The organism is Planktothrix sp. PCC 11201 (genome assembly GCF_900009135.1).
Taxonomy (GTDB): domain Bacteria; phylum Cyanobacteriota; class Cyanobacteriia; order Cyanobacteriales; family Microcoleaceae; genus Planktothrix.
Genome location: NZ_LT797693.1, coordinates 437,163 through 518,517 on the forward strand (window position 1 = coordinate 437,163; position 81,355 = coordinate 518,517).

The 81,355-nt window shown below is 40.7% G+C and carries 72 protein-coding genes and 1 tRNA gene (1 of these 73 running past the window's edge); 23 read left to right on the forward strand and 50 right to left on the reverse strand.

The genetic code is table 11. From position 1 onward, the window contains the following. The 7 genes from PL11201_RS06850 to PL11201_RS06880 all read right to left on the reverse strand — a co-directional run. Positions 1 to 2,314, reverse strand: partial view of a type I restriction endonuclease subunit R gene (locus tag PL11201_RS06850; RefSeq protein WP_079677827.1) — the 5' portion only. The gene continues 848 nt to the left of window position 1, outside the view; only the first 2,314 of its 3,162 coding nucleotides appear in the window; it begins with the start codon at positions 2,312 to 2,314; its stop codon lies beyond the left edge, outside the window. Between the two features lie 57 nt (positions 2,315 to 2,371). Further along, entirely contained in the window at positions 2,372 to 2,581 is a 210-nt protein-coding gene (locus PL11201_RS06855) for a hypothetical protein (RefSeq protein WP_079677828.1), read from the reverse strand. Next, positions 2,571 to 3,008 carry a PIN domain-containing protein gene (locus tag PL11201_RS06860; protein WP_079677829.1) on the reverse strand — a complete coding sequence of 146 codons (438 nt, stop codon included), beginning with the start codon at positions 3,006 to 3,008 and terminating at the stop codon, positions 2,571 to 2,573. The genes PL11201_RS06855 and PL11201_RS06860 overlap by 11 nt, the downstream gene beginning before the upstream one ends. Before the next feature lie 115 nt (positions 3,009 to 3,123). Continuing rightward, a complete protein-coding gene (locus PL11201_RS06865; protein ID WP_079677830.1) occupies positions 3,124 to 3,342 on the reverse strand; it encodes a DUF4926 domain-containing protein in 219 nt (72 codons plus the stop codon). Positions 3,343 to 3,354: 12 nt separating this feature from the next. Further along, entirely contained in the window at positions 3,355 to 3,687 is a 333-nt protein-coding gene (locus PL11201_RS06870; RefSeq protein WP_079677831.1) for a DUF6883 domain-containing protein, read from the reverse strand. Beyond that, positions 3,684 to 4,976 carry a restriction endonuclease subunit S gene (locus PL11201_RS06875; RefSeq protein WP_079677832.1) on the reverse strand — a complete coding sequence of 431 codons (1,293 nt, stop codon included), beginning with the start codon at positions 4,974 to 4,976 and terminating at the stop codon, positions 3,684 to 3,686. The genes PL11201_RS06870 and PL11201_RS06875 overlap by 4 nt, the downstream gene beginning before the upstream one ends. A 382-nt stretch (positions 4,977 to 5,358) precedes the next feature. Then, complete coding sequence (locus PL11201_RS06880) at positions 5,359 to 6,966, reverse strand: class I SAM-dependent DNA methyltransferase (RefSeq protein ID WP_079677833.1); 1,608 nt, start codon at positions 6,964 to 6,966, stop codon at positions 5,359 to 5,361. Between the two features lie 244 nt (positions 6,967 to 7,210). Here PL11201_RS06880 and psb34 point away from each other — a divergent pair, with 244 nt between their 5' ends. Both psb34 and PL11201_RS06885 read left to right on the forward strand, forming a co-directional pair. Next, the gene (gene psb34, locus PL11201_RS25880) at positions 7,211 to 7,375 is read left to right on the forward strand and encodes a photosystem II assembly protein Psb34 (protein ID WP_144017681.1); all 165 of its coding nucleotides are present in this window, start codon (positions 7,211 to 7,213) and stop codon (positions 7,373 to 7,375) included. Between the two features lie 142 nt (positions 7,376 to 7,517). Beyond that, a tRNA-Met gene (locus tag PL11201_RS06885) sits at positions 7,518 to 7,591 on the forward strand. Between the two features lie 200 nt (positions 7,592 to 7,791). On the opposite strand, the gene PL11201_RS06895 is transcribed toward PL11201_RS06885, so the two are convergent. From PL11201_RS06895 to PL11201_RS06925, 6 genes are all read right to left on the reverse strand, one after another. Then, positions 7,792 to 8,067, reverse strand: coding sequence for a PIN domain-containing protein (locus PL11201_RS06895; protein WP_079677835.1), 276 nt, complete (start codon positions 8,065 to 8,067; stop codon positions 7,792 to 7,794). 290 nt (positions 8,068 to 8,357) lie between these two features. Next, complete coding sequence (locus PL11201_RS06905) at positions 8,358 to 8,966, reverse strand: DedA family protein (RefSeq protein ID WP_079677837.1); 609 nt, start codon at positions 8,964 to 8,966, stop codon at positions 8,358 to 8,360. A gap of 288 nt (positions 8,967 to 9,254) precedes the next feature. Further along, entirely contained in the window at positions 9,255 to 10,532 is a 1,278-nt protein-coding gene (gene ahcY, locus PL11201_RS06910) for an adenosylhomocysteinase (protein WP_079677838.1), read from the reverse strand. Between the two features lie 228 nt (positions 10,533 to 10,760). Next, entirely contained in the window at positions 10,761 to 11,669 is a 909-nt protein-coding gene (locus PL11201_RS06915) for a DNA cytosine methyltransferase (protein WP_079677839.1), read from the reverse strand. A 159-nt stretch (positions 11,670 to 11,828) separates the two neighbouring features. Then, a complete protein-coding gene (locus PL11201_RS06920) occupies positions 11,829 to 12,047 on the reverse strand; it encodes a hypothetical protein (RefSeq protein ID WP_079677840.1) in 219 nt (72 codons plus the stop codon). Next, positions 12,044 to 13,876: a S8 family peptidase gene (locus PL11201_RS06925; protein ID WP_079677841.1), complete on the reverse strand. Its 1,833-nt coding sequence runs from the start codon at positions 13,874 to 13,876 to the stop codon at positions 12,044 to 12,046. Before PL11201_RS06925 ends, PL11201_RS06920 begins: the two co-directional genes overlap by 4 nt. A gap of 148 nt (positions 13,877 to 14,024) precedes the next feature. Between PL11201_RS06925 and PL11201_RS06930 the strand changes: the two genes are divergently transcribed. The 5 genes from PL11201_RS06930 (at position 14,025) to msrB (ending at position 17,090) form a co-directional block, all read left to right on the forward strand. Beyond that, complete coding sequence (locus PL11201_RS06930) at positions 14,025 to 14,444, forward strand: hypothetical protein (RefSeq protein ID WP_079677842.1); 420 nt, start codon at positions 14,025 to 14,027, stop codon at positions 14,442 to 14,444. A 112-nt stretch (positions 14,445 to 14,556) separates the two neighbouring features. Beyond that, positions 14,557 to 15,063 carry a hypothetical protein gene (locus PL11201_RS06935; protein ID WP_079677843.1) on the forward strand — a complete coding sequence of 169 codons (507 nt, stop codon included), beginning with the start codon at positions 14,557 to 14,559 and terminating at the stop codon, positions 15,061 to 15,063. A gap of 52 nt (positions 15,064 to 15,115) precedes the next feature. Then, positions 15,116 to 16,009 carry a hypothetical protein gene (locus PL11201_RS06940; protein WP_079677844.1) on the forward strand — a complete coding sequence of 298 codons (894 nt, stop codon included), beginning with the start codon at positions 15,116 to 15,118 and terminating at the stop codon, positions 16,007 to 16,009. A gap of 112 nt (positions 16,010 to 16,121) precedes the next feature. Continuing rightward, a complete protein-coding gene (locus tag PL11201_RS06945; RefSeq protein ID WP_079677845.1) occupies positions 16,122 to 16,583 on the forward strand; it encodes a DUF2996 domain-containing protein in 462 nt (153 codons plus the stop codon). 105 nt (positions 16,584 to 16,688) lie between these two features. Further along, complete coding sequence (msrB, locus tag PL11201_RS06950) at positions 16,689 to 17,090, forward strand: peptide-methionine (R)-S-oxide reductase MsrB (RefSeq protein WP_079677846.1); 402 nt, start codon at positions 16,689 to 16,691, stop codon at positions 17,088 to 17,090. A 138-nt stretch (positions 17,091 to 17,228) separates the two neighbouring features. Here the strand turns inward: msrB and PL11201_RS06955 are convergent, their stop codons facing one another. The 3 genes from PL11201_RS06955 to PL11201_RS06970 all read right to left on the reverse strand — a co-directional run bounded on the left by PL11201_RS06955 (position 17,229) and on the right by PL11201_RS06970 (position 21,722). Beyond that, complete coding sequence (locus PL11201_RS06955) at positions 17,229 to 18,152, reverse strand: DMT family transporter (RefSeq protein WP_079677847.1); 924 nt, start codon at positions 18,150 to 18,152, stop codon at positions 17,229 to 17,231. 100 nt (positions 18,153 to 18,252) lie between these two features. Next, positions 18,253 to 20,571 (reverse strand): 1,4-alpha-glucan branching enzyme, encoded by a 2,319-nt coding sequence (gene glgB / locus PL11201_RS06960; RefSeq protein ID WP_079677848.1) that lies wholly within the window; start codon positions 20,569 to 20,571, stop codon positions 18,253 to 18,255. A gap of 347 nt (positions 20,572 to 20,918) precedes the next feature. Further along, the gene (locus tag PL11201_RS06970) at positions 20,919 to 21,722 is read right to left on the reverse strand and encodes a glutathione S-transferase family protein (protein ID WP_079677850.1); all 804 of its coding nucleotides are present in this window, start codon (positions 21,720 to 21,722) and stop codon (positions 20,919 to 20,921) included. A gap of 208 nt (positions 21,723 to 21,930) precedes the next feature. Between PL11201_RS06970 and PL11201_RS06975 the strand changes: the two genes are divergently transcribed. The 3 genes from PL11201_RS06975 to PL11201_RS06985 all read left to right on the forward strand — a co-directional run bounded on the left by PL11201_RS06975 (position 21,931) and on the right by PL11201_RS06985 (position 25,694). Next, the gene (locus tag PL11201_RS06975; protein WP_079677851.1) at positions 21,931 to 22,512 is read left to right on the forward strand and encodes a hypothetical protein; all 582 of its coding nucleotides are present in this window, start codon (positions 21,931 to 21,933) and stop codon (positions 22,510 to 22,512) included. Positions 22,513 to 22,619: 107 nt separating this feature from the next. Next, positions 22,620 to 24,593 (forward strand): peptidoglycan D,D-transpeptidase FtsI family protein, encoded by a 1,974-nt coding sequence (locus PL11201_RS06980; protein WP_079677852.1) that lies wholly within the window; start codon positions 22,620 to 22,622, stop codon positions 24,591 to 24,593. A gap of 147 nt (positions 24,594 to 24,740) precedes the next feature. Further along, positions 24,741 to 25,694 (forward strand): Hpt domain-containing protein, encoded by a 954-nt coding sequence (locus PL11201_RS06985; protein ID WP_079677853.1) that lies wholly within the window; start codon positions 24,741 to 24,743, stop codon positions 25,692 to 25,694. 13 nt (positions 25,695 to 25,707) lie between these two features. Here PL11201_RS06985 and radC read toward each other — a convergent pair whose 3' ends face one another. The 10 genes from radC to PL11201_RS07035 form a co-directional block, all read right to left on the reverse strand. After that, on the reverse strand, positions 25,708 to 26,439 hold the full coding sequence (gene radC / locus PL11201_RS06990) for a RadC family protein (protein ID WP_079677854.1): 732 nt from the start codon (positions 26,437 to 26,439) through the stop codon (positions 25,708 to 25,710). Positions 26,440 to 26,602: 163 nt separating this feature from the next. Beyond that, positions 26,603 to 27,445, reverse strand: coding sequence for an MOSC domain-containing protein (locus PL11201_RS06995; RefSeq protein ID WP_079677855.1), 843 nt, complete (start codon positions 27,443 to 27,445; stop codon positions 26,603 to 26,605). Between the two features lie 139 nt (positions 27,446 to 27,584). Continuing rightward, complete coding sequence (locus tag PL11201_RS07000) at positions 27,585 to 32,969, reverse strand: trifunctional serine/threonine-protein kinase/ATP-binding protein/sensor histidine kinase (protein WP_079677856.1); 5,385 nt, start codon at positions 32,967 to 32,969, stop codon at positions 27,585 to 27,587. Between the two features lie 36 nt (positions 32,970 to 33,005). Then, positions 33,006 to 38,801: a trifunctional serine/threonine-protein kinase/ATP-binding protein/sensor histidine kinase gene (locus tag PL11201_RS07005; RefSeq protein WP_079677857.1), complete on the reverse strand. Its 5,796-nt coding sequence runs from the start codon at positions 38,799 to 38,801 to the stop codon at positions 33,006 to 33,008. Between the two features lie 269 nt (positions 38,802 to 39,070). Further along, a complete protein-coding gene (locus tag PL11201_RS07010) occupies positions 39,071 to 40,003 on the reverse strand; it encodes a class I SAM-dependent methyltransferase (RefSeq protein ID WP_079677858.1) in 933 nt (310 codons plus the stop codon). Positions 40,004 to 40,111: 108 nt separating this feature from the next. Then, positions 40,112 to 40,588, reverse strand: coding sequence for a GNAT family N-acetyltransferase (locus PL11201_RS07015; RefSeq protein ID WP_079677859.1), 477 nt, complete (start codon positions 40,586 to 40,588; stop codon positions 40,112 to 40,114). 267 nt (positions 40,589 to 40,855) lie between these two features. Continuing rightward, positions 40,856 to 41,140, reverse strand: coding sequence for a 50S ribosomal protein L27 (gene rpmA / locus PL11201_RS07020; RefSeq protein WP_079677860.1), 285 nt, complete (start codon positions 41,138 to 41,140; stop codon positions 40,856 to 40,858). 54 nt (positions 41,141 to 41,194) lie between these two features. Further along, positions 41,195 to 41,569 (reverse strand): 50S ribosomal protein L21, encoded by a 375-nt coding sequence (gene rplU, locus PL11201_RS07025; protein WP_079677861.1) that lies wholly within the window; start codon positions 41,567 to 41,569, stop codon positions 41,195 to 41,197. A gap of 251 nt (positions 41,570 to 41,820) precedes the next feature. Continuing rightward, positions 41,821 to 42,255: a hypothetical protein gene (locus PL11201_RS07030; RefSeq protein WP_079677862.1), complete on the reverse strand. Its 435-nt coding sequence runs from the start codon at positions 42,253 to 42,255 to the stop codon at positions 41,821 to 41,823. Positions 42,256 to 42,524: 269 nt separating this feature from the next. Then, on the reverse strand, positions 42,525 to 44,180 hold the full coding sequence (locus tag PL11201_RS07035; RefSeq protein WP_079677863.1) for a CapA family protein: 1,656 nt from the start codon (positions 44,178 to 44,180) through the stop codon (positions 42,525 to 42,527). A 203-nt stretch (positions 44,181 to 44,383) separates the two neighbouring features. Here PL11201_RS07035 and rfbB point away from each other — a divergent pair, with 203 nt between their 5' ends. After that, positions 44,384 to 45,487, forward strand: a complete 1,104-nt coding sequence (gene rfbB / locus PL11201_RS07040; protein WP_079677864.1) for a dTDP-glucose 4,6-dehydratase — start codon at positions 44,384 to 44,386, stop codon at positions 45,485 to 45,487. Between the two features lie 128 nt (positions 45,488 to 45,615). Here rfbB and PL11201_RS07045 read toward each other — a convergent pair whose 3' ends face one another. Next, on the reverse strand, positions 45,616 to 46,596 hold the full coding sequence (locus PL11201_RS07045; RefSeq protein ID WP_079677865.1) for an ABC transporter ATP-binding protein: 981 nt from the start codon (positions 46,594 to 46,596) through the stop codon (positions 45,616 to 45,618). A 346-nt stretch (positions 46,597 to 46,942) separates the two neighbouring features. Here PL11201_RS07045 and PL11201_RS07050 point away from each other — a divergent pair, with 346 nt between their 5' ends. Then, positions 46,943 to 47,698: a 1-acyl-sn-glycerol-3-phosphate acyltransferase gene (locus PL11201_RS07050; protein WP_144017682.1), complete on the forward strand. Its 756-nt coding sequence runs from the start codon at positions 46,943 to 46,945 to the stop codon at positions 47,696 to 47,698. Positions 47,699 to 47,836: 138 nt separating this feature from the next. On the opposite strand, the gene PL11201_RS07055 is transcribed toward PL11201_RS07050, so the two are convergent. Both PL11201_RS07055 and radA read right to left on the reverse strand, forming a co-directional pair. After that, on the reverse strand, positions 47,837 to 50,446 hold the full coding sequence (locus tag PL11201_RS07055; protein WP_079677866.1) for an MASE1 domain-containing protein: 2,610 nt from the start codon (positions 50,444 to 50,446) through the stop codon (positions 47,837 to 47,839). A gap of 270 nt (positions 50,447 to 50,716) precedes the next feature. Further along, positions 50,717 to 52,333 carry a DNA repair protein RadA gene (gene radA / locus PL11201_RS07060; RefSeq protein ID WP_079677867.1) on the reverse strand — a complete coding sequence of 539 codons (1,617 nt, stop codon included), beginning with the start codon at positions 52,331 to 52,333 and terminating at the stop codon, positions 50,717 to 50,719. Between the two features lie 171 nt (positions 52,334 to 52,504). Here radA and rpaB point away from each other — a divergent pair, with 171 nt between their 5' ends. From rpaB to PL11201_RS07080, 4 genes are all read left to right on the forward strand, one after another. Then, positions 52,505 to 53,236: a response regulator transcription factor RpaB gene (gene rpaB / locus PL11201_RS07065; RefSeq protein WP_026785605.1), complete on the forward strand. Its 732-nt coding sequence runs from the start codon at positions 52,505 to 52,507 to the stop codon at positions 53,234 to 53,236. A gap of 126 nt (positions 53,237 to 53,362) precedes the next feature. Further along, complete coding sequence (locus PL11201_RS07070; protein WP_079677868.1) at positions 53,363 to 54,028, forward strand: cofactor assembly of complex C subunit B; 666 nt, start codon at positions 53,363 to 53,365, stop codon at positions 54,026 to 54,028. 108 nt (positions 54,029 to 54,136) lie between these two features. Continuing rightward, the gene (locus PL11201_RS07075; protein ID WP_234996629.1) at positions 54,137 to 54,550 is read left to right on the forward strand and encodes a hypothetical protein; all 414 of its coding nucleotides are present in this window, start codon (positions 54,137 to 54,139) and stop codon (positions 54,548 to 54,550) included. Then, positions 54,522 to 54,863, forward strand: coding sequence for a hypothetical protein (locus PL11201_RS07080; RefSeq protein ID WP_079677869.1), 342 nt, complete (start codon positions 54,522 to 54,524; stop codon positions 54,861 to 54,863). The genes PL11201_RS07075 and PL11201_RS07080 overlap by 29 nt, the downstream gene beginning before the upstream one ends. 123 nt (positions 54,864 to 54,986) lie before the next feature. On the opposite strand, the gene PL11201_RS07085 is transcribed toward PL11201_RS07080, so the two are convergent. From PL11201_RS07085 to PL11201_RS07100, 4 genes are all read right to left on the reverse strand, one after another. Beyond that, positions 54,987 to 55,442: an ABA4-like family protein gene (locus tag PL11201_RS07085; RefSeq protein WP_079677870.1), complete on the reverse strand. Its 456-nt coding sequence runs from the start codon at positions 55,440 to 55,442 to the stop codon at positions 54,987 to 54,989. 411 nt (positions 55,443 to 55,853) lie between these two features. Beyond that, complete coding sequence (gene hisS, locus PL11201_RS07090) at positions 55,854 to 57,137, reverse strand: histidine--tRNA ligase (protein WP_079677871.1); 1,284 nt, start codon at positions 57,135 to 57,137, stop codon at positions 55,854 to 55,856. Between the two features lie 18 nt (positions 57,138 to 57,155). Continuing rightward, positions 57,156 to 57,467, reverse strand: coding sequence for a hypothetical protein (locus PL11201_RS07095; RefSeq protein ID WP_079677872.1), 312 nt, complete (start codon positions 57,465 to 57,467; stop codon positions 57,156 to 57,158). A 23-nt stretch (positions 57,468 to 57,490) separates the two neighbouring features. Then, positions 57,491 to 57,814, reverse strand: a complete 324-nt coding sequence (locus PL11201_RS07100; protein ID WP_369821833.1) for a photosynthetic electron transport-dependent transcriptional regulator PedR — start codon at positions 57,812 to 57,814, stop codon at positions 57,491 to 57,493. 441 nt (positions 57,815 to 58,255) lie between these two features. On the opposite strand from PL11201_RS07100, the gene PL11201_RS07105 reads away from it, so the two are divergent. Continuing rightward, positions 58,256 to 58,486 carry a photosystem II protein, Psb35-related gene (locus PL11201_RS07105; protein WP_079677873.1) on the forward strand — a complete coding sequence of 77 codons (231 nt, stop codon included), beginning with the start codon at positions 58,256 to 58,258 and terminating at the stop codon, positions 58,484 to 58,486. Between the two features lie 114 nt (positions 58,487 to 58,600). On the opposite strand, the gene PL11201_RS07110 is transcribed toward PL11201_RS07105, so the two are convergent. From PL11201_RS07110 to mfd, 5 genes are all read right to left on the reverse strand, one after another. Then, entirely contained in the window at positions 58,601 to 58,981 is a 381-nt protein-coding gene (locus PL11201_RS07110; protein WP_079677874.1) for a diacylglycerol kinase, read from the reverse strand. Positions 58,982 to 58,990: 9 nt separating this feature from the next. Then, positions 58,991 to 59,212 carry a hypothetical protein gene (locus tag PL11201_RS07115; RefSeq protein ID WP_079677875.1) on the reverse strand — a complete coding sequence of 74 codons (222 nt, stop codon included), beginning with the start codon at positions 59,210 to 59,212 and terminating at the stop codon, positions 58,991 to 58,993. Positions 59,213 to 59,217: 5 nt separating this feature from the next. Then, positions 59,218 to 59,295 (reverse strand): type II toxin-antitoxin system HigB family toxin, encoded by a 78-nt coding sequence (locus PL11201_RS27475; RefSeq protein ID WP_079677987.1) that lies wholly within the window; start codon positions 59,293 to 59,295, stop codon positions 59,218 to 59,220. 8 nt (positions 59,296 to 59,303) lie between these two features. Next, positions 59,304 to 59,555 (reverse strand): DUF6737 family protein, encoded by a 252-nt coding sequence (locus PL11201_RS07125; RefSeq protein ID WP_079677876.1) that lies wholly within the window; start codon positions 59,553 to 59,555, stop codon positions 59,304 to 59,306. Positions 59,556 to 59,678: 123 nt separating this feature from the next. Then, positions 59,679 to 63,194, reverse strand: a complete 3,516-nt coding sequence (gene mfd / locus PL11201_RS07130) for a transcription-repair coupling factor (RefSeq protein ID WP_079677877.1) — start codon at positions 63,192 to 63,194, stop codon at positions 59,679 to 59,681. A gap of 232 nt (positions 63,195 to 63,426) precedes the next feature. Between mfd and PL11201_RS07135 the strand changes: the two genes are divergently transcribed. From PL11201_RS07135 to PL11201_RS07145, 3 genes are all read left to right on the forward strand, one after another. Continuing rightward, a complete protein-coding gene (locus PL11201_RS07135) occupies positions 63,427 to 64,755 on the forward strand; it encodes a hemolysin family protein (protein ID WP_079677878.1) in 1,329 nt (442 codons plus the stop codon). Between the two features lie 137 nt (positions 64,756 to 64,892). After that, positions 64,893 to 66,074, forward strand: coding sequence for an alginate O-acetyltransferase AlgX-related protein (locus PL11201_RS07140; protein ID WP_144017683.1), 1,182 nt, complete (start codon positions 64,893 to 64,895; stop codon positions 66,072 to 66,074). Position 66,075: 1 nt separating this feature from the next. Further along, positions 66,076 to 67,146 (forward strand): SGNH/GDSL hydrolase family protein, encoded by a 1,071-nt coding sequence (locus tag PL11201_RS07145; RefSeq protein ID WP_079677880.1) that lies wholly within the window; start codon positions 66,076 to 66,078, stop codon positions 67,144 to 67,146. A 78-nt stretch (positions 67,147 to 67,224) separates the two neighbouring features. Here PL11201_RS07145 and ovoA read toward each other — a convergent pair whose 3' ends face one another. The 4 genes from ovoA to ilvB form a co-directional block, all read right to left on the reverse strand. Next, positions 67,225 to 68,556: a 5-histidylcysteine sulfoxide synthase gene (gene ovoA, locus PL11201_RS07150; RefSeq protein WP_079677881.1), complete on the reverse strand. Its 1,332-nt coding sequence runs from the start codon at positions 68,554 to 68,556 to the stop codon at positions 67,225 to 67,227. Positions 68,557 to 68,643: 87 nt separating this feature from the next. Beyond that, entirely contained in the window at positions 68,644 to 69,618 is a 975-nt protein-coding gene (gene egtD, locus PL11201_RS07155; RefSeq protein ID WP_079677882.1) for an L-histidine N(alpha)-methyltransferase, read from the reverse strand. A 324-nt stretch (positions 69,619 to 69,942) separates the two neighbouring features. Beyond that, positions 69,943 to 71,067: a mechanosensitive ion channel family protein gene (locus PL11201_RS07160; protein ID WP_079677883.1), complete on the reverse strand. Its 1,125-nt coding sequence runs from the start codon at positions 71,065 to 71,067 to the stop codon at positions 69,943 to 69,945. A 412-nt stretch (positions 71,068 to 71,479) separates the two neighbouring features. Next, positions 71,480 to 73,318: a biosynthetic-type acetolactate synthase large subunit gene (gene ilvB / locus PL11201_RS07170; RefSeq protein WP_079677885.1), complete on the reverse strand. Its 1,839-nt coding sequence runs from the start codon at positions 73,316 to 73,318 to the stop codon at positions 71,480 to 71,482. 499 nt (positions 73,319 to 73,817) lie between these two features. Here ilvB and PL11201_RS07175 point away from each other — a divergent pair, with 499 nt between their 5' ends. Further along, positions 73,818 to 74,156 (forward strand): P-II family nitrogen regulator, encoded by a 339-nt coding sequence (locus PL11201_RS07175; RefSeq protein WP_079677886.1) that lies wholly within the window; start codon positions 73,818 to 73,820, stop codon positions 74,154 to 74,156. A gap of 382 nt (positions 74,157 to 74,538) precedes the next feature. On the opposite strand, the gene PL11201_RS07180 is transcribed toward PL11201_RS07175, so the two are convergent. The 5 genes from PL11201_RS07180 to queF all read right to left on the reverse strand — a co-directional run bounded on the left by PL11201_RS07180 (position 74,539) and on the right by queF (position 76,780). Beyond that, positions 74,539 to 74,769 carry a hypothetical protein gene (locus PL11201_RS07180; RefSeq protein WP_079677887.1) on the reverse strand — a complete coding sequence of 77 codons (231 nt, stop codon included), beginning with the start codon at positions 74,767 to 74,769 and terminating at the stop codon, positions 74,539 to 74,541. A 248-nt stretch (positions 74,770 to 75,017) separates the two neighbouring features. Further along, positions 75,018 to 75,560, reverse strand: coding sequence for a tetratricopeptide repeat protein (locus tag PL11201_RS07185; protein ID WP_079677888.1), 543 nt, complete (start codon positions 75,558 to 75,560; stop codon positions 75,018 to 75,020). Between the two features lie 123 nt (positions 75,561 to 75,683). Next, positions 75,684 to 76,040, reverse strand: a complete 357-nt coding sequence (rplT, locus tag PL11201_RS07190) for a 50S ribosomal protein L20 (RefSeq protein ID WP_027249804.1) — start codon at positions 76,038 to 76,040, stop codon at positions 75,684 to 75,686. 37 nt (positions 76,041 to 76,077) lie between these two features. After that, positions 76,078 to 76,275, reverse strand: a complete 198-nt coding sequence (rpmI, locus tag PL11201_RS07195; protein ID WP_079677889.1) for a 50S ribosomal protein L35 — start codon at positions 76,273 to 76,275, stop codon at positions 76,078 to 76,080. A 70-nt stretch (positions 76,276 to 76,345) separates the two neighbouring features. Then, positions 76,346 to 76,780 (reverse strand): preQ(1) synthase, encoded by a 435-nt coding sequence (queF, locus tag PL11201_RS07200; protein ID WP_079677988.1) that lies wholly within the window; start codon positions 76,778 to 76,780, stop codon positions 76,346 to 76,348. 132 nt (positions 76,781 to 76,912) lie between these two features. Between queF and PL11201_RS07205 the strand changes: the two genes are divergently transcribed. Then, a complete protein-coding gene (locus PL11201_RS07205) occupies positions 76,913 to 77,524 on the forward strand; it encodes a hypothetical protein (protein ID WP_234996630.1) in 612 nt (203 codons plus the stop codon). A gap of 293 nt (positions 77,525 to 77,817) precedes the next feature. Here PL11201_RS07205 and speD read toward each other — a convergent pair whose 3' ends face one another. The 3 genes from speD to PL11201_RS07220 all read right to left on the reverse strand — a co-directional run bounded on the left by speD (position 77,818) and on the right by PL11201_RS07220 (position 79,930). Beyond that, positions 77,818 to 78,237: an adenosylmethionine decarboxylase gene (gene speD, locus PL11201_RS07210; RefSeq protein ID WP_026788369.1), complete on the reverse strand. Its 420-nt coding sequence runs from the start codon at positions 78,235 to 78,237 to the stop codon at positions 77,818 to 77,820. A 101-nt stretch (positions 78,238 to 78,338) separates the two neighbouring features. Continuing rightward, entirely contained in the window at positions 78,339 to 79,394 is a 1,056-nt protein-coding gene (locus tag PL11201_RS07215) for a pentapeptide repeat-containing protein (protein WP_079677891.1), read from the reverse strand. Positions 79,395 to 79,627: 233 nt separating this feature from the next. After that, on the reverse strand, positions 79,628 to 79,930 hold the full coding sequence (locus tag PL11201_RS07220) for a hypothetical protein (RefSeq protein ID WP_079677892.1): 303 nt from the start codon (positions 79,928 to 79,930) through the stop codon (positions 79,628 to 79,630). A gap of 271 nt (positions 79,931 to 80,201) precedes the next feature. Between PL11201_RS07220 and PL11201_RS07225 the strand changes: the two genes are divergently transcribed. Then, entirely contained in the window at positions 80,202 to 81,257 is a 1,056-nt protein-coding gene (locus tag PL11201_RS07225; protein ID WP_079677893.1) for a glycoside hydrolase family 10-like protein, read from the forward strand. Positions 81,258 to 81,355: the final 98 nt, after the last annotated feature.

Genomic DNA, 81,355 nt, shown 5'->3' on the forward strand with positions numbered 1-81,355 from the left:
GGTCAGCAATATAATTTGTAGCAGTTTTTAATAAATTTAGTTTTTCTCCGGTGGACGCTGTAAAATAATCTTGATAATGGCAACCCGCCATAATTTGTTCCACAATTTCTAACTTAGCTAAGAAAAGATTAACGGCTTCTTCTTGGTTAATAAAAAGACTACCTTTGCCCCCGCTTTGAGAATAAAAGGAAAGGGCTTTTTTTAGTTCATGGGCTAATCCCAAATAATCAACAATCAATCCCCCCATTTTCTCAAAATAAACTCGATTAATTCGGGCGATCGCTTGCATTAAATTATGGGCTTTTAACCCTTTATCAATGTACATGGTATGCAAACAAGGCGCGTCAAAACCCGTTAACCACATATCACAAACAATCACTAATTCTAGGGAATTATCGGGGTCTTTCAGACGTTGGGCGAGAATTTGACGGTCTTTTTTATTGGTATGATGTTTAACCAGTTTTTCCTCATCGGAGGCGGCGGCTGTCATCACTAATTTAATATTGCCATTGTGGAGATCATCACTATGCCAGTTAGGACGCAATTTAACAATATTCTCGTAAAGATCAGCAGCAATACGACGACTCATGGTGACAATCATTCCTTTACCCCGGTTAGCAATTTGTCGCTGTTCAAAGTGGGTAATAATATCCTCAGCAATCATTTTTAACCGCTTGCTAGAACCGATAATAGCTTCTAATTGGGTTTGATTTGCTTTAGCTTTTTGAGTGGTGCTGAGGTCTTCATATTGCAGATCATCATCTAGTTCATCGAGGAGTTTTTTTCCTTTCTCATCTAGGTGTACTTTCACTAACCGACTTTCATAATAAATGGGAACCGTTGCCCCATCTTTTACCGCTTGAGCGATATCATAAATATCAATATAATTCCCAAAAACCGCCGGGGTATTTTTATCAGTTTGTTCGACGGGAGTTCCGGTAAACCCGACAAAAATAGCATGGGGGAAAGCATCCCGAATATACTTAGCAAAGCCATATTTAGTTTGTTTCCCAATAACATTTCCTGCCGTATCTTTGAGGTTAATTTGTTTAGCTTTTAAGCCATATTGACTGCGGTGGGCTTCATCTGCTAAGATAATAATATTAGAGCGATCGCTAATTCTAAGATAAGGAGTTTCGTCATTTTCGGGAGAAAATTTTTGTACCGTTGTAAATATAATCCCCCCAGAATCAACAGTTAAAAGTTCTCTAACTTGGGCGCGATTTTCCGCTTGTTGTGGGTCTTGGCGGAGCAGTTGACGACATCCGGCAAAGGTATCAAAGAGTTGGTCATCTAAATCATTTCTATCGGTTAAAACTACCACCGTCGGGTTATTGAGTTTTAAGACTAATTTTCCAGTTAAAAAAACCATGGTCAGAGATTTACCGCTGCCTTGGGTATGCCAAATCACACCGCCTTTAGCATCTTTCCGGCTCACTGCTCCTAGAACAGATTCAATGGCTTTATTAACAGCATAATATTGATGATAAGCGGCAATTTTTTTAATAGTTTGTAGGGTGGTAACTTGGGTTTCAGGGTTAACAAATTTAACTTTTTCAAAGACTGAAAAATGACGGATAAAGTCGAGGAGGGTGGTTTTATTCAGGATACCGTTTGTTAAAATCTCTAATTCATTGCGGTTAGGGTCTTGTTCACCGTTGGGGTTTTTCCAAGTCAGAAAACGGTTAAAATCCGCCGAAAGTGAACCCGCCCGAGCTTCTAAACCATCGGAAATAATTAATAAAGCATTATAATTAAATAAACTCGGAATTTCTCGTTTATAGGTTTGTAATTGCTGATAAGCAGCTTTTAGATTTGCTTTAGAATCAGCAGCATTTTTTAGTTCAATGACGACCAAAGGCAAACCATTAATAAATAAAATAATATCGGGTCGGCGGTTGTGGTTATCTTCAATAACGGTATATTGATTAACGGCTAAGAATTGGTTATTTTCAGGATGGTTAAAGTCAATTAACCAAACCTTACCGCCTCTGGTTTCTCCCTGCCATTGATATTCAATATCGATGCCTTCTGTTAGGTATTTATGGAAGGTTTCGTTATTATTGAGTAGGTCAGGGGTGCTCAGAGTTGTAATTTGTAGAAATGCTTGTTCTCTAGCTTCTAAGGGAATATGGGGGTTAAGTTTTGTGATGGCGTTTTGTAATCTATCTTTTAACAGGATATCACTAAAACTTTCCCGTTCGGGGTGTTGACCTTCGGGTTCAATATCATGACCGTTTCGATAATTATAACCGAGATTTTCAAGTAGTTCTAGGTTGTAAAGTTCGATTTCGTCTTCTGTGGTAAATGCCATAATTTAAGATTATATTTGATCGAGAAAGCGGGCAAAGTTTAGAAATTTTTCTGTAGTTTAATCATTGTTTTCTTGTGCTTGGATTTTTTCATAAAGACTATCAACGGTTTCTCCAGCAAAGAGTTTGTCTTTGAGTTGGGAATATTCCCCACTTCCTAAGTTACAAATTGCCCAAAAACGGCTGATTTTAGAAGGCTCTAAATTTTCGATTAAAATATTAAAGACTTCTTCTATAATTTGTTGGTCGTTGTTAAGATTAATTTTCATCATCTAACTCCTCGATAAAATTAATAGGATTAATAGCTGGGATGGCTAGGGCTTCACAACGGTTGAGTAGTCGTTTATCACAAGTGATAAAATAATTACTTTTTGAAGATTCAAAACTAGCAACGTGAAGGGCATCTATGGGCTTTATGCCTTGTGTTTCTAGTTGTTTTGCTCTTTGCCTGATGGTTTCATTTAGAGGTTGAAATAGACTGGCTTCGGTGAGGTATTTCTTAATAGCTGTTTGGATGATAAGAACTGGGTTTTTCTGATTTTCATATTCTAATACTGATGAGTTTACGGATTCTATCTGTTGGGTTTCTATTAAATTAAGGATGATTAGGACAGCTTGAGTCTCTAGGTATATTTTAGCTTGAGTTTGGTCATCATAAGGGCGATTATATACACTGGTATCTAAATATATTCTCATGGTTTTACTCCTCCTCTATTATACTCTCACCTTCCTTAACCCTAATAGGATATTATGTTCAAAATCTACGATATAAAAACAAATATTATCGCCATTTTGATAAATCTAATCGGTTTTAGATTGCTACGGCTTCAAGTTCTAAGCGATAGTGATAAAGAACCATTAACTGATGTTCACTTAGGGTTTCTATGGCATAAGCTCTGCCTGTATCATCGCTAAATTCAACCTCAAAAACTCCGGGTTCATATTCTTCAACAATTGTGCCAACTTGTCCTCGATAAAGTTCTAATTCTGGTAAGTTTTCTAATAAAGCCACAACATCTAAAAGTTTCATTTTCAGTTCTCCTTAAAGAATGTAACAAGTTACTAAGCGGGGGATTTGTTCGTTATTTCTAATTATCCAAACGCTATGGATAATAGCGGTTTTGTTTTCCCGTGTGAGCAGAAAATCAATAATATATTTTTGTCCATAAGTGTTAGTTTTATCTGGGATAGCATCATAGGTTTTGACTGCAAATAAAAGCGCGTTTTTTAGTTCGTCTAGGTTGTCAAGCGTTAAGTTTAAAGCAGATTTGAAGACACGGGCTTTATGTTTTCCCTCTGAATGATTAGGGTTGAGGGAATAACCCGCTAGTTTCTGTTCATCAATAATTGCATTTTCAGGATTGGGTAGTTTCATTTTACCTCCTCTATTATACTTTCTGCTTCCTTAATCCTAATTTGACCACTCATTAATTTAGGTAATAGAGCGTCACGGGTTTTAGTTAGAGTTTGAATTTGTTGCTGATTAGAGCTTGTTTTCCAAAATAAAGGACGACATATTTTTTGATAGTTTTTAATTGTCTGAATATCTGGAATAGCTAATTTATAATTTGCTATAACATCATTTGGGATTCTCTGACGACCTGATGAGCCAGTCATATTTTTTACAGCAAAATCTCGAAAATATGGACTACGGGCAAGAGGATAAATATATTCAGAACAGCAATTTTCTTTAGCTCTTAAAACTATAAATTCAGTTGAACCGAAAGCAACCTCTCCATCATCTAAGATACTTACAAAAGCTGTTTTTCCATTTTCCAAACAAGGCGTAATTCTTGCTAGTAGTGTATCTTGGTTTCTAAATTTACTGCCAGATGTAAATTCTCTAGTTACATAGTCTGTAATTTCCATACTTGAAGTAGACAATGCTCTCATGTCTACATATTTTACAATTGCACCAGTTTTAATTGATTCTCTGGGGTTGACTATTATTAATTCTTCTAATTTCCCAACACGCCAACCTTCGGGAATATCCCCCAACTCAGAAGCAACCATCGCCCCACCGGATGATTTATAAGGTTTGCCGTCATCGTTGGGAAATTCAAAGTCAATAAACCAATGTTTAAAGAGTGTTTGCGCGATTTTTTCTAGGGTTTCGTTTTGGCGGCGGAGGTTGTCTATTTTGTTGTCGAGACAGGATAATATATCAGCTATTTGTTTTTGTTCTGATAACAGTAAGTCTGGAATCAATATACATTTTAAGTCTTTAATTGGTAGTTGAGGTTGTGCAGAGCCAGACTGAAAAGATTGGACTTGATTTTTGAATATACTAGATTTTAGAAATAAATAAATGAATTTAGGATCTATGTTTTGACCACATCTCAAAATGACCATACCAGAATTAATTCTAATGTGGTTATAAGAAATACTTTGATTGTAAAAACCAATATTTCCAAGCGTTCCTCTTGTTGTTAGTACGATATCATCTCTTTGTAATTTACCCTTTCTTAAACTATCATCTTTTGCTTTTGATATAAATTGAGCGTTGGAAAAATCAAAACCATCTTCTCTTACATTTTTAGTATTCAAAAATAAACAAAAACCTTTTTCTACAAAATCTTCTTGTTTTGGATAGTTTTTACCTCTATCCCCATCAATAATAGCTATATCACTTTGCTCTAACGATAAGAAGTTATATTCACTCATAACTAAGATTTAGCCTTTACTATTTCCTTGAAAACCAAAACAAAAAACTTTAAACTCAACTATTATTTGCCTTTTTTCTATTACTTAACCACGTTGTCGATCCTCTCGCAATATTTCCGTACTATCACTAAAAACCTTGCTACCATAAAACCTCCTTAATGCCCTGAACTAAAGTTCGGGCTAAAAGCCGAAGTCATCTAAAGATGACTCAAAACTGGTCTTGATTAACCCGTTTTAACGGGTTTAAGCTTTTAGCCTGAAATTTATTTCAAGGCTTTTCTAAGATGCGAATACGGGTCTTTAACCCGCGTAGGCGGGTTTTGTCTGTATAGCCACGAATTATATTCGCTGGATGCGAATACGGGTATAGCCCTCATCAAAGTCATAGCTCAAACCCGACCTTAGCTAACTGCTTTTTAATCTCCTCATCTAAAAGCTGACCCTCGCGCATTTGCTCACCTAAAGCCATTGTAAGATAACTCATCCTATCCTCAAAGCTCACCTCATCCTCCACCTCATCAGGAATCCCCACATAACGCCCTGGAGTTAACACAAACTTGTGTTTTTCAATGTCTTCTAAAGTTGCTGATTTACAGAAACCCTTAATATCCTGATAATTGCCATTTTTCCGCTTCCATTCATGGTAAGTTGTAGCAATATTCTTAACATCAGTATCCGTTAAAGTGCGGTTTCTCCGGTTAATCATTTCTCCCAATTCGGAACCATCAATAAATAATACTTCTCCCTGGCGATCGCGATTTTTATTACCGTTTTTATAACGACTCAAAAACCATAAACAAGCCGGGATTCCCGTATTATAAAATAACTGTGTTGGGAGCATCACAATACAATCTACTAAATCCTGTTCGACTAATTTCTGCCTAATCTCTCCCTCCCCACTGGTATTAGAAGAAAGCGAACCATTCGACAACACAAACCCCGCGCTTCCCGTTGGGGCTAAATGATAAAGGAAATGTTGTACCCAAGCAAAGTTAGCGTTACCGACTGGAGGAACCCCGTATTTCCAGCGTCCATCATTTCTTAATAGTTCCCCGCCCCAATCACTATCATTAAAAGGCGGATTAGCAATAATAAAATCTGCTTTTAAATCCGGGTGAGCATCATTGAGAAAAGACCCTTCATTGTTCCATTTAATATTAGATGAATCAATCCCCCGAATCGCTAAATTCATCTTACATAATCGATAGGTAGTTTCGTTACTTTCCTGTCCATAAATCGAAATATTATCTAACTGCCCTTGATGATTGGCGACAAACTTTTCACTTTGAACAAACATTCCCCCCGAACCACAACAAGGGTCAAATACCCGCCCGTTGTAAGGTTCCAACATTTCTACTAATAATTTAACAATCGGTTCTGGGGTGTAGAACTGTCCGCCCTTCTTCCCTTCTTCTAGGGCAAATTGTCCTAAAAAATATTCATAAACCCGCCCTAAAACATCCGCTTGCTGTAGCTTTTTAACGTTCTGTTCTAAGTTTAACTCTAACTGTGATGATGACGTTTTCTTCTCACTAACTAACTTAAAACTCCCGATTAAATCAATTAACCCGCCTAATGATGTTTTATCTAAGTTTTGTTTGGCGTAAACCTTAGATAACACCCCTCTTAACCCTGGATTTTCCTGTTCAATGGCAATCATCGCCTCATCAACATATTTCCCGATTTCTGGCTGTTTGGCTTGGGCTTGTAGAGATGACCAACGGGCTTTTTCAGGCACAAAAAAGACGTTTTCCGCTAAATATTCGTTTTTATCTTCGGGGTCTACTTGGGCGTATTCTCCCTCGCCTTTAATAAATTTATGGTGCAATTCTTCAAAGGAATCAGAAATATATTTAAGGAAAATTAACCCTAGAACAACGTGCTTATATTCGGCTGCGTCCATATTTTTTCGCAGCTTATCAGCAGATTTCCAAAGCTTCTGTTCTAAGGTTCCGTTGTCTTGAGTTTTACTATTACTGGTTTTCGCCATTATTACCCTAACTTACCATGGAGATTGGTTCAGCTTCCAATTTCAGTTGCTTGTCAAACCTCAGTCTAAGGGTTCATTGACAAATATTGCCAGAATTTTGGCATTAATTCGGCTCTACCCCATCAATAGATTACGGTCAAATTCCCTGTGACTAACATCACCAAGGTTATTGAGTCAAGTCACTGTTACAATCTTTAACATTCCGTTATATTTGTTTACATAAGCCAAGTAAAGGAAAAAGACCATGAGAACCACCAACGAAAACGGCATCCTGAATAACTACGCCACCGAACCCAAACTTTATTTTGCTGAGTACCCCTCACCCGAACAGCAAAGTCGCTATGCCCTCCAAGGCGCTGCTGCTGTCCTGCTGGTGACTTCCCTACTCCTGATTGCTTTTGCCGCCTAAAATCATGGGCTATTATTTCTCTCCCCCCCTGCTCCCCCTGCTCCCTTTGCTCCCCCCTCCCCCTGCTCCAAAAAAAATATTTCCCAAAAGGGGTTGCCAAATCCAGAGAGTTATGGTTATAATGCAAAAGGAAGAAAGGCAACGCGGGGTAGAGCAGTCTGGTAGCTCGTCGGGCTCATAACCCGAAGGTCAGTGGTTCAAATCCGCTCCCCGCCACTTTATGATTTCTGGGATGTAATTGTTGAATTGGGTGATTCAAAAAACCTAATCGAATTAAAATCAATTTCCCTCCCCACCACCAAGTTACATAAAAATAGACCTCGCAAACTTGAATGGATGCGGGGTTTGTTTTTATGGTTATTCAGCACCTAGTATGCGAAAAAAGGGGAAGACAGAAATAGCAAATCCTATCTAGGTTATACCGTCCAATCTTCTGTTTTCAAGCCAGGAACTTTGCTAAAATCCCTAACATTTCTAGTCAATAACAAAGTATATCCACGAATAGTGTCGGTATTTGTTTTAGCACGATTGATAAAATCGTGTGCGCCAAGTGTCTGTTCGTGAAAACTAACAACTGATAAAGCAAAATCTGATGGTGAGTGTTGACTCATTTTATCGGTTAAACGAGTATATTCTAAACTTGAACCTCGCTGTAGGAAACTAATATGGTCGGTGTCGAGCAGATATTTCACAATGCTTGATTACCTTGAACAACGGGTTGATCAGCTTGACGAAAAGCTCGTCCATATTCTAAAGTTTCTATCAATGCTGTTTGATCGGAAACTGAACCGATCAATTTTTCTAGCCAGTTTTCAGATGTAGACTGGTTCTGAGATTTGCCTTTAAGGTCAGCAACCGCTCGTTCAAGAGTTACTAAGCGTTGTTCAAGAGTCGTTTCATCTAATATTTTTCCTCCTGAGAATATTAGGGGTAATTTAGCTGCTAACTAAGTTTACAAAATCCAGAGAGTAAGATTTACTGATTATTCAGCACTTTTTCTCATGTTTTTGCGAAGAATCCAAAGTCCAAATCCAATCGCTAAACTCAATAACACAATCTTAGAAACCGGGCCCAAATATTCATCCACTAAATCATAATGGTCTCCTAAAAAATACCCGGCTCCTGTTAAAAAAGTCACCCAAAGGGTCGTGCCAATGGTAGAATAGATAATGAAAGGAATTAACGGCATATTGTTTAAACCCGCAGGTAAAGAAATCAATGTTCTTACCCCAGGAACTAAACGACATAAAAAAACAGCCCTACCGCCATATCGAGTAAACCAATTATTAGCTTTATCAATATCCTTACCGGAAACCGTAATCCATTTTCCGTACTTGTCCGCTAACTGTTTTAAACGTTCTTCCCCGAAGAATTTACCCGCATAATACCAAGGAAACGCCCCTAATATTGTTCCGATAACTCCCGCTAAAATCGCAGGAAAAAATTGCATTTCCCCTCGGGATACCGTAAAACCCGCTAACGGCATAATTAACTCAGAGGGAATGGGCGGAAATAGATTTTCTAAAAACATTAATAATCCAATTCCTAGATAACCCAAGGAACTCATAGTATTAGTAATCCATTCAGCCATAATCTTTTCTTGATTTAATTGTTAAAAGTAGAATGAGGTGATGGGCATAGCAGGGTGTCAAATTAAGTCTAAAACCCCTGATTATATCGTAAATTAGATCCCCCTAAATCCCCCTTAAAAAGGGGGACTTTGATTCTGCTTCCCCCCTTCCCAATGGGGGTTAGGGGGGATCACTCAGGTTTCGACTTCTTGCCATTAGCTAATACTACTTTTCAGGTTAAGTTGACGGACTTTGGAGACATAAACCCTCCCAGATGAAAAGCAGCAAAAGTTGATATCTAAACTGATTTATGTTCCCGATGTCCAAGAGTTCACATACTCAATTTGTTCTGGGGTCAAGCTATCAACTTTAATCCCCATGGCATCCAATTTCAAACGGGCAATTTCCTTGTCAAGATTCGCAGGAATAGAATGAATTCCCGGTGCCAATTTGCCTTGGTTTTTCACCAAATGTTCACAAGCCAATGCTTGGTTAGCAAAACTCATATCCATCACCGCGCTAGGATGTCCTTCCGCCGCGGCTAAATTAATTAAACGACCTTCTCCCAAGACCACAACGGATTTACCATTTTTGAGTTTATATTCTTGGGTAAAGTTACGAACTTCCTTAATTTCTGTGGCTTTTTCTCCCAAGGTTTTCAGGTCAATTTCAATATCAAAGTGACCTGAATTGCAAACCATGGCCCCATCTTTCATGACGTCAAAATGTTCGCCGCGAATAACGTGCTTATTCCCAGTAACCGTAATAAATAAATCGCCCACGGATGCAGCTTCATCCATCGGCATCACCCGGAAACCATCCATCACCGCTTCAATAGCGCGAACTGGGTCAATTTCGGTCACAATCACATTAGCGCCTAAACCCCGTGCCCGCAGGGCGGTACCTTTTCCACACCAACCGTAACCTGCCACCACAATATTTTTGCCCGCTAACAGGACGTTAGTGGCGCGGATAATTCCATCTAGGGTAGATTGACCAGTACCATAACGGTTATCAAAGAAATGCTTAGTATCGGCATCGTTGACATTCATGGCGGGGAAGGTTAACACCCCATCTCTCAACATCGCCTTTAAACGCACAATTCCGGTGGTGGTTTCTTCGGTTGTCCCAATCAAGTCGGGAATTTGGTGTTGGCGTTCTTGAATTAAGGTAGCTACCACATCACTACCATCATCAATAATAATATTAGGACGATGGTCTAAAGCAATTTGAACGTGGCGAGTGTAGGTTTCGGCGTCTTCCCCTTTAATCGCATAAACCGGAATTCCGTAGTCAACAACTAAACTCGCTGCAACATCATCCTGGGTAGATAGAGGGTTACTGGCAATTAACACCGCATCGGCGCCACCCAATTTCAGGGCAATGGCTAAGTGGGCCGTTTCCGTTGTAACGTGGCAACAGGCAGCTAACCGCAGGCCAGCAAAGGGTTTTTCTTTGGCAAAGCGTTCTTGAATCAGGCGCAGCACAGGCATTTCACGCCCGGCCCATTCAATCCGTTGTTTGCCTTTGGGGGCGAGGGCGGGGTCTTTAATTTCGTACTTAATACGGGCAGTTGTTGCAGTCATTTTGTAGTTGTTTCCTAGACAGAAATTATTTCCAGTTTCCAGAAGATACTCAAGTCATCCGGCACACAGGGCCTAACTCAAGCATTCTGTTGGTGACGTCCCCATGCAACTGAGGGTTCCTCGTCAAAATTAGCGATTGTTGCAATTTATTAACATAGAGCCTAGCGTGAAAGTTGTCATTAGGCCAGAGGTAACACAGAAACCCGGTTGCTTGAAGAAACCCGATTTCTATTTATTCAACAAACAATTCAGCACGATTTCTACACAGGGTACCGGGACACTATTGCCAATTAATCGGCGACAAGTCGAATAGGAACCCACTATTTTAAATTCATCGGGAAATCCTTGTAAACGCAGCATTTCTCGTTCGGTTAATCTTCGTTCTCCATTGACTAATAAATAATTATAGGATGCTCCGGCTCTTAAGGCACAGGAGTAGGGATAAGCACTAATATGACCGGCTTTATTTTCATGCCAAATTGTCGGTTCAGTATGGGTTTTACCCTGATATTTAACTAAACGACTATTACGGATTTTTTTCGAGGCATAATAAAAGTCGGAAACTTGCGGTTCTAAAATTTCTGTTAAGGGTTTCATCGGTATTTTTTGAATTTCCCAGCGAAAGGGCAACGGTTGAAGATAACCGACAATAAAAATTCGTTCTCGCTTTTGGGGTAATCCACAATTTAAGGCATTCAGCACTTTATATTCAACAGTATAACCCAATTGTTCTAAAACTTCAATAATATATTTTAAGGTTTTTCCTTGGTTATGTCCGACTAATTGTTTAACGTTTTCTAGGATAAAATAACTAGGTTTTTTACCAACTAAAATTCTAGCAATATCAAAAAATAACGTTCCTCTGGTATCTTCAAACCCTTTCAGTTGTCCACAAATACTAAAGGGTTGACAGGGAAACCCCGCCAATAAAATATCATGTTCGGGGATATCTTCAGCCTCAATTTTAGTAATATCTCCGGCGGGTTGTTCTCCAAAATTCATCTGATATATTTTTTGGGCATCGGGGTCAATATCCGAGGAAAAAACACATTTTGGATTAATATTTTTAGCCGTTAATACTTGATTAATCGCAATTCTAAATCCTCCAATTCCACAAAATAAATCAATATATCTCATTCCTAATTTTGATGTTATACGGCTTTTTTAATTGTTTCTAGGGTGGCGTCCCTGGTCAACCCAGGCGCAAAGAGGGTTGGGAGACCCAACCCCTACGATAAAATGTGACAACCAGAAGTATTACCCCTGTTCCGGTGTTCCGGTGTTTCCTCTGAAAAATTAAGCTATTTCAAAAGAGTCTATTTCCAACACGGGGCCAATCATTGCCAAGGTCATAATATCCTCTCGAATTTGACCTGCAACGGTGACTTTTAACCCCGATTTTTGCAAATCTTTAGGAGGATTATGGAGTTCATAGGTTTTGCCATCGCTGACTAATGCCCAGGTTCCAGAACCCAATCCTTTCCGCTCAATTGTACCTGTAACGGTGATGTTCATATCGCATTCACCTGAGTTTTAATCGCTAAACGAGCTAACCCAAAACATAACAAAGCATTGGTAACTAAAAACAGTTGAGAGACGAAACCTGTGCCTAATCCCCAAACCGCAGGAGAGACTATCGCACTAATTCCTAAACAACTTGCTGTTCCAATTGTTATCCCAATCGCCACCCATTTCCACTGGGGATGTCCCAGGAATAATACTACTAAAATTGCCGGAATTAATACACTGGCAAATAGGGGATTTAAGGTGGAACTTCCTTGGATTGCCCCCCCTAATTCCGGCAGAGAACTACCCATCATTCGCATCGGCCATTGGGGTAAATCAAAGATATAGAAACCCCGCAGGAAAAATAAACCACTACTTCCCGCAACTAATCCCCCGGCTAAAGACCAACCCCATTGAAACGGAAAATAATTTCTCAGAAACCACGCTAATAAATAGGAACCCAAAACCATCGCTAATTTGGGTAATAATGCCACCGCCCCGCCATCAACCCAAAATCGAGGACTCAGATAGCCATTATCGCGCAACCAACGAAAGAAATCTCGGAAAGTAATTTGTCCTTTTAATGCCATTTGCACCGCATTTGTGGCATCCAAATGACCCGCCCCAAAATGATTTAGGGGGTCTTCTGAAACTTTGCGGGCAGATTCTTTGAGAATATTAATAACTTGATTCGGTTCGGTAACTCCACTAGCTTTAATTAATGCTGCTACCCCAGCAACGTGCGGTGCCGCCATACTTGTGCCTTGAAAAGCTGCAAAAACCGCCTCACCCGTTGCCGGGTCAATGGTATTTTGTAGGATACCTCCGACTTGATTTTCCCCTTCAATTAATCCTCCAGGGGCGGCAATATCAACCCCAGCACCAAAGTTAGAATAGGGGGTTTTATTTCCCGCCGCATCTAACGCCGCCACACCTAAAACTTTGGGATAACGGGCAGGATATCCGGCGCAATTTTCCCCGGAATTTCCCGCAGCCCCAATAATTACAACTCCTTTAGAATAGGCATAATTAATGGCTTCTTGCATTAAATGACTTTCGCCACCACCGCCTAAACTCATGTTAATCACATCGGCGTTATGGTCAGCCGCAAATTTAATCGCTTCGGCAATATCAGAAATCGTGCCACCGCCTCCGGCACTTAATACTTTTAAGGGCATAATTTTGGCTTTATAAGCAATGCCTGTTACCCCATAATTATTATTAGTGGATTGGGCAATAGTTCCGGCAACATGGGTTCCATGTCCGTTATCATCAAAGGCTTCAATTTTATCATTCACAAAATCATAGCCTTCCACAAATTGGGTCTGTTCTAAATCGGGAACTAGACTAACTCCGCTATCAATAACGGCAACGGTAACTCCTTCTCCCTGGGTTTCACTCCAGGCTCCTTCTAAATTAATACTACGAAAATTCCATTGTTTTCCATACAAAGGGTCATTGGGAATTGTATTTGCCGTATCATAAATAATCGCAGCTTGAGAATTTTTCCCTGGTATTTCATCAGCACTATAGATATAATTGGGTTCAATAAATTCTGTTTGTTTGCCCAAAGATTTTCTCAAGGATTTGAGCAGTTTGGCATCCCCTCTAACCACATAAACGTTATCCGCTTGAGAAAATTCACTATTGAGATAGGGAACAATTTGATACTGTTCAGAAATTGACCGCACCTGATTGGCAATTTCTGGCTGCCCTAAAGATTCTTTAAAATCAAGTACAATACTGTCATAACTGCCTTGATTAGCAAGACCGGAGAAGTTAGAAACTGCCCAGCCCAAACCAATTAAAAATAAGCAGAATAGGAAAAATTTTTTCATCGTTTTTCAAAAGTTGAGGTTGATGAGAAGTCGGTAGGTTTCCAGAAACCGGGTTTCTTGGGTCTGAACATATATCTTATTCCTATTCTATCTATCATCCTCAAAATAGATGATCATAGATCATAACTTTGACAGAGGAAAAATAACAATGGAACGTGGTTTATTATGGCTTCCCCTGCTGGCGGTATTTATCGGTCTAGCTTGGTCGGGTTGGAATGAATACCAAAAATTGGAAGCCTATCAAGCCTGGGCGACCCATTTTGATAAGGCTAAATATGATATTTATGCGGTCTTGGGCCTCAAGGAAACGGACTTAACCTGGGGAAAACCCACCCGCAAAGGCCCGATTAATTTAGAAACCTTTTCTCTCAAACAGGTAGAGTCTTTGAGGTTATTGGTGGAAAATCAAGCCGTTGACCCGAATATTCCCCCAGAGAAAGGAAAAGCGATCGCGTTAGAATTTAGATTCACCGATGCTGCTAAAATTGTCCAAATTCCCTTTACTGAAATTTCTCTAGCCGTCCGATGGTATAAATATCTTCAATCCTTTATGCAGTCAAACTTGTAGAACTTCTGGCTTCTCCTTTCCTCTAAAAAGCTTATACTAGGGAAAATAAGGGTTATTTTCCGCAACTATAGGGGAATAATTGCCGATTTTTACCTAATTTTTAGCTTAAAGTATGAATTTTAAACAATTACCTAAGAATTTAATCGCCTTAACCCTGGCAATGTCGTTATTAATATCGGCTTGCGGGGGCAAAGCTTCTACATCGCCGTCGGGGAATCAATCTGTTAATAAATCTGCCCCAACTACTGTGGCACAGAAACCTGTTTCTGGCAGCCAATTTAATAAATTTTTCCCCAAAAGTCAAGACGGTTATCAAGTCGTTTTTGCTCAGGAAAAAACTGGTTTTGCCGAAGCTAAATTAAATCAAGGAGGGCAAAATGTAGCCATGCTTTCGATTAATGACTTGGCTAATAATCCCAGTGCGGCAACTAAATATCAACAAAGTAGTAAAACGATTAGTGGATATCCGGCTGTGACTCAAGGGAAAAATACCACTGCTATTCTAGTGGCAAACCGCCATCAAGTCAAAGTTCAATCTCGTTCTGAATCTTTTACTGCCAATGACCGAGAAAACTGGCTGGGGAAATTCAATTTAAGTGGGTTATCCCGGGTCAAATAATATTAGTTAGCATTTCTAGCAACAATAACTGTACTATTTTAGGAGAATGACTGTGAGTAAATCTATCAATCAATTAGTGGATGAATTACCGACAGGTGGCGTTACCGTCATGGTTTTACGCGGGTTAGACTTTGTAATTCCCGGTCAATGGAATAATTTAGTTGGGTTTGAAAATACGGTTAAAACTATTACCGGAGAAGATGACCCCGCCTATATTCAACAGGTCAGTGAACGGGCTTTATGGCTCTATAATGACAAAAAACAAGAACAAGATTATCAACGGGCTTTATGGTTATATCAAACTATTGATAGCGCTGGAACTGCTTTAGGAGCAGCGGCTTTAGCCAATAAAATTGGAGAAAATATCAGTTTTTTAGGATTCTTAAATCAATTAACCCCCAAACCAAATAAAGCCCAAGCGATTGATTTATCCCTAAAATTAGTGGCGGAATTAGTCGGATTTTGCTTAATTAATGGCATCCCAGGGGATAGTATTGGCGACTTTTTAGCCGCATTAGGAGATTATGGTGGAGAATCTTTAATGCGGATGACTGCCTTAGTTTGTTTAGATGGTTTAATTCCTTTGGGGCCAGATTTTATTAGTTCGGCGTTATCAACAGTTGGAAACTTAACCCCGAAAGAATTAGAACAAAATGAAGGCTTCAAACGGATTAATGATGTTATTCCTGGAGAGGATTCTAAAGGAAAATTACAATTTATTCAAGGAAGTTTTGATTCTGTCAAGGGTTGGATGGGTGATTTTGTTTCTCAACATGAATTAACCCCGGAAAAAGTAGTTAAAAATCTACAAGGATTTGTCGATATTACCAATGATAAGTTAGATTATGTTGCAGCATTTTTGGACATGACTACTAACTATTATACCCATACCGGAACTCAAACCTTAGCCCGTCGTTTAATTGAACGAGCCGCCGCCGAAATTTAACAAAAAAAATCAGGGGTAGGGTTTTCCCACCCCTGCACAGAAATCAATCGTGCGTTAAAATAGCTTCAATATTCTGGTAAATTGTTGTTGAAATTAAAATCAGGAATTCTCTATGTCTGAAGAAACAAAACCCAACGCTGAAACTACCACCCCAGAAACACCAGGCGAAAAACCTGCGGCCCAGAAGAAAGCCAAAGCCCCGGCATTAGAAGATAAACCTTTCGGTGAGTTTATCCAACAGGACTATATTCCCGCCTTACAACAAGCATTAAATAGTCAAGGTGTTGAGGATTTAAACCTCAAGTTTGCTAAAGAAAAATTGCCTTCTGGCCTAGGAGTTAGTCAAGATTGTTGGCAAGTGGTTGGTCAATGGCAACAGGGAAAACGCCAGTTTAATGTCTATTTTCCTAATGAAGATATTAGTTCTTTAAAATTATTTACCTGTGCTTTAAATGGGATTAAACCCTCTACAATTGAACCCTTCCTAGGAGATGAACGAAAAGTTAATCTTGATTTATTAGTATTTGGCGTAGTTCAACGGTTGAATGCACAAAAATGGTTAACTCGTAACTGATAATAGGGAACACCGGAACACCGGAACACAAGAACACCGGAACACAAGAACACAAGAACACAAGAACACAAGAACACCGGAACAACTTACTTTACTAGAGGTATTATGGTCAATAAAATCAAAAAAACTGATGCGGAATGGAAACAACAACTGAGTGATGAAGAATTTCGGGTCACTCGGAAAAAAGGGACGGAACGTGCATTTGCAGGAAAATACCATGATAATAAAGAAAAGGGTATTTATAAATGCGTTTGTTGTGGCACGGAATTATTTACTTCCGAAACAAAATTTGATTCTGGAACTGGATGGCCGAGTTTTTGGCAACCCGTTAACGAAGAAAATGTTAAGTGTGAAAATGATTTCAGTTTCTTCATGCGTCGAACTGAAGTTCTTTGTGCCACTTGTGATGCCCATTTAGGTCATGTTTTTGATGATGGCCCTAAACCCACAGGACAACGCTATTGTATGAATTCTGCGGCTTTAGATTTCGAGAAATCAGAAGGTTAATTCTGAAATAATAACCGGGGTTTTTGGGAAACATTCACCCAACCCGGTTTTAAAATTGCATATTATATGAGTGATTATAATATTTAATTCTATCTGTTCCCTGTTCCCTATTCCCTCATGCGTTATGTTTCCTTGACTCTAGGTTTTTTTTCCTAATGCAATCATCATCGAACCTATAACTACAATAATTGCTCCTATCACAGCCAAAATAGTTAAATTTTCCGGTTCAATTAAATGGGGAAATAAGACCGCAATACTATCAACAGAAATGAGAGTAATAATCGGAGCTAAAGCTAAAACCGCACTGACCCGTGAAGCTTCCCAATGTTCTAAAGATTCCGCAAAACAACCATAGGCAATTAAGGTATTGAGTCCACAAAATAGTAGGATTAATACCTGAAATGGGGTTAAAGTAAAAATTGCTGCGGGAGTGGCAACGGGTAAATATAAAATCGCACAGCTTCCATAAATAAATGCCATAACTTGAGAGGAGGAAAGAGATTGTAGTAGTTGTTTTTGAGCTAAGGCATAAATTGCCCAGGATATGGCTCCAACTCCCAGTAAAAAACTCCCCCATAAATATTGATTGGAAGCAGTAACTAGAACTTTTAATTGTTCATGAAAAAACAAACTAAATCCTAAAGTTAGAACCCCTAACCCTGACCATTGTAAGCGGGTATAATGTTCTTTAAAAATAACTAATGCCCCTAACCCCATTAAAACCGGAGATGTTTGAATTAAAACTTCAGCATTGGTAGGAGAAGTTAAAGCTAAACCCTGTAAAAATAGAACGTAATTAGCGGCTAAAAATAGTGTAGCAATTCCCAATAAATGCCAAGGAATTAACTTAACTTTTTCCGAGTTAGGAAGGTGTTGACGACTGACTAAATATCCTCCTAACAATACAAAGGCAATAAAAAATCGATACCAAGTTACGGTATAAACGTCTAAACCTTGTAAAATAATAGCTAATGCTAAGGGTAGAATTCCCCATAAAAATGTTGTTAATAGGGCTAATCCTAACCCTAAGCGCCATCGTCCTGAAGTTGAATGAATAGACATTGTAAAATTATTGGCTACTTTTTTCTAACACAAAATATGAAAGCGATCGCCACTTTTTAAAATAGCGATCGCTGTTTTTCATGGGTTTAATTCAAGCTGATTAAGCCTCTAAAACGGGAACTTCCACCGCCGCTGCTTGCAAAGCTGCTTCCGTTTTCAGTCGGTCTAATTTGAGCACTAAAACTCCCAACGGTGGTAAGCATAAATCCAGAGAATGGGGATAATTATGGAACCACCATTCATCCGTCCATTTTCCGCCTAAATTCCCCATATTACTGCCGCCAAATTCACCGGAATCACTATTGAATATTTCGCTATAGAATCCCAATTCAGGAACACCTACACGATAATGACTATGGGGTTGGGGCGTAAAATTACAGACCACCACCACAAATTCCTCCGGCTCCTTAGCCCGTCGAATAAACGACACCACACTGTGACGAGTATCCGTACAATCAATCCATTGGAACCCAGCTTCAGCAAAATCCTGTTCATACAACGCCGGTTCACTGCGATACAATTCATTCAACGCTTGGAATAACCGTTTAATCCCTTGGTGGGCAGGATATTGCATCAATTCCCATTCCAAAGTCCCCCAAGCATTCCACTCTTGACGCTGACCAAACTCCATTCCCATGAACAAAGTTTTCTTACCCGGGTGAGTAAACATATAGGTAAACAAACACCGGACATTAGCAAATTTTTGCCAATCATCCCCCGGCATTTTGTTAGCAATATTGCTCTTACAATGCACCACCTCATCATGGGAAAGCGCCAACATAAAGTTCTCGCTGTGGTGATACCAAATACTAAAGGTAACGTTATTTTGATGGAACTGACGGAACCAAGGATCCATGCTGAAATAATCCAACATATCGTGCATCCATCCCATATTCCATTTCAGGTTAAACCCTAAGCCGCCAACGTAAGTGGGCCAGGATACCATCGGCCAGGAAGTTGATTCCTCCGCAATGGATAACGTCCCCGGATAATAACTAAACAGAACATGATTAGTTTGACGTAGGAAATCCGCCGCTTCAATATGTTCACAACCGCCGTATTCGTTGGCGACCCATTCCCCATCGGGACGTAAATAGTTCAGATACAGCATCGAGGCGACTGCATCCACCCGAATTCCATCGATATGATACTTGTCATACCAAAATAGGGCATTAGCCACCAAGAAATTTCGGACTTCGTTGCGACCATAGTTAAATACTAAGGTTCCCCATTCCTTGTGTTCGCCCTTGCGGGGGTCGGCGTGTTCATAGAGGTGAGTGCCATCAAAGAAGGGCAAACCATGTCCGTCTTTAGGGAAATGCCCCGGAACCCAGTCCACGATCACCCCAATGCCGTTCAAATGGCACTGATCGACAAAATACATGAAATCTTCAGGACTACCGAAGCGGGAGGTAGGAGCATAATATCCAGTGACTTGATATCCCCAAGATCCATCAAAGGGATGTTCGGCGATCGGCAATAATTCAATATGGGTAAAGCCTAAATCTTTAACATAGGGAATTAACTGATCTGCGAGTTCCCGATAGGTTAAAAAACGACCCCCTGGATCAAGCTCAGTGGCTTGTACAGGAGGTTCAACCGTGCCATCGGGTAAAACATGGGGTTGATCAAACGGAGCGCGGTTCCAAGACCCTAAATGGCATTCATAAACCGAAATCGGAGATTTCAGGGGATCTTTATGACGTCGTTCTTCTAACCAATCTTGGTCACGCCATTGGTAGGCATCTAAATTAGCAACAATAGAAGCGGTTTTGGGGCGAACTTCTTGATAAAACCCGTAGGGATCGGTTTTCTCATAGATATGTCCTTCCCAGTTTTTAATTTCATATTTGTAATGTTCGCCGACTCCGAGTCCGGGGACAAACATTTCCCAAACACCATTGCCCAATTTCCGCATTTGGTGTTTGCGGCCATCCCAATTGTTGAAGTTACCAATAATCGAAACATTCCGCGCACTGGGAGCCCAAACGGCAAAATACACCCCCGCCACGTCATTGACGGTCATCAGGTGGGCGCCTAATTTTTCATAAATCCGGTGGTGGTTTCCTTCTGCAAACAGGTGAACATCCACATCGGTAAATTGGGCCGAACGGAAAGCATAGGGGTCATAAACCACCTTTTCATGTTCCCCTTCCTTGAGTCGCAATTGATAATTGGAGAGTTCATGGGTATCAATGATGCACTCGAAAAAATGGGGATTATGGACGGACTGCATGGGGTATTCCTGTCGTTGTTCGGGCAACAGAACCCATGCCGCCTCCGCATTAGGGAGGTACGCTCTCACTACCCATACCGTTTTACCCTCATGTTCAATTTGATGGGAACCCAACACTTCAAAGGGATCTTGGTGATGGTTCCAAACAATCTTATCAATCTGATCAGTTGCGATGGTCGTCATGGATTTCTACTGCTCTACGATTACAAAACAGGTCTAATATGGATCGGAAGGGTAGTATCAATTTACTAGATTTCGACCTTTTCAGGACGACGAAACCTCCTGCTTCCTACCTTCCGCATTTTCGGGAAAATCCTACTCTTACGCTTTGACATCCTCCCGACACCAACGCTTCGCTTATGCTGCGGTTCTTCCTGCTCCCATTTTTGATAAGCGAGATTTGGGATTATTTTACTTGATTTTGACCATCTATTCATCAATGACTGTTGACCGTCAGCAAGCGAGGACACCCCTGCTCCCCTACTCCCCCTGCTCCCCCTGCCTCCCCTACTCCCCCTGCTCCCTGTTCCCTATTCCCTCAGAAATTGATAAACTATTTCCATCAATTCAACGTCTATATTAAAAGCTGTCCTATTTTTGCGGTTGATCATGCCATTGTCCGACACTCCAGAAAAAACTGTCCTTGATTTACATGAAGATGCAAACCGCCATATTGCTGAACANAAGGGTTCACCACAAAGATCATGAATTTTGACAATCCGGTCGAATATCCAGGGGTAACTTTGGCGGTATTCAGGAATTAAGGCCAGGGGACTGAGCAAGGCCGCCGCAGCCAGATCCGCAATACTGATGCGATCGCCCACTAAATAGGGCCGTTCTTTCCAGACTTCCAACACCTCAAAAGCCGTTTTTAACCGAGTTTTAGCCAGTTCAACCGCCGCCGGATTAATCTGATATTGCCAACACACCACCCGAATCACCAATAAACTCGATAGGGACGGATCAATGTTTTTCCCTTCTCCAGACCGAAACTGATAATAAACAAATCGAGTCGCTGTCCCAATACTTTCATCTAACCAATCTTCTAATAATGCAGCTTGGGTTTGTAGGTGGGGATCGGCTAAAAATAAGGGGGGATCAGGGTAATTTTGTTCTAAATACTTGAAAATTTGAGTCGAGTCGGCGATCACTTGGGGCTGACCTTCTATTTGGGGTAATAAAACCGGAACTGTTGTCAGTCCCGTTAGGGGTTTGAGTTTCAGGGTATGAAATCCCGGAGTGAGATTTTCCACCTGATAAGAAATCCCCTTATACCCCAATGCTAAACGCACTTTTCGACAATAATGGGACGTACTAAACTGCAATAGGAGCATAAAAAACTAAAATTGATTAACTAAAGATCCAAAACTGAAATTTAACAATATTTTGGGGGTTTTTCGTGATTAGATAGTTTTAAGTTAGTTTGATAATTAAGGGTGGGATTTTTCTATTGGAGATGGTTCCAAGTTACCCCAGCCCCGGATCAAGCATTGCCTTTCCATTCCCCCACACCGAAAGCTGAAGTCAAGGTAGGTAAATTTTATGACTGTTGCGTTCAAATCGACACCTTCTCCTCAACGCAGAATTTCTAGTCCCGTTGATCTTCCTTCGATACAAAGTAAAGTTGTTCCCTTTGATCAGGCTCGGAAAAAACGGGTTAAAGCCTCCTTGACGACCTCTATACCCTTGGTTAATCCCCCCTCGCCCATACCCTCGTCAACGGTTGTTAAAGCCCTGCCCAAACCTCAACCCAAACCTTTCTGGCTTGGTTCCATGGTCGCTGTACAAAAGGTTTCATCGGTGGTCACCTCATTGATTATCGGTTCAACTTTAACGGTTTATGGGTTAACGGTTTATGGAGAGTCGAGTTGGACACAGGAATATCCCAAATTAGAAAAGTTACGAGCCACGGAACAACAACTACGCACGGCTCAAGAACTGTTAAAAAATCAAATTGCGATCGCCGCCGACGAACCCACCACAGGTCTTGTGACTCCCCAACCAGGTGATATGATTTATGTTGAACCGGCGAAACCCCGTCCCCAACCCTCCCCAGAACCCACTGCTGTGATCAAATTAGATCCTTCTCCCCATCCAACATTAAATAGACCTTTAGGATATTAAACAGGGAACAGGCAATGGGCAATGGGTAATGGGCAATAGTTTGCTCCCCCTGCCTCCCCTGCTCCCCCTGCTCCCCCTGCTCCCCCTGCCTCCCCTGCCCCTACTATATGGCTTCTTCAGACTATTCTTCCGGTTCTCGTTTTCAACGACAGCGTTCTTCTCCTAGTCAGCGTGGGGGAAAAAGAACAGTGATGGGGCGAAAAAGAACCGCCTGGGGAAGTAAAGGTCAAAATTCCCCATCTCGGAATTCGGGTTTCGCTCCCTTCGCGACAAGCCCGGTGAATCTTCCCTTTGTCGCCTATCCTAGAAAGCGCCCTCGCTCCGCCCCTGTAAGAGCAGATCGCAGGCGTTTAATATTAGTTTGGTTAGTAATACTAGGGGGAATTCTGGGTCTATCCCTTAATTTATTTCGTTTACAAATAGGTCAAGAATCTTCCTTCCTCAAAGAACAGGCTTTATCTCAACAACAACAAAAAATTCTACCGTTTGTTCCCAGACGTTCAATTACTGATCGCAAAGGAGATATTCTGGCTTTAGATCAGCGAGTTTATACCCTTTATGTTCACCCTAAACTCTTTAAACAAACTCCCGATGAAATTGCTGAAAAGTTAGCCCCTGTATTATTGCGAGAAGATTCAACCACCCCACTCAAGAGCGAACTTTTAACACTATTTGGTACATCTCCTAGTGGAATTAAAGTTGCAGATTCAATCTCCGAACAAGTCGCAAATCGAATTAATAATTTAGGCTTAGACGGATTAGAACTATTAGAAAGTCGTCAACGACTTTATCCGCAACAGGAAAACACCGCAGATGTTGTGGGTCATGTCAATCTTGAAGGTAAAGGTCAAGCTGGAATTGAATATAGTCAGGAAAATTTACTAGAACGCACCATGCCCTCCTTGTCCTTTCAACGGGCTGCTAATGGTGCTTGGGTTCCTGAACAAATCGCTACAGGATTTATCCCCATTGATGATTTAGAATTAAGGCTAACGATTGACTCCTCCTTACAACGGGTTGCCCATCAAGCCCTCCAGAAAAGCGTTAAAGAATACAAAGCCAAACGGGGAACGGTCATTGTCATGGATGCTACCGATGGCTCCGTACTAACCCTAGCCAATGAACCGACCTATAATCCGAATCAATACTATAAATTTGACTTAGAACGGTTTAAAAATTGGGCCTTAACGGATCTTTATGAACCCGGTTCAACCTTCAAACCAATTAACGTTGCTTTGGCCTTAGAAGCAGGAGCAATTCAACCGGATACTGTTGTTAATGATGAAGGTCGCATTCAAGTTGGAGGTTGGCCGATTCAAAATTCCGATGGTTCCGCTAGAGGCGAAATTAATATCAGTGATGTGGTCAAATATTCCAGTAACGTGGGCATGGTGCGAATTATGCAACGGATGGAGCCAGAGGTGTTTTATGAAGGCTTAAAACGTTTGGGCTTAGGAACAACCATGGGCATTGATTTACCCTTTGCCGCCACCAGTACCCTAAAATCTAAAGAACAATTTGTTTCCGCCGCCATTGAACCAGCTACCACAGCTTTTGGCCAAGGATTTTCCATTACTCCCATTCAGTTAGCCCAACTACATAGTCTGTTAGCCAATGGGGGTAAACTGGTGACTCCCCACGTTATTCAAGGGTTATACAACAGCAAAAGCCAACTGTATTGGAAATTGCCCCTGAGTGAACCCGAACAAGTATTCTCTTCTGAAACAGCCAATTCCGTTTTAAAGATGATGGAAACCGTTGTCAAAGAAGGAGGAACCGGAACCCGGGCCGCCATAGACGGTTATCGGGTGGCTGGAAAGACCGGGACGGCTCAAAAAGCATCGGCGGATGGAGGCTATTCTTCCAACGCCCTGATTACCAGTTTCGTCGGAATTTTAAGTGTTGACCATCCCCGTTATGTGGTGGTGGCGGTCGTGGATGAACCCTTAGAAGGTCGCGCCGGGGGAATTGTGGCTGCACCCATTGTGAAATCGGTGATGGAAGCCCTGATTCATCTGGAAAAACTTCCCCCCTCAGATATTCCGGCTCTCAATTCTGCGGAAACTTCCCCAGATCGTTAATCAGTCATTAGTAAAGAATAAATACTAATCTGTTGATTAACTCCGAGCTTCTACAATGTTTAGGGTTGACCAATCACAGATCAACTCTTACACTGATAACTGATTACTGATAACTGATTACTGATTCAAGGGTTTAGGAGGGCTGCTGTGCCAACAAACCAAGACCAAAGGATCTTTGCTATCTTCATGGAAGAGGCGGAGGAGCGTCTCGAAACCCTGCAAATGGGGGTCACAAAGCTCCCCGCAATTATGGCTGATCCAGACAGGGAAGAAGTAGCTTCCATCTATCGGGCTGCTCACTCCATTAAGGGGGCGGCGGCGATGTTGATGGAGAATATGCCCAGTCTTGCCAGTATTAATAAGGTGTCCAAACGCCTAGAAGATTGTTTTAAGCTGGTTAAGGACACACCGTTAAAAATTGATGCCACAACTCAAACCCTTTATAGTAAGGGGTTTGAAGTATTGAAAAATCTTATTGATCGAGCAGCTAGTCCCGCCGGACTTTCGGAAGAAATAGGGGAGAAAATTCTCAAGGCTTCTCTACCTGTGTATGATAAGTTGGAAAACCACTTAAAAGACTTAATGAGTGGTAAGGTAGCCGCGGCACCTTCAACGGCGACAACGCCAACAGCTACAGCAACACCTGGGGTGGCTAATGCCGTTAATCAAGTGATGACGGTTCTCAAACCCATGTTACAAGGATTAAAACAAGCAGAATCTCCAGAAACTCGTAAACAATTGGCGGGTTTATGCGCTCGATTAACGAAGGTTGGGGCAGGAATTGAACCTTGGCAAACATTAGTGAAAACGGCCCATGGTGCGATCGCCAATCCTAAAAATTCTTTTAAAGTTTTAGCAACCCCAATTATTAATGAGTTGAAGCAAGGGGCAGAACTTTTACAAGCGGGAAAAGCCAGTACCATTGCCCCCAGTGCAGCGTTATTATCCTTGGCGGGTGCAAAAGCCGCTGCTAAACCCGCTACTCAAGAAATCACAATTCCGGCTGATCCGAAAGAAGTGGTAAAAGTGCTATTAAAAACCTTTAATAAACAACAATTACAAGCGATCGCTCAGTTGTTAATTAAGCACGTTAAATCCTAAAATCAGTAAAAATTTACTCGGTTTGGGGATATTCTTCCCATAAAGATGTTGTGGTTCTTAAACTCAGATGATTGCCATTTCCCAAAATAATATGATCTAAAATCGGGATAGACAAAAATTGCGCCCCTTGCAGTAATTGGCGAGTTAAATTAATATCTTCTGAACTGGGTTCAACATTCCCCGATGGGTGGTTATGGGAAACAATTACCCGGGTTGCGCCGCTTTTCAATACTTCTCGAAAAATATCCCGGGGATGGGCGATCGTTTCCGTTGCACTTCCAATGGTAATCACTTGAGTTCCTAATAGACGGTGTTTAACGTCCAATAGCAAGACCGCAAAACGTTCTTGGGGTTGCCACATCAAATCATGGCTTAAGGCGTCGGCGGCGGCTTGGGGAGTCTCAATAACGGCTAAATCTGGGGGTTTGGACTGAAAAACCCGTTTCCCCAACTCAACGGCTGCTAGAATTGTGGTGGCTTTCGCTGGCCCAATACCATGAATTTGGGTTAATTCATGAACCCCAATATCCCGCAATACCGCTAGGGGATCTCGTTGATGTTGACTTAACTGATTTAAGATATATTGTCCTAAACCGACGGCGGATAATTTTCCCTTTCCCTGACCTGTTCCTAAAAGAATTGCCATCAATTCAGCCGTGGCTAAATTTCTGGAACCAATGGCCATTAATCGTTCACGGGGACGCTCATCACTGGGTAAATCAGCAATTCTCAGGCTATAGGTCATTTGGGTTGCACCCCACCAACGCAATATTTATGGTATTAAATTTTACTCAATTTTTTTCATGATTTCAAGTTGAATCGGGTGTTAACTCCAGGGGTTCTATATCAAATTGGTCTCAGTAATTAAAACTCTAGCTTGTAACAAAAATTCACTTTAACGCTTTTTTTTAAGTGGTTTCCACCACCTCAAGGACATCTCCGACCTGAATTGTCCCGGTATTTCGAGGAATGATATTCACACCAAACATCACCCCACGGGGTTGTTGTCGAAAGGTGGCTAGGGTTTTTAAAGGTTCTGTTAATGGGTTACGCTCCCCACTATTTTGATCGGTTGTCGTCACAATACAACGGCTACAGGGTTTAACTAAATCAAAATAAACCTCTCCAATTAAAATAGTTTTCCATTGATCTTCAATAAAAGGTTGATCAGTATCAATCACAAGATTAGGTCTAAATCTATTCATCGGAATCTCTTGTGATGATATGGGATAGGTTTCTGTGAGTTTTCGGTTTAATTCGGCTAAAGAAGCAGTATTAGTTAATAAACAGGGATAACCGTCGGCAAAACTCACCTGATTATTAATATTAACAGCATAATTGGGATCAACGGGTCGAATAAAATCAGGAGATTGTCGCACTAACCGCAAATTAGGTTGATTATCCTGTTTTAAAGCATTTTTTAGCCAGTCAGCAACCTCATCTCCTTGATCGACTGCAATTGTTGTATCTCTCCAAACTTGTACAGGTTTAGAAATTCCCGTTAATGTAGGTTGCAACTGAAAAGATTTAATATTTTGATTCTCAACGGATAATTCTATTAATTCCCCTAACTGTTGAACTCGAATTTTTGCTAATTGAGGATAAGTTCTCTGGGTAACAAACTGACCGGATTCATCAACCCACATAAACTCCCGATCCCAATCTAATCCTTTCAGGGTTACTTCCCCTTGGTTAAGGGCTATTTTGCCACAGGACTTAATCGGATAAATAAATAGTTCAACCAAATTCATTAGTTAGATCTCCACAATAATCTAATTCCTATCTTAGAACTAATTCAAGCCGCGGAGTTATTAGAACAAGAAAAACGACAGGAACAAGAAAAAGCTAAGATCAGGAGGAAAAGAGTTCACCGTTGCCTGTTACCTAAAATTAACAGGGAATTAAAATTGTGAATTCTGAACCTTGATCTAAACTAGAGTTTACTGTTAATGTACCCGAGTGTTTTTCCACAATAATCTGTCGGGCGATCGCTAACCCTAAACCCGTTCCTTTCCCCACTTCTTTGGTTGTAAATAAATGATCAAATATCTTTTCCTGTACCTCTTTACTAATACCAATACCATTATCTTTAATCCAAATAATTACCTGTTTTTGATCACTCGATAACTCCGTTTTAACCCTAATCTGATTATGAATTTTCCCATAACTTAGTCCTTGATTCGATTGTTCCAGAGCATCGATCGCATTACTTAAAATATTCATAAATACCTGATTGAGTTGTCCGGCATAACATTGGATTTGTGGTAAATCACCATAGTCCTTAATCACCTGAATTTCGGGTCGTTTTTCATTAGCTTTGAGGCGGTGTCTGAGAATCATTAACGTGCTATCAATCCCGTCATGAATATTGCAAGCCACCGGATAGTCCTTATCCGCACGGGAGAAGTTTCTCAGACTCATACTAATATCCTGAATTCGTTTGACTCCTTCCGCCATCGAACCGACTAATTTAGGCAAATCTTCCCGAATATAATCCAGTTCAATGGCTGAAATTTCCTGTTGAACTTCTGAGTCCAATTCAGGATATTTTTTTTGCACGAGATCGAGCAATCGAAATAAATCATGGATATAATCTAAGGCAGGTTGAATATTACCCGAAAGGAAACCCACGGGATTATTAATTTCATGGGCGACACCCGCCACCAAACTCCCTAAAGCCGACATTTTTTCACTTTGGATAATTTGAATTTGGGCGTGTTGTAAGTCAGTTAAAGCTTGTTGAGAGGCTTGATACAGACGGGCATTTTCTAAGGAAATAGCGGCTTGAGAGCAAATTAAATTTAACACTTCAACGCGATCGCTCGTAAACGCTCCCACCGTCAAATTATTTTCTAAATATAAAATACCGATTAACTGCCTTTGATTTATAATTGGAATACAAAGAATACTGATCGGCTGGTGTTTTTTGATGTAAAAATCAGCAGCAAAATCAGCACGGATCCGGGCATCTGCGAGTACCAGAGGTTGCAAGGTTCGCTTAACATTATTAACTAAACTAATCGGGATATCGGGACTTAATTCTAGGGGAACAGAAGATAGGAGTTGGGGAGATTTTTCGGATTCTACTAAACCGACTAATTTTAAAGCCTGATCTTGTTTAATCAGCAAGACACACTTACTGGCCCCCGCATTGGCAATCACTATTTCTAATAGAGTTGTGAGGAGTTTATCGAGTTGAATTTCACCAGAAATCGCTTGAGAGGCTTTGAGTAGAGTCGGTAAATCTAGCACTTCCGAACTACTGGTCGAGGTTTTGGTAGACGTGAGCGTTCCCCTGGCAATGGTTTCTTGGAAGGAATGAGCAGCGTTAGGTTGTTGTAGGATGGGCGCGAGGAGTCGGGGATAATGTTTTTCCAGAGCGTCAATTTTAGCCTTAGCTCCCCAACGACTATAAATATAATAAGCCTCGATCATATAATCCCGGGCGAGGTGTTCTTTCCCCCACCCTAGGCAAAACTGAGCCGCGAGTTCCTGAGCCAGCCCTTCTTCGCAAATATAACTTTGTTTTTTTGCTCCTAAAATAGCCTGTTCATAGAACTCCGCCGCCTGCCAATTCATCCCCAAGACTCGGGCTTTTTCGGCTTCTACTAAATCATATTTATGTTGATTTACCTGCGGGGCATTCTCCGCCCAAAATTTCATTTTTTCCTGATTAATATTGACTTGTGCTAAATAGTTTTGTTGTTCGCTCTGGGGAACTTTAGCATAGAGATTGAGTAACGCCAGGGAATGGTAAAAATTGAGAAAGACAACCTGCATAAAACCAAAAGCAGCCCCCGCTTGTTCTTGGGCAAATTCCACATTTTTTAAGGCTTGGCGACTATCCCCTAACAAATAGAGTAAAATTGTTTTTGCCACATAAAAAATAAATAAAACATTTCCTGATTTGGCTTCAATCATGCGAGGTAAAATTTTTGCTTCATCAAAACTTTCACCGATTAATAATAAGGGATCTGCCGATTCCCCCTGTAAATTTAAGCCCAATTGTCGCCATATTTGCGAAAAATGAGTCGGAATTTCTTGTTTGATATGAATACACAAATCAATATAAACTTTCTGTTCCCCAACAGATGACCCTAAGTTATCTGCCGTAAAAAATAAGTAACTCGATAAATTGGCAGCAGAATATCCCCCCCACTCTAAATCACCCACTTCTAGCCCGGCTTGTACTGCTTCTCGTAAAGGTTCTACACTATTTCTCGGGTGTTCTTTCCAAGTCCGAATATTAGAATTAAACAAGTTATAAACCTTAGCTTTCAGGTCTTTAGCATTAAATTTTTCTAAAAGTTTTAAGGCAATTAAACCCGCATGATAACCCCTATCTAATTGACCAAATCCCACTAGCAATAACCCATAAAAACCATAGGCAAAAGATGATATTCCCGAATTTCCATGTTGCAGACACAAATTAATCATGGTGATAATAATTTGCGGGAAAATCTCTGGTTTTGCCATAAATACAGGCGCGCAAAGGATTTTCAAAATCTGCATGGCTGCCAACTTATTGGGATCGGTCATGATGGGCAACTCATCCAAACGGTCAAGATGGGGTAAATCAATGATTAATTCTTTTTCGACATCGATTGTGAGTAAGGAAATCGTGAGTTTTTCTAAGACTTCTAACCCAATATTCACGGCTGTTAACATTTCGAGTTGAGCAATATGAATCTGCATTTGCAATTCATAAACTTTGACTTTATCTAATAAACTATTAGCCGTTTGCATTGCCACTTCAGCTAACTTGAGTGACTCCTCAAAATCCAGGTTTAAATATTGAGCCTCAGCCGTATCAATGTAAATATTCAGAGTCAATTCATACTGATTTTGCCAACATTCTGCGGTCAGTAACTCCATGGCGGTTTGCAAATAAACCAATGCGGCAACATAAGCGGTAGATGCCTTGGCTTTTCGTCCGGTTATGAGGTTTAATTCCGCTAATTCTTGACGTTCCTGGGGTGGTTTAATTAAATCTTGACCTTGATTTAAGTGTCTAACAATTTCAAAAATTTTGTCATCCTGCTCAATGTTTGAGGAATTTTTGAGTAATAATTGCCCAATTTTGAGATGGGTGGCTTGCTTTTTGTCATCGGGAATCAAAGAATAGGCCGCTTGTTGAACGCGGTCATGGAGGAATCTATAATTGGCATGGGTAGCCACATCATCGACGGTGCAAATATTATCATTTTGCCGGAAAAATTTATAAACTTCCGTTGTGGCAATAATTAAGCCTTCTTCTAATGCTTTCCACAGTTGATCCGCCATCAATGCCGGGGAGTTATCGGTTTCTGAAACGATGGCTAAAGTGGCTAAATCAAACTGAGATCCGATACAAGCGGCTAATTTGAGAACGTCTTGGGTTTCTGTTGGTAATTTCCGTAATTGCAACGCCATAAATTCAACCACATCATCGGTAATGGCTAAGGCTTTAATATTAGCAATATCACATTGCCAATGCTGAATCTCCCAATTAAAGGTAATTAATTTTTCGTCATATAAGGCTTTAAGAAACTGTACGGCAAAAAAGGGATTTCCTTTAGTTTTTTGATAAACATTCTGGGTTAAAGGTTGGGCTAGGGGTAATTCACAATGGAGTGTATCGGCCACTAATCGATTGAGATCGGATTCACTTAGGGGGGGTAAAGTAATGGTATTGACCGTAGCTCCACTTTTAACAATTCGATCTATGGTTAACATAAGGGGATGAATCGGTGAGACTTCGTTATCTCGATAGGCTCCTAATATCAATAAATTTCCCGTATCTTGCATTAATAGTTGCAGCAAATTCAAAGAAGCAGAATCTGCCCATTGCAAATCGTCCAAAAATATAACTAAAGGCTGTTCTTTCGTGCTGAAGATCCCGACAAATTTCTGCATCAATAAATTAAAGCGATTTTGAGCCGCATTCCCAGAAATTTCTGGGGCTTGAGGTTGTTTCCCAATGATATTTTCTAGCTCGGGAATTACCTCAATTAAAACTTGTCCATTCTCTCCTAATTCTGCTAATATTTTATCCTTCCAGATTTGCAATTGAATATCCGAATCCGATAATAATTGCCGCATTAAGTCGCGGAAGGCTTGCACAAATCCCGAAAAGGGAATGTTCCGTTGAAATTGGTCATATTTGCCTTTAATAAAATATCCCCGTTGTCGGACAATGGGTTTATGAACTTCATTAATAACGGCTGTTTTTCCAATCCCAGAAAATCCGGCAACGAGCATGATTTCACTACTGGATAGGGGGAAATTTTCTCCCTTTTGCGACGATGAAGATAGTGACGCAACTCTTTCAAAAGCAGCTAAGAGTTGATCCACTTCTCGTTCCCTACCGTATAGTTTTTCGGGAATTAGAAAACGGTCTGTAATATCTTGGTTTCCTAATTCAAAAAAGTCTATTTGACCCGTTATTTTAAGTTGAGTCAAACATTTCTCTAAATCATATTTAATTCCCAGGGCGCTCTGATAGCGGTTTTCGGCATTTTTTGCCATCAACTTCTTAACAATTTTTGATAAAATCAGGGGGATTTCTCGATTAATTTGATGAATCGGTCTGGGTTTTTTAGCCAGATGACAATGGACTAATTCCATGGCATTTTCAGCAGAAAAGGGTAATATTCCCGTTAACAATTCATAAAAAGTGATGCCCAGGGAATAAAAATCACTCCGATAATCAATCCCTCGATTCATCCGTCCCGTTTGTTCGGGGGAAAGATAAGGTAATGTCCCTTCTAAGATATTGGGATTCTGAATTTCTTGGCTTTCTTTGGGTAACAGGGAAGAAATACTAAAGTCAATTAATTTAATTTGTTTGGTATCGGGATGAATCAGAATATTAGCGGGTTTGATATCTTTATGAATGACTCGATTTTGGTAAAGATAGTGTAGGGTATCGGCGAGTTTGATAGCGATTTCCAGAAATTCAGTTAAAGGTAAATATTTAGATTGAGAATTTTCCTTTGTGGCGTTTTGCAGATAATGGGAGAGGGAAATTCCACCAAAATCTTCCATCACTAAGGCATAGCCATTGTGATAGATTTCTAGGTTTAAGGGTTTAATAATATGGGGAAAGTCGAGATTTTTAGCAATGGTATATTGGTTACGAAATTGGACGAGTTCATGAAAAGTTGGATACTCGTTTCGCAGGAATTTGATCACAACAGTTGCTTGGTCGTCGGTACGGATACCTCGATATACGAGGGTGCGAGTTCCTGCGTATAATTGCTCTGTAATTTGATAACCCACTAAGTTGACGACCATGGTTATAACCTTTTTAATTGGGTGGATCACTCCAGATTAACAAGGAATTGAAATCATGAATTCCGTACCTTCACCCAGACTTGAACTTAACTCTATTATACCAGAGTGTTTTTCCACAATAATCTGTCGAGCGATCGCCAATCCTAAACCCGTACCTTTACCTACTTCTTTAGTGGTAAACAAATGATCAAATACCTGTTCCTGAACCTCTGGACTCATGCCAATACCATTATCTTTAATCCGTATAATTACCTGTTTTTGATCCTGAGATAACTCAGTTTTAATTATAATTTGATTATTAATCTCCCCATAACTCTGTCCTTGATTCGATTGTTCTAAAGCATCGATCGCATTACTTAAAATATTCATAAACACCTGATTCAGTTGTCCCGCGTAACATTGGAATTGGGGCAAACTGCCATAATCCTTAATTACTTGAATTTCCGGGCGTTTCTCATTGGCTTTGAGGCGATGTTTGAGAATCATCAAGGTGCTATCAATGCCATCATGAATATTACAGGCAATGGGGTGATCGCTATCCCCACGGGAAAAGGTTCTGAGGCTAACACTCATATCTTGAATTCGCTTCACCCCTTCCCGCATCGAACCGATTAATTTTGGTAAATCTTCCCTGATATAATCGAGATCAATCGCTTCTATTTCCGCTTGAATTTCTGCATCCGGTTGGGAGTATTTTTTCTGATATAAATTAATTAACTCTAACAGGTCTTTGATATAATTCAGGATGGGTGGAATATTGCACTTGAGAAAACTCACGGGATTATTAATTTCATGGGCAACCCCGGCTACTAAATTTCCTAAAGCCGACATTTTTTCGTTCTGCACCAGTTGGAGTTGCATGGTTTGTAGTTCTTGTAGCGTTCTCTCCAATTCCTGAGATTTTTGTCGGAGATTATCTTCCGCCCGTTTGCGAGCATCAATATCGGTGCAAGTACCAATCCATTCTTTCACACTCCCGTCTGTGCTGAGGATCGGAACCCCTTGAACATCAAAATAACGGTAAATGCCATCAGCCCCTCGAATGCGGTACTGAGTTCGGTATATACTCTTGGTTTCAATGGCCTGAAGCCAAAGTTTAGTAGTATGCTCAAGATCATCGGGATGTAGAGCATTTAGCCATCCGGTTCCCTGGACTTCTTCCTGGGTCTGTCCCGTATAGGCAATCCAGTGGACGGTATCGAGGTTTTCCCCTTCAGAGTTTGCCAGCCAGATAATCTGGGAAGTGGCGGTTGCTAGATAGCGATAGCGAGATTCACTAACTTGAAGTTTCTCTAAAGATTGTTCTAGCTGTTGAGCATAGGTTTGGGATTCTTGATAGAGTCGGCCATTTTCTAGGGAAATTGCCGCTTGGGAACAGAGGAATTTGAGTAATTCGACACGATCGCTGGTAAATGCACCGACGGCTAAATTATTTTCTAAATATAAAATCCCAATTAACTGACCTTGATGGATAATGGGAACACAAATAATACTTTTTGGGCGATTTTTTTGAATATAAGGATCGGCGATAAAGCGATTACTAATTCTGGCATCTGTTAGGACTAGCGGTTTTAAATTTCTCTTAACATTATTAATCACCGTAATCGGTACTTCTAAGCTCAACTCTAAAGCCACGGAGGATAGGATTTGGGGTGATTTCCCATCTTCTAAGAGGGCAGCTACTTTGAATACTTCCTCTTGTTTAAGCAGTAATACACCCTTATTTGCACCCGCATTAGTAATTACGATTTCTAATAGAGTCACCAGGAGTTTTTTAAGTTCAATTTCGCTAGAAATAGCCTGAGAGGCTTTGAGTAAAGTTGTTAAATCCAGAACTTCAGACATACTACTCGAACTATAAGTAGACATCTTTACCCCTTGGGTGATAGTTTCTTCTAATAAATCCGCCGGGCGAGATTGTTGCAGAATCGGCATCAGCAATTCAGGATAGCATTTTTCTAAATCAGCAACTTTGGCTTTAGCTCCCCATTTGGCATAACAATAATAGGCTTCTGTGCAATATCCAGCTGCCACTTTTTCCTTACCCCAAGCGAGATAAAATTGAGCCGCCAGTTCATTTCCTATAGCTTCTCCTTGAATCGATTCATTGACTTTAGCGGCCGTAATCGCCTGATCATAATCCTCTATTGCCTGGGCAAAATTGCCAGAAATCCGATCTATTTCTGCATTGACTAAACTGGATAAATGTAAGAAATTAACCGGATTATTATGTGACCAAATTCCGAGTTGTTGCCGATACCTAGAAATTTTATCCCAACAGTCTTGTTTTTGGTTTTCTGGGAGGGTGGGATAACGTTTAATTAATAACAGGGCATGAATAAAACAATGGTGAACATAGGGTAACAACCCTTGGGGTGCTACATTAATAATTTCGGCATCCGCTTGCTCACTGTAATAAAATGCTTTTTCAAACTGTTCATGAACAAATAGTAATTGGCTTTTCAAGATATTGAAAATACAAATCACTTGCCAATTTTTATGGTCATGACATTGCTGCAAATAATCCGATTCCTTAAGATTAGGTGTATTTCCAATCCATTCCGCTAAGAGAATTTGACCCCCCAGAAATAAATCAATCGCCCACTGATTTTTATATTTCTGACTAAAAGTTAAGGATTCTGTAATTTCACGCAGAAGTTGTTCCAGGAAAACACTTTGATAAAACCGACAATACATATTATGCCCAAAGGCATAGGCAGCATATTGCAAATTACTCGACTCTAAACCAACTCGATAGGATGAGAGATAATCTTCACTGGCAATTTTTAGCGGATGTGACCAATGTCTTAAGGAACTTCCAATCATCAAATAAGCCACACTTTCGGCGGATTTATTATTAAAAATTTGCATTAAATCGAGGGTGACATCAATTAATTGGTTCGTATTTTCATAATGATTCAACGCATAGCCCCGTAAGCCTCCAAAGGCAGGATAAATATATCCAATCTCCGGTGTATTGCCATATTTCAAGCACAAATTGACGGCTTTTGCACAGATTACCGACCATAATCTTTGATGGGAACGATAGGTGGGTGGCCCCATGGCAATTAATAATTTGATTGCCATTTTTGGTTCTATTTCTGTCATAATCGGTAAATGAACCAAGTCAGAAAATTGGCGATTTTTTAAGGCTTCTTGTACCAGGAAAAGTTCGGAATCTCGCACCCTATCCAAATTTTCTTCTGGCAAATCAATATTTACTAAAGCCAGGGCTTGACGACCCGCTTTAATTGCTTCTGGATACTTGGCTTGCATCGTATATTGAACAATAGCCATATTATAAATTTCGGCTTTTTCTAGGGGCAATTTTGCCTGGTTTAAAGCCTCTTGCAGCCAGTGTTCTGCTGAGTCAAAGTTTCCTTTAAAATACTCAAGTTCGGCTCGTTCTTTAAATAAGCTTAGGCTCAAATCATAATGGTTTTCCCAAGCATCCGTGGGTAAAAGTTCCATTGCCGTTGCAATATAGTTAAAGGCATCAGAATAGGCGGTCGAGGCCTTAGCCTTCATTCCGGCGAGTAAATTTAGTCTAGCTAATTCTTCTTTTTGACGGGCTTGAGTGATTAAGCCCTTGCCAATGTTTAAGTGATTAACAATTTCAAAAATTCGTTCTTCTCGTTCTACTAAAGAGAAATTTTGTAACAGCAATGTTCCAATATTAAAATGAGTGGTTTGTTTTTCTTCTGGGGCAATTAAACAATAGGCTGCTTGTTGAACCCGGTCATGTAAAAATCGATAGGTCGGATTCATTGACGTATTCAGGGCTTCTTCTCTATCGGTTTCAGTAAAGAATTTATAGATTTTGGTAGTCGGAATGACTAAACCTTTTTGTAATGCTTCCCATAAAGTCTTTGCCGTTGTTGCGGCTGATTTCTCACTGATAATACCCAGGGTATTCAAATCAAATTCAGCCCCAATACAAGCGGCTAATTTCAGAACTTCTTGGGTATCCGTTGCTAATTTCTGTAATTGCCATGCCATAAATTCCACCACATCATCGGTGAGAGATAGGGCTTCAACTTGGGCAATATCACATTGCCAATACCGAGTTTCCCAATTAAAGCTAATCAACCTTTCACTATGCAAAACCTTGAGAAACTGAGTGGTAAAAAAAGGATTTCCCTGGGTTTTTTGATAGATTAATTTTGTTAACGGTTGGGCAAGGGGTAATTCACAATTAATGGTATCGGCTACCAAATGATTGAGATGAGGTTGGGTTAACGGGGGTAAAGTGATGGTATTAATAGTTGCTCCCGTTTTGAGCATTTCATTAACCGTTAAAATGAAAGGATGGACGGGAGAAACTTCATTATCTCGATAGGCTCCTAAGATTAATAAATAGCCTAAGCTATCTTGCATTAATAATTTGAGTAAATTCAAGGAAGCGGAATCTGACCATTGTAAGTCATCTAAAAAGAGGACGAGGGGATGTTCTTGGCGGGTGAAGACCTGGACAAATTTTTGAAACAGTAAATTAAAGCGATTCTGGGCGGCTGTACCGGATAATTCCAGGGCGGGGGGCTGTTTCCCGATGATATTTTCTAACTCGGGAATTACCTCAATTAAAACTTGTCCGTTTTCGCCAATGGCTTCTATAATTTTTGTTTTCCAAGTTTGAATTTTGGGATCGGATTCTGATAATAACTGCCCCATTAAGTCTCGGAATGCTTGTACAAAAGCCCCTAGGGGAATCTGTTGATTAAATTGATCATATTTGCCTTTAATAAAATAGCCCCGTTGTCGGACAATCGGTTTATGAACTTCGTTAATTACGGCGGTTTTGCCAATACCAGAAAACCCTGCCACTAGCATCATTTCTGTGCTATTAATATTAACTCGCTCAAAGGCATCAAGGAGTTGCTTGACTTCCTGTTCTCGACCATAGAGTTTTTCGGGTATAATAAAGTGATCGCTAATATCTTGCTGACCAATTTCAAAGGTATCAATCTGACCAGTGGTTTGCAATTGAGTCAAACAAATCTCTAAATCATGCTTAATTCCCAAGGCACTTTGATAACGGTCTTCGGCATTTTTTGCCATTAATTTACCGATAATTTCTGACAAAACCATCGGAATATTGGGGTTAATTTTATGAAGGGGTATGGGTTTTTTGGCGAGATGACAATGGACTAATTCCATGACATCGGCGGATTCAAAGGGAGGTTTTCCGGTTAATAATTGATAGCAGGTGACCCCCAAGGAATAAAAGTCACTCCGATAATCGATGCCTCGATTCATCCGTCCGGTTTGTTCGGGGGAAATATAGGTTAATGTCCCTTCTAAAATATTGGGATTCTGAATTTCTTGGGTTTCTCTCGGCAGCAGGGAAGAAATGCTAAAATCAATTAATTTAACCTGTTTAGTTTCGGGGTTAATTAGAATATTAGCGGGTTTAATATCTTTATGAATGACTCGATTTTGATAGAGATAATGTAGTGTTTCTGTAAGTTTGATCGTAATTTCGAGAAACTCTATTAAGGGTAAGAATTTATAGGAGTGACTTTTATCGGTGGTAATATCCAGATATTGACAGAGGGAAATACCCCCAAAGTCTTCCATGACTAAAGCATAACTATTGTGATAGGCGTGGAGACTCAGGGGTTTGATAATATAGAGAAAATCAAGATTTTTGGCGATGGTATATTGATTGCGAAATTGCACAAGTTCGCTGAAATTGGGGTATTCATTTCGCAGAATTTTGATCACGACAGTTACTTGGTCACAATTACGGATACCGCGATAGACTCGGGTGTGCGTACTGGTGTACAATTCTTCCGTGATTTGATAATCGGGTAAATTAGTAACAATATCCATAACCTAAAAGCCTCTTTTTTGTCTTTAATAGTCTAGTTTTGGGAATATTGATATCGCTACCCGTGCAATCAATATTCACAACCAATATATTCTGGTAAAAATGATGATGAATTAGGTAGAAACCAGAATTGATTCTGGTTACATTAATCATAACAAAGTGGCTATCGGTGCTTCCCCCTATTTCCTACAAATAGAGGTTTAAATCTCTTGAATGATTAGACAGCTTTTTGTTAATATTATGGTCTCTCCTCTATTTGTCGTGAATGCTCTTAAACTGACCCAACCGAGGCAATAATAGTCCGGTGACGAGGGCTATTAAAATTAACTGTAGGAGGTTGAAATCCGGCATCTATGATGGCTTGTTCTATGTCTAAGGTGAAATATTCATCTAAATAGGGTTCTGTACTTTTTAACAAGGTGAAAATATAAGGGGGCATTTTCTTGAACATTTCCGATTTCGGGTTCATATCCATAATCGCTAGATGACCCCCTGGACGCAACAACCGCCGCGCTTCTTGCAAGATTTCACGGGTGGGAGATTGGGGTAATTCGTGACAAATTAAACACAGGGAAACTAAGTCAAAAGAGCCACTGGGTAAACCCGTTGATTCTGCCGTTGCGTGAATCCATTTAGGGGTATATTTCAAATTAGATTGTTTTTGTGTATTATAAGTGGCGATCGCTAAAAAATAAGGCGATAGATCAACACCAGTGATCTGAGCTTCTGGATAAATTTCTTGCAGGGCAAAGGTACTCATTCCTACACTACATCCCAAATCCACAATATCCTGGGGAGGAATGGGCAATTGGGCTTTTAAAAGGTCATGATAACTTCGGCGGAGTTTGGCATCCCCCTTAGCCCCGGCTTCTGGCCAGATTTTAGCATGAACTGCATAGGCCGCCACTTCCACTTCCACGGCGGCTTGCCAACTTAGGTTTCCCGAATCATAAGCGTGGAAAGAAGTCAGATAATAATTAGGATATTGCAGATGGGGGTTTTGGACTTGGGTTAGTTCCCCATCCCAATTCCGGGATAAAAGGGTTTGGGTCTGTTGTCTCCAAGGAACTCCCATCGCTTCAGCCCGTTTAATCATCATTTGTCGGGCTTGGTGTTTAGCAAAATTGCTTAAGGGTTTAACGGCTAAAATCCCATTAATGAAGCGGGACATCAATTCCGGTTCCGAGGTTGTACTGACCGCCATGATTTTGATATCTGATGGATGACTATTCAATCTTCTAGTGTTCCATAATTGGGGATTTTTGTCACCCACAAGGGATGTCAGGGCGAGAAGACCTCGCCCCTAGCAAGCTCAAGGACGAACCGTTGTTAATTCTATTTTTTGACTATTCATTTCTAAGGGTTGATTATTCAAAACCATTGTAGTTGTTGAATTATATTCAAACCCAATCCGTTCATAAAATTTTTGTTGATGGGTTGTCATCAAATAAATTCGTTCAACTCGACACATTTTAGGATGACTTAATACCGTTTGAACTAATTTTCGGCCTAATCCACTCCCTTGATAATTCGGATGAATCACCACATCCCAAATACTGGCTCGATAAATACCATCGGAGGTAGCCCGAGCAAATCCAATCATTTGTTTATAATCCCAGACTGTAACTACAGGCTCGCTATTCTCAATTGCAATTTTTAGATCTTCTTGACTTCGATTTTCTGCCCAAAATGCAGCAATTTGAAATAGATTTTGCAGTTGGTTTAAATCAATCTTTGAACGAGAATCATCAAAGAGAATATGATGGTTGTCTGGTGAGATGTTTTTCATATACAATAATCCTTCAAATTATTTTGAGCAACTGATAAATACCCATGACTGTCGTGAGAATATGAAATTTTAACTCATTCAGTTGTATTAACTGAAACACTAAAATATTTAACATATTATAGTTAATAAAATGTGTGGCGAATTTAACAAAATCTCAAAAAACACTGGCTTTTTTCTCGGGTTGCTTGGATTAAGCTCTGTATTTTTTAATAAAAAACGGGCTAATCTAGCCCGCTTCAGAATTCAATAAAATCAGGTTTTTATTAATTAAGCTTCAACGGCTACAGGTTCAGCCTCAATCGCAGGATAAACGCTAATTTTTTGACGAGTTTTGCCTTTACGTTCAAAGCGAACTATACCATCAACTTTAGCGAATAAGGTATCATCACTGCCGATACCCACGTTATTACCCGGGTGGAATTTGCACCCCCGTTGACGCACTAAAATATTACCTGCGCGCACCACTTGACCGCCAAAACGCTTGACACCCAAGCGCTGGGCATTAGAGTCACGACCGTTACGAGTGCTACCCGTACCTTTCTTATGAGCCATTTTATTCTCCTAATTAAATGATCAGTATTTCAGATATTCAATCACAATCTAATTTTATGCTTCTGTTGTTGCAGGTTCTGCGGGTTTTTCTTCCCGCTTCGCCACCACAGACCCATTCAGACTAATAGATTCAATCATCAAACGGGTAATTTCTTGACGATGACCTTGTTTTTTGCGGGTTTTCTTTTTCGGACGCATTTTATAAACGATGATTTTGCGTCCCCGCAGATGGCGCAGTACAGTCCCTTCAACGGTGGCCCCATTCACTAAGGGCTGACCAATTTGAACTTCACCATCATGATTGACTAACAGAACTTTATCAATGATAACTTGTTCATTTTCATCGACGGGTAACAGTTCAATATCGTAGAAACGACCGGGTTCTACTTTGATTTGTTTACCGCCTGTTTCAATAATTGCGTAAGTCATGTATTTTGGGTTAAGGTTGCCGTACAGGTAGCTCAACGGGTCAGAGTGTTTTCACTTTCCCCGAGTTTTGAGCCTTTGCCATGTCTGCACCTGTTCCGAGCAAGGTTTAGACACAATCTCCTATTATCGTTGATGACTGGTATTTCTGTCAAGTCCAAAACCGTAGTAAGCCCTGAAGGGCTTCAACTCCCCAACCGTAGTAAGCCCTTCAGGGCTTCCCCCAACCATCAACAACAATTACAGGAAATTAATTAACTCTCACTTTTGCTAACCGTTGGATTCGGTATTTTTTCAGAAGATTGCTCAGGAAATAGGGTGTCAATATCAATTGCTCCATAGCCTTTTGTCGCTAATAAATTCAGCATTGAACCCAATTGAAACCAAATTAATAATGCAGTCGGAATCACCACCACCAAACCCATAACTACCGCAATCCAATAGACGCCGATAAAGACCGCTAAACTCGAACTTACGGAGACTAGAATTAATAAGGTCATCCCCAAATAAGCAATAATTAAATTGGGGGTTTTATAATTAATAGAAGTTGTGGGTTGAGAGCTATCACTCCAGAGAGAAACCCTATATTCTAACATATCTTTAAAAATAATACCCCATAACACTGCTAAGACTGTTGAAGCAACAACCACAATATAAATCGGCGAAACGACGTTAAGTTCAGGCATCATATTAATGGCAAGGATAGATGATTTTTTACAATTCGTTACATAGTATAGCAGAAATCAGTTATCAGTCATCAGTTAACAGTTATCAGTGTAGAGACGTGCCATGGCGCGTCTCTACCAGTGCATCAGTTGACAGTAAAGAGTTCATTGTTAATATTTGTAGGCTAATAACTGTTAACTGGTACGGGCTGGTTTATCGAGATGCGCGGTGATTAACTCATATCTAAAAGAACCCGCCTCTACAACTGTTAACTGATAACTGATAACTGATTTTAGGGTTTTCTAATTAAAATCTGTCCATTATTATCAATTTTTAAAGGCGTTTTAGGAAAATCTTTTTGGGTGAGATTGCGAATTAAACTAATACTTTTATTACGATTATCTAAATTAGGAATCCCTTGGGAATTTAACTGAACAGGAATAATTTTACCTTCAATAAAATCCCCTTGAGGATTAACTTTCGCTTCCAAAATCAAAGAATATCCTAACTCCCCACTGGTTGATAAGGTTCGATATCCCATAAAATTCCCGAGGGAATAAGCAATTAATTTCCCTTTATATAACTCTAACGCCCTCGGAACATGGGGGCCATGACCTAAAATTAAATCCGCTCCAGCATCAATCATACTATGGGCAAAAAGCACTAAATTTCCGCGATTTTCTCCATAGAAATATTCGGTTTTATTCCTGACATTTAAAGCTCCAGTTCCTTCCGCCCCACCATGAAAAGAAATTACCACAAAATCGGCATTTTTTTGAGCTTGTGTAACTAACTTTTTCCCCGCTTCAATATCACTTAAATTATTATGATAATCATAATTGCTAAACCCAACAAATGCCAGCTTTATTCCTTTTACTTCATGATAAACAATCTTTCCTTTTTCCCCGACTGCCTTAATTCCTGTTGTTTTAATATTTTGAATCGTATCTTTAAAACCTGCCTCAAAAAAATCAAAGGAATGATTATTGGCAACATTTAAAATGCTAAATCCGGCATCCTTAAGTAAAGCCTTATATTCGGGAGGAGTCCGAAAAGCAAAGACTAACCCGCGACCGATATTTTTAGCACTATTAGGATATTGAGTTAAAGTGCTTTCAAAATTGCCAAACACAATATCCCCTTTCAATTCCGATTTAACCCCGGCAAATAAAGCGGTTTTGTTAGCGGATAATTTATTAGAGGGATAATTAGTCCCAGGAATGATATCACCGACGGCCCGAATCGTAATTTGTAAATCAGGATTAATCGGATTTTCTAGGGTTTTTAGGGTTAATTTAGAGACTTTATTTAGATTTTTTATGGTTGCAGTTTTAGAAATTGGATTCGGTTTAGAAACGGTTGCCGTTGACAAGGAAAAGGCGGGAATTTGAGCTAAACTTGAAGATATACCCTGGGGAATTTCCGTTAAAAAAGTATTAATTTTTTCTTGATTTTGATTGACTATAATTCCAGATAGGGGCAAAACCATTAAACTAACGGAACCTACAATTAACCAAGGCTTAGAAACAGAAACTTGCGGTTTAGGAAGGGCAACTTTTAGGGCAGGAAAGGTTAGTTTAGGAAAGGATAACCCTATCTTCTGATTTTTTGGAGGTTTTGGAGGTTTTGGAGATTTTAGAGGTTCTGGGATAAATTCCTGCAAGACTAGGGTTTGTGTCCAGCCGGATTTTTTTTGACCGCGACGGGTTCCAGAAATTGTCACCGACCCAATCACAGAGGATTGTAACCGCATTAACCCATTTTGGACAACCCGAACACTCCCTTGAATATCGGGAAGTTGTTCAGACACCAAAACGACCTGGAGATGGTGGTCTTGACGAGTCACCTTAGCGGTCACTCCTTTGGATTGTAACGCTTGGTTGATTAAAATTGCGATCGCTTTGGGATCACCAGTTTTTGCCAAGGCGATAGTCTGATAGTCGCTCACTCCGCTTTCCTCACAGCCACTTCAATATCATAGGATTAACTGGTATTTTAGGGTCAATAACCTACTTTCGATTTTTTTAGCGAACTTTCCCTTAGCACTCCACCGGGAGCGAGTACAATGATCAAGAGTTTATCGGATCAGGGCTTGAAACAGAATTTTCAGTATTATTTTTATAGGTAGGCAGATCTTGGGAGGATATAACCTTGGCCGTTCAGTATAGTTACGATAACACGAGCAACCGTTCACCCCATTGCATTCTAATTACCGGGGGGGCGGGGTTTATTGGCTCAAACTTTGTCCATCATTGGTTTAGCGCCTATCCCGATGACCGAATTGTGGTTTTAGATGCGCTGACCTATGCGGGAAATTTGCAAAATATTGTCAGTTTGGAACATAACCCTAATTTTCGGTTTGTGCAAGGGGATATTTGCGATCGCCCTTTAATTGATAGTTTATTGAAAGAAGAACAGATCAATACTATTGCCCATTTTGCCGCAGAATCCCACGTTGATCGGTCAATTATTGGCCCCGGTGCCTTTGTGCAAACCAATGTAGTCGGGACATTTACCCTGTTAGAAGCCTTTCGTCAATATTGGATAGCCCAGGGTCAGCCCGAACATTATCGGTTTCTGCACGTTTCCACCGATGAAGTTTATGGAAGTCTGGGCCCAAATGATCATGCGTTTACCGAACAGACTCCCTATACTCCTAATAGCCCCTATTCTGCCTCCAAAGCGGGCAGTGATCATTTAGCTCGCGCCTATTATCATACCTACGGAATGCCGACAATTATTACTAATTGTTCTAATAATTATGGCCCCTATCATTATCCTGAAAAACTGATTCCGTTAATGTGTATTAATGCTTTATTAGGAAAACCCCTTCCGGTTTATGGCGATGGTCAAAATGTCCGAGATTGGTTGTATGTTTTAGATCATTGTCGGGCTTTAGATGCGGTGATTCATAATGGAAGAATTGGAGAAACTTATAATATTGGGGGAAATAATGAAGTTAAGAATATTGATTTAGTTAAAATGTTATGTCGGATTATGGATGAATTGGCTGTTCATCTGCCTGTAAAACCCTCTAATCAATTAATTACCTTTGTTAAAGATAGGGCTGGACATGATCGACGCTATGCCATTGATGCGACTAAAATTAAAACGGAATTAGGCTGGGCTCCGTTAGTTACTGTGGAAGAAGGGTTACGTCAAACTATTGGCTGGTATTTGACCCATCGCAGTTGGTGGGAACCTTTATTATCAGAAGAATATCAAGCTTATTATCGTCAAGTCTACCCGTCTTAAACCAGGTAGGGGTTGGGAGACCCAACCCTGTTGATATTCAGCCAGCCCTACTTAAAAGTAGGGGATTTGTACAAGGAATGATTGAAACTTTGTGGCTGGTGCCGTTTGGTGTAACTGAAATCTTACCTTTAACCACTGGCATGAATTCCCCTTTCTTTTAACTTTTGCATAAAGAATTCTTCTAAGGTTAATCGAGATAAATTCAAACTCAATAGTTGAGCATTCATTTCTTTCAATACTAGAAAAAATTCCTCTGGCTCACCCTTCAAATGTCCCTCCCAAGAATCTTGATCCCTTTCTAAATCCGATATCCAATTTTGCAGAATATTAATATCTCCTCCTTTTCCCTTAACAACATAAGTTTGAGTTGTTCCCAATAAATCATCCAAAGAACCCATACTAATTAATTCACCTTCTGCTAAAATAGCAATGCGATCGCAAATTTTTTCCACATCGGATAAAACATGACTATTAAAAAAAACAGTTCTATTTTGTGCTTTTAAAGATAAGATAATTTCTCTAATTTGATACCGTCCCATCGGGTCAAGTCCTGACATCGGTTCATCTAAAAACACCACTTCAGGATCATTAATTAAAGCTTGCGCCATTCCCACCCGTTGTAACATTCCCTTAGAATATTGGCGCATTTGTTTTTTAATGGCGGCGGTTTTTGCTAACCCGACTAAATCTAATAATTGGGGAATGCGTTGACGTTGAATAGATTTCGGAATTTGAAACAGTCCGGCGGCAAATTCTAAAAATTCCCATCCCGTAAGATGATCATAAAAATAGGGATTTTCTGGTAAATATCCTACTCGTTGTTTAACATGGCGATCGCCAATGGGTTTACCTAATAATAGACCTGATCCAGAGGTCGGGCGAACAATGCCTAATAAGGTTTTTAATAATGTGGTTTTCCCTGCCCCATTTTGTCCTAATAAACCAAAGGTTTCTCCCGCATGAATGCTTAAAGTACAGCTTTTTAAGGATTCAATCTTTTGATTCATCCAAAAACCCGTGCGATAAAATTTTCCCAAATTATGCGTTTCCACCACCTGGTTTAACGGAGGAATTGAAGCTGAATCTTTGACCTCAATAGCCGAATTCATAAGCGTTACGGATTAGATACAATATTTAGGCGGTTATATTCTATTTTAATACAACAGAAGAAATTCGTAGTAAGCCCTTTAGGGCTATTCTTAGGGCTTTGGCCCTCACTACGAGGTGAAATCTTTTTGCCCATTGCCCATTGCCCATTGCCCATTCCCTGCTTTTTTGTGGTTTAATTAAGATCGAATTTCCTCAAAACCAGAGTATCTTGACGGAGGCAAAGTTTACCGTTTCGTGATCTTTAACCCCTTCTTCAACAGTCATCCATCTCCTAACCCAAGCGAGAATCCCCGTTTCACCGGTTGGTCATTACAGGATCGTGATCCCGAATATATCCGATCTCTGATGCCGTTTTTGGGTTGGTTCTATGACCATTATTTTCAAGTCCAAACCTCCGGCTGGGAGAATCTCCCGCCCCAACATAAGATGTTGTTGGTGGGTTCCCATAACGGTGGTTTAGCCGCCCCGGATATGTTTATGGGGTTATACGCTTGGTGTCGTCACTTCGGAACCGAAAGATTACTTTATGGTCTCATGCACCCGAAAGTCTGGCAGGTGGCTCCAGAAGTAGCCGCTTCAGCCGTGCGTTCCGGGGCTGTTATCGCCCATCCGCGCATGGGAATGGCGGCTTTGCGACAGAATGCGACGGTGTTGGTGTATCCGGGCGGGGGTGAGGATGTATTTCGTCCCCATACGTTACGCAACCAAATTCATTTCGCTGGTCGTAAAGGGTTTATTAAGTTAGCCCTGCGGGAGAAAGCCCCCATTGTTCCGGTGATTTCATCGGGTGCCCACGATACTCTGATTGTGCTGGCGGATATTTACGACTGGGTAAAACAACTACACAACTTGGGAATGCCTTGGTTATTGGATCTCGACCCAGAGGTATTTCCGATTTATTTGGGGTTGCCTTGGGGTGTGGGAATTGGGCCTTTACCGAATTTTCCGCTTCCGGCAAAAATCAAGATTCACATTTGTCCAGCGATTGAATTTGAACGCTATGGACGAGACGCGGCCAATGACCGGGAGTATGTTGATGTTTGTTATCAACAGGTGAAAACAGCAATGCAACGGGAACTTGATGATTTAGTTATGCGGTAAAATTCCCTTTAGCAACGGTAATTCAGTACAGTTATTAGTATATTAACTCTTAAACTGATCACTGGTACGGGCGGGTTCTGTTAGATTTTTGTGAGTTACCTAAATCTTGATGAACCCGCCCCTACAACTGATGACTGATTATTGGGGTAAACAACGCAGGATTTTAGGAAGTTTCATCGTGAAGGTAGACCCTTTGCCTAACTCACTAATTACGGATAAATCACCTCCCATCATTTGACATAATTTTTGAGTAATGGTTAACCCTAAACCCGTACCTCCATAACGGCGAGTTGTGCTTTCATCCGCTTGAGTAAAGGGATTAAAAACCGTTGCTAACTGTTTAGGACTCATGCCAATTCCATTATCTATCACTTGAAAAATAATCACCGTTGAACAGCTTTTCGGAACATCAGGAAGACAACAAGCACTACTCGTTAGTTCTTCATTAACCATGATAAATTCTGGCTCTAGTATAGAATCTATATTTAGATTAACCCTGTCTACTTTTTCTTGCCAAACCTTTAAAGTCACCTGACCATTTTCTGTGAATTTGCAGGCATTACTGAGGAGATTTAATAAACATTGACGAACTTTTGTTAAGTCGGTGTGCATAAAATCTACATTCTCTGCCACCTCTAGGATAAACTGATTAGAATTCTTATCCGCAGCCGGATTAACAGTGGTTTCCACTTCCCAAAGTAAGGTCGAAACTTTAAAGGTTTCTAAATGAAAATTCATCCGACCCGCTTCAATTTTGGAGAAATCCAGAATTTCACTAATCAAAGTTAATAAATGTTGCCCGGCTACATAAATATTTTTTAAATCTCCTACAAATTCATCTTGATGTAACTCTTGAGCATCTTCTATTAATAATTCACTATAACCTAAAATTGCATTGAGGGGAGTCCTAAGTTCATGGCTCATATTGGCTAAAAATAAACTTTTAGCATGGTTAGCGGTTTCGGCAGCTTCCTTAGCCATTTTCAATTCCTCCGCCTGTTGACGCTCCGTAATATCATTAGCCATCATCAATAAACAGGAAATTCCCCCTAAATCAATTAATTCAATAGACACTAACCAATTTCTAATTATTCCTGATTTTTGGCGAATTTTTAACTCAACATTACTAATTTGATTTTGACTTTTTAATTGTTTTTTAAGTTGCAGATGTTGTTGAGAATCAACCCACAGATTCAGTTGTTCTGGGGTGTGGTTCAGCACCTGCTCTCGCCCCCAACCAATTTGACGTAAAAAACTATCATTGACATCTAAAAATAGTTCATCAGCCAGGGTCATAATACTAATCCCAACGGGACTGGCACTAAAGGTTTTTGAAAATCTTTCCTCACTAGCTCGTAAAGCAATTTCTGCCTGTTTCCGGTCTGTAATATCTTGAATTGTGCTAGTGATATGACTAGGAGTAATTACCGCCTGTTCAAAAACAATCCGTTCCTCACCGGAGGCTAATTTCAACCGATAATCAATACAATAAGGTTTTTGTTGAAATAAGGCTTGATCCAAGTAACTTTGCACATAACTGCGATCTTCAGGATGAACAAATTCCAAAAATTGGGGAAAACTTGGTTTCACAGATTTAGCCGTTGTGTCTAAAATTCGATAGAGTTCGTCCGACCAAAATAATTCATAGCTGCTAATTTTCAGATCCCAATGACCCAACTTAGCAATCCGTTGAGCATTTGCTAAACTGGTTTCACTGTTTCTCAGGCGAGTTTCCGCTTGTTGACGTTCTGTAACCGTGGCGGCTAAAACTAACCCCGTAATTGCCATAATCAGGATAAAGGCTTGTAGAGAAAAAATTTGGGGGGTATCCGTACTGCGACTAATAAAAGGCCCACTCCCCCGTACTACTCCCCAAACCGCAAAACTGGCTGTGATCAAATGACCAATGACCGTTCCCCGTTGACCAAATCGTAAGGAAGCCCAAACAAAAAACGGAAAGGGCAAATATTCCAGGGGAAAACCAATAAATGCCGACCGAGTTCGAGAACAAAATACAAACCAATTTAAGCCCAATAACAGGAACAACCAAACCCCAACTTCTAACTGACGTAACCAAAAATTCCCAGGAGAGCGTTCAGAAAGGCGTAATCTGGTTGTACCCAGGGATAAACTTTGGGATAAGGCGTTGAGAAAAGACCAGACCGGGGAAGTAGGAGTTTGACAGCGATAGTAATACCTTTGAAATTCGCTACCCCAGGTTAATAATACCGGGGTTATAACTAATACCCCAGTAGCACTTCCTAGCCACCCACCAATCCAAATTTGGGTAAAATCTTCCCAGGGTAGCCAACCACTCAAACAGGCTATGAGAACAGTAAGAGTGGGATTAATCAGGGTAGCAATTGTCCCCGCTAAAATAATTAGTCCCAGAACATCTTTGAGGTGTTTGAGTTGGGGAGAAAATTCAAGGCGATGGAGCAATTTACTAACTAAACAGGCTTGTAACGTCACACCACAACTAGACAGTATCACCACAAACACAGGCATTTGGTCAATGGCAATTAGGGAAAAAAACGCCCCCAGGGCAATTGCTGGCCAATATCGATAACCACACAACAGAACAATTCCCTGGGCGACCCCCGCATTCGGCCAGAATAGGGCTGGGGTGGAACCCAAGATTAAATATTCAACCGTCACCTTGCCAACTATCCAGTAGCATACTGTAATCAAACTAACTATAACTAAGTATCGGCTACTTGTAACATGGGCGCGTTCAAGGAATTTCATTTTAGTTGTGAGTAAGCTGATCATAAATATCAGTGGTAGAGATTATTTTTGATCACCACTTCAATCTTAATTTCTGTATATAATTAACGCAGATTTTCCGTAAATACACTGATTGTTTGAGAAAATCGAGTTATTTAAAAACTATGGCAGCCATAGTTTTTATCCTAAACTCTCCCTGGATCATTTTTATTTTAACAGATCTAATCGGAGAAATAGACTAATAGTTCACTATTGAAATTAGACGCTTTTCTTTATTTAATTACCCTCCGATCAGAATTCATCATTCATGGTTGGCGGTTGGGCGGGGATAGAAGCAATAATTGCATCAATCACCTTACTCACCGGAATAATTTGTAATCCTAAATCCGCCGGACTCTGACCTTTGGGGATAATCGCCCGTTTAAATCCCAGTTTTGCCGCCTCCCTTAACCGTAATTCCAATTGAGATACCGGGCGCACCTGTCCCCCTAAACCGATTTCCCCAATTAAAATAGTCCGGGGGTCAACCACTCGGTCACGGAAACTTGCTACAATCGCAATGGCTATCCCCAAGTCCGCCGCCGGTTCTTCGACCTTTAAACCCCCCACCGACGCCACATAAGCATCTAATTTAGACAGGGGAATCCCCACCCGTTTTTCCAAAACCGCTAAAATCTGTAATAACCGACTACTATCTACCCCGGTGGTCGCCCGTCGCGCCGAACCGTAACTGGCTGGACTGACTAGGGCTTGAATTTCCACCACAATCGGCCGAGTTCCCTCTAGGGCTACCACCGTCGAGGTTCCGGGGGAAAAATCGTCTCGATTGCCTAAAAATAATTCTGAGGGATTAGAAACTTCCTTTAATCCATGGGCGACCATTTCAAACACCCCAATTTCATGGGTGGCACCAAAACGGTTTTTCATTGAACGCAATAAGCGATGGGAGGCAAAGCGATCGCCTTCAAAATATAACACCGTATCCACTAAATGTTCTAACACCCGCGGCCCGGCAATGCCCCCATCCTTGGTCACATGACCAACAATCAACAGGGTAATATTTTCCCGTTTTGCGACTTGCATTAAGGCCGATGTACATTCCCGCACCTGTGCCACCGAACCCGGTGCAGAGGTCAGACTAGAGAAAAAAACCGTCTGAATACTATCAATCACGGCTAACTGCGGTTTCAGAGATTCTAACTCTCTTAAAATCACTTCTAAATCGGTTTCGGGGAGTAAATATAAATCTTGTTCGTGATGAGAAATCGTCGAAGATTCTGGCTTGGGGGTTGTGTTTTCACCATTTTCTGTAGAGACGTGCCGCGGCTCGTCTGGCTGTTTGGACTGACGATTTTTGAGTTGTTCGGTAAAGGGGTCAGTGGGGGTTGGGGGATGTTGACTGCCATTTTCGGGTTTGGTTTCGGTTTCGATCTCCTCACCAACGCCTAAACGTTGCGATCGCAATTTTACCTGTTGTCCCGATTCCTCCGCCGACACATACAACACCCGATTCCTGTAAGACAAAAGATTAGCGACCTGTAATAATAGGGTAGACTTCCCAATCCCGGGTTCCCCCCCAATTAATACCAAAGAACCTGGCACAATTCCACCCCCCAAAACCCGATCTAACTCTCCATAACCCGATGGCATCCGAGATTGGGATTGATCAGAAATTTGGGATAATAGAAAAGAAGCACGGGGTTGTCCCGGTTTAGTTACTTCTGCTAGACCATCGGGGTTTTCTCCCTGGAGGTGACTCCAGCTAAAGCGTTGGGAAGGCGTAGGTGCAGGTTGTTCAATTTGTTCTTCTAGGGAATTCCAGGCATGACAAGCGGAACATCGGCCAAAATATTGCGGAAATTCGGCTCCACATTCGTGACAAACATAAAGGGTACGGGACTTTGCCATGTAATCAGTAATTAGTAATCAGTTTAAGAGTTGTAGGGGCGGGTTTATCAAGATTTAGGTGATGAACAAAGATCTAAAAGAACCCGCCCGTGCCAGTGATCGGGTTGCGAGTTCGATTATGATTTCTATTAAAACTGTAACTTAATCCAACTAAGGGAGCGTTGAAATCCATTGGAAAATCATAAGGAAAAAATTTTGGTCGTTGATGATGAGGCTAGTATCCGCCGGATTTTGGAAACTCGCCTTTCCATGATTGGTTACGATGTCGTAACCGCCGCCGATGGAGAAGAAGCCCTAGAGACCTTCCGCAAAACCAACCCTGACTTAGTGGTTTTGGATGTGATGATGCCCAAATTAGACGGGTATGGGGTCTGTCAGGAGTTACGCAAGGAATCCGATATTCCGATTATCATGTTAACAGCCTTGGGGGATGTGGCGGATCGGATTACCGGGTTAGAGTTAGGGGCGGATGATTATGTGGTTAAACCCTTTTCTCCCAAGGAACTTGAAGCTAGAATTCGCTCGGTATTACGTCGCATTGATAAAAATGGAACTTCGGGTATTCCCAGTTCCGGTGTCATTCAGGTTAGCAATATTAGAATTGATACTAACAAGCGACAGGTGTACAAGGGAGATGAACGCATCCGCTTAACGGGGATGGAATTTAGTTTATTAGAACTCTTAGTCAGTCGTTCTGGTGAACCTTTTTCCCGTTCTGAAATTCTACAAGAAGTCTGGGGATATACTCCAGAACGTCACGTCGATACCCGGGTAGTAGATGTTCATATTTCTCGCCTCCGGGCAAAGTTAGAAGATGATCCGAGTAATCCCGAATTAATTTTAACCGCACGGGGAACCGGATATCTATTCCAACGAATTATTGAACCCGGAGAAGTCGGTTAAAAACTGGATCTGATCCCCCTAAATCCCCCTTAAAAAGGGGGACTTAAATTTTTGAATTCCCCATTCCCCATTCCCCATTCCCCATTCCCCATTCCCTTCTACACTTTGAAAAATTAAAATCTAATCATGCCAAAATCCGATCGAAATCAGATATTAAGATTACTCCCTATTTTTGCCGGGGTTTTGGGTGGGTTACTCCTCCTGGTAAATCGGCTCTTAACCCCGGAATTATTCAACTCTCAAGCCCGTTCCGATGCCTTGGGGGTAATTTTGAGTGCGGTGTTGATTTTAACTGGTTTATTATGGCAACAAATTCAACCTAAATCACCAGATTCTGTGGATTTAATCGGGGAACAAGGGTTTGAATTAAAACCGGATTTACCCGAATTAGTTCAAGCCGAATTAGCCTGGGCTTCCCATTTATTATTAACCAATACCGTCACCCGTTCTATTGTGGTTTATTATCAGGGGGAAGTTTTATTAAGGCGAGGAGTATTAGGGAATAATCCTGATGTTAAACCCGGGCCAATTTTACAACGGGTGATAGACAAACAGAAACCAATTTATTTAGTCAATTTAGCCTTATATCCGGGTCGAATTGAATTTGATTATTTACCCGAAAATACCCAGGGCGTGATTTGTCAACCCCTCGGTCATGAGGGCGTTTTAATTCTGGGGGCAAATGCTCCTCGAAGTTATACCCAACAGGATGAAAATTGGGTCGCGGGCATAGGGGATAAGTTAACGTATACATTATCTAATCTCCTGAATCAATCTTCAATTCTGACCTGATGGCAGGGTTATCAAGTCCCATACAAAAATAAAACCGCTATCGGTCTATTTTAAGATAATATTATTAATAATTCTGGATAACCGAATGTTAGCTTGGGAGTTGAAGTCATGGAAATTATATTTGAGTCTACGGAGGAATTTGAAGCGGATTTAAACACCCATAGTGAAGCGGAACATGATATTATTGTGCAACAGCTTCATGAATATTTTGCCTTATTATTAGAAGATAAAAGAGATCGCGATAAACGAATCCATCAATTTTATCAATTTGATTTCCTCGAAGATTATGGGTCATCTCTCTATTCTTTTATTGTTAATTATTACCTGCGAGTGATTTTAACGATTGATGATGATCCTATATTTGGTCGCACCATTATTACTTTATTTAGAGTGGTTGATAGTCAAGTCGCAGCGAAAGTTTATCAACAAGTTGGAGAATCAATTTATCAGTCTTTCTTACCACCCCAACCCTTAACGGAGGTCAAATCAAATCATGTTACAGTCGCCACCATCACTCATTGATGAACGCGGAATTATTGGCAGAGTGTTAAAACTGCTTCCCTTACAATTACGAGGTCGGTTTTTAGAGGTTTTAGCCGAACTTCAAGACGAATCTTGCTATCGCTATCAACGGTTTTATAAAACCAAACTCAGACGCATCAAAGGAACACAAATTCCCCTTTATTGTGCAAAAATTGATGATGCGGAAAATTGGAAACTTTATATATCTTATCAAGAGGGTAAATTGTATTTAGAAGATATTATTCATCCTGTTCCTAAAGCCCATAAAGATAAAGATAGTTTAGATATCATTGCTGAATTGAATGATTTTTAAAGAAATAGAAACAAATTAGGGCTTGCTGAAAAAGTAACAGAAAAGGAAAAGAATGATTAATTAGGGGTATTTCCCTGTTCCCTTTTAATACTTTTTATCCGATTTTCTGTGATACTAAGAAGATTATACGGGGTTAATTTCAGAGGGCGACCGAGAGAAAAATAATTTACTAATCCCAGTGGTCAGGATGTGGGACAATAATCCTAAAGGCCCGGCAAATAAACAAAAAGCTAGGGAATGGGTAGTCCAAATTCCGGTTTTTTGTCCATCCCAATAAATCCAACGTCCAACAAATAAATCCATGACTAAAAAGTGAATCCATCCCGTTGCTGCGGCGTTTTCATCGGCAAAGAAATGGGCAATATCTGATAATTTGGGATTGGATAAAGCGGCGGCATTCTCGGGGGTGATACTGCTGACAAACAGGTATAAATAAACGCAGGCTAACAACACAAAGGGAAAATAGGACTCCATGACTTTTCGGGTGACTCCCCAGTTAGGCAAAATAATCATTAATGCCCAAAAGGGAAGGACGAAAATATTGGCGATGTTAAAAATTTGATCAATTGCAATAGTCATAGTCAGAATTTCTCAGATCAGGGGTTAAAATATCCATATTCTAAAATATAGCAGGGAATAGGGAATAGGGAATAGGGCGGAAAATATTTAACCGCCTAGGTTTCCTAACTCCATGGGCGTGGTTGCTATATTTTTTTTCAATTTAATCTGCTTTTTGGGAAATTTATGTTATGCTACGGGCAAGTTAATCTAGCTGATTTTTTGTTATGAATGCTCACGATCTGTTCCTGTTATTGATTTTATTGTTCCCTGGTTTAGCCCTATCTATTATTGTTATGGGAGCCTTTTCCGCCGGAGGTTAAAAGGTATTTTTGATCCGTTATTAGGTGCGTAAGCTCTATGCAGAACGCACCATTCAGCAATTTTTGATTCATCAAATGGCATTCCGACGGGTGGCATTAGAACGGGGGATTAGGTGGTTTTTAAAGATTGGATTTGTTGGCGAAATTGATCGATTTTATCAAATAAATCCGATTGATTTAAGATTGTTTCTTCCCCGGTTTTTAACCATTTCAACTTCAGGGTTTGCTGTTCGGCTTCCGCATCTCCTAATACTAAACACCCGACAGCACCACTACGGTCAGCCCGTTTAAACTGTTTACCGAAGGCACTTCCACTTAAATCTAGTTCTACCGCAAAGCCATTTGTCCGCAATTTTTGAGCTAAAATTAAAGCCTGAGATTCTGCTAAATTCCCCCTAGAAACGATATAAAAATCTAAGGTGGAACTGGAAAGAGAGTTTAACTGTTGTAACAGAATTACTAACCGTTCTAACCCAATTGCCCAACCGACCGCCGGAGTTTCTGGCCCCCCCAATTCCTGGACTAAACCATCATAACGACCGCCCCCACAAACCGTTGCTTGGGCGCCTAAATCATCGGAAATAATCTCAAACGCCGTATGGGTATAATAATCCAATCCTCGGACTAATCTCGGGTTTAGACTGTAGGGAATTTCTAAGGCAGTTAATAGCTGTTTCACCTGTTCAAAATGGGCGCGAGAATCTTCTCCTAAATACTCTAAAATACTCGGAGCATCCTGAACAATTTCTTGGGTGCGGGGGTCTTTACTATCTAAAATTCTTAAGGGATTTCGAGATAATCGATCCTGAGAATCGGGATCTAATTCGTCTTGATATTGGCTTAAATAATCAACTAAAGCTTGACGATAGGCTTGGCGATCGCTGGAATTTCCCACAGAATTTAAGTTAAGGTTTAAATTCTTTAATCCCAAGGTTTTTAATAAATTTGTGGCGATCGCAATCACTTCTACATCAGCCCTAGCATCCCGACTTCCTAACACCTCAACCCCAATTTGATGAAACTGTCGTTGACGTCCGGCTTGGGGTCGTTCATAGCGAAACATCGGCCCGGTATACCATAACCGTTGCGCCCCAGAAGTAGCATGGAGTTTGTTTTCAATTAAGCTACGCACGACTCCAGCTGTCCCTTCCGGTCGCAGAGTAATGGAGCGATCGCCACGATCAACAAAGGTATACATTTCTTTCCCGACCACATCGGTTGCTTCTCCGATACCCCGTTCAAATAAAGCCGTTTGTTCAAAAATTGGGGTGCGGATTTCTTGATAATTTGCCTTAAATAAAACATCTCTAGCAATAGATTCAACCCATTGCCAATATCCTATTTCATCCGGCAGAATATCGCGTGTTCCTCGTAATGCCTTAATCAGTTCCATTGGTTTCTCAATTAATCGTTAGTCCTGTGGCGGATCGATTGTTTCCCAGACGCCATAACGATCGTTATAATACGCCAAAATTTGATCAATCTGTTGACGAGTTTCCCGATTTTGGGTGTGATCATATTCAATCCATAAACTACCCACTTGACTTTGGGTATAATCAAATTCTGGCGGGATTTCATCGGGACTAATATGAGTTGCAATTAATCCAGTGTCCACTCCTTCCACCTGTCGTAAATGGGCAGCCACTTCTCGATAAACGCTTAAGGGAAGTTTCGGACAGCGAATTTCATAGCGAAGCCGTTGTTTTTGTTTAACTGTTTGCATTCAAAATTAACCTATTTTTTCCACTATTCTACTGAAGAAGAAATGATCACTTCTGTTTCATCATCATCGGTCACAAGGGGTAGAGAACAGCAATTAATATCATCCAGACAAACTTTCCCCCATTGCAACGCCCAACGAACTAATGAAACTCGGTTCTCGGTGGCAGTTTTCGTCAGAATGTTACTGATATGATTGTCAACAGTACGCTTACTAATTTCCAGTTTCTCTGAAATTTCTTGATTGGTTAATCCACTAGCCACTAACTCTACAACTTGCAGTTCTCGGTCTGAGAGTGAAACAGGTCTGTGAGAATTGCTTTCCGTCATATTAGCTTCCAATTTCTGCATAACTACCTATTTATTATTCTAAAGGGAACCCGTCAACAATATCCTTTATTTGATCAAACTCAGGAATTTCTAATAAACTCTGGCTTTACAAGACATAACTGGTGTATATCAAATTTAGCAGAAATGCCTATCACTTTTTTGTTAATTTTTCTTGATTTCTCCTGTGCTTAACCATTGACTGTCAGCCGTTGCTTCTTAGTTGTTAGTTCTTGGTTGTCAGTTATTAGCGAGGGAGGACACGCCGTCCCCCTGCTCCCCCTGCTCCCCCTGCTTCCCTCTCTCCCCCGCTCCCCCTACTCCCCCCGCTCCCCCTACCTCCCCCACAAACAAGTACGGTAAACACGCCAAAAAAATTTTGTCAAGCTATTGCAATATTTTTTAACTATCTGTTACAATCGTTTACATAAAGAACAAACTAAGTCAGCTTAGGAGAAAAATAATATGTTTACCGTTTTAATCTCTTTATTCATCGTCGGTTGGGTTGCTGCTGCTGTGATTGGGACTCAGGCTTACTTCCTGGGTGAACAAACCAAACCCATTCACCAACGGAACTGGAATTCTGCCTCCTTCGAGCAAATCGCCCAGTCCGTTACAGGTAAAGAAACTGACTACACTGTCCGCGTCCCCGCCTATAGTTTGGATGCTTACGCCAGCAATCATTTAAGTAATTAATTTTCTAGGGTTCAAGCCAAAAAGACAAAAAAATAAGTAACGTTTTTACCCCCTCAATTAGTGGAAAGTTGAGGGGGTATTTTTTATAAGAATTAAGTGGAAACCGGGTTGAAGTTAACGTCTCAATGAGCTCCAGATATGACTCAGTTCGATAATTAAAATAGTAGCCCAAACCAAAATACTAATTCCGGCGGCGGCGGCGGCAATATCTTTAATTATCCGAATTCGTTCGTCTAGCTGTTCTTGCATAAAATCGCATAGGGCTTCGATGCAGCTATTAAACAATTCAGCAGTGAGCATCAGTCCTGTTCCTAACAGAATTAAAGTAAAATCTATCCATTCACGAAAAATAAAGGAAAGACCTAATACAAAGATAGATAAAATCATCTTATAGGCAACGCTAAAATCAGACACGACTGCAAAATAGAGTCCTGATAAGATGATTTTAAACTTTCGGATCGGATGATAGCCAGGTGGACGAAATTTTTTACTCATAAATATTAATCAAACTTGAAGTTCAGGAATGTGCTCATTTTCATAATGCTCGATTAAAACACCGAGAATATCCATGAGTGAGGCGAGGGGATGTTGTTCATTTTCGCCAACTTCATCAATCAGTTGATCGAGCCATTCCACAAGCCGTTGATAATCTGCTTCATCCTGGGGAATGATTAATCTATTGGCTAAGGGTTGCCATAGTTTTTGGGTTTCATCTATACTCAACATTTTGACTACCTCCATGTTCCTCGATCATACTCTGTGTGGGTAAGCACTGCTCGAATATAAAGCTTTTGTCGATTATAATGAATTTAATAACTTACTCATTATTACTTAAATATTCCTGAGAATAGACATCTGCCATTAACTTCGGCCAGATTAATAGAAAAAATCCCATCCAGGCTAACAAAGGAATAGCGACTAAAATTGTCATCCACAGGGTTTTAAATAACAACCAACTTCCTGAAATTAGGGTAATTCCAGTTAATAGAATTGACCAAGGTTGACACCACCAAGGTTTATAATTCCAGGGGTTAAAGGTTGGGGTTTCAATCGGTGTTTGATCTTTCATTGTAAGTAATTAGGGAACAGGGAACAGGGAATGGGGGGAAAGATTTCACTCTCTAAGTTTGAGCATAAGTCTATGTCCAAACTGCCATCTGCGGTTGTTATTTTTGATAAAAAGTTAGATTATCTAAACAACAGAACTTTCCGGTAAAGCGGTTTGCATTTGAGCTAACCAACTAACTAAAGATTCTAGCTGTTTATCCGCACTCAATACCGCTAATCCCCTAACCGTAACTTTACCTTTACTATACACAAACCGAGGATGTAAACTTTCCGATAAATTGGCTTTTAATAAATTCCAGGCGGGTTCTTCCATGGGGGTTTCTAATAAAATATGTTGTTTACCGTCGGGTTTAATGCGAGAAAAGCCTAATTTCTTAGCAATTTGTTTGAGTTCCATAATTCTAATTAATTGACGCGCCGGGGTGGGAATTGGGCCATAGCGATCGCACCAATCTTCCTCAATTCGAGATAATTCATCCCGACTTTGACAAGCCGCCACTGACCGATAGGCACTCATTTTTTGATCTAAATCCGTAATATAATCGGAAGGAATAAAAGCAGTTAAACTCAAATCAATTTGAGTATCATCCACCTGGGGAATTTCTTGACCCCGGACTTCTTGAATTGCTTCTTGTAACATTTCACTATAAAGATCGAACCCAACCACATCCATTTGACCCGATTGTTCCGCCCCTAAAATGTCTCCCGCACCCCGAATTTCTAAGTCTCTCATCGCTAATTGATAGCCCGATCCTAACTGGGCAAATTCTTGAATTGCTCTCAATCTTTTGCGCGCATCATCGGTTAAATTAACCCGTCCGTCGGCGGTGGTAGGATAGAATAACCAGGCGTGGGCTTGCACTCCAGAACGTCCGACCCGACCGCGTAATTGATAGAGTTGACCTAAGCCAAAACGGTGGGAATCTTCAACTAAAATGGTGTTAACTCTGGGAATATCTAACCCCGATTCAATAATGGTTGTACAGACTAAAACATCCGCATCCCCCGAACTAAATGTTAACATAATTGATTCTAATTCGGAGGCGTCTATTTGTCCGTGGGCGATCGCCAATCTCACCCCAGGAATCATCTCTCGAATTTGGGCAGATTTTTCTTCAATTCCTTCGATTCTAGGGACAACATAAAACACCTGTCCCCCCCGATCTAATTCCTGACGAATGGCTGTTCTAACTATTTCTAAATTCAACGGAGATAAATGGGTTTGAATTGGGCGGCGGGAAGGAGGAGGAGTGGTAATTAAACTCATTTCTCGAATCCCAGATAATGCCATATATAGGGTTCTAGGAATGGGGGTGGCGGTTAAAGTTAAGACATCAACATGGGTTTTTAAGGTCTTAATTTTTTCCTTTTGATTCACTCCAAAACGTTGTTCTTCATCAACCACTAATAACCCTAAATCCTTAAAATGTACTCCTTTTCCCAATAAGGATTGAGTGCCAACAATGATATCAATTTCCCCCGTTGCTAACCGTTTTAATATTTCTTGTTTTTCCGAATTGCTGCGAAAACGATTAATTAAAGCCACTTCTATGGGATAGGGAGAAAATCGTTCTTTTAGGGTATGATAATGTTGTTGGGTTAAAATTGTGGTGGGGGCTAATAAAGCTACCTGTTTTCCAGCAGTAACGGCTTTAAAAATAGCCCGAATTGCCACTTCTGTTTTGCCAAAACCCACATCCCCACAAACTAACCGATCCATTGGTCGATCGCTTTCCATATCCCGTTTCACGTCTTGGGTTGATTTAATTTGATCGGGGGTTGCTTGATAGGAAAAGGAGTCTTCAAGTTCCTGTTGCCAAGGCATATCGGGGGGGAAAGCATAGCCCGTTTGTTGGGCGCGTTGGGCGTATAATTTTAATAGATCTACGGCTAATTTCTTTAAGGTTTTTTTAACTTTTTCCTTGGTTTTTTCCCAAGCTTGTCCGGTGAGTTTATTCAGTTGGGGAACTTTGCCCCCGGTACTTCTAAACCTTGATAAACTGCCCACTTGATCGGCGGCAACCCGTAACGTGCCATCGTCATATTGTAAAACTAAATATTCTCGGGTTTCGTTATTAATTACCAGGCTTTCTAATTTAGTAAATCGCCCTACCCCATGTTGACGATGAACCACAAAATCCCCGGGACGGAGTTTATTCAGTTCAACCTGTTTGGATACCGCCCGCCGTCGTTTTCTAATATAACCATGGGTGGCGAGGGAATGCTGGCCATAAAATTCTCGGTCGGTAATTAAAACTAACCGAAAGGTGGGTAAAATAAACCCTTCTAATTCAGCGAGTCCAGTATATTTTAAGGCAACGGGGGTATTTTTAATTAAGCTATCAATAGCGGGATAATCCCGGGGGTTGGGAATGAATTTTGAGGGGCAATCATGTTCCGATAACAGGGCAACCGATCGACTAGGTTGGGCGGAAACAATAAATATAGAAAAATATCGTTCTCGCTCAGACCGAATTAATTCTGCCAGTTTAGCAAATTGATGGGGAGTGGCGGGAACTGGACGGGAAGCTAGGTTTAAACTGGGAACATTGGTAATATTAACTAAGCTAGGTTGATAATCTCCTATTTCTGATAAATAGAGTTTATCAAAGGATTCAATTTGTTGCAGGGATTCAGTAAAGGAACGATGAATTTTAGGGGGTTTTTGGGGTAAGGCTTGCCATTGTTCTTGAATATGTTCTAACCAGCGATCGCTATGGGCGCAACATTGATCTAATTCATCAATTACAATTAGAGTCGTATCGGTTAAATAGTCTAATAAACAAGCGGGTTTTTCAAAGGCTAATCCCAATAAGGAATGATAGGATTTAGGGGGTTTATAATTATTATTATCGAGTTGAAATTCAGGTTTAGGGATGGGAGGAATAATTTGGGAAATCAAGGTTTCAGTATCGGCTAAATTCCCTTGAATAATCACATCAAAATTCGTCGGGGTGAGAATGAGAGCTTCAATTTTATCTAAGGATCTTTGGGTGGTGGGATCGAGTTCCCGAATTTGTTCTAACTCATCCCCAAACCATTCTAAACGCACGGGTAATTCCGAGGCCACCGGAAAAATATCCACAATATCCCCCCGGCGACTCCATTGACCCTCGGTTTCCACCAAGGATACCCGCTCATAGCCTAACTTGGCAAACTGTTCATCCAGGGTTTTTCCGGCCGAGGTCATCCCCCGATACAGGGTTAAACAATAGGGTTGAAACGCGGAAACCGGGGGTAAATGGGGCTGTAAACTTCTTTCTGTGGCCACAATGGCCATGGGAACACCCGAAGGGGTCTGTAACCGTCCCGCCAACTCCGCTAATACCTGCATTTGGCCCCAGGTCATTTCCTCGGAAGTCACCGACTCGTAGGGGGACGCCTCAGAAGTGGGATAAAACTGAACCGTAGCCCATCCCATCGCCTCCAGTTGAGCCGCCCACCGTCCGGCTTCCTCCAGGGTAGCTGTGACCACCAATAAATTTAATCCCGACTCCTGGGCTAAGGTAGAAGCGACTAACCCCTTGGGAATGCGAGACAGACCATTGAGGTAGAGAGACTGAGATTTATTCAGTTTGGTCAGGAGTTCAGTCGTTAAAGGCGATCGCCCCAATGCACGCACGATAGAGGAAAATGTCATATGGGAAGGGAACAGGGAATAGGGAACACCGGAACACCGGAGAGAAAGACCATCGTTCTCGTGTTCGAGTATGAGTCTTTGTTCTAACCGTTAACCTCGACTGCCATGGCGAGTCGCCCTGCCACAGAAGTCGTTATAACATTGTAAGCAATTCTTTGAAAATCCGATAAGATAATCAGATCTTGATAGGATCAGCTATTCTAATCTTTTATCTTCCTATTCTGACCTCAAAATGTCATCTGTATTCCAAGAAATTCTGATCGTTTTCCTGCTGATTGTAGCCAATGGCGTATTTGCTATGTCAGAAATTGCTATTCTTTCGGCGCGCAAAGTTCGCCTACAACAGTCAGCCAATCGAGGAAATAAAAAAGCTAAAGTGGCTCTGGAATTAGCCAACTCTCCCAATAGTTTACTCTCAACGGTACAAGTAGGAATTACCCTAATTGGAATTTTAGCAGGTGCTTTTGGAGGGGCAGCAATTTCAGCCCGATTAGCCATGCAACTGAACAAAATTCCGATTTTAGCTCCCCACAGCAATGCCATTAGTTTTACAATTGTTGTGATTATTATTACCTATTTATCCTTAATTATTGGGGAATTAGTTCCTAAACGGTTAGCCCTGAATGCGCCTGAATCTATCGCAACTAGCGTTTCAATTCCCATGCGTTGGTTATCTAATTTTAGTTCTCCCATTGTGCATTTATTAAGTCTGTCTACGGAATTAATTTTAAGGCTTTTAGGCAGTCATGCCTCGATGGAACCGGAAGTTACCGAAGAAGAAATTAAAATTCTGATTGAGCAGGGAACTCGATCAGGAATTGTGGAGGAAACGGAACAAAGTATTGTGGGACGAGTGTTTGAATTAGGCGATCGCCAAGTCAGAAGTTTAATGACTCCTCGCCCTGAGATTTTTTGGATTGATATTGATGATTCTGCCGAAGAAAATCGTCAGAGTATTGCCCAAAATGCTTACACTCGCATCCTAGTTTGTCAAGAAGATTTAGATCATGTTTTAGGGTTTATTAAAGTCTCGGATTTATTAACTCAATCCCTATCCGGTAATCCCTTAGATTTAACTGCAAATTTACGCCGTCCCTTATTTGTTCCTGAAACCACTTCTGTTTTGAAAATTTTAGAATTATTTAAACAAGGAGAAACCCATTTTGCCGTAGTAGTTGATGAATATGGCGTGATTCAAGGATTAGTAACTTTAAATGATATTTTAATGGAATTAGTGGGTGATATGCCCTCTTGGGATAATCCCGAAGAACCCCAGAAAGTGCAACGGGAAGATGGATCTTGGCTATTAGATGGAATGTTGCCCGTCGAAGAATTTTTTGAGTTATTTGATTTAGAAGATTTATTAGAAGAATCGGAAGGAAACTATCACACTGTCGGTGGTTTTGTGATTACTCAGTTAGGGCGGATTCCGGCTGCTGCCGATCATTTTGAATGGCAAAATTTACGCATTGAAGTTATGGATATGGATGGAAACCGCGTCGATAAAGTATTAATTGTGCCTCCGCCTCTGAATAAAAATAATGAGCTTATTGAACCTTGAAAAAATCAATTACTCTCTGAATTACCCTATAATTTAGGAAGTTTGCGATCGCTATGACCATCGGCAGGTTATTGTTTCAAACTTCTTTGTGTCTCTGTGGTTAAATTAATTTTTTCTTCTATGATTTCAGGTTATTTATGATGAAAAAATCTCTATCTAAAATCTTGCTATTATTGTTCTGTTGGACAATTGTACCATTATTCTTAGTGGAAATATTAATGATTGTCCTCGAACCCTATTTATCCCAAGGACTGTATCAATATGATCCAGATTTAGGGTTTAAAATTCGTCCTTATGCTAATGGAAATAATCAATTTGGGTTTAATGACCGAGATTATCCCCTGCAAAAAGAACCGGGAAAATATCGAATTTTAATTCTGAGTGATTCCTATAATTGGGCGGGGGGAAAAGATGGAAATTATACCGCTTTATTAGAACAGAAATTTGCCCAATATTATCAAAATTCTCAAGTTGAAGTAATTAATGCTGGATACCCCGGAACCCACACGGGGGAACAATTAGCGTTATTAAAAAAATATGCCATACAATATCATCCTGATTTGGTCGTATTAGGTTTTTTTGTTGGGAATGACTTTATTGATGCAAAACCCAACCGAAAACGAATTATTGTTAATGATATTTATGTTGATATTGATAAACGCCAGGAGTTAAAAATATTCGGTTATCCAATTATTAATCAATCTCGTTTGTTACTCTTTCTTCAACAAAAATATAAAGTATTTCAAGAAGCTAAAAAAGCTCAAAAACAATCAATTTTACCCTATCATGTACAATTTGTAATTAATCCGACTGAACCGGAAAAATCCCCTGGTATTTTATCCCTAGAAACCTTTCTAGCAACCGAAAAAACCCGCTTAGACTTTTGTAAACGTCAAGATTTGCAAAAAGGGGTTTGGAATGATAATATTAACTATATTCTCCAAAGTATTGACGAAATGAGTCGGCTATTACAACAGCAAAATATTCAGTTTATCGTTGCGATATATCCCGATGAGTTTCAAATCAATCCTAACTTATTAAATCAAATACAGGAAAAACATGACTTGAATTTATCAAAATATGACCCAAACTGTATGCAGAATATTTTAATTCCCCATCTGCAATCCCAACAAATTAGTTATATCGATTTCCGCCCTCGGTTTCAAGCTGAACAAAAACTACGTCCCTTATACCTGTTACAAGAACCCCATTGGAATTCAGCCGGAAATCAACTGGCTGCGGAACTATTATTTGAGAAGTTAATCCCCAAAACCAATCAATTTTTTAAACTTTTTCCCCCTTCCCCTAACAAAATTTAAAATGCAAAAAACTAAACTGAAAGGCTTTACTAAAATTCTTGGACAAACTGCATTAATCGCTTTAATTACGTTTATAATGTCTGAAATTACCCTAAGAATTTATAATAAAATTAATCCTAGTTTTGTCTTTTATGATTCTTCCTATAACCGTTTTCGCGGAAAACCCAACGCTCCCGATTATGATTTTAAGTTAAATTCCCAAGGCTTTAAAGACGTTGAATTTACCGTTGAGAAACCTGCGGGAATCAATCGGATTTTAGGAATAGGAGATTCTTTTGCTTATGGTGTTGTTCCCTATCAATATAATTATTTGACGCTTTTAGAAGAAAAATTAAATAAATCGGGGCAAAAAACCGAAGTGATTAATATGGGAATTCCGGGTATGGGCCCAAGGGATTATTTATCAATTTTAGTCAATGAAGGATTAAAACTCAATCCAGATCGAGTAGTATTATCCTTCTATATTGGTAATGATTTTTTAGATAATTCCATGACCACCCACCTGAGAAAAGAGGAAAAATCCTATGTCGTAGCTTTAATCAAATCTCTAATTAAAATTCAAAGCCATTATCAAGGTACATTCATTAACACGGTGCCTAAATATGAGGATAATCAACCGACAATTGATAATGCAAAGTATCTCCAGAATACTGTTAGTAAAAGTAATATGTTTGTTAGAAATCCAGCCGATGGGATGTTTAAAGGCTTTGTAGAGGATGCAGTTAAAGATTTAATTAAAATTAAACAAATTTGTGATTCTCAAAATATCCCTTTAACAATTGTAATTATTCCTGATGAAGTTCAAGTCAATTCACAACTTCAAAAACAAGTCAAACAAGCATTTGATCCCAATAATCAAAATTTATTAGATTTTGAAATCCCAAACCGACTGTTAACAGAAAAGTTACAGCAAGCGAATATTGATTATCTGGATTTATTACCTGATTTTAAAGTCGCATCCCAAAAAACTCGTCTCTATAAACCCAATGACACCCACTGGAATATCGCCGGAAACCGTTTAGCGGCAGAATTAATTACGCAACATCTCAAATCAAAAAATAATCAACCCTAGACAATAGACTATTTACTGATAACTACTAACTGCTAACTGATGACTGCTAGAGACGCGCCATGGCAAGTCTCTACATAACTAAATATCTTGAACGATCCGAAAACCAGCGTGTTGATAGAAATTGGGACGGAACCAATTGCGGTAATATTTTAAAGCTTCCGTACCATTCGTTATCCAACATCCTCCTAACATCATTTGATGTTCCGTATCAAAAAAGATGGCAGAATTATCTTCATAAAGAAAATGGGGTTCATATCCACAAAAGGGGTTTAAATTATCACTCAACCATTCCCAAACATTACCTCGCAAATCATAGAGTCCAGAGTAACTTTTGGCAGTTTCTAACATTCCGACGGGACTGGGTGAGCCGAATTTGAAATTGAGATTGTAATGGTCTACATCTTCTACTAAACCATCACCGTAAGTGGCGACATTGTACTCGGCTTCATTCATTAACCGAGTCCCCACACCTTGCCAACGACAATAAGCCATGGCTTCATAGTAATTGACTTCTGCTGGCCAATCTAAAGGTAAATCCATTTCATCAAACTGGGCGCGATATTTATAACTCCCCTTTTCTAAGCGCCAAAATTTGGGATGTTGGATATTATTTTCAGTTTTCCATTGCCAAGATTTTTTATCCCAATACTCTTGATTTCCATAGCCACCCGCCTTAACAAAATCCAGAAATTCGCTATTGGTAATGAGATATTTACTAGCTAAAAAAGGTGCAACTTCAACGGTGCGTGACCCATAATCAATATCCCAGCCATAAGTGGAATCGTCAAAGGCTTTACCAAGTTGGGCAATTCCCCCGGCAACTTCGAGCATTTCATTCTCTGGAATATAACTTTTAGAAGGGGCATATTTCCAGTTTGAGGGGCGTTTAACTCGCTCTAGGGGAAGCTGGCGAAATAACATCGAAGATGTTTCGACATGAATGCGCTGATGTTCAATTCCCATGATTAATGCCCACAGGGGATGATTGGGAAGAATCGGCAGAGTAATTGGCGTTTTTTCAATGAATTCTGATAGTATTTCTAAGACTTGTTCTCGATATTGCCAAGCCGAGGTAAGGTCTGGCCATTGCAGGTGGGCGATCGCTTGATTCAATTCTGTGGGTGTTTCGGGATCGACCCCAACTCCAAACAGAATTTCATAGTCCTGATTCAGAGATTTTTCTAATAATCCCACCCGAACTAATTTATTGATGTAGAAAGATGCCGAATGTCCCAGATAAAAAATGAGCGGATTTCTCAAAGGGTCGGGATTCAGATAAAATGTGTCTTCCCCAACTAAACTTTTTAGGAGCATATCTTCAAGTTGCCAAGCCTCCTGAAAATAATTGAGGAGGGTTTGGCGATCGCAACAATCTAGTTTGGGGGGACAATTCGATACAAGAGTGTTCATAGTTATAGTTAATGGGAATCAGGCTTTTTTCGGCATCAAACCCGATTTATTGAAGTTTTATGCCTCAATTTGATCAACAGAATTGTTTTAAACTTGACAAAGAATTAACCCAAACCATTCTTGGGGATCTGTCCAAATTTTGACGGTTTTGAGGTGTTTGGACTGGAGTTGTTTTTGTAGATTTGCTAAATCAAACTTGCGAGAAATTTCAGTTAAAATAGATTCTCCCTGGGTAAAGAAAACCTTTAAATCTAAAATGTCTAGGGATACCCAATGACTTTTTTGACAATGCAGATACATTTCGATTTGAGTATCTGCTTGATTGTAAATCGCTTGATGGCTGAATAAATTCAGGTCAAAATTGCCCTGAAAACGCCAATTTAAATGGGAAAGCATATTCAAGTTAAAAGCCGCCGTAACGCCCTGACTATCATTATAAGCTGGCTCTAATATTTCTTTGGGTTTTTGTAAATCAATGCCTAAAAGAAAGTAATCTCCTGGTTGTAATGTTTTGGAAATTTGACTTAAGAAAGTATTAGATTCTAGGGGATTAAAATTGCCCATGGAACTACCCAAGAAAAAAATCATCCGCGACGATGCTGGGGTTGATTCTAACTTCACCAAGGCTTGTTCGTAGGTTCCGATTAATCCTTGAATTGAGAAAGTCGGATATTTTTGTTGTAGCTTGACAACGGTAGATTTAAGTATGCCACCGCTAACATCAATGGGTATATATTTAGAGTCCGGGGCATTTTTTTGATAAGCATCTAATAAAAACAGCGTTTTTGTAGAACTGCCACTTCCTAATTCTACCAGTTCACAAGCCCCTGTAATTTGAGCAATTTCATCGGCATATTGGCTCAAAATCCAGGCTTCTGTTCTAGTGGGGTAATATTCGGGTAACTCACAAATTTGTTCGAATAAATTTGATCCGTGATCGTCATAAAAATATTTGGGTGGTAAATACTTAAATTCGTTAGTTAATCCTTGAATAACATCTTCACCTTCCCTGTTTAGATGTTGATTAGATTTATCGACACTTTGCAAACTAGTTGTTAACATGATGATCTTTTTTTGTGAAGCTAATATTTTTATATATAAATAATCTCATGCTTAAAATCCATTGTCAATATTTACCTAGAAAAACTTTACATTGATCAACAATATAAAGTCTGAATAATCAGACAAAATTCTGTGGGTTTTGGTTAGGATATTGCTTAACCAAAACCTATATAATTTTTGTTAGGTTTTATTCCTATAGAATTCCTATAGCAATCCTAAATGGATTTGATATGAAACAGTCAGAAGTCTTATCCCAGATGCGGTGTTGCCTGTTCCCTTTTGATCGGGAATTTTGAACACAACTCAAATAGGATTGCTATAAATTTAATTGTTAGCAGCTTTCTGACTTTGTTTATATTTTTCGGGATCGGTTCGCAGATCCACATACAAGAAATCTATGCCCTCTTTCTCTAAAAGTTCTAAGATGGCTAGATTTAAGTTTTTCTCGGCATCAAAGTAGAGCTTATCATCATTAACAAAGGCAACAATTTTAATCACACGGGCATTATTTTCAATCTGGCTAAACCGAACAATCATCTCTTTAGATAAGCCAGGAATAGATTCTGGCATTTCTCGAATAGCATCGCAAATTCTGGCGGTTTGCTTGGCTGAAATACTATCAATTCTGAGGGTTAAACTAATACCCCACTTTAACTCCTCACCCGGATTTTGTGACCAATTTTCTACGATTCCAGTAATCATTCTGGAGTTAGGCATTTTCACAATCGAACCCCATTGATAGACATGGAGAGTTGTAGTTCTAAATCCAATACTCATGATTTGCACAAAACCCTGTAATCCTGAGACTGAAACCCAATCTCCTTCTCGATAGAGATTATCGGAGTAGATAATAATTGTACAAAACCAGTCATAAACAATATCTTTCAACAGCAAACCTAAAGTAATCCCAGCACCCCCTAATAGACCCACGAGTGCTGCTGCTGATTGTCCTAAAAATATCTCACTGACCTTAATTGTGAGTACGATAATAGCTGCCGATTGAAAAATCTTCGGCATCAAGGGTCTGAGTAACTCATCGAGTTCTGTTTCAGTCCGCAGCGTGATATTAGCAATGATTTGCCCGAAGATTGAAGCACTGCGATAAATCACATAAGCAACGATGAAAAAAACAATTAAGTTAAGAATTTTAGTGATTGCTTCGCTCAATTGTGGCCCAATATTTGTTGCCAAAATCTCCTTGACTAGCCACAGTCCACCAATCAGAATTAGCCAGTTTAAAGAGGGTTTGAGAATCGCAATTAACTCATCATCCAGTGTACTCTCGGTTTTAGCGGTTAAATACTCAATGCGTTTAATAATTGCCGAGGTAATAAATCGTCTGAATACCTGTGTTATTGTTAGGACGAGAATAACTAGAAGAATTTTGCCGACTGGGATACCTGAAACATCGATATTGATGTTTTTTAGGATACTTAAAAATTGTTCCATAATTCCTTTGCTCTCTGGTATAGTTGATAGACATTCGCTTAATATTCTTTAGACAATCACCCTAGTGCTTTGCCTGTGGTAAAATTTATCATAATGAGAGGGAAGATTGGCGGATAACAAAAAAAATTAACAATGCTTCGCTTTGCTTTCGCAAAATTACTAGCTCGTGGTTGCAGATTTTAAATACATTTCTAATTCATTTGCATTTAGGTAATTTGCGATCGCCTTTTCCTATTGGCTATCTTGAAAATAACTATACCCTAAAGCATAGTAAGTCCAGAATTCGTTATCCCGTTGTTGCGCTTGGGGTCTCTGATTCGGAAGTGCTAAAGCACAACAACAAACCGTACACCTCAAATCAATAAAAAACAACCCCGGATAGGGGTTGCTGATCACCTGAAATCTGGTTAATTTATAATTTAGTGCCACAATCAGGACAGAAATTATTACTGCCCACATTTTTGGCGCCACAATTGTTGCAATAAACTAACTCAATGGTTTCTAAATTTGTCCGCTCAGGTAAACCAATCATTTGAGCATTGCTCTTACCTGGGGCGACCATCGGATAGCAGTTTTCATCCCGTTTCACCTGCACATCCATTAATACCGGGCCCTCAAAAGCCAACATTTCTGCAATGGCATCCTTCAAGTCCTCCCGTCGGGTGACTTGCATCCCCTTGACCCCGTAGGCCTGGGCTAACATCACAAAATCAGGCATTCCCGCCTGCATATTAGAAGAAGAATAGCGCTCGCCATAGAAGGTTTCTTGCCACTGACGCACCATGCCCTGCCAACCATTATTGACAATCACGGTTTTTACATTAATCCCATATTCGGCCAGAGTCCCTAACTCCTGAATATTCATCTGAATACTGGCATCCCCGGCCACACAGATCACCTGTTCATGGGGAAGGGCTGTTTTTGCCCCCATCGCCGCGGGCATCCCATAACCCATTGTCCCTAACCCAGCGCTGGAAATCCATCGTCGCGGGCCATTTTTCAGGAATTGAGCCGCCCACATTTGATGTTGTCCCACATCCGTTGTGAAATAGGCATCGGGAGCCATTTTCCCCAAAGTATCGATCACCTCTTGGGGGGATAGGGAATCCTGATAAATCGGGACAACCAGGGGATAATCTTCCCGCCAGCGTTGAATCCGTTGTAACCATTCGGCTGTTTTTTGCTGGGTTTCCGTTGCTCCGCCCGTTTCCTGACATCGGCGCAATAAATCTACTAACACCTGTCTAACATCCCCAACAATGGGAACTTCCGGGGCGCGATTTTTCCCCACTTCGGCCGGATCAATATCAATATGGATCACCTTGGCCCTGGCGGCAAATTCATCGAGTTTCCCCGTCACCCGGTCATCAAAACGGGCGCCCACGGCAATTAATAAATCGCATTCGGTCACCGCAAAATTAGCATAGGCGGTGCCGTGCATTCCCAACATTCCCACCGATAGGGGATGGGTTTCATTAAACGCTCCCTTACCCATCAGGGTTGTGGTCACGGGTAGATTAAACAGTTCGGCTAATTCTTGGATTTCCCCGTGGGCTCCGGCTGCAATCGCTCCACCGCCAACATAGAGTAAGGGTTTTTCGGCCTGCCGAATTAATTTAATGGCTTGATTAATTTGGCGGGTATTTCCCTTCACCGTCGGCCGATATCCGGGTAAGGTGACTTCCCCAGGATTAACGGGAATATAATCAAATTCTTCTAAACCTACATCTTTAGGAATATCAACTAATACCGGGCCAGGACGTCCACTACTGGCAATATGGAACGCCTCGGCGATAATTCGAGCCATCTCCCTCGGATCACGCACCACATAGGAGTGTTTGACAATCGGCAGGGTGATCCCGTAGATATCGGTTTCCTGGAAGGCATCCGTCCCAATGGCTGACCGGGGCACCTGTCCGGTAATTACCACCATGGGAATCGAGTCCATTTGGGCCGTGGCAATGCCCGTCACTAAGTTGGTGGCTCCCGGGCCAGAAGTTCCAAAACAGACCCCGACACGGCCCGTTGCCCGGGCATAACCATCGGCGGCATGGGCGGCTCCCTGTTCATGGCGCACCAGGATATGTTTTAAATCCCCCGTGGCTTCAAAGCGATAGAGTTCATCATAAATGGGCAGAATCGCTCCACCGGGATAACCGAAAATGTGTTTGACGCCATGGCGTTTCAAACTGTCCATCAATGCGTAAGCGCCCGTTGCTCGTTTTGCAGCTATTTTAGTTTTTAGTTGCACAGTAATTCCTCGAACTGTGTTTGAGTTGACTGGGGGTAGGTTTTTCAATTAGCGTGCAGCACACTAAAATTTGATTTTGATTAACCCGCCCTTCGATAGTTTTTTTATTTTAAAAGTTACCAAGCTCTCAAGCCTGAGAGACTGCCACTTTTAACAAGACTTTACAATATCAGTGAAGTTGTTAAGGGTGTTGGGATTTTTTAGGGAGATCAGATAGATTTTCAAGGGAGTCTGTCTATCGATTCTTAAACCATTATCTTAACTTTCCAAAGTATGGTAGAATCTCTGGTGGATTTGGGGTGTGTTCGTTGGCTTTTCCCTTGTTCTCTAGTTTGATTAGATCAAATTGAGATCAAGATGTTAGGCTCAGTCAACCCTGATTCCATTTAGGGGATAAATTGTAGCATATTTTACAAATAATTGTTTCTTGGCGATGATATCAAGAGATAGAATGCTAAGTGACGACTACAAGAAATATTTAACTTGAGGAGTGAGGATCTTGAAGAAGATAGAAGCAATTATTCGGCCTTTTAAACTTGATGAGGTTAAAATCGCCCTGGTCAATGCAGGTATTGTGGGGATGACGGTTTCTGAAGTTAGAGGTTTTGGACGTCAGAAGGGTCAAACGGAACGTTACCGGGGTTCTGAGTACACCGTGGAGTTCCTGCAAAAACTCAAAGTTGAAATTGTTGTCGAAGATAGTCAGGTTGATATGGTCTTGGATAAAGTCATTTCTGCCGCCCGTACAGGAGAAATCGGTGACGGTAAGATTTTTATCTCGACCGTGGAAGCAATCATCCGAATTCGGACTGGAGAGAAAAATTTAGAAGCCATTTAAGTTTTTTTCCATCAGGGATACGGCATTGTCGTATCCCATTATTTATTACACTATCTTATATTTTTATCGGTTGGCTCCAATCTGTTATTCGTTGGGTCATCAATTCTTCAGCAGACAAATCATCGCCCACCGGGGTCTAACTTAACTGTTATAGGTAATTGTTCTTTTGGTTCCGCGCTATTCACCCCGACACCAACATTCCCTATGGTGCGGGTCTTCTTGCTGCCATTTTTGATAAAGTTTTTGAGGTCATTAACTCTCAAGGAGTGACCTCAAACGCTTTAAGTTTACCTGAATCTGAGAATTTTCCATGCAGCTTTTTGAGAAAAATTCCCCCATAGTTATACTTTCACTGAATTTGAAACTATTGGAATATGGGGGGTTAAGCCGAAGCATCTCCAGATAGGCGGGCTTCTGCCATATCTCGAATTAAAGCAATCCGAGAGCAGATATAATCCTTTAAGAGATCGGCTTCTTTGGCGTTGATGCCAGCTTGTTTTTTGAACTGTTTGACTAAACACTGGACAAGACTCGCATCATCAAGATCAACTAAAGTGGATGCTTGAGTGGTTTCTACCAGTGACCAAAGTTGACGAAGCATTGTAGGAGTCATAAAATCTCCGATGGATGCAGTTTTGTCAGTTTCTATACAGAAAATAACAGTGTTTTTCTGAGTGACTTAGAAAGTTACTTCACCATTTGGGAGAAGGCTTAATACTTTCTTCAAGTTTCCAGAATAACCGAGTTTTCCCAAATTGCAAGCAAAAACATACAAGATGTCACAACAGCTACAACTCTCTTAATCCTTTGCATTAAATCTTGACAAATGCCTGCCCTGCCCCCTGCTCCCCATGCTCCCCCCTACTTAGCCGATTCTGAGGGAATTCCAATCCGTTTGCGTAGGGATTGGGCTCGATATTTGGCGGTTTGATTATCGGGATCATTTTTTAAAGTTTCTTCGTAGGCTTCCAACGCTTGAGCGGTTAGCTTTTTCTTTTCGTAGGCATAACCCAAATTATTAGAAGCGGTGGGGTAAATGGGACTTAACTTTAAGGCTTCTTTATATTGACGAATGGCAATATCGTATTGTTCTTTAGCTAAATGGGCATATCCCAAGGCATTATAAATCATGGCTAGGTTTTCAGGAGCTTCATCTTCCCCAGCTTTCAAGGCTTTTTGTAATACGGTAACAGCTTGAGAGTAAAGTTTTTTATCGTTATAAATACTTCCTAATTCATAATATTCTTGTGCATTTCCCTGTTCTTTTGATAACTTATTTTGTAGATCAAAAAGGGTGCTTTCTATCCGACGAGTTTTAATAATTTGACGAATCACAAAGACGATAGCCCCAGAAAGCAACGCCACTAAAAGTAATAAATAGGCAATGGGAAGGTTCTTATCCATCATTTTAAAAAGAGAGTTTTTTCAACACAAAGGCGAAGGACAGATTAAATCCGATCCTTCACCTGAGCCGACAATCGGCAATTTTGTCTATTCAGTTTAACAGGCGGTTTTAATTGGTTAAAACTACTTGTTTGCACTCTTGGCAAGATCAACGACTTTCCCAAAGGTTTGAGGATCTAAAACAGCAAGTTGGGCTAACATTTTGCGATTCAGTAAGATATCGGCTTTTTTCATATTACCAACTAACTGACTATAGCTAATTCCGTTAATCCGAGCCGCGGCATTAATCCGAGTAATCCACAACCGTCTAAAATCACGTTTGCGGTTACGACGATCGCGATAGGCATTTTTCAACGCCTGCATAACTCTCTGATTCGCGGTGCGGAAGTTAGTTGACTGACAACCACGGAATCCTTTGGCAAGTTTCAGTATTTTTTTGCGGCGTTTGCGAGCAACATTACCGCGCTTAACTCTGGTCATTTACGTTTGTTTCCTTTAATAAAATTCGTTTAGAGGCTTACAAATAGGGCAGCATCAAACGCACGTTGTCTTCTTGAGTCTCACTCACCAGCGCCATCTTAGACAGATTCCGTTTGCGAGCAGAACTTTTATGCTGTAACAGGTGGCTTTTATAAGCCTTGCGACGTGCGATTTTTCCACTGCCAGTGACTCTAAAACGTCTGGCCGCAGATTTACGAGTTTTGAGTTTGGGCATGGATTTCCCTAAATTTCGACACAGCCTATAATTCTATCATAGGAGTTGATATTCTCACAAGTCTTGAGCTTTAGAGGTTGGGGTTGAGCTTCTGGTGCGCGACTTCCACAACGGTATGCACATTCCCTCGGGGGTTAAAATCCCCTTTAATTCGGACTTCTAAGGGATCGGCAGCGGCAACAAAATCATCTAAAATTTGGTTGATGGATTCTTCGTGGGAAATATAGCGATCGCGGTAACTGTTAATATACAGTTTGATAGACTTTAATTCCACTACCCGCTCATCGGGAAGATATGTTAAATAAATCGTAGCAAAATCGGGATAGCCGGAAAAAGGACATTTACAGGTAAATTCGGGTAAGGTAATCTCAACCTGATAGCGACGACCAATTCTGGGATTGGGAAAGGTAATCAATTGTCCTTCCTCGATTTCCCGTTCACCATACTTTAATTCTTCTGGGCTGGCGGTAGAAACTTCTGTGGGTTCAGTGTAAGGGTGGCTCATGGTTAATTTATGTGATGGAAGGGTGAATTTTTCTGAAATTGCTGAAAAAAATTCGTTCAAATCGTTCTAATCACAGGTATTGTAAAACATAATAAGTTTCTAATAAAATGTTCACCCTCAATTAAAAGTCTTATGCAAAATGCTGACGCCTCTAGCCCTAATCCGTCAGTGGCATCGAGTAATTACTCTCCATCGATTCCCATTTCCATTTATCGAGAAGTTACGGCGGAGTTGCAAACGGTTCAATCTCAACTGCAAACGCTCAAAACCCAAAATCAACAGCTAACCCAGCAAAATCAACAACTTAGGCAAGAATTAGAAAACGTTGTGCAATCTGCCATTGGGTTACACCAAGCCATTAATAAAGCTCAAAGCATCGGTCAGGGGAAAAAATCTCAATTTTCATCTGCAGGAGCGAGTTCTTTTACCCTGGAAATTCCTAGCAATCTCGGCGCGACTCCAACAAATCCCCCAGTTCTGGAAATTGCACAGCAGACCATACCAGAAGCCAGGGGAAATCAACCCAGTTTTCCCTTTCCTCAGCCACCCCAACAACCGTTAAATACGGAGGTAGCTGAACCATTATTTACAGAACCAACGGAGGCTCGGTTACGCCCGATGTCTAAATCTCAGCGTTCTGAATTGAGCGGGTTTTGGCTAATTGTATCAATTGTTTTGATTGTCGTAGTTGCCTTTGGTGCGGGTTATTGGATTGTTCGTCCTCTGTTGAACCAACAACGGTAGATGATTCAGGAATTGTTTCCCAAACATGATTTATAAAAATAATGGCGGAGGGTTTTCCTTCCGCCAATACTGTTTTTGAAGTTGTAGATATTAATGCAACTTCCTAGGAATTAGCCACCTTATCGAGTGGCTGTAATGTAGTTTCCAGAAGGGACATTGATTGTGTTAGCTCGGTGTTGGTATTAATAGTTTCACTATTTTGAATTTTAGGAAATTATCAATACCAACGAGAGGATGAGAAACACAATCTTTTGTTTCGATTTGACTTGACTCGGATGACCGATAAACGGGTTTTAACCGCGAGTTCCAGTTTCAACTAAAGTTGCTAAAGATTCTTCACTAATTGAATCTGGGATCTCAGTCTCGTCGGGTTCATAACCGCGTTTGAATTCTCTCGATCTTACCTGTTTGGCTTGAAGCGCGGTTTCTAGAAACTTAATGGCTCGCTGAGGATTGCCTGCTCCACAAAAGAATAAGTCAGCAGCGAAATAGCCTAATTCTGGCCAAGTGTGAATGGCAATGTGAGACTCAGCCAAAGTGGCTGTTGCAGTTACTCCGTGAGGACTAAACTGGTGTACACATAAGTCGATGAGGGTAGCCCCTCCAGCAGAAATTGCATCAAGCATCGCGCGACGGATGCGTTCGGGATCGTTCAGAAGTTCTGCAGGACACTGCCAAGCGTCAACGACCAGATGGGTTCCCAATTGTTTCATTCTTCGGGTTTTACCTCCACCCTAAAGTGTATCAAACCCTCTGATCATATCACACATTTTCAGAAATTGTGCAAGAGTTTCATCAAAACCGCTCCGAATCCCTAAGAATAGCTGGCTCCGTTGGGCAGAATCGCTCCTTCGAGGGTGGCTTGGTTCAGGTTATCAATATTGAGACTCGCACCGATTAAGTTAGCCGCACAGAGATTAGCTCCGGTTAAATTGGCGCCTTTGAGGGAAGTCAAAAGTAATCCGGCTCCAGTGAGATTAGCATGGCTCAGGTTCGCCCCCCGCAAATCTGCTCCTAAGAGCGTCGCCCCTTCCAAGTTCGCGCCACTGAGGTTCGCCCCCCGCAAATTAGCCTTGGTCAAATCGCTGCGTCTTAAATCAGCATTCTGTAAATTTAAACCGTTTAAATAGGTATCTTTAAGATTTGTGTCTTGGAGGCAGGCTCCTTTTAAGTTGGCTCCGTTTAAGTTAGCGCCACTTAAATCCGCCCCTTGTAAGTTAGCCGCCACCAGGTTGGCCACACCCAAATTAGCCTCTCGTAGACTAGCCTCGCTCAGATCAGCATGACTCAGATTCGCCCCACTCAGATTACCTTGGTTTAGATAAGATCGGACTAATTTAGCATGACTTAAATTAGCACCACTGAGATCAACTTCGGTTAAAATGGTTCGAGTTAAGTTAGCCCCACTTAAATCAGCACCGCTTAAAATTGCTCGGCTGAGAGTTGCCCCCACTAAAACCGCATCGGTGAGTTTGCAACCATTCAGGAGACAGGCTGAAATTAAACTGGCTCCGGTGAGGTTAGCCCCAGTCAAATCGGTTTGGGACAAAATCGCACCACTGAGCATAACTCCACTCAGGTCAGCATTGCGTAAAATAGTATCGGTCAGACTGGCACCACTGAGATTCGCTTCAACCAGAACCGCCATGGAGAGGTTGACTTGACTCAAATCAGCCCCATTGAGATTGGCTCCAATTAGGCGAGCGCGAGATAAATTAGTTCCTTGTAAAGCCGCGTTACTGAGATTAATCCGATTCAAATTTTCCTGTTTCAAGCAGGCTACCATCAGATGGATACCGCTAAAATTTCTCTCTCCTGTAGCATATCGAGTTAATAACTTATCGACATCGATGCTTTCATTAGCCTTCATAAAAAATGAACGGTTTTATTTAATGTGTAAATAGTGGAAAATGACCACAAATTGCTTGAATCGCAGTTCATGGCAGGGGAAAAAGAATGCAAAATAACAGTTATGGGTGTGTAATCACGGATAACCTAACCCTGATTGGATTTCAGTCTAAATTCTTTGTTAGAATCTAACTGTATCGGGCTTTGCTACCTGACTATATTTCGGTGAATCGCTAACCCCAAAGTTAATCGAGCCTAACTGGTATCACCTGCAATATAGGTGTATTGGGCGATTAATCGCCAGATTATTACTAAACAGAATTGCTGAAAATCATAGTGCGGCTGAAGTGGAATATCCCGCAACGTCGATAAAATAATTCGAGACTGAAAGGGCTTAGAAGCCTTAGACCCGGGTTGATTACCTGGGAGGGGAAACACCCCAAGCCTGGGTAAACTGACAACCGAGTTCGAGTGAAATATTGGTTTCGGATGAAAACGACGGGCTAGAGGTCTAACCCGGAATAAACTCCTCCATCGCTGTTGATTTGGGATATTCATAGGATATTTTAATCCTAAACCCTTTCCTCCCTAATCCTGGCATGGTTTAGGCACAACGGCTTGACCTCAAAAGGGTTCGGGGATTTTTACGGGCTAGGATCAAAGGTTAACTGATCTTTTCACCTCGATTGATCACAATTATTCCTTAAACTAATCATAATCGCTGAAGGCTCAAGTGGGCAAGTGTCAGATTCAAAGTGCTAATTGCTGAATCACTAAACCTGGAAAACCTCCATACTAAGATTAAAGTGTGATCCTGTTAGGAGATTTTATGGAAATTCGCGGTGTCTGGTTAACCAATACGGACAGTCGAGTGCTGTTTTCTCGACCGACCATTACCGAAGCAATGGAATTCTTGGCGGAGACGGGTTTTAATGTGGTGTTTCCGGTGGTTTGGAATAAGGGCGTGACTTTTTATCGCTCTCAAGTCATGTCTCAAACCTTTGGTATCGAAATTGATTTCTATGCTAAGGGACGCGACCCGTTACAGGAAGTAATTGAGGAAGGTCATCGGGCGGGACTAAAAGTTGTTCCCTGGTTTGAATTTGGATTTGCGAGTTCTTATCAACAAAATGGGGGCCGAATTTTATCTCAAAAACCTGAGTGGTCGGGGATTAATTCCACGGGGGGATTAGTTGCTAAAAATGGGTTTGAGTGGATGAATGCTTTTGACCCAGAAGTACAAAATTTTGTTCTAAGTTTAGTCTTAGAAGTGGTGAGAAAATACGATATTGATGGAATTCAGGGGGATGACCGGATGCCTGCAATGCCCTCGGAAGGAGGGTATGATCCAAAAACGGTTGCTCTTTATCGGGAGGAATTCGGGCGTCAACCTCCGACCTATCATAAAGACGCCCAATGGGTACAATGGCGGGCGAATATCCTCACAAATTTTTTAGTTCGTTTGCGTCGAGAAGTCAAGGCAATTAAGCCTAATTTGTTGATTTCTATGGCTCCTAGTGTTTATAAATGGGGTTTAGATGAATATTTACAGGATTATATTGCTTGGATTGATCAAGATTTAGTGGATTGGATTCACCCTCAGTTATATCGACGCAATTTTTGGAGTTATAAAGGGTTAGTTGATCAATTGGTTGATGTTCAGTTTAGGGATTGGCAGTTACCCAAACTTTCTCCAGGTATTTTAGCAAAAATAGGTTCCTATTGCATTACGACTGATGATTTATTAAAGTCAATTGACTATAATCGGTTTAAAGGAGTTCAGGGAGAAATATTTTTCTTTTATGAAGCCCTAAGATTGAATAATAATGCCTTGGCAACTGCTTTGAAAAAAGGGCCCTATGCTATTCCGGCTAGATTGAGATAAGTTCAGGGGAGGTAGGGGAGTAGGGGGAGCAGGGGAGGCAGGGGGAGCAGGGGAGGCAGGGGAAGCAGGGGAGGCAGGGGAGGCAGGGGAGTAGCTGT

What these genes read in the sequence shown, in the direction of transcription:
- PL11201_RS06860 (WP_079677829.1), bottom strand. Translation starts at nt 3,008, where the DNA reads ATGAGAATATATTTAGATACCAGTGTATATAATCGCCCTTATGATGAC.
- PL11201_RS06930 (WP_079677842.1), top strand. Translation starts at nt 14,025, where the DNA reads ATGGAACGTGGTTTATTATGGCTTCCCCTGCTGGCGGTATTTATCGGT.
- PL11201_RS07070 (WP_079677868.1), top strand. Translation starts at nt 53,363, where the DNA reads ATGCCAAAATCCGATCGAAATCAGATATTAAGATTACTCCCTATTTTT.
- queF (WP_079677988.1), bottom strand. Translation starts at nt 76,780, where the DNA reads ATGAGCCACCCTTACACTGAACCCACAGAAGTTTCTACCGCCAGCCCA.
- rplU (WP_079677861.1), bottom strand. Translation starts at nt 41,569, where the DNA reads ATGACTTACGCAATTATTGAAACAGGCGGTAAACAAATCAAAGTAGAA.
- PL11201_RS07100 (WP_369821833.1), bottom strand. Translation starts at nt 57,814, where the DNA reads ATGCAGAAATTGGAAGCTAATATGACGGAAAGCAATTCTCACAGACCT.
- PL11201_RS07095 (WP_079677872.1), bottom strand. Translation starts at nt 57,467, where the DNA reads ATGCAAACAGTTAAACAAAAACAACGGCTTCGCTATGAAATTCGCTGT.
- PL11201_RS06980 (WP_079677852.1), top strand. Translation starts at nt 22,620, where the DNA reads ATGGCTTCTTCAGACTATTCTTCCGGTTCTCGTTTTCAACGACAGCGT.
- PL11201_RS06920 (WP_079677840.1), bottom strand. Translation starts at nt 12,047, where the DNA reads ATGAACATCACCGTTACAGGTACAATTGAGCGGAAAGGATTGGGTTCT.
- PL11201_RS07225 (WP_079677893.1), top strand. Translation starts at nt 80,202, where the DNA reads ATGGAAATTCGCGGTGTCTGGTTAACCAATACGGACAGTCGAGTGCTG.
- PL11201_RS06905 (WP_079677837.1), bottom strand. Translation starts at nt 8,966, where the DNA reads ATGGCTGAATGGATTACTAATACTATGAGTTCCTTGGGTTATCTAGGA.
- PL11201_RS07110 (WP_079677874.1), bottom strand. Translation starts at nt 58,981, where the DNA reads ATGAGTAAAAAATTTCGTCCACCTGGCTATCATCCGATCCGAAAGTTT.
- msrB (WP_079677846.1), top strand. Translation starts at nt 16,689, where the DNA reads ATGGTCAATAAAATCAAAAAAACTGATGCGGAATGGAAACAACAACTG.
- PL11201_RS07015 (WP_079677859.1), bottom strand. Translation starts at nt 40,588, where the DNA reads ATGAAAAACATCTCACCAGACAACCATCATATTCTCTTTGATGATTCT.
- PL11201_RS06975 (WP_079677851.1), top strand. Translation starts at nt 21,931, where the DNA reads ATGACTGTTGCGTTCAAATCGACACCTTCTCCTCAACGCAGAATTTCT.
- rpmA (WP_079677860.1), bottom strand. Translation starts at nt 41,140, where the DNA reads ATGGCTCATAAGAAAGGTACGGGTAGCACTCGTAACGGTCGTGACTCT.
- PL11201_RS06995 (WP_079677855.1), bottom strand. Translation starts at nt 27,445, where the DNA reads ATGAATTTGGTTGAACTATTTATTTATCCGATTAAGTCCTGTGGCAAA.
- PL11201_RS07115 (WP_079677875.1), bottom strand. Translation starts at nt 59,212, where the DNA reads ATGTTGAGTATAGATGAAACCCAAAAACTATGGCAACCCTTAGCCAAT.
- PL11201_RS07125 (WP_079677876.1), bottom strand. Translation starts at nt 59,555, where the DNA reads ATGAAAGATCAAACACCGATTGAAACCCCAACCTTTAACCCCTGGAAT.
- psb34 (WP_144017681.1), top strand. Translation starts at nt 7,211, where the DNA reads ATGAGAACCACCAACGAAAACGGCATCCTGAATAACTACGCCACCGAA.
- speD (WP_026788369.1), bottom strand. Translation starts at nt 78,237, where the DNA reads ATGAAACAATTGGGAACCCATCTGGTCGTTGACGCTTGGCAGTGTCCT.
- PL11201_RS07030 (WP_079677862.1), bottom strand. Translation starts at nt 42,255, where the DNA reads ATGATGCCTGAACTTAACGTCGTTTCGCCGATTTATATTGTGGTTGTT.
- radA (WP_079677867.1), bottom strand. Translation starts at nt 52,333, where the DNA reads ATGGCAAAGTCCCGTACCCTTTATGTTTGTCACGAATGTGGAGCCGAA.
- PL11201_RS07145 (WP_079677880.1), top strand. Translation starts at nt 66,076, where the DNA reads ATGCAAAAAACTAAACTGAAAGGCTTTACTAAAATTCTTGGACAAACT.
- rplT (WP_027249804.1), bottom strand. Translation starts at nt 76,040, where the DNA reads ATGACCAGAGTTAAGCGCGGTAATGTTGCTCGCAAACGCCGCAAAAAA.
- PL11201_RS06875 (WP_079677832.1), bottom strand. Translation starts at nt 4,976, where the DNA reads ATGAGTGAATATAACTTCTTATCGTTAGAGCAAAGTGATATAGCTATT.
- PL11201_RS06915 (WP_079677839.1), bottom strand. Translation starts at nt 11,669, where the DNA reads ATGAGATATATTGATTTATTTTGTGGAATTGGAGGATTTAGAATTGCG.
- PL11201_RS07005 (WP_079677857.1), bottom strand. Translation starts at nt 38,801, where the DNA reads ATGGATATTGTTACTAATTTACCCGATTATCAAATCACGGAAGAATTG.
- PL11201_RS07055 (WP_079677866.1), bottom strand. Translation starts at nt 50,446, where the DNA reads ATGAAATTCCTTGAACGCGCCCATGTTACAAGTAGCCGATACTTAGTT.
- radC (WP_079677854.1), bottom strand. Translation starts at nt 26,439, where the DNA reads ATGACCTATAGCCTGAGAATTGCTGATTTACCCAGTGATGAGCGTCCC.
- PL11201_RS07140 (WP_144017683.1), top strand. Translation starts at nt 64,893, where the DNA reads ATGATGAAAAAATCTCTATCTAAAATCTTGCTATTATTGTTCTGTTGG.
- PL11201_RS07180 (WP_079677887.1), bottom strand. Translation starts at nt 74,769, where the DNA reads ATGACTCCTACAATGCTTCGTCAACTTTGGTCACTGGTAGAAACCACT.
- PL11201_RS06865 (WP_079677830.1), bottom strand. Translation starts at nt 3,342, where the DNA reads ATGAAACTTTTAGATGTTGTGGCTTTATTAGAAAACTTACCAGAATTA.
- PL11201_RS06870 (WP_079677831.1), bottom strand. Translation starts at nt 3,687, where the DNA reads ATGAAACTACCCAATCCTGAAAATGCAATTATTGATGAACAGAAACTA.
- ahcY (WP_079677838.1), bottom strand. Translation starts at nt 10,532, where the DNA reads ATGACTGCAACAACTGCCCGTATTAAGTACGAAATTAAAGACCCCGCC.
- PL11201_RS07135 (WP_079677878.1), top strand. Translation starts at nt 63,427, where the DNA reads ATGTCATCTGTATTCCAAGAAATTCTGATCGTTTTCCTGCTGATTGTA.
- PL11201_RS06945 (WP_079677845.1), top strand. Translation starts at nt 16,122, where the DNA reads ATGTCTGAAGAAACAAAACCCAACGCTGAAACTACCACCCCAGAAACA.
- PL11201_RS07010 (WP_079677858.1), bottom strand. Translation starts at nt 40,003, where the DNA reads ATGGCGGTCAGTACAACCTCGGAACCGGAATTGATGTCCCGCTTCATT.
- mfd (WP_079677877.1), bottom strand. Translation starts at nt 63,194, where the DNA reads ATGACATTTTCCTCTATCGTGCGTGCATTGGGGCGATCGCCTTTAACG.
- PL11201_RS06925 (WP_079677841.1), bottom strand. Translation starts at nt 13,876, where the DNA reads ATGAAAAAATTTTTCCTATTCTGCTTATTTTTAATTGGTTTGGGCTGG.
- PL11201_RS07220 (WP_079677892.1), bottom strand. Translation starts at nt 79,930, where the DNA reads ATGAATATCCCAAATCAACAGCGATGGAGGAGTTTATTCCGGGTTAGA.
- PL11201_RS07160 (WP_079677883.1), bottom strand. Translation starts at nt 71,067, where the DNA reads ATGGAACAATTTTTAAGTATCCTAAAAAACATCAATATCGATGTTTCA.
- ovoA (WP_079677881.1), bottom strand. Translation starts at nt 68,556, where the DNA reads ATGAACACTCTTGTATCGAATTGTCCCCCCAAACTAGATTGTTGCGAT.
- PL11201_RS06880 (WP_079677833.1), bottom strand. Translation starts at nt 6,966, where the DNA reads ATGGCGAAAACCAGTAATAGTAAAACTCAAGACAACGGAACCTTAGAA.
- PL11201_RS07080 (WP_079677869.1), top strand. Translation starts at nt 54,522, where the DNA reads ATGTTACAGTCGCCACCATCACTCATTGATGAACGCGGAATTATTGGC.
- PL11201_RS07000 (WP_079677856.1), bottom strand. Translation starts at nt 32,969, where the DNA reads ATGGTCGTCAACTTAGTGGGTTATCAAATTACAGAGCAATTATACGCA.
- egtD (WP_079677882.1), bottom strand. Translation starts at nt 69,618, where the DNA reads ATGTTAACAACTAGTTTGCAAAGTGTCGATAAATCTAATCAACATCTA.
- PL11201_RS06855 (WP_079677828.1), bottom strand. Translation starts at nt 2,581, where the DNA reads ATGAAAATTAATCTTAACAACGACCAACAAATTATAGAAGAAGTCTTT.
- PL11201_RS07105 (WP_079677873.1), top strand. Translation starts at nt 58,256, where the DNA reads ATGTTTACCGTTTTAATCTCTTTATTCATCGTCGGTTGGGTTGCTGCT.
- PL11201_RS07075 (WP_234996629.1), top strand. Translation starts at nt 54,137, where the DNA reads ATGGAAATTATATTTGAGTCTACGGAGGAATTTGAAGCGGATTTAAAC.
- PL11201_RS07215 (WP_079677891.1), bottom strand. Translation starts at nt 79,394, where the DNA reads ATGAAGGCTAATGAAAGCATCGATGTCGATAAGTTATTAACTCGATAT.
- PL11201_RS07205 (WP_234996630.1), top strand. Translation starts at nt 76,913, where the DNA reads ATGCAAAATGCTGACGCCTCTAGCCCTAATCCGTCAGTGGCATCGAGT.
- rpmI (WP_079677889.1), bottom strand. Translation starts at nt 76,275, where the DNA reads ATGCCCAAACTCAAAACTCGTAAATCTGCGGCCAGACGTTTTAGAGTC.
- PL11201_RS07050 (WP_144017682.1), top strand. Translation starts at nt 46,943, where the DNA reads ATGCCGTTTTTGGGTTGGTTCTATGACCATTATTTTCAAGTCCAAACC.
- PL11201_RS07185 (WP_079677888.1), bottom strand. Translation starts at nt 75,560, where the DNA reads ATGGATAAGAACCTTCCCATTGCCTATTTATTACTTTTAGTGGCGTTG.
- PL11201_RS06935 (WP_079677843.1), top strand. Translation starts at nt 14,557, where the DNA reads ATGAATTTTAAACAATTACCTAAGAATTTAATCGCCTTAACCCTGGCA.
- PL11201_RS07045 (WP_079677865.1), bottom strand. Translation starts at nt 46,596, where the DNA reads ATGAATTCGGCTATTGAGGTCAAAGATTCAGCTTCAATTCCTCCGTTA.
- hisS (WP_079677871.1), bottom strand. Translation starts at nt 57,137, where the DNA reads ATGGAACTGATTAAGGCATTACGAGGAACACGCGATATTCTGCCGGAT.
- PL11201_RS06955 (WP_079677847.1), bottom strand. Translation starts at nt 18,152, where the DNA reads ATGTCTATTCATTCAACTTCAGGACGATGGCGCTTAGGGTTAGGATTA.
- PL11201_RS07085 (WP_079677870.1), bottom strand. Translation starts at nt 55,442, where the DNA reads ATGACTATTGCAATTGATCAAATTTTTAACATCGCCAATATTTTCGTC.
- glgB (WP_079677848.1), bottom strand. Translation starts at nt 20,571, where the DNA reads ATGACGACCATCGCAACTGATCAGATTGATAAGATTGTTTGGAACCAT.